Genomic DNA, 114541 nt, shown 5'->3' with positions numbered 1-114541 from the left:
GTACGTGACCGGGATCGACCGCGGAGACGGCCGGCAGGTCGTCGAGCTGGGAGTCATGGAGCTCCTGACCCGCCAGGTGGACCGGGTGGGGGTGTTCCGGCCGCTCGTGCACCACCGCCCCGACCGTCTCTTCGATCTGCTGCGGGCCCGTTACCGGCTCTCCCAGGACCCGACGACCGTCTACGGCATGGACTACCACGAGGCCTCCGCGCTCCAGGCCGAGCGGGGCACCGACGAGCTGGTCTCCCGGCTCGTCGACCGCTTCCATACGGTGGCCCGCGACTACGAGGTCGTGCTCGTCCTCGGTACGGACTTCGCGGCCACCCAGCTCCCCGACGAGCTGGCGCTCAACGCACGCCTCGCCAACGAGTTCGGCGCCTCGGTGATACCGGTCGTCGGCGGCAAGGACCAGCCCGCCGAGTCCGTACGAGCGGAGGCCCGCAACGCCTTCCGGGCGTACGACGGGCTCGGCTGCGACGTCCTCGCGATGGTCGTCAACCGCGTGGCCGGTGACGACCGCGCGGCGATCGCCGAACGGCTCTCGGCGCGGCTGCCCGTCCCCTGTTACGTCCTGCCCGACGAGCCCGCCCTGGCGGCCCCCACGGTCGCCCAGATCACCCACCACCTGGGTGCCTCGGTCGTGCTCGGCGACGACGCGGGCCTGGCGCGCGACGCCCTGGGCTTCGTCTTCGGCGGCGCCATGCTGCCGAACTTCCTCAACGCGCTGACCCCCGGCTGTCTGGTCGTCACCCCCGGGGACCGCGCCGACCTCGTCGTGGGCGCACTCGCGGCCCACTCGGCCGGGACGCCGCCCATCGCCGGAGTGCTGCTCACCCTCAACGAGCGGCCCAGCGACGAGATCCTGACCCTGGCCGCCCGCCTCGCGCCCGGCACGCCGGTCATCTCCGTCCCCGGCACCAGCTTCCCCACCGCCGCCGAACTCTTCTCCCTCGAAGGGAAGTTGAACGCGGCCACGCCCCGCAAGGCGGAGACCGCGCTCGGCCTCTTCGAGCGGCACGTGGACACCGCCGATCTGCTGAAGCGGATCTCGGTGGCCCGCACCGGCCGGGTCACGCCGATGATGTTCGAGCACGATCTCCTGGAGCAGGCCCGCGCCGACCGCCGCCGCGTGGTCCTGCCCGAGGGCACCGAGGAGCGGGTGCTGCGCGCCGCCGACGTGCTGCTGCGCCGCGACGTCTGCGACCTGACCCTGCTCGGCGACGTCGAGGTCATCCGCAAGAAGGCGGCCGACCTCGGCATCGACCTCTCCTCGCCGTCGACCCAGCTGATCGACCCGCAGACCTCCGAGCTGCGCGACTCCTTCGCCACGAAGTACGCCGAGCTGCGGGCCCACAAGGGCGTGACGGTGGAGCTGGCGTACGACGTCGTCTCGGACGTCAACTACTTCGGGACACTGATGGTCGAGGAGGGTCTGGCCGACGGCATGGTCTCCGGCTCGGTGCACTCCACGGCCGCGACGATCCGCCCCGCCTTCGAGATCATCAAGACCAAGCCGGACGCGTCGATCGTCTCCTCCGTCTTCTTCATGTGCCTGGCCGACAAGGTGCTCGTATACGGCGACTGCGCGGTCAACCCGGACCCGAACGCCGTGCAGCTCGCGGACATCGCCGTCCAGTCGGCGGCCACCGCGGCCCGCTTCGGCGTCGACCCCCGGATCGCGATGCTCTCGTACTCCACCGGCACCTCGGGCTCCGGCGCGGACGTCGACAAGGTCCGCGAGGCGACCAAGCTGGTACGGGAGTCCCACCCGGAGCTGCGGATCGAGGGGCCCATCCAGTACGACGCGGCGGTGGAGCCGTCCGTCGCCGCGACGAAGCTGCCGGGCTCGGAGGTGGCCGGGCAGGCGACCGTGCTGATCTTCCCGGACCTCAACACCGGCAACAACACCTACAAGGCCGTGCAGCGTTCGGCCGGCGCCGTGGCCGTCGGGCCGGTGCTGCAGGGTCTGCGCAAGCCCGTGAACGACCTCTCGCGCGGCGCGCTCGTCAGCGACATCGTCAACACGGTCGCCATCACGGCGATCCAGTCCCAGGTCCCGTCCCAGGGTCAGGAGCCCACCGCATGACCACCCCCACGCGCGTTCTCGTCCTCAACTCCGGCTCCTCGTCGGTGAAGTACCAGCTCCTGGACATGGCGGAGCACTCCCGGCTCGCGGTCGGCCTGGTGGAGCGGATCGGCGAGGAGACCTCCCGCCTTGTCCACACGCCACTTCAAGGAGGCGGAGGGGTCAAGCGCGAGAAGAACGGGCCGATCTCCGACCACGCGGCGGCGCTGAAGGCGGTCGCCGAGGAGCTGGCGGCCGACGGCCTCGGCCTGGACTCCCCCGAACTGGCGGCGATCGGGCACCGGGTGGTGCACGGCGGGCTGCGGTTCACCGCCCCGACCGTGATCGACGACGAGGTGCTCGCCGAGATCGAGCGACTCGTGCCCGTGGCACCGCTGCACAACCCGGCCAACCTCACCGGGATCCGTACGGCGATGGCGCTGCGCCCCGACCTGCCGCAGGTCGCGGTCTTCGACACCGCCTTCCACACCACGATGCCGGAGTCCGCGGCCCGGTACGCGATCGACGTGGAGACCGCGGACGCGCACCGCATCCGGCGCTACGGCTTCCACGGCACCTCGCACGCCTATGTGTCGCGCGAGACGGCGAAGTTGCTCGGCAAGGCGCCGGAGGAGGTGAACGTGATCGTGCTGCACCTGGGCAACGGGGCCTCCGCCTCCGCCGTCCGGGGCGGGCGGTGCGTGGACACCTCGATGGGGCTGACCCCGCTGGAGGGCCTGGTCATGGGGACCCGCTCGGGCGACATCGACCCGGCGGTCACCTTCCACCTCAAGCGGGTCGCCGGGATGTCGGCGGACGAGATCGACGTGCTGCTCAACAAGAAGTCGGGTCTCGTCGGACTCTGCGGCGACAACGACATGCGGGAGATCCGCCGCCGGATCGACGAGGGCGACGAGCGGGCCGCCCTCGCCTTCGACATCTACATCCACCGGCTGAAGAAGTACATCGGGGCGTACTACGCGGTACTCGGGAGGGTGGACGCGGTGGCGTTCACGGCTGGCGTCGGCGAGAACGCGGCTCCGGTGCGGGAAGCTGCGATCGCCGGTCTGGAGGAGCTGGGCCTGACGGTGGACGCCGACCTCAACGCCGTACGGTCCGACGAGGCACGGATCGTCTCGCCGGACTACGCGCGGGTCGCGGTCGCGGTGGTGCCGACGGACGAGGAGCTGGAGATCGCCCGCCAGACCTTCGCCCTCGTCGCATCGGCGCACGGAGAAGTGAACGCCTGAGCGCCCCCGCGCCCATTTGTACTTTCCACCAGACGGAATATTCCGCAGTGAAACAAACCGATAGGATCCGCCTCATGCGCCGTTCCAAAATCGTCTGCACGCTGGGCCCCGCCGTCGACTCGTATGAGCAGCTGAAGGCTCTCATCGAGGCCGGAATGAACGTGGCCCGATTCAACATGAGCCACGGGACCCAGGCAGAGCACCAGGAGCGGTACGACCGTCTCCGCAGGGCGGTGGCGGACACCGGCCGCGCCGTGGGCGTGCTCGCCGACCTCCAGGGCCCCAAGATCCGTCTGGAGACCTTCGCGGAGGGTCCCGTCGAGCTGGTGCGCGGTGACGAGTTCACCATCACCACCGAGGACGTCCCCGGTGACAAGTCCATCTGCGGCACCACGTACAAGGGTCTGCCGGGCGATGTCTCCAAGGGCGACCAGGTCCTGATCAACGACGGCAACGTCGAGCTGCGGGTCGTCGAGGTCGAGGGCTCGCGGGTCAAGACCGTGGTCATCGAGGGTGGTGTCATCTCCGACCACAAGGGCATCAACCTGCCGGGTGCGGCGGTCAACGTCCCGGCCCTGTCCGAGAAGGACGTCGAGGACCTCCGCTTCGCGCTCCGTATGGGCTGCGACATGGTCGCCCTCTCCTTCGTCCGCAACGCCGACGACGTCAAGGACGTCCACAAGGTGATGGACGAGGAGGGCCGCCGGGTCCCCGTCATCGCCAAGGTGGAGAAGCCGCAGGCGGTGGAGAACATGGCCGACGTGGTCGCCGCCTTCGACGCCGTCATGGTGGCCCGTGGCGACCTGGCGGTGGAGTACCCGCTGGAGAAGGTCCCGATGGTGCAGAAGCGCCTCGTGGAGATGTGCCGCCGCAACGCCAAGCCGGTCATCGTCGCCACCCAGATGATGGAGTCGATGATCACCAACTCCCGCCCCACGCGCGCCGAGGCCTCCGACGTGGCCAACGCGATCCTGGACGGCGCGGACGCGGTCATGCTGTCGGCGGAGTCCTCCGTCGGCGCCTACCCGATCGAGACCGTGAAGACGATGTCGAAGATCGTCGCCGCGGCCGAGGAGGAGCTGCTCTCCAAGGGCCTGCAGCCGCTCGTGCCCGGCAAGAAGCCGCGTACGCAGGGCGGTTCGGTGGCCCGCGCGGCCTGCGAGATCGCGGACTTCCTGGGCGGCAAGGCGCTGATCGCCTTCACCCAGTCCGGCGACACCGCCCGCCGCCTCTCGCGCTACCGCACGATCCAGCCGATCCTGGCCTTCACCACGGACGAGTCGACCCGCAACCAGCTCACGCTGAGCTGGGGTGTCGAGTCCTTCCTCGTCCCGTTCGTGGAGACCACGGACGCGATGGTCGACATCGTCGACGCGGAGCTGCTGAAGCTCCAGCGGTACAGCGAGGGCGACACCATGGTCATCACGGCCGGCTCGCCCCCCGGCGTCCCGGGCACCACGAACATGGTCCGGGTGCACCACCTGGGCGGCGGGCAGCCCGCCTGACGCTCCCCTGCCCCTGGCATGACGAGGGCCCCCGTCCGGATCGGACGGGGGCCCTCGTCATGTGCGGCTCCCGGATGGGTTCGTGACGCGATCGGTGACGCGGGTGACGCGATCAGTTGGGCTCGATCGTGTTGCGCAGGCCCGGGACCGTGAGCGTGCCGCCGAACTGGCCGGCCTGGATGACCTCGACGTCCGTGAAGATCGCGAACGGTACGTCGAGCGGCGGCGGGGTCTCCGGGCTGAAGGTGACCGGGATGAGGCCGAAGAGGTTGCCCTTCAGCCTCTCCGTGTACATGGTCACCGTGCCGTTGCTCATGGTCGACGTCGAGCCCTTGTCGGACCGTACGTGTCCGGTGAGGCCGTCCGAGTGGACCGTGCGCTGGTGCAGGTCCTTGATGTCCACGCCGTCCTTCGCGGTGAACTTCAGGACCTTCTTGATCTTCCCGCTGCCCGTCTTCACCTCGACGATGCCGTGGTACTTGAGTCCCTTCAGCGTGAGCTTCGTGCTGTTCAGGATCCACGGCTCGTCCGGGAGCAGCGGGATGCCGGGCTCCAGCTCCGCCGCCGCCAGCGCCTCCGGGTCGGGCTCGGGGCACGGGAAGCGCGGCTTGGCGCCCTCGGGTATGTCCTCGTCCTTCTTGGCGTCGAGGCCCTTGGCGTCCTCCGGCAGCTCCTCGACCTTGGCACCGACCTTGTCGGCGGCCTCCTCGATGGCGGCCTTGGTCGTGTCGACCTCGGAGTCGGCCGGCGTGTCGGCCTTGTCCGCCGTGGCCGCCGTGTCCGTCTTCGGGGCGGTCTCCGGGGCTGTCGTCGCCGGCTTCTCGCTCGCCGAGGCGGTGGGCGACGGCGTGCTCGACGGCGTGCTCGTCGGCTCGGGGTCGGGCCCGTCGAACAGGTCCTTGATCTTGTCGCCGAGGCCCAGCGGGTCGAGCGGGTTGACGCTCTTCGTCGCGGTGGGTGTCGGGGCCGGGGCCTCCTGCTGCGTGGTGGCGCGCTGCTCCGTACCGGCGGTCGCCGAAGGGCTGGCCGTCGGCTTGGGCGACTCCTGCTCCTCGGTGGCCTCCGGCTTCGGCGAGGTGGTGGCGCTCGCGCTCGCCGTGGGCTTCGGGCTCTCGGTCTCCGCGGGCTTCGTCGACTCCTCGGCCACCGGCTCGTCCGAGCGGGTCACGCACGGACCGGGCGCGAAGGGGATGTCCTTCTCGTCGGCGAGGGCGAGCTTGGGCGCCATGCCCATGCCCATCAGGACGGCGGTCGGCATGGCCGCCAGGGCCATCGCCTTGCCCGCCGGCCCCTGGATCTTGTTCAGCAGAGACTTGCGCGGAGCCGCGTGCCGCGGACCCCTACCTGCAAGAGTGGCGCCGTCCCCAGCCGTCGCCGACTGCGGCGACTGTGTTTCGTCACCCCGCACTGTTCCTCCCGCCGTTGGCGTCGATCGTCGTTTCGGTCGCCTGCGCGTCCTCCGCGGCACGCTGCTCGGGGAACGGGGCCTTCTCGAAGTCGACCGCGTGGGTCTCCTCCGCTGCCTCGGTTCCCTGCGGCTGACCGTCGTTCTCGTGCTCGCCCTGCAGGGCCTCCGCCTCGGCCGTCTCCTCCACCGGGACGCCCGGCGCCCAGGCGATCGACATCCCGCCACCGACAAGGGAGAGCAGGAATCCGATGACGAGGCCGCCGAAGTTCGACACCGGGATGGAGACGAGCCCCAGCACGATGGCCGCGACACCCGCGAACACCCGCACGATCGGCTGGAACCACATCGTCAGACCGAGCGTGATGAGCAGGACGCCGATGATCAGCGCGCCGGCTCCGGCGGTCGTGGCGATGGCGATCGTCATGTTGCCGAGTCGCATGTCGCCGTACGGGAGATACGCGATCGGTACGCCGCCGAGGATGGTGAGCAGGCCCGCCCAGAAGGGGCGCTCGCCCCGCCAGGTACGGAAACGGTTCTCGCTCGGGACTCCGCGGGAAGCAGTGGACTCGGCGCTCATGGAAAACAGCTCCCTGGAAGCGGTGTTGCGTAAGAAAGGTGGCGAACAGCGGTACGGGACCGGAGCGGGTGGGGACGTACTGCACGGCCCCACCCGCGGGGCACGTACTACTCGGTGAAGCACTCCTTGGGAGCACCCGTGTGCAGCTTCAGCTTCAGGTCGGGAAGCTTGAAGGTGGCGGCGGTCGTCGCCCACGCCTTCTGCCTCACGTCCGTCAGCTTCGCCTCCTCGGCGCGCTGCGAGAAGCCGTACGGGTTGGCCGTCGTGCCGGGCTGGATGCCGGGCTTGCCGTCGGCCTTCGGGAGCTTGCCCGCGGCCACGCCGATGTCGATCTTGCCGAACTCGGCGTCCGCCTCGAGCGACGAGACATCCAGGTAGATGTCCTTCGCGTACACCGGGTTCTTCGCGTCCGTACCGGCCCGCAGCTCCAGCGAGACGTTGCCGAGGAACGGCACGTTCGGCGTCACGACGGACTGGCACATGTTGGTGATCCAGGCCTCGGAGAAGCCCGAGACGCCGACCGGCTGCGCGAACGGCTTGCCCTCGAGGTCCTTGCCCGAGACGACATTGCCGTACTGGACGAAGTCCTTACCGACAAGGCTGTCGGCCTTCACCTTGAACTCCTGGCCGGAGATGCTGAAGGACGCGGCAAGCGCACCCTGAGCCAGGCCGACACCGATCGCGGCCGTCGCGGCCACACTCGGCACCATGACAACGGCGAACCGCTTCCATCTGGTCCCGCCACGAACCTGGGACTTCATGAGAATCCTCCTTCTCGGACGTACATCTCCGGATGGGCCCAGGGGCCCGTCCTGGGATGGGAGAAGTGCTACGTCCTCGGGAAGGAGCGCCGAACACCGGGCGCGACGCGCGTCCGATTCACCGGCGATCACCCCCGAGCGACAACCACTGGCCACGCCTTGCGCGCAACCTGCTTGGACAGGCCCTGCCCGAGAGCAGGAACCCCCCTGTCCACGGCCGGCGCCACTGTCGCCGACCCGCTCGGTGGGGACCCTCGCCGCCAACCCGGTTGGTTGCCGGGCTGATGCGGTGGAGGACCGAGCGTCGCCGATCGTGGTCCATTCCGGGCCGGGGCACAAGGGGGTTCGTTACTGACTAGTAACGGCTGGATAACCACGCCACGACAGGGCGATGTCGCCCGGCCACACAGGGTGCAGCTCACCGGGGCCGTACATCAGGAGGATGAGGATGAAAGCCGGACAGAATGCCGGGTTCGATTTACTACAAGTAACAGCGGCCGCGATTACCAAGTTTTGGTAAAGCGCGGCCGCGATTTGTCACTGTGTCGCCAAATCGGCGCGATTCGGCGGGCCCTGAGGTGGGCCGGGGACGGGCCTAGAACAGCACCCGCGCGAGGGCCTGACGGGCCGCCGTGACCCGCGGGTCCTCCGGACCGATGACCTCGAACAGCTCCAGGAGCCGCAGCCGCGCCGCGTCCCGGTCCTCGCCGGCCGTACGCCGTACGGCGTCCACGAGCCGACCGAAGGCGTCCTCGACGTGACCGCCCACGAGATCGAGATCGGCGGCGGCGATCTGCGCGGTGACGTCGGCCGGATTGTCCGCCGCGCTCTTGCGCACCGCCTGCGGGTCCATGTCCTGCACCCGGGCGAGCAGCTCGGCCTGGGCCAGACCCAGCTTGGCCTCCGGGTGACCGGGGTCGTCGGCGAGCACGTTCTTGTACGCCTGGACGGCGCCGGCCAGGTCACCGGCGTCCAGCGCCGACATGGCCGCCTCGAGCAGCGCGTCGTACGGGCCGGCCGGCACCGGGGCCTCGGCGACCGCACCGGAGGCGTCGGCGTCCGGGTCGACGGCGATGCCCGTGAGACCGAAGCGCTCCTCGCCGACCTGGATCAGCTGGTCCAGGGTCTGCCGGATCTGGGCCTCGGGCGCCGCGCCCTGGAAGAGCGGCAGCGCCTGGCCGGCGACCACCGCGAAAACGGCCGGAATTCCCTGGATGCCGAACTGCTGCATCAGCATCTGGTTGGCGTCGACATCGACCTTCGCGAGCAGGAAGCGGCCGTTGTACTCGACGGCCAGCCGCTCCAGGAGGGGGCCGAGCTGCTTGCACGGCTCGCACCACTCGGCCCAGAAGTCGATGACGACCGGAACCTCGGCCGAGCGCTGCAGGACATCGCGCTCGAAGCCGGCCTCGTCGACATCGATCACCAGGGCAGAGGGGGAGACCGCCGCCGCGCCACCCTGCCGGGCGGCCTCGGCACGCGCCTGCTCCGCCTTCGCCTTGGCCTCTCCGGCCGCCTTCACCGCGGCGAGGTCGACGACGCCGCTCATGGACATGTTTCTGGGCTGCATGAGTACATCCTCCCCCTTCCGCGCACGTAACCGGTACGTCATGGCTGAACCGTGCACCGGAGTGCACGGTTCGTGTTCTGTTGCACCGGGTCCCCACCTGGTGCGTGTGGTCGTCGCTCGAGGCCGATCAAGCCTTTCGCTACGGGTCGTAGCGTAACTGTCCGGGTCGCCCCACGGGAAGGACTCCTCGGTGAACTGGCTCACATCACCGACCTCTGGCGCAATACCTACCGGCGGGTATGGTCGGTCCCCATGTGTAGCCGCACCAGTTCCCGCAGCCGTACCGGACGCCCCCGCAGTGTCGAGGCCGATGCCGCGATCCTCGAGGCGACCCGTGCCGCCCTGGTCGAACTGGGCTGGTCCAAGCTGACGATGGGCGACGTGGCCGGCCGGGCCGGGGTCGCCAAGACCACCCTCTACCGGCGCTGGGCCGGTAAGAACGAACTGGTCGTGGACGCCGTCGCCGTCCTCTTCGACGAACTCGAACTCCCCGACCTGGGTTCCCTCCAGGCCGACATCGAGCACGTGGTGCTGCAGTTCGCCGCGCTGCTCCAGCGGCCGGAGACCAAGACGGCCCTGATGGCGGTGGTCGCGGAGTCCACCCGCGACGAGCCGCTGCGCGAGCGCATCCGCAGCTCCATCGTGGACCGGCAGAAGCGGCTGGTTCTGGAGGGTCGCCAGCGCGCCCAGGAGCGCGGCGAACTGCCCGCCGACCGGGACCCGGCGTCGATCGACGACACCGACGACCTGATCTTCGACGTGATCGCGGGCGCGGTGGTCCACCGGGCCCTGGTGAGCGCGGAGCCCGTCGACGAGGCATGGGTCAAGCGCTTCACCGCCCTGCTGATCGGCGGCCTCGGCGCGGCGGCGGCCACACCCTAGGGTGACGGTCGTGACGATCAATCTGAACAGCACCGTACGCGCGCTCCTGGACGACACCAACCCGGCGATCCTGGCCACCGTCCACCCCGACGGCTCTCCGCAGACCTCGGTCGTCTGGGTGGCCAGAGACGGTGACGAGCTGCTGATCTCCTCCCAGGACGGCCGCCGGAAGGTGCGCAACATCCAGGCCGATCCCCGGGTCAGCCTGACCGTGTACGACCGCGAGGACGCTCAGCTGTACGCCGAGGTACGGGGCACGGCCACGGTCACCGAGGACGTCGGCCGCGCGCTCGCGATCGCGTTGGACGAGCACTACGAGGGTCCGGGCGCCGGCCAGGACTACCTCGACCTGCCGCCGGAGGTCGTACGGGTGGTCATCCGCATCACGCCCACGAAGGTGGTCGGTTCGGCGGCCGCGCGGTAGTCGGCGAAGAAGAGGGGCGGTACCGGACGTCCGGTACCGCCCCTCTCTCGTCCGTACGGCTAGAAGCCCGGGGGCTCCGTGTAGATGCCCCACTCCTCGCGGAGGACGTCGCAGATCTCGCCGAGCGTGGCCTCCGCGCGTACCGCGTCGAGCATCGGGCCGATCATGTTCGAGCCGTCCCGGGCCGCCGCCAGCATCGAGTCGAGCGCCGCGCTGACCCGGGCGTCGTCGCGGCGGGCCTTGCGCTCGCCGAGGACACGGACCTGCTCCCACTCGACCTCGTGGCTGACCCGGAGGATCTCCAGGTCGCCGGTGACCGAGCCGTGGTGGACGTTGACGCCGACGACGCGCTTGTCGCCCTTCTCCAGGGACTGCTGGTACTGGAAGGCGGACTCGGCGATCTCGCCGGTGAACCAGCCGTCCTCGATGCCGCGCAGGATGCCGGAGGTGATCGGACCGATCGGGTGCTGCCCGTCCGGGTGGGCGCGGCGGCCGCGCTCCTTGATCTGGTCGAAGATCTTCTCGGCGTCGGCCTCGATGCGGTCGGTGAGCTGCTCCACGTACCAGGAGCCGCCGAGCGGGTCGGCCACGTTGGCCACGCCCGTCTCCTCCATCAGCACCTGCTGCGTGCGCAGCGCGATCTCGGCGGCCTGCTCGCTGGGGAGCGCGAGGGTCTCGTCGAGGGCGTTGGTGTGCAGCGAGTTGGTGCCGCCGAGGACCGCGGAGAGCGCCTCCACGGCGGTCCGTACGACGTTGTTGTACGGCTGCTGGGCGGTGAGCGAGACACCGGCGGTCTGGGTGTGGAAGCGGAGCCACTGGGCCTTGTCGGTCTTCGCCCCGTAGACCTCCTTCATCCAGCGCGCCCAGATCCGGCGGGCGGCGCGGAACTTGGCGATCTCCTCGAAGAAGTCGAGGTGCGCGTCGAAGAAGAAGGACAGGCCGGGCGCGAAGACGTCGACGTCCAGGCCGCGGGAGAGGCCGAGCTCCACGTAGCCGAAGCCGTCGGCGAGGGTGTACGCGAGCTCCTGCGCGGCCGTCGCCCCGGCCTCGCGGATGTGGTAGCCGGAGACGGAGAGCGGCTTGTACGCCGGGATGCCCTGCGCGCAGTGCTCCATCAGGTCGCCGATGAGGCGCAGATGGGGCTCGGGCTGGAAGAGCCACTCCTTCTGCGCGATGTACTCCTTGAAGATGTCGGTCTGGAGCGTGCCGTTGAGCACGCCCGGGTCGACACCCTGGCGCTCGGCGGCGACCAGGTACATGCAGAAGACGGGCACGGCGGGCCCGGAGATGGTCATCGAGGTGGTGACGTCGCCGAGCGGGATGCCCTTGAACAGGACCTCCATGTCTGCGGCGGAGTCGATGGCGACACCGCAGTGGCCGACCTCGCCGAGCGAGCGCGGGTCGTCGGAGTCGCGGCCCATGAGGGTGGGCATGTCGAAGGCGACCGAGAGCCCGCCGCCACCGGCGGCCAGGATCATCTTGTACCGCTCGTTGGTCTGCTCGGCGTTGCCGAAGCCGGCGAACTGGCGGATGGTCCAGGTCCGGCCGCGGTAGCCGGTCGGGTGCAGGCCCCGGGTGAAGGGGTACTCCCCGGGCCAGCCGATGCGCTCGAAGCCCTCGTAGCTGTCCCCGGGCCGGGGCCCGTAGACGGGGTCCACGGGGTCGCCGGAGAGCGTGGTGAAGTCCGCGTCGCGCTTGCGGGCCTTGTCGTACCGGGCCTGCCAGCGGCGGCGGCCTTCTTCGATGGCGTCAGCGTCCATGCTTCGAATTTACTAGGACGTCCTAGTAAATGTCGATGGCAAACCCCCGCACATCTGTGCGGGGGTGCGTGTCAGGCCTTGGCCGGGGCCGGCTGCGCGCCGCTGACCAGCGGAAGCGTCTCGCGGACGACCTTGCGCTCGACGAAGAAGGCGGCGAAGGGAATCGTCCCGGACAGCAGCACCCACAGGAGCTTGCCGAACGGCCACTTCGCCTTGGAGCCCAGGTCGAAGGCGAAGATCAGATAGATGATGTAGAGGACACCGTGGGCCTGGGAGACCGCGAAGGTCACGTCCTCGCCCCTGTCGAACCCGTACTTGAAGACCATGCAGGTGCACAGCACGAGCAGCATGACGGCGGTCACGTACGCCATGACGCGGTAACGGGTCAGCACGCTGGATTTCATGCCGTCGAGCGTAACGGCACGTTCCGGGCGATCTTCGCGCGGGCCCCTCCCCCGCTACTTCTCCTCGAAGTCCTCCGCCGCGACGCGCAGCGGACGCAGCATCGCGAAGATCTCCGCGCACTCCTCGGCGTCATAGACCCCCAGCCCGAAGTCCATCGCCATCAGGTCGCGGGTGGCCGCCTCGACCACCTCTCGGCCCTTCTCGGTGATGGAGGCGAGGGTTCCGCGGCCGTCGTTGGGGTTGGGCCGCTTGTCGACGAGACCGGACTTCACGAGCCGGTCCACCGTGTTCGTCACGGACGTGGGGTGGACCATCAGCCGCTCGCCGATCTTGGACATCGGCAGCTCACCGGCCTTGGAGAAGGTGAGCAGCACCAGCGCCTCGTAGCGCGCGAAGGTCAGCCCGTACGGCTTGACGACGGAGTCGACCTCGGCGAGGAGGATCTGGTGGGCCCGCATGATCGAGGTGATCGCGGCCATCGAGGGGACGGGTCCCCAGCGGTTCTGCCAGAGCTCGTCGGCGCGGGCGATGGGGTCGAACGGGAGACTGAGCGGCTTCGGCACGCGTCGACCTTACCCACTGGTCACATGGTGGTCAGCCCCGTCTCGTACTTCGGTCGCACGGACCTCGGCGACGAGCGCCAGGACGCAGACGGTGCCGAGCACGCCCGCGCCGACGACCACGAGGTGGACGGGGAGGAACTCGGCGGCGAGACCGGCCCCGGCCATGCCGACGCCCTGGATCGTCATCATGCCCGCGGTCATCAGGGTCATGGCCCGGCCCCGCTGCTCCTCGGGGACGGCGGCGACGAACCAGGCGTCGAGACCGAGCGTGTACGCGCCGGTGGCGCCGGCCAGGAGGAGGGCGACGGCGGCGAGGGCGACGCCGGGCTCGACGGCGTAGAGGAGGAAGGGCAGCAGCCCCACTGCCACGAGCGGGACGACGATCCGCTCGCGGACCCGGGCGCTGAGGGCGGAACCGGCGAAGAGCTCGCCCGCGATGGTGCCGACGGGCATCGCGCACATGAGTAGGCCGAGGGCGGCGGTGGAGGCGCCGATCTCGCGGGCGTAGGGGGCGGCGAGGGCCTCGGGGGTGACGACGAAGAGGGGCGGCACCCAGAACATCAGCATCAGCGCGCGGACGCGGCGGTCGCGCAGGACGCCCCAGGTCCCGCCGAGCCCCTGGCGCTCGCCGGCCGCGGTCGCGCGGGCGGGGCGGTGGGCCGTGCCGAAGCGCAGGAGCAGCGCGGAGGCGAGGAAGGTGGCGGCGGTGATCGCGATGGCGCCGCGCGGCGGCACGACGGTGAGCAGCACGCCGCCGACACCGAACCCGGCGAGCAGGGCGCTCTGCGAGACGATCCGGAGGAGGGAACGGCCGAGTACGAACAGGTCGCCCTCGCCGAGGATGTCGGCGAGGGTCGCCATCCGGGTCCCGTTGAAGACCGGCGCGACAGCGGCGACGGCACACCGCAGCACGAGCAGCCCGGCGACCGGGGTCACGGGCGCGACCATGAGGGCGACACAGCCGGCACAGACGAGATCACAGACGACCAGCACCCGCCGGGCCGGGTACCGGTCGGCGACGCCGGCGAGCAGGGTGCCGCCGAGCAGATACGGCAGGAAGCCGAGGGCGAAGGTGAGGGAGGAGAGGAGCGGCGAGCCGGTGAGGTCGTAGACGAGCACGGTGAGCGCGATCTCGCTGACGACGACCCCGAGCAACGAGAACAGATGCGCGACGAACACGACCCTGAACTCCCGCACGGCGAACACGGCGCGGTATCCGGCACTCGGCGGGGCAGCGATCTGCGGCTTCGTCTCGGGCGGGCTCGGGGCGGCGGGGGTGGGGCCTGGCGCCGCGTCGGGGGCTGCGGGGGTGCTGGGGGGCTGCTTCGGCATGGGGCGAGCCTCGCGTCGGGAGTCGGCCCCGCCCTAGACTTTCGGCTCCAGACGAATCACTCCGCGAGGCTTCATGCCGTACCACCTCCACTTCGGCGAGGCCGACCCGCTCCGGATCCGGTTCGCGCTCTCGCCGCTCTGGGAGACGCACTCCGCCGTGCGGGTGCTCGCGCGGCCCCGGCAGCAGGGGTACCACCTGCCCTGGCTGCGGCGGATCCGCGGCGCGGCCGAGGGGATCGATCTCGAGCCGCTGCAGCTGCTGATGCCCCTGCACGGGCACAGCCCGGACTTCCTCTACCCGCCACCCCTCGGGCCCGCCGCCTCCTTCGAGGAGGAGATCGCGGCCGTACGCGAGACCGATCCGGTCCTCGCCCGGGACGACTTCGCGCGGGCGCTCGATGACACGCCCGGCGCCGCGGCGACCGACGAAGGGCGGCGGATGCTCGCCGACCCGGCGGGCACCGTCCAGCGGCTCGCCGATCTGCTCCAGGTCGCCTGGGACGCCCTCATCGCCCCCGAGTGGCCCCGGCTGCGGGCCCTGCTCGAGGCCGACGTCGCCTATCACTCCCGCAGGCTGGCGGAAGGCGGCCTGGAGCGCCTCCTCGGTGAGCTGCACCCCGGCTTCGACTGGGCCGCCGACCGTGCCACGCTCACCGTCGCCTACCGCGGCGAGCACGTCCGCGCCCTGGACGGACAGGGCCTCGTCCTCATGCCGTCCGTCTTCACCTGGCCCGACGTGGTGAGCGGCTTCGACCCTCCCTGGCAGCCGACCGTCGTCTACCCGGCGCGCGGGATCGGCGGGTTGTGGACCGAGGCCCGCGACCGGACGCCCGACGCGCTCGCCCGGCTCCTCGGCCGGGCCCGCGCGGACGTGCTGTGCGCGCTGGACGAACCGGCCGGCACGAGCGCGCTCGCGCACCGGCTCGGCCTCGCCCCGTCCTCCGTGTCGGCGCACCTGTCCGTCCTGAGGGAGGCGGGGCTGCTGACGTCCCGCCGGTACGGCCACCAGGTGCTGTACGAGCGCACCCCGATCGGCATGGCCCTCACCGGCGCCCCGGACGGTTCTCAGGGAGCGGAGTTCCGGCGGCGCAGCGTGTAGCGCACCGCCTTCTGGGCGACGGGCCCCAGCTCCTCGAGCGCCGTCATCAGCGTGCCGAGCTGTTCGAGCGCGGCGAGGGCCGCCTCGGCCCCGGCGGGGTCCACTCCCTCGTACAGCTCCATGCCGACGAAGGACGCGGCGACCGCGCGGGCGAGCCCTGCGGGGTCGGTGAACTCGCCGATGGGGCTCCCGGCCAGGACCCGGGTGAGGACCCGCTCGATCTCGACGATCCACAGGTCGAGGCCGGCGGCGGTGGCGGGGGCGAGCGGCGGGTGGGTCTGGGCGCCGGCGAGCAGCTGGCCGAGGACGGCGACATGGCCGGCGGCCCGCTCCTCCGCATGCATCTCCCGCCCGAACGCGAGCAGCTCGCTGAGGCTCTCGATGCGACCGAGCCGGTCGCGGTAGCGCGCCACGCGCTGCTCGGAACCGTGCCGGCAGGCGGCGGCGAGGAGCTCGTCGACGGAGCCGAAGTGGTAGAAGACCAAGGCCTGGTTGACGCCCGCGGCCGCGGCGACGGACCGCGCGGACGTCTTGGCGATCCCCTGCTCGACGAGGGTCCGCAGGGCTCCTTCGAGCAGCTTCTCCTTGGTCTCCTGGCTCACGCCCGTACCTCCTCGCGCACGGGGCGCAGCCCGGCGCGCACCCCGTGGGAGCGTACGTCGGCGTACTCGGCCGTGAACGACCCCTCGTAGCCGAAGAGCGGCCCGAAGCGGCGGTTGACCACGCGGACGCGGATGCGGAAGCGGCCGGTCTCGTCGTCGTACGACTCCCGCACCTCGGCGTCGCCGCCGATGAGTTCGGGGACGCGGAAGTCCAGCGGGCCCTCGCGGAAGCGGTGTTCGCCGGAGCGGATGAGCAGCGAGCCGTCGGGCTCGGCGGACAGGTGCAGATCGCTGGCGAGGTGCTGGTGGGTGCCGAGGTAGTCGAGGACGCAGTCGCGCTCGGGGCTGTGGATCATCGTGGCGTCGAAGCGCCGGGGTCCGCCGGGCAGCGCGAAGGTCCGGACGAAGGTGACGGTCTCGCGGCCGTACGAGTCGACGTACGGCACGTTCTCGATGGTGAAGGGGATGTCGCGGCCGGTACGCGGCACGAGGATGTGCCGCGTACCGCCGAACTCCAGGAACGGCTTGACGAAGGCGCGGCCGTGCCAGATCCGGTCCATCACGCCCCGCCCGACGCAGGATTCCCCGCTGTCGAGCCCGACGGAGAACCGGCGCTGGAGCTGCGGATGCAGCCGCTCGAAGGCGGCGTCCCCCATGGCACGGCGGAAGATCGAGGTCATATCTGCTCCAGTTCGTCGAGCAGCGGGTGCGGCGAGGCGAACCGGAGCGCGGACACCCGCTCGCCGCCGGCCCGGTGGCGCTCCCCCGCGGAGACACCGGTGCCGGCGACGGTCTCCCCCGAGCCCCAGCCCAACCCCACTTTTGAGCGACTGCTCAACGGGAAGGTAGCCGATTTTGAGCACTCGCTCAACCGGTGGGCGCGAAAAAGCCCCCGGCCCATCGGGACCGGGGGCTTCTCCTTGTGCGGGGGCGGGTTCAGCCCGCCAGGTGGCGCTCCACCGTGGCGACCTTCGAGGCCAGGCCGTCGGTGACGCCGGGCCGGACGTCGGCCTTGAGGACGAGCGAGACGCGCGGAGCACGTGCTTCCACGGCGGCGACGGCGCGCTTGACGACGTCCATCACCTCGTCCCACTCCCCCTCGATCGAGGTGAACATCGCGTCGGTACGGTTCGGCAGACCCGACTCCCTGACGACCCGGACGGCGTCGGCGACGTACTCGCCGACCTCCTCGCCGACACCGAGCGGGGTGACCGAGAAGGCGACGATCACGCGTTCACCGTGCCTTCACGGCGGGCGCGGGAGGCGATGACCGCGTCCTCGGCCTCGCGCTTGAGCTTGCGCTCGGCGAAGAAGCCGCCGAGGGGCAGCACGGAGAGGACGAAGTAGAGCGCCGCCGTCTTGAAGTTCCACTTGGTGCGGTTCCAGGCGTCGAGCCAGAAGAGCACGTAGAGGATGAAGAGGACGCCGTGGACCGCTCCCATGACCGGGACCGCGTTGAAGTCGGTCGTCCGCTTCAGCACCGAGCAGACCAGCAGAAGCAGGAAGGACACGGCCTCCGGGGCGGAGACGAGTCGGAGTCGCTGGAGGGAGGAGGCGGTCTTGATGTCCACGGGGGTCACCTTCGGTGGGAGGGGGCCGGTGATCTTGTGAATGGATGCACAAGCGTCGCCCCATTGTGGCACCCGACTTTGCTGTCCCTTTGTCCGGGGGCCCCGTAACCTCGCTCCGTGGCAACGTTCCGACTCCAAGGCAGCAAAGTGCTCGCCGTCTCCATGACCGGCGACGCCGTCAAGGCCAAGAACGGCTCGATGGTCGCCTACGACGGCCAGATGGCCTTCAAGAAGATGTCCGGCGGCGGTGAGGGCCTGCGCGGCATGGTCACCCGTCGGCTGACCGGCGAGCAGATGGAGGTGATGGAGGTGAAGGGCCAGGGGACCTGCTGGTTCGCCGACCGCGCCTCCGAGATCAACCTCGTCTCCCTGCACGGCGACAAGCTCTACGTCGAGGCGAGCAATCTGCTCTGCACCGACGCGGGGCTGCGCACCGGCACGAGCTTCACCGGGCTGCGCGGCGGAGCGACCGGCAACGGCCTCTTCACCACGACGGTGGAGGGCACGGGCCAGGCGGCGATCATGTCCGACGGCCCGGCGGTCGTCCTGCGCGTGACCCCGCAGTACCCGCTCTCCGTCGACCCCGGCGCGTACATCGCCCACCAGGGCAACCTCCAGCAGAGCTTCCAGTCCGGTGTGACCTTCCGCACCTTCATGGGCGAGGGCGGCGGCGAGGCCTTCCAGATCCGCTTCGAGGGCGACGGGCTCGTGTACGTCCAGCCGAGCGAGCGGAACACGATCGGGGGCGACGTCTGATGCCGTTCCGCGAGATCAACTCCAAGATGGTCGAGGCCCAGGTGATCCCCGGGCAGCGCATGTTCAGCCAGCGGGGCGCGATGCTCGCCTACCGCGGCGACGTCACTTTCACGCCGAACATGGCCGGCGGCCAGGGCAGTGTGATGTCGATGATCGGCCGCCGCGTGGCGGGCGAGGCGACACCGCTGATGACCGTCGAGGGCAACGGCACGGTGATGTTCGGGCACGGCGGCCACCACATCCAGGTGATCCAGCTGACCGGCGACACCCTGTACGTCGAGGCCGACCGCCTCCTCGCCTTCGACGGCACCCTGGAGCAGGGCACGATGTTCATGGGCTCCCAGGGCGGCGTCATGGGCATGGTGCGCGGCCAGGTGACGGGCCAGGGGCTCTTCACGACGACGCTCAAGGGCCACGGCGCAGTCGCCGTCATGGCACACGGCGGGGTGATCGAGCTGCCGATCACCCCGGGGCGCGCGGTCCATGTGGACCCGCAGGCGTACGTCGCGCACCACGGCGACGTACGGAACAAGCTCTCCACCGCGCTGGGCTGGCGCGACATGGTGGGGCGCGGCTCGGGCGAGGCGTTCCAGCTGGAGCTGAGCGGCAGTGGTGCGGTGTACGTGCAGGCCTCGGAGGAGAAGCTGTGACCGGTCCCGTCGTTCTCGACCCGCACTCGCTCCCGTCCGACGACAACGTCAATCCGTACACCTTCTGCGTGGAGCTCAAGGGCTCCCAGTGGTTCCTGCAGAAGGGCAAGATGATCGCCTACTACGGGCGGATCGACTTCAACGGCATCGGTCACGGGCGCCTCGACCGCCTGGTCCGTACGTCGTTCCACTCACCGCTGCACGCGAGCGACTGGGTGGTGGCGGAAGGCAGCGGCAAGATGCTGCTCGCCGACCGGGCCTTCGACGTCAACTCCTTCGACTTGGACGAGGGCAACCTGACGATCCGTTCGGGCAACCTGCTCGCGTACCAGCCGACATTGGCGCTGAAGCAGTCGATCGTGCCGGGCTTCGTGACGCTGATCGGCACGGGCAAGTTCGTGGCGGCGTCGAACGGGCCGGTGGTCTTCATGGAGCCGCCCATGCGGGTGGACCCGCAGGCCCTGGTGGGCTGGGCGGACTGCCCGTCCCCGTGCCACCACTACGACCACGGGTACATGACCGGCGTGATGGGTGGCGTACGGGCTCTGACGGGGATCGGCGGCACCTCGGGCGAGGAGCACCAGTTCGAGTTCGTGGGGGCGGGTACGGTACTGCTTCAGTCGACGGAGCTGCTGATGCCGGAGCGGGCGATCGGCGGGACGCCGGCGCAGGCGGGGGTGCCGGGCGGTCACGGACCGGTCGGTTCCGGCCATGGCCAGGGCGGTTCCGTACCGCGCCTTCCCGGACAGCTCGGGGACCTCCAGCGTCGCTTCGGGCTGTAGCCGGTAGTCTGCGGAGTGTGACGCCCTCGAACGTCTGCACCCGTATATCGGGGCCCCCGGGTGCCTGGCGTCACACTTTCCTACTTCGTCCAGTATTCAACTTCTTAGGTAGAATCCATATATGGAGACCGAGACGGCCACCCCCTGGCTCACCGACGCCGAGCAGTGCGCATGGCGCACGTACCTGGACGTCAACAGGATGCTCACCTACCAGATGGAGAAGGACCTCCAGCCCTTCGGCCTGACCATGAACGACTACGAGATCCTGGTGAATCTGTCGGAGTCGCCGGATCGGCGTCTGCGGATGAGCGACCTCGCGACGGCGACGCTGCAGTCCAAGAGCCGCCTCTCGCACCAGATCACGCGCATGGAGAACGCGGGGCTCGTGCGCCGCGAGAACTGCGAGTCGGACCGCCGGGGCCTGTACGCGGTGCTGACCGACCACGGCATGGACACGATGCGCAAGGTGGCGCCGCACCACGTGGAATCGGTGCGCAAGCACTTCATCGACCAGCTCAGCTCCGAGGCGCTGGGCGACCTCCACGAGTCCCTGAAGCCGGTGGCGGAGCAGCTGAGGGGCCGGCGCGGCAAGCCGTGACGGCTTAGCCGGGGCCCCACCCCGCCCTACCCGTCCCAGGGCAGCCGCACTTCGAAGCGCGCGCCCTCGGACGGGGCACCGTCGGACCGCGCGGCCGCCACCGTCAGGTCACCGCCGTGGCGTCGTGCCCACAACGGGGGACGGAATCACGCGCCCGTCAGGCTCGCGATCAGTTCGTCGGAGGCCGCGTACGGGTCCAGTTCGCCCGCCACGATGCGCTCCGCAAGTGCGTCCAGGCGTCGGTCGCCGTGGAGGTCGCCGATCCGTTCGCGCAGTGCCGTGACCGCGATCGTCTCGACCTCACGGGCCGAGCGCGAGCGGCGGCGCTCCGCCAGGACGCCGTGCTCCTCCATCCACGCGCGGTGCTTCTCGAGCGCCTCGACGACCTCGTCGATGCCCTCGCCCCGCGCCGCGACCGTCTTGACGATCGGCGGCCGCCAGTCACCCGGACCGCGGGCCTCGCCCAGGCCCAGCATGTGGTTCAGCTCGCGGGCCGTCGCGTCCGCGCCGTCCCGGTCCGCCTTGTTGACCACGTACACGTCGCCGATCTCCAGGATGCCCGCCTTCGCGGCCTGGATCCCGTCGCCCATGCCCGGCGCGAGGAGCACCACCGACGTGTCGGCCTGGGAGGCGATCTCCACCTCCGACTGCCCGACGCCCACCGTCTCCACGAGGATCACGTCGCAGCCCGCCGCGTCCAGGACGCGGATCGCCTGCGGCGCCGCCCAGGCGAGCCCGCCCAGGTGGCCGCGGGTCGCCATCGAGCGGATGTAGACGCCCGGGTCGGAGGCGTGCTCCGACATCCGGACCCGGTCGCCGAGCAGCGCTCCCCCGCTGAAGGGGGACGAGGGGTCGACGGCCAGGACGCCGACCCGCTTGCCCGCCCGCCGGTACGCCGCGACCAGCGCGGACGTCGACGTGGACTTGCCCACGCCGGGCGAGCCCGTCAGGCCCACCACGTACGCGCCGCCGGTCAGCGGCGCCAGCGCCGCCATCACCTCGCGCAGCTGCGGGGACGCCCCCTCCACGAGCGAGATCAGCCGGGCCACGGCGCGCGGCCGGCCCTCCCGTGCCTGGGCGACCAGTTCGGGGACGTCCACCATCTTCAACCGCTCCTTGGTTCCGGTGCTACTTGCCGGGGCTGCGTCTACTTGGGAACGCGAACGATCAGAGCGTCACCCTGACCACCGCCACCGCACAGCGCCGCCGCGCCGACGCCGCCGCCGCGCCGCTTGAGCTCCAGGGCCAGGTGCAGCACCACACGGGCGCCGGACATGCCGATCGGGTGCCCCAGCGCGATCGCGCCACCGTTGACGTTCACCTTTTCCGGGGTCACGCCGAGGTCCTTCATTGACTGCACCGCGACGGCCGCGAACGCCTCGTTGATCTCGATCAGGTCGAGGTCCTCGACGCCCAGGCCCTCCTTCTTCAGGGCGTGCTGGATCGCGTTGGACGGCTGCGACTGCAGCGAGTTGTCCGGGCCCGCGACGTTGCCGTGGGCGCCGATCTCGGCGATCCACTCCAGGCCCAGCTCCTCGGCCTTCGCCTTGCTCATCACGACCACGGCGGCGGCGCCGTCCGAGATCTGCGAGGAGGTGCCGGCGGTGATGGTGCCGTCCTTGGCGAAGGCGGGACGCAGCTTGCCGAGCGACTCGGTGGTCGTCTCGCCGCGGATGCCCTCGTCCTTGGCGAAGATGACCGGGTCACCCTTGCGCTGCGGGATCTCGACCGGGGTGATCTCGGCCTCGAAGATGCCGTTCTTCTGAGCGGCGGCGGCGCGCTGGTGCGACAGCGCGGCGATCTCGTCCTGGTCGGGACGGGCGATGCCGAGGCGGGTGTTGTGCTTCTCGGTGGACTCGCCCATCGCGATGTTCTCGAAGGCGTCGGTCAGGCCGTCGTACGCCATGGCGTCGAGCATCTCGATCGCGCCGTACTTGTAGCCCTCGCGGGACTTCGGCAGCAGGTGCGGGGCGTTGGTCATCGACTCCTGGCCGCCGGCGACGACCACGTCGAACTCACCCGCGCGGATGAGCTGGTCGGCGAGCGCGATGGCGTCGAGGCCGGACAGACACACCTTGTTGATGGTGAGCGCCGGGACGCTCATCGGGATGCCGGCCTTGACGGCGGCCTGGCGGGCGGGGATCTGGCCGGCGCCCGCCTGGAGCACCTGGCCCATGATCACGTACTGCACCTGGTCGCCGCCGATGCCGGCCCGGTCGAGCGCGGCCTTGATGGCGAAGCCGCCCAGCTCCGCGCCGGAGAAGGACTTGAGGGAACCGAGCAGCCGTCCCATGGGCGTGCGGGCGCCCGAGACGATCACTGAGGTGGTACCGGTCGTTCCAGACATGAGGCACAGCCCCTTGAGATGAGGAGTGAACGAGGGTTTACCGCCAATGTACTGAGCGGTGCCGCGCCCGGTCACCGGGCAGCCGGTGTGACGGCGCGCACGTTGCGTAACCATCCCCCTGGCGCTGCACTGGAGGAATGCTGACGCGAATCGACCACATCGGGATCGCCTGTTTCGACCTCGACAAGACCGTCGAGTTCTACCGTGCGACCTACGGTTTCGAGGTGTTCCACTCCGAGGTGAACGAGGAGCAGGGCGTCCGCGAGGCCATGCTCAAGATCAACGACACCTCCGACGGCGGCGCCTCGTACCTCCAGCTCCTGGAGCCCACCCGCGAGGACTCCGCGGTGGGCAAGTGGCTGGCCAAGAACGGCGAGGGGGTGCACCACATCGCCTTCGGCACGGCCGACGTCGACGGGGACGCCGCGGACATCCGTTCCAAGGGCGTCCGGGTCCTCTACGACGAGCCGAGGATCGGCTCCATGGGCTCCCGCATCACCTTCCTCCACCCCAAGGACTGCCACGGCGTACTGACCGAACTGGTCACGTCGGCAGAGCCGTCGGGCGACCACTCCTCCGCGGAGCACTGACCCCCGGATTCCTGGCCCGGTAGAGTGGGCGGCTCCGGGCCGGGGCCGGTCGGTGCCGCATGCCATGCGGCGTCGAAGTCGGGGTATCCGATCTGCCACGATTCCCGGGGGGCCGTTCTCCGGGGAACGGTGCTCGTTGGAGTGTTGCGACCAGGGGACGGATGGGACCGCGCAGTGCGGGGCTACGAACGCCAGGAGAGCCACCGAGCTGAAGACGACCATCTTTCGCGGTTCGAAGCCGAGATGGACCGGCTGAAGACCGAGCGGGAGAAGGCCGTCCAGCACGCCGAGGACCTCGGTTACCAGGTCGAGGTCTTGCGCGCCAAGCTCCACGAGGCGCGCCGCACCATCGCATCCCGCCCCGCGTACGACAGCGCGGACATCGGCTACCAGGCCGAGCAGCTTCTGCGCAACGCGCAGATCCAGGCCGACCAGCTGCGCCAGGACGCCGAGCGCGAGCTGCGCGAGGCACGCGCACAGACCCAGCGCATCCTGCAGGAGCACGCCGAGCACCAGGCCCGGCTCCAGGCCGAGCTGCACGCCGAGGCCGTCCAGCGCCGGCAGCGCCTGGACCAGGAGCTGGCGGAGCGCCGCCAGACCGTCGAGGCGCACGTCAACGAGAACGTCGCCTGGGCCGAGCAGCTGCGCGCCCGTACGGAGTCCCAGGCCCGCCGCCTGATGGAGGAGTCCCGCGCCGAGGCCGAGCAGTCGCTCGCCGGCGCGCGCGCCGAGGCCACCCGGCTCGCCGAGGAGACCCGCCAGCGGGTCGGCTCGGAGGCGGAGGCCGCCCGTGCGGAGGCCGAAGCGATTCTGCTGCGTGCCCGCAAGGACGCCGAGCGGCTTCTGAACGCCGCGTCCACGCAGGCGCAGGAGGCCACCAGCCACGCCGAGCAGCTGCGTTCCTCCACCACCGCCGAGACCGAGCAGGCCCGTCAGCAGGCGACCGAGCTCTCCCGCGCCGCCGAGCAGCGGCTCCAGGAGGCCGAGGACCGGCTCCGCGAGGCCCGGGCGGAGGCCGAGAAGGCGCTGTCCGAGGCGAAGGAGGCGGCCGCCAAGCAGCTGTCCTCCGCGGAGTCCGTCAACGAGCAGCGCACCCGTACCGCGAAGGCGGAGATCGCCCGGCTCGTCGGTGAGGCCACCAAGGAGGCGGAGACCCTCAAGGCGGAGGCCGAGGAGAAGCTCCGCGAGGCGAACGCCGAGGCGGAGAAGCTGGTCTCGGAGGCGTCCGACAAGGCGCGTACGGTCGCGGCCGAGGACTCCGCCGCAGCCCTGGCCAAGGCGGCCCGTACCGCCGAGGAGGTCCTCACCAAGGCGTCCGAGGACGCCCAGGCGACCACCCGCAAGGCCTCCGAGGAGGCCGAGCGCATCCGCCGCGAGGCCGAGGCCGAGGCGGACCGGCTGCGCAACCAGGCCGAGGAGCAGGCCGACGAGCTGCTCGGTTCGGCGAAGGACGACACCAAGGAGTACCGCGCCAAGACGGTCCAGCTGCAGGAGGAGGCGCGCCGGCTGCGCGGCGAGGCCGAGCAGCTGCGGGCCGAGGCGGTCGCCGAGGGCGAGAAGATCCGCGGCGAGGCGCGGCGCGAGGCCGTCCAGCAGATCGAGGAGGCGGCCAGGACCGCCGAGGAGCTGCTGACCAAGGCCCGTACGGACGCCGACGAGCTGCGCGCGAGCGCGGGCGCGGAGGGCGAGCGGGTCCGCTCGGAGGCCATGGAGCGGGCGCAGACGCTGCGTACGCAGGCCGAGGAGACCCTGGAGCGCACCCGCGCCGAGGCCGAGCGGATGCGCACGGAGGCCGAGGAGCAGGCCGATTCGGTGAAGGAGGCCGCCGAGCGGGACGCGGCCGGCCTGCGTGAGGACGCCGAGCGGGCCGCCGAGGCCCGGCACGCGGAGGCGGCCGAGGAGCTGACCCGGCTGCACACCGAGGCCGAGTCGCGGGTCGAGAGCGCCGAGCAGCAGCTCACCGACGCCCGCGCCGAGAGCGAGCGCCTCCGGCGCGAGGCCGCCGAGGAGACCGAGCGACTGCGCACGGAGGCCGCCGAGCGGATCCGTACGCTCCAGGCGCAGGCCGAGCAGGAGGCCGAGCGGCTGCGCACGGAGGCCGCGTCGGACGCGTCCACCGCGCGCGCCGAGGGCGAGGCCGTCGCCGTGCGGCTGCGGACGGAGGCGTCGACGGAGGCCGAGCGGCTGAAGTCGGAGGCGCAGGAGACCGCGGACCGGGTACGGGCCGAGGCCGCGGCCGCCGCGGAGCGGATCGCGACCGAGGCCGCCGAGACGCTGTCCGCCGCGCAGGAGGAGGCCAACCGGCGCCGCCGGGAGGCCGAGGAGACGCTGGAGTCGGCCCGTTCCGAGGCCGGCCGCGAGCGCGAGCACGCCCGCGAGCAGTCCGAGGAGCTGCTCGCCTCCGCCCGCAAGCGGGTGGAGGAGGCGCAGACCGAGGCGCAGCGCCTGGTCGAGGAGGCGGACCGGCGGGCCACGGAGATGGTGTCCGCGGCCGAGCAGACGGCGCAGGAGGTACGGGACTCGGTCGCCGGTCTGCGCGAGCAGGCCGAGGAGGAGATCACCGGTCTGCGCAGCGCCGCCGAGCACGCGGCGGAGCGCACCAGGACCGAGGCGCAGGAGGAGGCGGACCGGGTCCGCGCCGACGCGTACGAGGAGCGGGAGCGGGCCACCGAGGACGCCAACCGCGTCCGGACGCGCGCCCAGGAGGAGTCCGAGGCCGCGAAGGCGCTGGCCGAGCGGACGGTCGCGGACGCGATCGCCGATTCGGACAAACTGCGGACGGACACGGCCGAGTACGCCCAGCGGGTACGGACCGAGGCGACCGAAGCGCTGGCCGGCGCCGAGCAGGACGCGGCCCGGACCCGTGCGGACGCCCGCGAGGACGCCAACCGCATCCGTTCCGAGGCGGCGGCGGAGTCCGAGCGGCTGACCGCCGAGGCGGATGAGCTGGTCACGGTCGCCCGCGCGGAGGGCGACCAGATCCTCGACGAGGCCCGCAAGGCCGCGGACAAGCGGCGCGCGGACGCGGCCGAGCAGGCGGACACGCTCATCGGCGAGGCCACGGCCGAGGCGGAGCGGCTGACCGCCGAGGCGGAGGCGCTGCGGACCGAGGCCGAGCAGCTGAAGACGGACGGCGAGGCGCACGCTCAGGCGCTGCGGGTCGCCGCCCTGGCCGACGGCGAGCAGGTCCTCGACGACGCCCGCAAGGCAGCGGACAAGCGGCGTACGGACGCGGCCGAGCAGGCCGACGCGCTCATCGCGGAGGCGACGAGCGAGGCCGAGCGGATCACCACCGAGGCGGCCGAACTCCTGGAGTCGACCGAGCAGGACGCGCTGCGGCTGCGGACCGAGGCCGAGCAGGTCAAGGCGGACGGCGAGGTCGAGGCGGAGGCGCTGCGCGCGGCCGCGCGGGCAGACGGCGAGCAGGTCCTCGACGAGGCCCGCAAGGCGGCGGACAAGCGGCGCGCGGACGCGGCCGAGCAGGCGGACACGCTCATCGGCGAGGCCAGGAGCGAGGCCGAGCGGATCGGCGCGGAGGCCGCCGACGAGGCGGAGCGGCTGCGTGCCGAGGCCGCGGACAACGTGGGGCAGGCGCAGCAGGCCGCCGAGCGGATCCGCGCCGAGGCCGACCGCGTCAAGGCGGATGCCGAGGCGGCGGCGGAGCAGATGCGCTCCGAGGCGCGTGCCGAGGCCGACCGTACGCTCGACGAGGCGCGCGAGGCGGGTGCCAAGCGTCGCGCGGACGCGGCCGAGCAGGCCGACCAGCTCATGGCGAAGGCTCAGGAGGAGGCGCTGCGCGCCACCACCGAGGCGGAGTCGCAGGCGGACACGATGGTCGGCGCGGCCCGTCAGGAGGCCGAGCGGATCGTGGCCGAGGCGACCGTCGAGGGCAACTCGCTGGTGGAGAAGGCGCGCACGGACGCGGACGAGCTGCTGGTCGGTGCGCGCAGCGACGCGACGGCCATAAGGGAGCGGGCCGAGGAGCTGCGGGCCCGGATCGAGGGCGAGATCGAGGAGCTGCACGAGCGGGCGCGGCGCGAGACGGCCGAGCAGATGAAGACGGCGGGGGAGCGCGTCGACAAGCTGGTGAAGGCCGCCACCGAGCAGCGGGCCGAGGCCGAGGAGAAGTCCAAGGAGATGCTCTCCGAGGCGAGTTCGGAGGCGAGCAAGGTCCGGATCGCCGCTGTGCGGAAGGCGGAGGGGCTGCTCAAGGAGGCCGAGCAGAAGAAGGCTTCGCTCGTCGGCGAGGCGGAGAAGATCAAGGCGGAGGCCGAGGCCGAGGCCGAGCAGATGATCTCCGAGGGCAAGCGGGAGCTGGATGTGCTGGTGCGCCGCCGCGAGGACATCAATGCGGAGATCTCCCGTGTCCAGGACGTCCTCGAAGCGTTGGAGTCTTTCGAGGCACCCACCGCGGGGACGAAGGACGGGGTCAAGGCGGGTGCGTCAGCGGGGGCAACACGTTCGAGTGGCAAGTCTTCCGAGGGCTAGCCACTCAAAAGGCTGGACATTCTCCAGATCAAACGGGCATCCGCTCGATGACACGCCGCTTCGGCCCCTAGGATTCCCCCTAACACCTCACCGGTCTCATTCGACAGGAACCCCATGAGCGACACTTCCTCCCCCTTCGGCTTCGAGCTCGTGCGGCGTGGTTACGACCGCGGTCAGGTGGACGACCGCATTACCAAGCTCGTCGCCGACCGTGACAGTGCTCTGGCCCGAATCACCTCTCTGGAAAAGCGCATCGAGGAACTCCACCTCGAGACGCAGAACGCCCAGGCCCAGGTCACCGACGCAGAGCCGTCGTACGCCGGCCTCGGTGCCCGCGTCGAGAAGATCCTCCGCCTCGCCGAGGAGGAGGCGAAGGACCTGCGCGAGGAGGCCCGTCGCGCCGCCGAGCAGCACCGCGAGCTGGCCGAGTCCGCCGCCCAGCAGGTGCGCAACGACGCCGAGTCGTTCGCGGCGGAGCGCAAGGCGAAGGCCGAGGACGAGGGCGTTCGGATCGTCGAGAAGGCGCAGGGTGAGGCCAACTCGCTGCGTGCCGAGGCACAGAAGGACGCGCAGTCCAAGCGCGAGGAGGCGGACGCCCTCTTCGAGGAGACCCGCGCCAAGGCCGCCCAGGCCGCCGCGGACTTCGAGACCAACCTGGCCAAGCGCCGCGAGCAGTCGGAGCGCGACCTGGCCTCGCGTCAGGCCAAGGCCGAGAAGCGCCTCGCCGAGATCGAGCACCGCGCCGAGCAGCTCCGTCTGGAGGCCGAGAAGCTGCGCACGGACGCGGAGCGCCGCGCCCGCCAGACGGTCGAGACGGCCCAGCGCCAGGCCGAGGACATCGTGGCCGACGCGAACGCCAAGGCCGACCGCATCCGCTCGGAATCGGAGCGCGAGCTGGCGGCGCTGACGAACCGCCGCGACTCGATCAACGCGCAGCTGACCAACGTCCGCGAGATGCTGGCGACGCTGACCGGTGCCGCGGTGGCGGCGGCCGGCTCCCCGGTCGACGACGAGCCGGTCACCCGCGGCGTCCCGGCCCAGCAGTCCCGGTAAGCACTCCCGGTAACCGGAACGCGAACACCCACAAAACCCTCCGTCATTCCAGTGGCGGAGGGTTTTGCGCGCCCGTAGCGTGGTCGCATGATCGAGCTCGAGGCCCTGACGAAACGGTTCGGATCGAAGACGGCCGTCGACCATCTCTCCTTCCAGGTCCGGCCCGGCGTGGTCACGGGCTTCCTCGGGCCCAACGGCGCGGGCAAGTCGACGACCATGCGCATGATGCTCGATCTCGACAACCCGACCAGCGGTACGGTCCGGATCGACGGCAAGCACTACCGCGAACTCCAGGAGCCGTTGAAGTACATCGGGGCGCTGCTCGACGCCAAGGCGATGCATGGCGGCCGGTCCGCGTACAACAACCTGCTGTGCCTCGCGCAGTCCAACCGCATTCCGTCGAGCCGGGTCGGCGAGGTCCTCGATCTGGTCGGTCTGACGCCGGTCGCGCGGAAGAAGTCGAAGGGCTTCTCGCTGGGCATGGGCCAGCGGCTGGGAATCGCCTCGGCGCTGCTCGGTGATCCCGAGATCCTGATGTTCGACGAACCCGTCAATGGTCTGGACCCCGAGGGAATTCACTGGATCCGCAATCTGATGAAGGCGCTCGCCGCCGAGGGCCGGACGATCTTCGTTTCCAGCCATCTGATGAGCGAAATGGCTCTGACGGCCGATCATCTGATCGTCATCGGACAGGGAAAACTGCTGGCCGACACCTCGATGGCGGATTTCATCCACCAGAATTCCCGGAGTTACGCACGCCTGCGCTCGCCGCAGCAGGAACGGCTGAAGGACATCCTGCACGCCAACGGCTTCACCCCCGTCGAGGTGGGCGGCGGCACGTTGGAGGTGGACGGGGCGACCACCGAGAAGCTGGGTGAGCTCGCCGCCGAGAACGGGATCGTGCTGCACGAGCTGAGCGCCCAGCGCGCCTCCCTGGAGGAGGCGTTCATGCAGATGACGGCCGGTGCGGTGGAGTACCACGCGCACGGCACGGACGTACACGGCGCGGACGCGCCCCCCGCCGCCGGCCCCCGCTGGGGCGAGACCACCAAGGGAGCCTGAACGATGGCAGCGGTATCCGCGGTCCTGCAGTCGGAGTGGACCAAGATCCGGACGGTCTCCTCGACGGTCTGGACCCTGGCGAGCGCGCTCCTGGTGACGGTGGCGATGAGCGCGGCGCTGTGCGCCCTGCTGAAGTCGACCTTCGACGATCTCTCGCAGGCCGAGCAGGCGACCTTCGACCCGACGTTCGTCAGCTTCTCCGGGATGGTGCTCGGCCAGCTGGCGATGGTCGTCTTCGGCGTCCTGGTGGTCGGCACCGAGTACAGCTCGGGCATGATCCGCACGTCCCTGGCGGCGGTCCCGCAGCGGGCGACGTTCCTCTTCAGCAAGATCGCGGTGGCCGGCGCGCTCGCGCTGGTGGTGGGCCTGGCGACCAGCTTCCTGTCGTTCTTCCTGGGCCAGGCGCTGCTGGGCGAGCACCGCACCTCTCTGGGCGCGGACAACGTGCTGCGGGCGGTCGTGGGCGGCGGGCTCTACATGGGTCTGATCGCGCTCTTCTCGATGGGCGTGGCGGCGATGCTGCGCTCGTCGATGCTCTCGCTCGGCATCCTGGTCCCGTTCTTCTTCCTGGTCTCGCAGATCCTCTCGGCCGTTCCGAAGGCCAAGGAGGTGGCGCTCTACTTCCCCGACCAGGCCGGCTCCAAGATCATGCAGGTCGTCCCGGACGCCATGAACACGGAGGAGGCTCCGTACGGCCCCTGGGGCGGGCTCGGCATCATGCTGATCTGGGTGGCGGTCGCGCTGCTCGGCGGCTACCTGGTGATGAAGAAGCGGGACGCATAACGCTCACGTGACGCTTTCGGCTTCGCTGGAACCGTCAATGGCTCGATAAGCTCCTAGCTCATACGGGGGGCTCCGGCTGTCGGCCTCGGCCCCGACGCGAACCCGACCTGTCGATGGGGCTGGAGAATGATCGAGGCAGTCGGCCTGACGAAGCGCTACGGCGCCAAGACGGCCGTGTACAACCTTTCCTTCCACGTGCGGCCGGGGACCGTCACCGGCTTCCTGGGACCCAACGGCTCCGGCAAGTCGACGACCATGCGCATGATCCTCGGGCTCGACCAGCCCACATCCGGCCATGTCACGATCGGCGGCCATCCGTTCCGGAAGCTGCCGAACGCGCCCCGCCAGGTCGGTGCGCTGCTCGACGCCAAGGCGGTGCACGGCGGGCGCAGCGCCCGCAGCCATCTGCTGTCGCTCGCCCAGCTCGCCGGGATCCCGGCGCAGCGGGTCGACGAGGTCCTCGGCGTCGTCGGTCTCCAGGACGTCGCCAAGCGCCGCTCCAAGGGCTTCTCGCTCGGCATGGGGCAGCGTCTGGGCATCGCGGCCGCGCTGCTCGGCGACCCGCAGGTGCTGCTCTTCGACGAGCCGGTCAACGGTCTCGACCCCGAGGGCATCCTCTGGGTCCGCAACCTGATGAAGAAGCTCGCCGCCGAGGGCCGGACGGTCTTCGTCTCCAGCCACCTCATGAGCGAGATGGCGCTGACCGCCGACCATCTGATCGTGATCGGCCGCGGACAGCTGCTCGCGGACATGAGCGTCAAGGACTTCATCTCCGCGAACTCGGCGGACTTCGCGCGGGTGCGGACCCCGCAGACCGAGCCGCAGCAGCGGGAGAAGCTCACGGCCGCGCTGACCGAGGCCGGCGGCAGGGTGCTGTCCGAGCCGGACGGGGCGCTGCGGGTGACCGGTCTCGCCCTGCCCCGGATCAGCGATCTGGCGCACGACGCGGACGTACGGCTCTGGGAGCTGTCCCCGCACCAGGCCTCGCTGGAGGAGGCGTACATGCGGATGACGCAGGGCGCCGTGGACTACCGCTCCACCGAGGACCAGCTGGCGCATCTCCAGCAGCCGCAGCCGCAGCCGTACGGGCAGGGGTACGCCGTGCCGCCGCAGCCGGTGGTCCCCGAGGTCCCGCAGCAGGGCTGGTACGCCCCGCCGCCGCCCGGACAGAACCCCTACGCCACGCAGCAGGGCGCGCCGGCCGACGCCCCCGTCCCGAACGCCGCGCCCGCCCAGAACGCCGAGGACGCCCGATGACCGCCCCCGCCCCCTACTCGTACGTCTCCCCCATCCCGGTGCGCAAGGCCCACCTCGGTGACGCGCTCGCCTCGGAGTGGACCAAGATCCGTTCGCTGCGCTCCACGATGTGGACGCTCGGCGTGATGGTGCTCCTGATGCTGGGCGTCGGTCTCGGTGTGGCCGCGATCGTGGCGGCCTCGGACGTGTCGGCCGAGAACGAGTCGCCGCTCGGCTTCGGCTTCTTCGGTGTGCTCCTCGGCTCGATCTGTGTGATCACGCTCGGCGTGCTGACCATCGCCTCCGAGTACGGCACGGGCATGATCCGCACCACGCTCACCGCCTGCCCGAGCCGCTCCCGCGTGCTGACGGCCAAGGCGATCGTCTTCTTCCTGCTCGTGTTCACCGTCACCACCGTCACCGCGGCCGTGGTCGCCCTGGCGCAGGTGGCCATCGTGGACACCGGCGCGGAGCCCACCTCCGGCGAGTGGCTGCGGGCCACGGTCGGCGTCGGGCTGTTCATGGCCGAGCTCGGACTGCTGTCGCTCGCCGTCGGCGCGATCATCCGGCACTCGGCGGGCGCGATCACCATCATGATCGGCGTGCTGCTGCTGCCGCTCGTGGCCGCCATGTTCATGTTCTCGGAGTCGCTGGCCAAGGTGCAGGAATGGCTCCTCGACTACGCGGTCCCGAGCCAGCTCATCGCGCTGTACGCCGGTAGGTCGGCGGTGAGCGAGTCCGGGCCCGCGGGCTGGGACCCGGTGTGGATCCTGCTGGTCATCACGGCCGCGGCGCTGGGTGGCGCGTACGCCCTGCTGAACAGCCGGGACGTCTGACAGCCCGGGGCCTGTCCGCCGGACAGGCCCTAGTACCTCGGCGCGTTACGGGACCGCTGCACCCTGGAGGTGCGGCGGTCCTTCGCGTTCCAGCAGGCCTTGTGCCAGTGCCGCCGGTCGTCCACTCCCCCGTACTCCGGCCAGGCCACCACGTGCGGCGCGCCCCCGGGGATCTCCTGGTCGCAGCCCGGGCACCGGTAGCGCTTGCCGGGCGCGCTCGCGCCCGCGACGTGCCGGACGTACCACTCCTCGCCCTGCCAGGTCTCGCTGCGCTGCGAACCGCCGTACCGGTCGCCCGACTCACCCTGAGGATCGGGCTTCTCGCCGCCACTGGGACGGTTGCGACGCGGGGACACGTAATCACCTCACGGGGCCGGGAACACGGACGGTTCGTTCAAGCCTACGGGCCGCGACACGGTGGCCCGGCCCACTCTCCAGGCCGAATCAGCGGAAAATCGCAAGAACTTCGGGAGAGGCCGTTGCCTTTGGCACGTGTCAGACGTTGTTGCCAGTACGAGGGGGAGAACCGCGTCGGCCGCAAGGAGGCAGAAGGCGATGCGCGTGGGTACGTTTGTTCTGGCCGCCCAGTTCCCGGGCCAGGGTCAGGGCGAGGCACTGCACCGGGCGGTGCGGACCGCCGAGGTCGCCGAGGAGTCGGGGCTCGACTCCGTCTGGCTCGCCGAGCACCATTTCGTTCCGTACGGAGTCTGTCCGTCGGCCGTGACCCTGGCCGCGCTGCTGCTGGGCCGCACGCGCCGCATCCGGGTCGGCACGGCGGTCAGCGTGCTGCCGACCGCCCACCCGGTGGCGCTGGGCGAGCAGGCCGCGCTGCTCCATCTCACGTCCGGGGGCCGTTTCACGCTCGGAGTGGGCAGGGGCGGGCCGTGGGTCGACCTGGAGGTGTTCGGCGCCGGTCTCCCCGCGTACGAGCGGGGCTTCCCCGAGTCGCTCGATCTGCTGCTGCGCTGGCTGTCCGAACCCCGTGTCTCGGCTGAGGGAGAACGATTCGCCTTCCGTGAGGTGGCGGTCGTGCCTCGCCCCGGCGAGCTCATCGGCGGCGACGCGGCGCCCGAGGTCGTGGTCGCCTGCACCTCCCCCGCGAGCGTGAAGCTGGCCGCCGAGCGCGGGCTTCCGATGCTGCTCGGGATGCACTGCGGGGACGAGGACAAGGCCGAGATGGTGGCCGCCTGGGCTCGTTGCGCACGGGAGGCCGGCCGCACACCCGACGAGGTCGCGCGGATCGGCGCCGGCCACGTCTCGGCGGGCGTCGCCCAGCTCGCGGACCGTACGCAGGACGCGGCCGAGGCCCTGGTGAAGGCCATGCCGGGCTGGCTGAAGCAGGGCCTCGACGCCCATGTGACGGTGGACGGCCGGCACCGCGCGATGCGGGACCCCGTCGCGTACACGGAGCTGTTGTGCGGACTGCACCCGGTGGGCACGCCCCGGCTCGCGGCGGACCGGCTCGCGGCGACCTCGGAGCGTACGGGCATCACGCGCTTCGCGCTGCTCGCCGAGGGCACGGGCGATCTCGCGGCCACCGAGGAGAACGTACGGCGGCTGGGGGCCGAGGTGCTCCCCCTGCTGGTCTGAGGGCATGGGCGGTGCGGAGTCCATGAGCAGTTCGAGTGGGATGCCGCCGCTCCGGCATCTCTCGCATCGTTCGCGTCTCCCGCGATGCGGAGCGGCAGCACCGTGCCTCAGCAGTCGCGCAGTTCCGGCGACTGGTTGAGCAGCTGACCCCGTACGGAGGTGAAGCGGGCGAGCCGCTCGTCCACCGCGGGGTCCAGCGGGAACACCGCCACGCGGTGGCAGTTCTGGAAGGCCAGACGCACCCCGAAGTGCCGCTGCAGCGCACCACGGATCGCATCACTCGCGAGTGCACGCAACAGCTGACCACGTGCCTGCTCGTTCGGCGGCGGCGTCTGGTTGTCGGCGAACTCGCCGCCGTCCACCTTCAGCTGAGCCACCAGAGAGCTGATCATCTCCCATGCGTAGGGCAGGGAGGTCCGGACGCAGTCGACGAAGTCGGCTTCGTCGACCTCGCCTCGCTCGGCCTGTTCCAACAGCGCCGGTGAGACGTCGAGCGACATGGGTTCTCCTCTCGCGACCCCGACGGGCGGGGTCTTACGGGCAGGGATGAAGGACCCCCCGTACGACACGCAGCGTGCACGGACGGCGACCTCCTGCTTCCACGGTAAGCGCGCTGTCCGGAGCGCACCAGGAGATTGGGAACACAACCGGCCAATAAGTGACGGTCGTCCAGCGGGCGTTAAGGGCCGAATCGCGCGGAAGAGCGTGTGTCTTGTAGCGTTGCCGACCATGCGTCTCGTCATCGCCCGTTGTTCCGTGGACTACGCGGGCCGGCTCACCGCCCACCTGCCCTCCGCTCCCCGTCTGATCCTGGTCAAGGCAGACGGCAGCGTCTCCATCCACGCGGACGACCGGGCGTACAAACCCCTCAACTGGATGTCGCCGCCGTGCACCCTCAAGGAGGGCGTCGACGGCGAGGCCGGCATCTGGACCGTGGTGAACAAAGCGGGCGAGAAATTGATCATCACGATGGAGGAGATCCTCCACGACTCCTCGCACGAGCTCGGGGTGGACCCGGGTCTCATCAAGGACGGCGTGGAAGCGCACCTCCAGGAGCTGCTCGCCGACCGCATCGAGACCCTCGGCGAGGGCCACACGCTGATCCGCCGCGAATACCCGACGGCGATCGGCCCGGTGGACATCCTGTGCCGGGACGCCGACGGGGCGACGGTCGCGGTGGAGATCAAGCGACGCGGTGAGATCGACGGGGTCGAGCAGCTGACCCGCTACCTCGAACTGCTGAACCGGGATCCGCACCTCGCACCGGTGAAGGGCGTCTTCGCGGCCCAGGAGATCAAGCCGCAGGCACGGGTGCTGGCCACGGACCGGGGCATCGACTGCGTGGTGCTCGACTACGACGCGATGCGGGGCATCGAGGACGACAAGCTGAGGCTGTTCTAGTACGGATACGTAGGGATCCGTACGGATACGGATGTACGACTACGGCCCCGGGTGCGGTGAACGCACTCGGGGCCGTAGTCGTGTGTCCGGTCAGGCGGGCGAGCCGGTCGGGCTGGTGGAGTCGCCCGAGGCGGAGTTGGACGGGCTGCCCTGGCTCTGCGTGGTCTCCGTCGGAGGTGTGGGCTCAGTCGTCGGCGGCGTCGTCGGCGGCGTCGTCGGCGGAGTGGTGGGCGGCGTCGTGGACGGCGTGGGCTTCGTCGGCGTCGTCGTCCTCGTCGGGCTCGTCGACGGGCGCGGAGGCGTCGTCGTCGGGGCCGGGGATCCGGTCGTGGACGCGCCCGTGCTCGGCGCGCCCGACGGGGAGGGCGAGGTACCCGGGTTGGCGGGTGTGCCCGAGGTCGTCGAAGAACCGGACGGGGTCGGCGAGCCGCTGTCCGAGGGGTGGGCCGACTCACCCTCGGCCGGCTCTTCCGCCTCCAGGCCTGCCTCGCCGTCGTCCTGGCTGGCCGTACGGTCGGAGGTGACGCGGTCCGAGCCCGGGTCCTCGGCGCTGCCGGAGGTCGCCCCGATGGTCACGACGGTGCCCAGTACGGCGGCCAGGAGCGCTCCCGTACCGACCGCGACGAGGTTGCGGCGGGCCCCGGCGATGATGCCGAAGGGGCCACCGCCCTTCGTACCGCCGCCCTTCGTCCCGGCGCCGTTCTGCGGGGCGTCGGAGCGGGTGATGAGGGTCGGGCCCTCGTCGGCGAAGTCCGGGAACGCGGGGATCGGCGCGGTCTTGGGTGCGACGGCCCGCGGGACGACGGCCTTCGGGACGACGGCCTTGGGGATGCCGCGGGGCGGGGAGGCGGACTCCTCGTACCGGGCGGCGGGCAGTTCCTCGCCCGCCGGGGTGCGGTCGCCACCGAGGGGGCCTCCGGAGCGGTCGGCGACCAGGGCGAGCGCCCGGCGGCCGGCGACCGTGCCGCGCTTGTCGGCGAGGACGCCGCGCATGCCGATCGACGCCTCCAGTTCGGCGCGAGCCCGCTCCAGGTTGCCGGCACAGAGCGCGAGGACACCCAACTCGTGGTGGAAGTACGCCTCTTCGGCGACCTCGCCGGCGACCCGGGCGGCCTCCTGGCCGCTGCGCAGGGCCCGCTCCCAGGCGCCCCAGTGGAGCCCGGCGGCGAAGGCCGGCGCGGCGCTGCGGGCGAGGAGGGCGGCGGTGGCGGAGTGCTCGGGGGCCGTTCCGGGCAGGAGCGCGGTCAGGGCCGCGAGCAGGGCGTCGGACTCGGCTGCCGCGCGGGCGGGGGTGACGGAGGGGTGTCCGGCCCACCAGGCGTAGTGCTGGGCGACGGTGTGGGCCCGGGCCGCGGTGTCCTCGGCGGACCCGCCGTACCCGTGGGCGAGGAGCTGGGTGAGGACGCCGGCGGCGAGGCGGTAGCGGGGGCCGACCGGGGTCAGCAGTCCGCAGGTCATGAGTTCGCCGAGGGCGGCGTCCGCGTGCGTGTCGCCGACGAGGGCGGGGAGGTGGGCCTGGTGCGGCACCTCGCCGCCGAGGGCGACGGCGAACCGCAGGGTCTCCTGGGCGGAGCGGCTGAGCCGGGAGGCGAGCAGCGCGGCCGGGGCCGCGCCCTCGCCGAGGCTCGGCAGGGGTATGTCGCGCAGCTCGACGTCGGCGGCGTCCGGCTGGGGCGCCGGGGCCGCGGTGGCCGGGCCGAAGGCGTCGTCGAGGGCGCCGAAGGCGTCGAACTCGGACGGGACGGCGTCCTCCTGGGCGCCGAAGGCGTCGAACTCGGCGGGGGTGACCCGGAGCCGGTCGCGCTGGCGGAGCAGGGCGCCGGCCTGGACGAAGCGGAGCGGCAGCCCCTCGGACTCGAACCAGAGGTCGCCCGCCCAGTTGGCCTCGTCGTCGGTGAGCGGCCGGTCGACGGCGCTCTCCAGGAGTTCGAGGGCGGTGGCGCGGCCGAGGCCGGCGAGGGCGAGCTCTTCGATGTGGGCGTCGGCCGAGGGGGCCGGGACGTCGGGGGTGGCCGCGAGCAGGAAGGCGCACTCGGGGGCGGCGGTGAGCAGCTCGTCGAGGGTGGTGCCGCCGAACTCCAGGTCGTCGACGACGACGATCGCGCCGATGTCGTGGACCAGTTCGAGGAGGGCGGGGCGGTCGGGCCGGTGGTCCGGGGCGTGCTGGACGGTGACGAAGAGTTCGTACAGCAGCTCGGTGGGGGTCCGGTGGTGGCCGGAGAGGCGGACGACGCCGTCGGGCGCGAGGTCGGCGCAGTCGACGGCGACGGCGTCGAGCAGGGCGGTGCGTCCGGAGCCGGCCGGGCCGGTGAGGCGGACGGAGCGGCCGCGGCCGAGGAGCTGGACGAGCCGCTCGTGCTCCTCCTGCCGCTCGAGGAGCGGCAGACGCGGGGCGGCGGGGCCCGGCGGTACGGGCGGGGCGGCCGCGCGGACGGCGTCGGTCCGCTCCTGGGCGGTGCGGCGGCGGGGCGGCGCGGGCTGCTCCCCGGGCGGGCAGGCCTCGATCTCGCTGCCGTCGACGGGGTTGACGGTGAGCAGCAGGTCGCCCGAGACGACCCGGGCGGTGCGCACGCGGGCGGGCGTGGCAGGTCCGCGCTCGGGCACGGGGAGGCCGCGTCCGTCGCGGGCGTCGTCGCCCTGCTGGTCGTAGCCGTACTCTTCCGGCTCCCGGTTCATCGGGTCCATGGTCCAAGCCCCCCAAAAGCGGTGCGTGCGGAAGCCCCTCCGGCCGATCTGCACGCTCGCTGTCGCTTCTGGTCCGGTGCCCGCCGGGTGGGTCCGTCATTGGGCAGGCGACCGAACCCTAGACGTTCTTCCAGTATCCGGGAACAGGCGGGGTGCCACCCCGCCTGAGACGTCACGGTCCGCTAAGGATTGGCCCGGGACGCCGGTTTCGCACAGCAGCTTCACAGGCGGTACGGCGCCGATTCACGCCGTGGTCCGCCCTGCTCCGCCGTGGTCCGCCCTGCTCCGCCGTCGGACGCGAGGATCGGACGCGGGCGTCAGACGCGGGGCAGCGACTCCGCGGCGAGGCCGCCCTCGATGGCAAGGATGCGGTGCAGCCGGGTGGCCACGAGCAGGCGCTGCATCTGCGGTGGGACCCCGCGCAGCACCAGCCGGCGGCCGCAGCGGCCGGCCCGGCGATGTGCGCCCATGATGACCCCGAGCCCGGTGGCGTCCCAGGAGTCGAGACCGGTCAGGTCGAGCACGAGGTCGCCGACTCCGTCGTCGACGGCCGAGTGCAGGACCGTACGGGCGTCCGCCGCGCTGCGGACGTCGAGGCGGCCCCCGACGACCAGCTCGACGTGGTCGCCCCTGATGTGCATATGCGCTCCCTGGGAGTGCTCCGTCTTTGCAACAACTGACTGCCGTCGGCGCAGAAGCGTTGCGCCTTGTAAGCGAACTGATACCGAATTCACCCTGTGGGGTGATGGCCCAAACGGCCTTCGGAACTCAGTGCTTGTAGAACCCCTGCCCGCTCTTGCGGCCGATGTCACCGGCGTCCACCATCCGGCGCATCAGCTCCGGCGGTGCGAACTTCTCGTCCTGGGTCTCGGTGTAGATGTTGCTGGTGGCGTTCACGAGGATGTCGACGCCCGTCAGATCGGCGGTGGCGAGCGGCCCCATGGCGTGTCCGAAGCCCAGCTTGCAGGCGATGTCGATGTCCTCGGCGGTCGCCACGCCCGACTCGTAGAGCTTGGCGGCCTCGACGACGAGCGCCGTGATGAGGCGGGTGGTGACGAAGCCGGCGACGTCGCGGTTGACGACGATGCAGGTCTTGCCGACGGACTCGGCGAACTCCCGCGCGGTGGCGAGGGTCTCGTCGCTGGTCTTGTAGCCCCGGACGAGCTCGCAGAGCTGCATCATCGGGACCGGCGAGAAGAAGTGGGTGCCGACGACGGCCTCCGGGCGCTCCGTCACCGCGGCGATCTTGGTGATCGGGATGGCGGAGGTGTTGGAGGCGAGCACGGCGCCGTCCTTGACGGTCTTGTCGAGGGCGCGGAAGATCTCGTGCTTCACCTCCAGCTTCTCGAAGACGGCCTCGACGACGATGTCGGCGTCGGCGACCGCGTCGAGTTCGGTGGTGGCGGTGATCCGGCCGAGGGCGGCCTCGGCGTCGGCGGCGTCGAGCTTGCCCTTGGCGACGAAGCGGTCGTACGACGCCTTGATGCCGTCGGTTCCGCGGGTCAGCGCGGCGTCGGTGACGTCACGCAGGACGACGTCCCACCCCGCCTGGGCCGAGACCTGCGCGATTCCGGACCCCATGAGTCCGGCTCCGATGACGGCGAGCTTCCTGGCCACGGTCTTCCACCCCTTAACACCTGTTCACTTCTGACTCTCCGGCGGAGATTAGCGGGCGTGAGGCCGCATGTGACCGCTAAGTAATGCGCGTCACGCCCGGTTTGACGGACGTCACACTCACGACAGGTCCCCCGGGGGCACCTAGGCGCGCACCGCGTACGTCAGCACCCGCTCGCTCAGCAGCTCCTCGATCTCGTCGAGGAGGACGAGGGTCTCGCGGGAGACGGTGGTGGCCTTGCGGCCGGCGGTCATCTCGCGGGTGATGTAGCCGACGGCGGTGTTCTCGATCCAGGCGATCTGGCCGCCGACGAGCAGCGGCAGCGGGTCGTCGGCGGCCGCTCCGGTCTCCTCGCGCAGGGTGGCGACGACGGCGTCGTGCACCTCCTGCTGGAGGTAGAAGAGCCGGGCCTTGAGGGTGGGGGCGTGCTCGATGACGTTCATGAAGGCGTCGAAGCCGTCCATGAGTCCGTACTCGGGCGAGACGGCGCCGATCTGCCGGCGCATCTCGCGCAGCACGGCGTGGGCGGCGGACTCCCCTCGGTCGCGGCCGCGGATCATCCGGGCCAGGCGGAGGGTGACGCCCTCCATCCGGTCGAGGAAGAGGTCCTCCTTGGCCGGGAAGTAGTTGTAGACCGTGTTGACGGAGACGTCCGCGGCGTCCGCGATCTCCGCGATGGTCACGGTCACGAAGCCGTGCTCCAGGAAGAGTCCGGTCGCGATGTCCGAGATCCGCTGCTTCGTCTGACGCTTCTTGCGCTCCCTGAGCCCCTCAGCCATGGCGTCATTCTAGGTGGCCCTGAATTTTTGGAGACGTTGCAAAATTTCAGGGACTCTGTTTTTGTGGTCACCATGCCCATCATCAGTACGTCCGGGCTGTCCCGGACCTTCCAGACCAGGAACGGCCCCGTGGAGGCGGTCCGCGGGATCGACCTCACCGTGCGGCCGGGCGAGATCCTCGGCCTCCTCGGCCCCAACGGCGCCGGCAAGACCACCACCCTGCGGATGCTCACCACGCTGCTGCCGCCCACCGGCGGCGCGGCCACCGTCGCGGGCCACGACCTGCTCGGCGCCCCCGCTGCCGTACGGCAGCGGATCGGGTACGTCGCCCAGTCCGGCGGGGTCGACCCGCAGGAGACCGTGCGCTCCGAACTCGTCACCCAGGGACGGCTCTACCGGCTGTCCAAGGCCGACGCGGCGGCCCGCGCCGAGGAGCTGGCGCGCGAGCTCGACCTCACCGAGCTCCTCGACCGCTCCACCGCGGCGCTCTCCGGCGGCCAGCGGCGCCGCCTCGACCTCGCGCTCGGCCTCACCCACCGGCCCGAGGTGCTCTTCCTCGACGAGCCCACGACCGGCCTCGACCCGGGCAGCCGGGCCGACCTGTGGGCGCTGGTGCGCCGGCTGCGCGACACCCACGGCACCACCGTGGTGCTCACGACCCACTATCTCGACGAGGCCGACGCCCTCGCGGACCGGCTGGTGATCGTGGACAAGGGCGTCGTCGTCGCCGAGGGCAGCCCGGCCGCCCTCAAGGCCGAGCACGCAGTCGCCACCCTCCAGGACGCCTTCCTCGCCATCACCGGGCGCGGCCCCGCCCCCGTCGACCTCACTCCCGTCGCCGTATAGGACTCGCCTTGCTTCTCCACGACACCGCGCTCGTCTTCGGGCGCTACGCCCGCCAGACCCTGCGCTCGAAGTTCCAGATCCTCTTCGGCGTGCTGATGCCGCTGCTGTACCTGCTCTTCTTCGGACCGCTGCTCACCGGTCTGCCGCTCGGCCGCGAGGGCGACTCCTGGCAGATCCTCGTTCCCGGGCTGCTGCTCCAACTCGGGCTCTTCGGCGCCTCGTTCGCCGGCTTCTCGCTCATCATGGAGAAGAACTGGGGAGTGGTGGACCGGATGCGCGTCACCCCGGTCAGCCGGCTCGCGCTGCTCCTCGGCCGGGTCCTGCGCGACGCCTCGCTCTTCGTGTTCCAGGCCGTGTTGCTGGTGCTCGCCGCGCTGGTGATGGGGCTGCGGGCGCCGCTCGCCGGGATCCTGATCGGCTTCGTGTTCGTCGCCCTGCTGACCCTCTCGCTGGCCTCGCTCTCGTACGTGCTGGCGATGAAGGTCCGTACCCCGCAGGAGTTCGGCCCGGCGATCAACGCGCTCGCGATGCCCTCGATGCTGCTGTCCGGGCTGATGCTGCCGATGGCGCTCGCCCCCGGCTGGCTGGACGTGCTCTCGCACTTCATGCCGTTCCGCTATCTGGTGGACGCGGTACGGGACGCGTACGTCGGGCGGTACGCGACGGCGACCATGCTGTACGGCGTCCTGGTGGCCGTCGCCCTCACGACGCTCGCCGTGACGGTCGGCACACGGACGTTCCGGAGGGCCGGAGCGTAACTACGCTGGGGTCATGGTCAATCTGACGCGCATCTACACCCGTACCGGCGACCAGGGCACCACCGCGCTGGGCGACATGAGCCGGACCGCCAAGACCGATCTGCGGATCTCGGCGTACGCCGACGCCAACGAGGCCAACGCCGTCCTCGGCACGGCCATCGCCCTCGGGCAGCTCGACGAGGAGATCGTGAAGGTCCTCGTCCGCGTCCAGAACGACCTGTTCGACGTGGGCGCCGACCTCTCCACCCCGGTGGTCGAGAACCCGAAGTACCCGCCGCTGCGGGTCGAGCAGAGTTACGTCGACAAGCTGGAGGCGGACTGCGACCGCTTCCTGGAGCAGCTCGACAAGCTGCGCTCCTTCATCCTGCCGGGCGGCACGCCCGGTGCGGCACTGCTGCACCAGGCGTGCACGGTGGTCCGGCGCGCGGAGCGCTCCACCTGGGCGGCGCTGGAGGTACACGGCGAGACGATGAACCCGCTCACCGCGACCTATCTCAACCGCCTCTCAGACCTGCTCTTCATCCTTGCGAGGGTGGCGAACAAGGAGGTCGGGGACGTGCTCTGGGTCCCGGGCGGGGACCGCTGACGCCTCACTCCTCGGGGCCTTCCTCGGCCAGATCACGTACGACAGCGCGATCAGGCCGTGGATGCCCGCCGCCCGCCAGGCGACCTGGATCCAGCCCTTCAGCGACTCGGTGTTCCCGTCCGGGCCGACGTACCAGGCCGCGAGCAGCAGCAGAGCCGACGCGACGACCGCCGCCGTCACCGAGCCGAGCCACACCTTGCCCTCGTGGCGGGCGCGCGCCATGCCGTACTGGGGCGGCTTCGCGGGCGGCGGGGCGCCGCCGAAGCGGTGTGCGGCGTGGCCGTCGAGCCACTTCACGGTGCGGTGGCCGTGACCGACGGTGTAGCCGATGTACACCGCGGCGAGGCCGTGCTTCCAGCTCGGGTCGGCTCCGTTCTTGAGGTCGATCGCGGTGACGACGAGCAGGACGACTTCCAGGAGCGGCTCGCACAGCAGCAGAGCGAGGCCCGTCCGGGGCATCTTCAGCAGATAGCGGGCGGCGAGTCCGGCGGCCAGCAGGACCCAGAAGCCGACCTCGCAGATCGCGATGAGTGCGACGATCACGGCGGTACTCCCCTCTCGGTTCCTTCTCAGCCTCCCGTCCCGATCGGCGCTTCTCCTCGTCTCCGGTGACGAAGTGCGTCTACATCCTTCGACGGAGGTACGGATCGGCCGGGACGGCGAGGCCCGGAGGCCGCCCGGCGTGTTGGATGGGACCGTGACACTCCCCCGACCGCACCGCGACGACCTGCTCATCGCCGCCGGCGGGCTCGCCGTCGGCCTGCTGATGTGGTCCTTCGGGCTGCACACCCAGACCGACCGGCTGATCACGGAGCGCTGGGCGACCCTGATCCCGCTCGTCGTGATGGTCTCGATGGAGGCCATGCGCCGCACGCTGCCGCAGACCGCTCTGACCGTCGGTACGGTCGCTCTCGTGGCGGACCAGTTCACCTACGGCAGCCTGGTGACCGCGCTGATGTTCACGGACGTGGTCTATTCGGCGGTGGTGTACGGCTCCCCCGCCTCCGCCCGGCGCATCCCGTACACGACCGGGCTGATCACGGTCGGCGTGACGATCGGCTTCCTCGTCTGGTGGCAGAACGCGATCGCCCTCGTGGTCGGCCTGATCACGGGCATGGTCTCGTTCCTGCCCGCCGTCACCGGCGCGGTGGTGCGCAACCACCGCCAGGCCGCCGACGCCGCGCGGCTGCGCGCGGAGCAGACCGCGCTGCTCGCCGAGATGGACCGGACCCAGGCGGTCGTGGCCGAGCGTGCGCGGATGGCCCGCGAGCTGCACGACATGGTCGCCAACCATCTCTCCGCCATCGCGATCCACTCCACCGCCGCGCTGTCGATCGACGAACCGGGCACGACCCGGCAGGCGCTCACCGTCATCCGGGAGAACAGCGTGGAGGGCCTGGCGGAGATGCGACGGCTCATCGGGCTGCTGCGGGACAGCAGCGGCGACGCCGAGCCGGCGGCCGCGCCCACCCTGGACGGCCTGGAGGCGCTGCTCGCCCAGGCCCGGACGAACGGCGGGCACAGCGGCCTGACGTTCACCCTTGACGACACGCGGCCCGGGGGCGCCGACGGGCTGCCGGCGCCGGTCGAGCTCGCCGCGTACCGGATCGTGCAGGAGTCGCTGACCAACGCGCTCAAGCACGCGGCACCCGGCGAGGTGCGGGTGGAGCTGGGCCGCCGCCGGGACAGGGCCCTCACGGTCGGCGTGACCAGCCCGTTCGGTGGACAGCCGGGTCCTCGCGCGCCCGGCTCCGGGGCGGGTCTGGTCGGGATGCGCGAGCGGGTGGCGCTCCTCGACGGGGAGTTCGAGGCAGGTCCCCTGCCGGCCGACGACGGGGGCAAGGTGTGGCGGGTACGGGCGGTCCTGCCCGTGGGTACGAGCGACAAGGAGCCGCAGGCATGGTTCGGGTGATCGTGGCGGAGGATCAGAGCGCGGTGCGGGCGGGGCTGGTCCTCATCCTGGGCAGCGCCCCCGACATCGAGGTGGTCGGGGAGGCCGCGGACGGCGAGCGTGCGGTGGAACTGGCCCGCGAACTGCGCCCGGACCTGGTCCTGATGGATGTGCAGATGCCGCGGATGGACGGGGTGACGGCGACCCGTCTCGTGGTCTCCGAGCGCCTGGCCGATGTGCTCGTCCTGACGACCTTCGATCTGGACGAGTACGTCTTCGGGGCGCTGCGGGCCGGGGCGGCGGGCTTCCTGCTGAAGAACACCGAGGCGAAGGACCTGATCGAGGCGGTACGGACGGTGGCGCGCGGCGAGGGGCTGATCGCCCCCGCCGTGACCCGGCGACTGATCGCCGAGTTCGCGGCGCCCCGTACTCCGGTGCGTGCGCCGGGCGCAGCGGACCCGTCCGTCCTGGACGCGCTGACCCCGCGGGAGCGGGAGGTGCTCTCCGCGCTGGGCAAGGGGCTGTCGAACGCCGAGATCGCGGTACGCCTGGAGATGGCGGAGGCGACGGTGAAGACGCATGTCAGCAAGGTGCTTGGCAAGCTGGAGCTGCGGAGCAGGGTTCAAGCCGCCGTGCTGGCACAGGAGTTGGGGGTCTGAGTCGAAGCGGACCCCGGTACACCGACGTTGGTCTGGACCTCTTGACGATTGGTCCAGACCTTCCTACGCTCGCGGAGCGCGCGCACGTTCACGGACCACCCCCACCTTGTCCGTCCCGCAACTTGAGGAGCACCGTTGAGCACTCAAGCACCGACGCGCAGAACAGGGTTCAGACACCGGGCCGCCGCCGGTCTGACCGCCCTGATCCTGCCCCTGGCCGCCATGGTCGGCCTCGCAGCACCCGCCGAGGCCGCGACCTCGGCCACCGCCAGCTACACCAAGGTCTCCGACTGGGGCACGGGCTTCGAGGGCAAGTGGACGGTGAAGAACACCGGCACCACCACCCTCTCCTCCTGGACCGTCGAATGGGACTACCCCGCCGGCACGGCCGTCACCTCCGCCTGGGACGCCACCGTCACCAGCTCCGGCACCCACTGGACCGCCAAGAACGTCGGCTGGAACGGCACCCTCGCCCCCGGCGCCACCGTCTCCTTCGGCTTCAACGGCACCGGCTCCGGCGCGCCGAGCGGCTGCAAGATCAACGGCGGCTCCTGCGACGGCACCACCCAGCCCGGTGACAACGCGCCCTCCGCCCCCGGCACCCCCGTCGCCTCCGACATCACCAACACCTCGGTCAAGCTGACCTGGACCGCCGCCACGGACGACAAGGGCATCAAGAACTACGACGTCAAGCGCGACGGCACCACCATCGCCACGGTCACCGGACTCACGTACACCAACACCGGGCTGACCGCCGGCACCGACTACAGCTACACGGTCGTCGCCCGCGACACCATCGACCAGACCGGCCCGGCGAGCGGCGCCGCGAGCGTCCGCACCACGGGCGGGACCATCCCGCCGGTCGGCAACGCCGTGAAGCTGGGCTATTTCACCAACTGGGGCGTCTACGGCCGCAACTACCACGTCAAGAACCTGGTGACGTCGGGCTCCGCGGCCAAGATCACGCACATCAACTACGCCTTCGGCAACGTCCAGGGCGGCAGGTGCACCATCGGTGACGCCTACGCCGACTACGACAAGGCCTACACCGCCGACCAGTCCGTGGACGGCAAGGCCGACACCTGGGACCAGCCGCTGCGCGGCAACTTCAACCAGCTGCGCAAGCTCAAGGCCCAGTACCCGCACATCAAGGTGCTGTGGTCGTTCGGCGGCTGGACCTGGTCCGGCGGCTTCGGCCAGGCCGTGCAGAACCCGGCCGCCTTCGCGCAGTCCTGCTACGACCTGGTGGAGGACCCGCGCTGGGCCGACGTCTTCGACGGCATCGACCTGGACTGGGAGTACCCGAACGCCTGTGGTCTGAGCTGCGACACCAGCGGCCCGGCCTCCTTCAAGAACATGATGCAGGCCATGCGCGCCAAGTTCGGCAGCGGCAACCTGGTCACGGCGGCCGTCACGGCCGACGCCTCCTCCGGCGGCAAGATCGACGCCGCCGACTACGCGGGCGCCGCGCAGTACATGAACTGGTTCAACGTGATGACGTACGACTTCTTCGGCGCCTGGGCGGCGCAGGGCCCGACGGCCCCGCACTCCCCGCTCACCTCCTACGCCGGCATCCCGCAGGCGGGCTTCAACTCCGCGGAGGCGATCGCCAAGTTCAAGGCGAAGGGCGTCCCGGCGAACAAGCTGCTGCTCGGCATCGGCTTCTACGGCCGCGGCTGGACCGGGGTCACCCAGTCCGCCCCGGGCGGCACGGCGACGGGCCCGGCGGCCGGCACGTACGAGCAGGGCATCGAGGACTACAAGGTCCTGAAGAACTCCTGCCCGGCCAACGGCACCGTGGCCGGAACGGCGTACGCGCACTGCGGCTCGAACTGGTGGAGCTACGACACCCCGGCCACAGTCACGTCCAAGATGAGCTGGGCGAAGAACCAGGGCCTGGGCGGCGCGTTCTTCTGGGAGTTCAGCGGTGACACCAGCAACGGCGAGCTGGTCGGCGCCATCAACAGCGGGCTGAACTAGCCCCACGGAAAACGCGGCGGGGACGGTGCAGCACACCGTCCCCGCCGTCGTTTGTCATCGATTACGCGACATTGACCCTCTGCCCCGGAGGCGCCGCCTCCAGCCAGGCGAGGAAGCCGGTCAGCGCGTCCTCGCTCATCGCCAGCTCCAGACGGGTCCCCCGGTGCATACAGCCCTGGATCACGGCGTCGGAGAGCAGCGCGAGCTCCTCCTCGCCCTCCGGCATCCGGCGCTCCAGGACCTCGATCGCCGAACGCTCCAGGACACGGCGCGGACGGGGCGCGTAGGAGAAGACACGGAACCAGGACACCTGGTCACCGCTGTAACGGGCGACGCCGTACACCCAGCCCTTGCCGGAGAGGTCCGGCTCCTCGGGGACGTTCCAGCGCAGGGAGCAGTCGAAGGTGCCGCCGGCACGCTGGATCAGGCGTCGGCGCAAGCCGAAGACAAAGAGCCCGATCACCACCAGTGCGACGACCAGGCCGCTCAGGAGCAGAGCGAGGAACATCTTCACCGACCTCCTCGCTGCGTCCCGTGACCGGCTTCGCCGGCGTAACCGAATACAACCTGCATCTGCATCGCCTCAGCCGCGACACGGTCTGGAGAATTCCAGCCGTGCCGCGGCTGAGGGCACAACTCTCGGCGCGGTCCGCTAGCGGACCGCTACCGCACGCAACCGGACATCGGCGCGACGCTCGGCGGCGGCGTCCGATTCCGACTTGGCGCGCTCCAGCGCGCGCTCGGCGCGCTGGGCGTCGATCTCGTCCGCCAGCTCGGCGATCTCCGCGAGCAGAGACAGCTTGTCGTCGGCGAACGAGATGAATCCACCGTGCACAGCGGCGACGACGGTCTCGCCCTCGCTCGTACGGATGGTCACCGGGCCCGACTCCAGCACACCGAGCAGCGGCTGGTGGCCGGGCATGACGCCGATGTCGCCGGAGGTGGTACGTGCGATGACCAGGGTGGCCTCGCCGGACCAGACACTCCGGTCCGCGGCGACCAGCTCGACGTGCAGCTCAGCAGCCAAGGGTGGCTCCTCGGGTCACCACCCGGCGGTACTGCCGGGTGTTGGGGTCAATTCTAATGGGCGTGAAGAGGGGGGCGGGACATGCCCGCCCCCCTCACGAGAGCACGGGGCTCAGGAGACGCCGAGCTCCTTGGCGTTCTTCTTGAGGTCCTCGATGCCACCGCACATGAAGAAGGCCTGCTCGGGGAAGTGGTCGTACTCACCGTCGCAGATCGCGTTGAACGCGGCGATCGACTCGTCGAGCGGAACGTCCGAACCGTCCACACCGGTGAACTGCTTCGCCGCGTGGGTGTTCTGGGACAGGAAGCGCTCGACACGGCGGGCGCGGTGGACAACGAGCTTGTCCTCCTCGCTCAGCTCGTCGATACCGAGAATCGCGATGATGTCCTGGAGGTCCTTGTACTTCTGCAGGATGCCCTTGACGCGCATGGCGGCGTCGTAGTGGTCCTGCGCGATGTAGCGCGGGTCCAGGATCCGGGACGTGGAGTCCAGCGGGTCCACGGCCGGGTAGATGCCCTTCTCGGAGATCGGACGGGAGAGAACCGTCGTCGCGTCGAGGTGGGCGAAGGTGGTGGCCGGGGCCGGGTCGGTCAGGTCGTCCGCGGGGACGTAGATCGCCTGCATCGAGGTGATCGAGTGACCACGGGTCGAGGTGATGCGCTCCTGGAGGAGACCCATCTCGTCGGCCAGGTTCGGCTGGTAACCCACCGCGGAGGGCATACGGCCGAGCAGGGTCGAGACCTCGGAGCCGGCCTGCGTGAAGCGGAAGATGTTGTCGATGAAGAACAGCACGTCCTGCTTCTGCACATCGCGGAAGTACTCCGCCATGGTCAGACCGGCCAGGGCCACGCGCAGACGGGTGCCCGGGGGCTCGTCCATCTGGCCGAAGACCAGCGCGGTCTTGTCCAGAACGCCGGACTCCTCCATCTCGGCGATGAGGTCGTTGCCCTCACGGGTGCGCTCACCCACGCCGGCGAAGACGGAAACGCCCTCGTGCAGCTTCGCCACACGCATGATCATTTCCTGGATCAGAACGGTCTTGCCGACACCGGCGCCACCGAACAGACCGATCTTTCCACCCTTGACGTACGGGGTGAGAAGGTCGACGACCTTCAGGCCGGTCTCGAACATCTCGGTCTTCGACTCGAGGTCCGCGAACGCCGGGGCCTTGCGGTGGATGGACCAGCGCTCGCCGACCTCGGACTCGGCCTCGGGCTCGTTCAGGATCTGGCCCAGCGTGTTGAACACGCGACCCTTGGTGACATCGCCGACCGGCACCGTGATGCCGTCGCCGGTGTCGACCACGGGGGCCTGGCGGACCAGACCGTCGGTGGGCTGCATCGAGATGGTACGGACGATGCCGTCACCGAGGTGCTGCGCGACCTCGAGGGTCAGCGTCTTGAGCTTGCCCTCCTCGGCCGGGTCGGCGACCTCGACGTGCAGGGCGTTGTAGATCTCCGGCATCGCGTCGACGGGGAACTCCACGTCGACGACCGGGCCGATGACCCGGGCGACGCGGCCCGTGGCGGCGGCCGTCTCAACAGTGGTCGTCATTACTTGTCACTCCCCGCGGTCGCGTCGGCCAGGGCTGCGGTGCCACCGACGATCTCGCTGATTTCCTGGGTGATTTCGGCCTGGCGGGCCGCGTTGGCAAGTCGGGAGAGGTTGTTGATCAAGTCTCCCGCGTTGTCGGTCGCCGACTTCATCGCACGGCGCGTGGCGGCGTGCTTGGAGGCAGCCGACTGGAGCAGCGCGTTGTAGATCCGGCTCTCGACGTAGCGCGGCAGCAGGGCGTCGAGGACGTCCTCCGCCGACGGCTCGAAGTCGTACAGCGGACGGAGCGTGTCCTGCTCGCCCGCCTCCTTCGCCACCTCGTCGAGGCTGAGGGGCAGCAGCCGGGCCTCAACCGCCGTCTGCGTCATCATCGAGACGAACTCGGTGTAGACGATGTGGAGCTCGTCCACGCCGCCCTCGGCCGTGTCCTTCTCGATCGCCTCGATCAGCGGTGCCGCGATCGTCTTGGCGTCCGCGTACTCCGGCTGATCCGTGAAACCGACCCACGAGTCGGCCAGCTTGCGCTCACGGAAGTTGTAGTGCGCGATGCCACGGCGACCGACGACGTAGATGTCGACCTCGCGGCCCTCGCCCTCCAGCTTCTTGGTGAGCTGTTCCGCCGCCTTGATGGCGTTGGAGTTGAAGGCGCCGGCCAGACCGCGGTCGCTCGAGAGGAGCAGGACCGCGGCACGGGTCGGGTTCTCCGCCTCGGTGGTCAGCGGGTGCTTGTCGTTCGCACCCGTGGCCACCGCCGTGACCGCGCGGGTGAGCTCGGTCGCGTACGGAGTCGACGCCTGCACCTTGCGCTGCGCCTTGACGACACGCGAGGCGGCGATCATCTCCATCGCCTTGGTGATCTTCTTCGTCGCGGTGACGGATTTGATGCGACGCTTGTAGACCCGGAGCTGCGCTCCCATGAGTCAGGTCCCTTCCGTCGTCACTTCGAGACGTTGACGGCAGCGGAAGCGTCGTCGCCCAGCAGCTTCCCGTCAGAGGTCTCGAACTGCTTCTTGAACTCCGCGATGGCGTCACCGACGGACTGCAGGGTGTCGTCCGACAGCTTGCCGCCCTCACGGATGGAGCTCATGAGACCCGCGTGGTTCTGGCGCAGGTACGCGAGGAGCTCGGCCTCGAAGCGACGGATGTCGACGACCGGGACATCGTCCATCTTGCCGGTGGTGCCGGCCCAGATGGAGACGACCTGGTTCTCGGTGGGCATCGGCTGGTACTGAGCCTGCTTGAGCAGCTCGACCATGCGCTGACCACGCTCCAGCTGCGCCTTCGAGGCCGCGTCCAGGTCGGAACCGAAGGCGGCGAACGCCTCCAGCTCACGGAACTGGGCGAGGTCGACACGGAGGCGACCGGAGATCTGCTTCATCGCCTTGTGCTGGGCGGAGCCACCGACACGGGAAACCGAGATACCGACGTTCAGGGCCGGACGCTGGCCGGCGTTGAACAGGTCGGACTCCAGGAAGCACTGGCCGTCGGTGATCGAGATGACGTTGGTCGGGATGAACGCCGAGACGTCGTTGGCCTTCGTCTCGACGATCGGCAGACCGGTCATCGAGCCCGCGCCCATCTCGTCCGAGAGCTTCGCGCAGCGCTCGAGCAGGCGGGAGTGCAGGTAGAAGACGTCACCCGGGTAGGCCTCACGGCCCGGCGGGCGGCGCAGCAGCAGGGACACGGCGCGGTAGGCGTCGGCCTGCTTCGACAGGTCGTCGAAGACGATCAGGACGTGCTTGCCCTGGTACATCCAGTGCTGACCGATGGCGGAACCGGTGTACGGCGCCAGGTACTTGAAGCCGGCCGGGTCGGACGCCGGGGCGGCGACGATCGTCGTGTACTCGAGCGCGCCGGCCTCCTCCAGGGCGCCGCGCACGGACGCGATGGTGGAGCCCTTCTGGCCCACGGCGACGTAGATGCAGCGAACCTGCTTGTTCACGTCGCCCGAGCGCCAGTTGTCACGCTGGTTGATGATCGTGTCGACACACAGCGCGGTCTTGCCGGTCTGACGGTCACCGATGATCAGCTGACGCTGGCCACGGCCGACCGGGGTCATCGCGTCGACGGCCTTGTAGCCGGTCTCCATCGGCTCGTGGACCGACTTACGGGCCATAACGCCCGGTGCCTGCAGCTCGAGGGCGCGGCGGCCCTCGGTCGCGATCTCGCCGAGGCCGTCGATCGGGTTGCCGAGCGGGTCGACAACGCGGCCGAGGTAGCCCTCGCCGACACCTACGGAGAGAACCTCACCGGTGCGCTGCACCGGCTGTCCCTCCTCGATACCGCTGAACTCGCCGAGGACGATCGCACCGATCTCGCGCTCCTCGAGGTTGAGGGCGAGACCGAGGGTGCCGTCCTCGAACTTCAGCAGCTCGTTTGCCATGGCCGAGGGAAGACCCTCCACCTTGGCGATGCCGTCGCCGGCCAGGCTGACCGTTCCGACCTCCTCGCGCGAGGCCGCGTCCGGCTGGTACGACTGGACAAAGGTCTCCAGCGCGTCCCGGATCTCCTCCGGCCGGATCGTGAGCTCCGCCATCTGGGTTCCCTGCTCTCCTTGTTGGGCCCGAAGTTTTCTTGGGGGTCTGGGGGCCGACCCCCAGGAATCTTCTGCAATCTCTGCACGGCCCAACCGGGCCGCCGGTGATGCTGTGTTCAGTTGGTGGCTGACGTCAGCCGGCCAGTCGCCGGGTCGCCTCGTCGAGGCGCTCCGCGATGGTCCCGTTGATGACCTCGTCGCCGACCTGCACCGAGATCCCGCCGAGGACCGCGGGGTCCACGTCCAGGTTCAGGTGCATCTGGCGGCCGTACAGCTTGGCCAGGACGGCACCGAGGCGCTGCTTCTGCTGGTCGGTCAGCGGCACCGCCGTGGTGACGACGGCGACCAGCCGGTCCCGGCGCGCCGCAGCGAGCTTGGAGAGGGACTCGAGTCCCGCCTCCAGGCTACGTCCCCGCGGCTGGGTCACGAGACGGACGACCAGACGCTCGGTGACCGCGTTGGCCTTGCCGCCGAGCAGGCTGCGCAGCAGCTCGCTCTTGGCGGAGACCGTGGCGGCCTTGTCCGTCAGCGCCGAGCGCAGCTCGGTGCTGGAGGAGACGATCCGGCCGAACCGGAACAGCTCGTCCTCGACGTCGTCCAGCGCGCCGGCCTGCTGGGCCGCGGTGAGGTCGGCGGTGTTCGCCAGCTCCTCGGCCGAGTCGACCAGGTCACGCGACTGCGACCAGCGGGAACGCACCATGCCGGAGACCAGGTCGACGGTCTCGCCGCCCACCTGACCGCCGAGCAGCCGCCCGGCGAGCTCGGCCTTGGCCTCGCCCGCCTGCGCCGGGTCGGTCAGGACCCGACGCAGCGAGACCTCGCGGTCGAGCAGCGCGGTGACGGAGGCCAGCTCGCCCGCGAGCTTCGCCGCGTCGACCGAGGTGTTGTCGGTCAGCGCGTCGAGGGACTCACGTGCGGCGGCCAGTGCTTCACGGCTCGCTCCGTTCATCGGACGGCCTCGGCCTTCTCCTCGAGCTCGTCGAGGAAGCGGTCGATCGTGCGGCTCTGGCGGGCGTGGTCCTCGAGGGACTCGCCGACCAGCTTGCCGGCCAGGTCGGTGGCGAGCTTGCCCACGTCCTGGCGCAGCGAGGTCGCCGCGGCCTTGCGGTCGGCCTCGATCTGCGTGTGGCCGGCCGCGATGATCTCCTCGCGCTGGCGCTGGCCTTCCGCCTTCATCTCCTGGATGATCGCGGTGCCCTGCTCCGTCGCCTCCTGGCGAAGACGCGCGGCCTCATGGCGGGCCTCGGCGAGCTGGGCCTTGTACTGCTCCAGCACACTCTGGGCCTCGATCTGGGCCGACTCGGCCTTCTCGATGCCACCCTCGATGGCCTGCCGACGCTCGTCCAGAACCTTGTTGATGTTCGGGAGGAGCTTCTTGGCGAGGAAGCCGAAGACGATGACGAAGGCGATCAGGCCGATGACGAGCTCGTCAAGATGCGGGATCAGAGGAGGCTGGGGCTCCTCCGCCTGCGCAAGAAGCAGAGCGTTCACATCAGTGCCTTCCGTAAAAAGGTTTGGGCTGTCGGTCCGATTTACTGGTAGACGAAGCCCATGACGATGCCGATGAGGGCGAGCGCCTCACAGAAGGCGAAGCCCATGATCTGGTTGGTGCGGATCAGACCGGCGGCCTCGGGCTGGCGGGCGAGGGCCTGCGTACCGTTACCGAAGATGATGCCGACGCCGACGCCGGGGCCGATCGCGGCGAGGCCGTAGCCGATCGAGGCGACGTTGCCGACGACGTTCTCCTTGGCGGAGGCCGCGAGGTTGACCATGTCGAGAGCAGCGGACATGCCGTTACTTCCTTCTCTTTCAATGACCCGGTGGGGGTTGGCCACCGGACGACTGTTGGATTGGGGGTGTAGCTGAATCCCGGGCGGGAGTCGCTCAGTGGTGCTCGGCGAGCGCGCCCTGGATGTAGCTGCAGGCCAGGAGGACGAAGACGTACGCCTGGACGGCCTGGATGAAGAGCTCGAAGGCCGTCATCACGAGGACCATCACGAACGAGGCGCCGGCGTAGACGAAGCCCAGGCCGTTCATGAGGTACCAGGTGGCCAGCGAGAACATCACGATCAGCAGGTGACCGGCGAACATGTTCGCGAACAGTCGGACCGCGTGCGTGAAGGGCCGGATGATCAGGTTCGAGAAGAACTCGAGGACGACGACCATCGGGAGGATCGCGCCGAGGGACTTGTCGTAACCGACGATGTTCTTCCAGCCGCCGACGAAGCCGTGCTTCTTGAAGGTCAGCGAGATCCACATGACGTACACGATCAGCGCGAGACCGGCCGGGAAGGCGATCAGCGAGGTGACCGGGAACTGGGCGAGCGGAATGATCGACCAGAGGTTCATGATCCAGACGAAGAAGAACAGCGACACCATGAAGGGGACGTACTTCTCGCCGTCCTTCTTGCCGATGATCTCGTAGACGATGCCGCGGCGGACGAAGTCGTAACCGGCCTCGCCGACCATCTGCATCTTGCCGGGGATCAGCTTGGGCTTGTTGAAGGCAGCCCAGAAGAACCCGACGACCACGATGGAGCCCAGCAGAGCGAGCAGCATCGGCTTGGTGATGTCGATGCCCCCCACCGTGGCGATGGGCTCGTACATGAACGTGTGCAGGCCCGGCGCCGGGAAGCCGCATCCACTGAAGATGTGGCAATCCGGGTCGAAGGCAAGCGTCTGGTCAGCACTCACCGCGGGCTCCTTCAGCGTGGCGCATAGGTACGGCAACCTCGTTGTGTCGGCGCGGCACGCAGCCGCGGGTCGGCACTGGACTGGTCTTACGGATAAGGGGGCGGCGGTTCGGCGTCGAGCCTCGCGCTGGGACAGGCGTCAGCTCGGATGCCCGCGCCCGCAGTGCCGCAGTTGGCACCGGACGATAGCAGGAAGCCGAAAGCGCCTTTATCCCGGCCCTACCCCTCACGACGACGACCCCGGGTTCTTGGGGTCGTCGATGTACATGATCTTGGCCTTCATGTACGCACGTGCTTGCGCGGCGATCCAGACGAGGGTCGACGCGAGCAGGGTGAAGGCGAAGGCTTTGAAGTCGAAGAACGTCGTGTTCTTCAGCAACAGCATCAAGACGAAGAGAAGCAGCAGCTGGGTCGTGTAGAGCAGGAGACCCATCGCCTGGAACAGGTGCGGGTACGACTTGGCCGTCCGCTGGAGCACCACGAGCCCGATCCCCATGAAGGCGATCACGACCGCGCAGCCGATGACGGCGCCGATCGCGCCCTTGCCGCCGGCAACCACGCCGCTGATGACCGTGGCGATGGCGCCGGTGGCAGCAGTGGGAATGGCAGCTGACAGAAGGATGCGTGCGTCGTTGGACGGCATGGCGGTGTCTCCGCTGTTGCTGGTGGGGGCGATGGTGTCGTCAGGGACGAGCGTAAGCCCGGTCCGAGGTGTGTCTCGGGGCCAAGAGACCGTCGCACTACGGTCTTTCGGCTCTGGCGCCGGGTCTCGTGAACGGTATCACAAACTATTTGAGTAGTTCTTTACCCGTGAGGTGTGCGGACTGTCACACATGAGAGTTACTGCGCGCGTGTGTGCGCGACACGGGGTGCACTTGTCTGGTATTGCCCCCCGATGCGACTTTCGTCAACTCGGCGTTCCGGCCTTCCGCCGGTCGGTGAAGCGCGAACGGTGACCGATGGCGGTGGACCCGTTGACCCCGGCCGGGACGGGGATGCGCTCCTCCAGCGGCTCCTCCACGGACGCGGAGACCGGAGCCACAGGTTCCGCAGCCACCTTCCTGCGGCGCCGGTAGCGCGGCGGAACGAAGGACTCCGCCCAGCGCGGGGCGCGCGGCTCGAAGCGCGGCAGCAGGAGCAGCACCAGACCGATCGCGCTGAGGAACACCACCGCGAGCACGATCCACATGGACGTCGAGTGCACCGAGTACGCCAGCGTCCCGAAGGCGATCAGCGCCGACCAGAAGTACATGATCAGGACCGCTCGGCTGTGCGAGTGCCCGATCTCCAGGAGCCGGTGGTGCAGATGACCGCGGTCGGCCGCGAACGGCGACTGGCCGTTCCAGGTGCGGCGGACGATCGCCAGGATCAGGTCCGCCATCGGGATCGCGATGATCGTCAGCGGCAGGACGAGCGGGATGAAGACCGGCAGGGCGGCGTGGGTGGCCTCACGGGTCGAGCCCTCGAAGAGCTTCAGCACGTCCGGGTCGACCTGGCCGGTGATCGAGATCGCCGAGGCGGCCAGGATCAGACCGATCAGCATCGAGCCGGAGTCGCCCATGAAGATCCGCGCCGGATGCATGTTGTGCGGGAGGAAGCCCAGGCACATGCCCATGAGGATCGCGGCGAAGAGCGTGGCGGGGGCGGCGGCCTCGATCGTGTAGCCGTACCAGAGGCGGTACGCGTACAGGAAGAAGGCCGCGGCGGCGATGCAGACCATGCCGGCGGCGAGCCCGTCCAGGCCGTCCACGAAGTTCACGGCGTTGATGGTGAGGACCACCAGGGCGACCGTGAGGAGCGTGCCCTGCCCCCGGGTGAGGGCGACCGTGCCGACACCGGGGATCGGCAGCCACAGGATCGTCAGACCCTGGATCACCATCACGCCGGCGGAGATCATCTGCGCGCCCAGCTTGATCAGGGCGTCCAGCTCGAACTTGTCGTCGAGGACGCCGATCAGCCAGATCAGCGCGGCGCCGGACAGCAGCGCGCGGGGCTCGTTGGAGAGCTCGAAGACGCTGTTGAGGTTCTGGAGGTGGTCGGCGACCAACAGACCGGCGCACAGCCCGAAGAACATGGCGATGCCACCGAGCCGCGGAGTCGGTTCTCGGTGTACGTCTCGGGCACGGATCTCCGGCATCGCCCCGGTCGCGATGGCGAACTTCCGCACCGGACCGGTCAGCAGATAGGTCACCGCGGCCGTGACACAGAGCGTCAGCAGGTAATCACGCACGGGCTGCCCCACAGGAATCGCTGGCCATCTCAGCCCCACACCCTAGCCGTGCTGTCCATGTGCTTGAGGACATACGGCCCGCGAGGATGGTTGCGCTCCGCCTTCCATCACCGGCCATACGGGGGAAATCGCCCGGCCAGTTCGCGTACTTCGGCGCGTACCCGCGCCGTCTCCGCGGCGTCGTCCCGTAGCGCGATCGTGAACAACGCGGCGATCCGGGCCATCTCCCGGGCGCCCATCCCCTGGGTGGTGACGGCGGCCGTGCCGAGACGGATGCCGCGCCCGTCCCCGTACGGCAGGGCACAGGTGTCGAGGACGAGGCCGGCGGCGGCGAGGCGCATCCGGGCGGTGCGGCCGTCGACGCCGAGGGGGGCGGGGTCGGCGGTGATGAGGTGGGTGTCGGTACCGCCGGTGGTGATGGCGAAGCCCTCGGCGGCGAGCGCGTCGGCGAGGACACGGGCGTGCGCGACCACCTGATGGGCGTACGTGGTGAAGGCGGGGGTCGCCGCCTCGCCGAAGGCGACGGCCTTGGCGGCGATGGTGTGCATCTGGGCGCCGCCCTGGGTGAAGGGGAAGACGGCCCGGTCGACGCGGCCGGCGAGTTCGGCGCCGCAGAGGATCATTCCGCCGCGGGGGCCCCGGAGCACCTTGTGGGTGGTGGCGCACACCACATCGGCGTACGGGACGGGGCTGGGGGCCGCTCCCCCGGCGACGAGGCCGATGGGGTGGGCGGCGTCGGCGATGAGATAGGCGCCGGCCTCGTCGGCGATCTCGCGGAAGAGCGCGTAGTCGAGGTGGCGGGGGTAGGAGATCGAGCCGCAGACGATCGCCTTGGGGCGGTGGTGGCGGGCGAGGGCGGCGACCTGTTCGTAGTCGACGAGCCCGGTCTCGGCGTCGACGCCGTAGGGCACGAAGTCGAACCAGCGCCCGGAGAAGTTGGCGGGCGAGCCGTGGGTGAGATGGCCGCCGTGTTCGAGGCCCATGGCAAGGACGGTGTCCCCGGGCCGCAGGAGGGCAGCGTAGGCGGCGAGGACGGCGGAGGAACCGGAGTGGGACTGCACGTTGGCGTGCTCGGCGCCGAAGAGGACCGTGGCCCGGTCCACGGCGATCCGCTCGGCGGCGTCGACGAACTCGCAGCCGCCGTGGTGGCGGGCGCCGGGATAGCCCTCGGCGTACTTGTTGGCGAGCGGGGAGCCGAGCGCGGCGAGGACGGCGGGCGAGGTGAAGTTCTCGGCGGCGATCAGCTGAAGGCTGTCGGACTGCCGGCGCACCTCCCCGAGCAGCACGTCGGCGATCTCCGGGTCCTGCCGGCGCAGGACGTCGAGATCCTCTTCGGGGGGAGCGGTGACCGGCATCTGTGGCTCCAGGCGTGGGCTGGGCTTCAGCTCCAATGTAGGCGCGCGGGAGCCTGTTTGCCCGATGTTCACCGGGTTCCTGGGCCGTCTGGCCCTACCGCCGTGCGGGAACCCCCGTCAGCGCCGTCACCACAGGATCCAGCGCCGTGTTGATCTCCTCGCCGATCGAGCGGAAGAAGGTGATCGGGGCGCCGTACGGGTCGTTGACCTCGTCCGCCTCCGCGCTCGGGGCCAGGAGCCACCCGCGTAGAGCCGCCGCCGCGCGGACCAGCGCGCGGGCGCGTTCGACCATGCCGTCGTCCAAGGGGTCCGGCAGGGTCGCCGGGTCTATGGCGCGGACGAGGCGGGTGAACTCCTTCAGGGTGAAGGTGCGCAGGCCCGCCGAGTGGCCCATCGAGATGACCTGCGCCCGGTGGTCCCGGGTCGCCGTCAGGACGAGGTCCGCGCGGATGACGTGCTCGTCGAGGAGCTCGCGGCCCACGAAGCCGCTGTAGTCCGCGCCGAAGTCGGCGAGGACCAGCTCCGCGTTGGCCTCCATCGGGGCGCCCTCGTGACCCCAAGTGCCCGCGCTCTCCACGATCAGGCCGCCGCCCCGGGGGTCGCCCAGGCGGTCGCACAGGGCATGGCGGGTCAGCCGCTCGGTGATCGGCGAGCGGCAGACGTTGCCGGTGCTGACGTGGAGAATGCGGAAGGAACTGCTCTCGTGCCCCGCTATGCCACGCCCCTCAGGGGCGGTCAATTGGCCACCTCGAGGTCGGGTACCACCTTGCGGAGCTCCTCGGGCGACAGCGCGCCCTCGCGCAGCAGGACCGGCACCTTGCCCGTGACGTCCACGATCGAGGACGGGACGATCCCCGGGGTCGGTCCGCCGTCGAGGTACACGGAGACGGAGTCGCCCAGCATGCCCTGCGCCGCGTCGCAGTCCTCCGGCGCCGGGTGACCCGTGAGGTTCGCCGAGGAGACGGCCATCGGGCCGACCTCGGTGAGCAGCTCGATCGCGACCGGGTGCAGCGGCATCCGGATCGCCACGGTGCCCCGGGTGTCCCCCAGGTCCCACTGCAGCGACGGCTGGTGCTTGGCGACCAGCGTCAGCGCGCCCGGCCAGAACGCGTCGACGAGTTCCCACGCCTGCTCGGAGAAGTCCGTGACGAGCCCGTGCAGCGTGTTCGGGGAGCCGATGAGGACGGGCGTGGGCATGTTGCGGCCCCGACCCTTGGCGTCCAGCAGGTCCGCGACCGCCTCCGAGCTGAAGGCGTCCGCGCCGATCCCGTACACGGTGTCGGTGGGCAGCACGACCAGCTCGCCACGACGAACGGCGGACGCGGCCTCGCGCAGGCCGGTCACTCGGTCCGTCGCCTCGTTGCAGTCGTATCGCCGAGCCATCAGCGGGCCTCCTCATACACAAGCGTGGTCATGGCAGCGCGGGTCACGGCATGGCCTTGCGGGCGGTCGCGAAGCGCGGGCGGTTGTTCAGGTCCGGGTGGTCGGCGGCATCCGCCCAGCCGGCCTCCTCGTTGAAGATCCACGGCACCTGGCCGCCCTGGGTGTCCGCGTGTTCGATCACGACGAGACCCCCCGGGCGCAGCAGCCGGTGCGCGGTGCGTTCGATCCCCCGGATCGTGTCGAGGCCGTCCTCGCCGGAGAAGAGCGCCATCTCCGGGTCGTGGTCCCGTGCCTCGGGCGCGACGTACTCCCACTCGGTCAGCGGGATGTACGGCGGGTTGGAGATGACCAGGTCGACCTGGCCGTCGAGCTCGGGCAGCGCGGCCAGCGCGTCGCCCTGGTGGACGGTGACCCGCGAGCCCTCGGCGTTCTTGCGGGTCCACACCAGCGCGTCGTCGGAGAGCTCGACCGCGTGCACGCGGGAGCGCGGCACCTCCTGCGCCATGGCGAGAGCGATCGCGCCCGAGCCGGTGCACAGGTCCACGATCAGCGGCTCGACCACGTCCATCGCCCGTACGGCGTCTATGGCCCAGCCCACGACCGACTCGGTCTCCGGGCGGGGCACGAAGACGCCCGGCCCGACCTGGAGCTCCAGGTAGCGGAAGAACGCCCGCCCGGTGATGTGCTGGAGCGGCTCGCGGGCCTCCCGGCGGGCCACCGCCTCCCAGTAGCGGGCGTCGAAGTCCGCGTCCTTGACGTTGTGCAGCTCCCCCCGCTTGACGCCGTGCACGAACGCGGCGAGCTCCTCCGCGTCGAAACGCGGCGAGGGAACGCCGGCGTCGGCCAGCCGCTGGGTGGCCTGGGCCACCTCGGCAAGCAGCAGGTTCACGCTGGTCCTCCGTGGTGCGGGGTGGGCTTACGGAACGTACGCCACTTACGCGGCGGCGAGCTTCGCGGCGGAGTCGGCGTCGACGCAGGCCTGGATCATCGCGTCCAGGTCGCCGTCGAGCACCTGGTCCAAGTTGTACGCCTTGAAGCCGACGCGGTGGTCCGAGATCCGGTTTTCCGGGAAGTTGTACGTCCGGATCTTCTCGGACCGGTCGACCGTACGCACCTGGCTGCGGCGGGCGTCGGCGGCCTTGGACTCGGCCTCCTCCTGGGCTGCGGCGAGCAGCCGGGACCGGAGGATACGCATGGCCTGCTCCTTGTTCTGGAGCTGGCTCTTCTCGTTCTGGCAGGAGGCGACGATGCCGGTCGGCAGGTGCGTGATGCGGACCGCGGAGTCGGTCGTGTTGACGGACTGGCCGCCGGGACCGGAGGAGCGGTACACGTCGATGCGCAGGTCGTTGGCGTGGATCTCGACGTCGATCTCCTCGGCCTCGGGGGTCACGAGGACACCGGCCGCGGAGGTGTGGATCCGGCCGGCCGACTCGGTGGCGGGCACGCGCTGCACGCGGTGCACCCCGCCCTCGTACTTCAGCCGTGCCCAGACGCCCTGGCCGGGCTCGGTCGCGCCGTTGCCGCCCTTGGTCTTCACCGCGACCTGGACGTCCTTGTAGCCGCCGAGCTCGGACTCGGTCGAGTCGATGATCTCGGTCTTCCAGCCGACGCGCTCGGCGTAGCGCAGGTACATCCGCAGCAGGTCGCCGGCGAACAGGGCGGACTCGTCGCCGCCCGCGCCGGCCTTGATCTCCAGGATGACGTCCTTGTCGTCGCTGGGGTCGCGCGGGACGAGCAGCAGCCGCAGCTTGTCGGTCAGCTCCTCGCGCTGCTTCTCCAGCTCCTTGACCTCGGCCGCGAAGTCGGGGTCGTCGTGCATCAGCTCGCGGGCGGTCTCGATGTCGTCACCGTTCTGCTTCCACGAACGGTAGACGGCGACGATCGGGGTCAGCTCGGCGTAACGCTTGTTCAGCTTGCGCGCGTTGGCCTGGTCCGCGTGGACCGAAGGGTCAGCGAGCTTCTTCTCGAGATCGGCGTGCTCGCCGATCAGTTCCTCGACCGCCTCGAACATCGGGGGCTCCTGGTTTTCGTACGAACGGACTGCGGGGACGGCAAAGCGCCGGTCCGGTAGCCCCCTGCGGGAGCGACCAAGGACCGGCGCAGTGACGTGCTACTTCTTGGCCGCAGCCTTGCCGAAGCGGGCCTCGAAGCGGGCGACGCGGCCGCCGGTGTCGAGGATCTTCTGCTTGCCCGTGTAGAACGGGTGGCACTCGGAGCAGACCTCGGCACGGATGGTGCCCTCGGTCAGCGTGCTACGAGTGGTGAACGACGCGCCACAGGTGCAGCTGACCTGGGTCTCGACGTACTCGGGGTGGATCTCGCGCTTCAAGGTGTCTCCTAGTTTCGGGAGGGCGCCGGGTCGCTGTGCGGGATGCACCTGCGTGAACCGGGGCCGACGTACCAGTCTGCCAGGACCGGCCGTATCTCCCAAAACCGGGTCCGTGGTGAAACTATTCCGGGGCCGACGAGGGGGCCGCTTCCGTGCTATTTCACGAGGCCGTCGGCCTTGCCGGTGGCCGTGTCCTTCGTCGCCGAGGCCGGGATGGGCTTGTCGTTCTTGAGCGCCTGCCAGACCTGCCGGGACTGGGCTTCCAGCGGTATCACGCGGTTCGGGTCGGCGGGGTCGTACTCCACCGGCATCGTGATCATGTGGACGTCCTCGGCGCCGAGCCCGGAGAGCCCCTTGGCGAAGGTCATGAGCTCGTTGACCGAGTCGAGCTCGGAGTCCGGCGTGATGGCCTTGGTGGCGGTGTCGGCGACGTCCAGGAGCTTCTTCGGGTTGGAGAAGACGCCGACGTTCTTGACCTGGTCGATGAAGGCCTTCATGAAGGCCTGCTGGAGCTGGATGCGGCCGAGGTCGCTGCCGTCGCCGACGCTCTTGCGGGTGCGCACCAGACCGAGGGACTGCTCACCGTCGAGGGTGTGGGTGCCCGGTGCGAGGTCGAGGTGGCTCTTGGAGTCCTTGATGGCCTTCGTCGTGGTGATATCCACGCCGCCGAGCTTGTCGATCAGCTTCTTGAATCCGGTGAAGTCGACCTCGATGTAGTGGTCCATGCGGATGCCGGACATCGACTCGACCGTCTTCACGGCGCAGGCCGGGCCGCCGACCTCGTAGGCGGTGTTGAACATGGCCCGCTTCTCGCCGGCCACGGCGGTGCCCTGCCCGTCGGTGCAGGCGGGGCGGTCGACGAGGGTGTCGCGCGGGACGGAGACGACGCCGGCCTTCTTGTGGCCCTCGTAGACGTGCACGATCATCGCGGTGTCGGAGCGGGCGCCGCCCTCGTCGGTGCCGTACGCGCCGTTGTCGCCGGAGCGGGAGTCGGAGCCGAGGACGAGGATGTCCATCGAGCCGTTGTCGACGTTCTCGGGGCGGTCGGTGCCGAGCTGGGCGTTGATGTCGACGCTCTTGAGGTTGCCGTTCAGCTTGACGTACACGTAGCCGAGTCCGGAGCCGCCGACGACGACGAGCACGGCCGCGCTCCAGGCGGCGACGGTCACGGCGCGGCGGCCCCTGGTGGGCTGCTTGCGGCGCCGGCCGTTGCCTCGTATTCGGCCGCCCTTGCTCTGCTCAGACATTCCTACCTCAGGTCCTAGGTTCACCTTCTGTGACGGCGAAGCACCCGAAAGGGTTGCATAGGAACCTGTGAGGTTTCACTGAGCGACGGACGACAACGCACCGCGCCCACCGTGCGAGGCACGGTGGGCGCGGTGGTTTGTCCAGGTCACGGCGGGGTTACAAGGTCGGTGCTCTGCCCTCGCCGTGTGACGGAGGTCTCGCCTCAGTCGTTGTTGCCGGACCCGGGAGTCGTCTTCTGGATCTGCAGAAGGAACTCGCCGTTCGACTTCGTCTGCTTCATCTTGTCGAGCAGCAGCTCGATCGCCTGCTGCTGGTCGAGCGCGTGCAGCACGCGACGCAGCTTCCAGGTGACCGCGAGCTCGTCACTGCCGAGCAGGATCTCTTCCTTACGCGTACCCGAGGCGTCGACGTCGACGGCCGGGAAGATGCGCTTGTCGGCGAGCTTCCGGTCGAGCTTGAGCTCCATGTTGCCGGTGCCCTTGAACTCCTCGAAGATCACCTCGTCCATGCGCGAGCCGGTGTCGACCAGCGCGGTGGCCAGGATGGTCAGCGAGCCGCCGTCCTCGATGTTGCGCGCCGCACCGAAGAAGCGCTTCGGCGGGTAGAGCGCGGTCGAGTCGACACCACCGGACAGGATGCGGCCGGAGGCGGGCGCAGCAAGGTTGTACGCGCGGCCCAGGCGGGTGATCGAGTCGAGCAGGACGACCACGTCGTGACCCAGCTCCACGAGACGCTTGGCGCGCTCGATGGCCAGCTCGGCGACCGTGGTGTGGTCCTCGGCCGGGCGGTCGAAGGTCGAGGAGATGACCTCGCCCTTGACCGACCGCTGCATGTCGGTGACCTCTTCCGGACGCTCGTCGACCAGGACGACCATCAGGTGGCACTCGGGGTTGTTGTGCGTGATCGCGTTGGCGATCGCCTGCATGATCATGGTCTTGCCGGTCTTCGGCGGGGCCACGATCAGGCCTCGCTGGCCCTTGCCGATCGGCGACACGAGGTCGATGATCCGCGTGGTCAGCACGCCCGGGTCGGTCTCCAGACGGAGCCGGTCCTGCGGGTAGAGCGGGGTCAGCTTGTTGAACTCCGGGCGGCCACGGCCGGAATCGGCGGCCATGCCGTTCGAGGAGTCCAGGCGGACCAGCGCGTTGAACTTCTCGCGGCGCTCGCCCTCCTTCGGCTGACGCACGGCGCCGGTGACGTGGTCGCCCTTGCGCAGACCGTTCTTGCGGACCTGGGCGAGCGAGACGTACACGTCGTTCGGGCCGGGCAGGTAGCCGGAGGTCCGGATGAACGCGTAGTTGTCGAGGATGTCCAGGATGCCCGCGACGGGGATCAGGACGTCGTCGTCGGAGACCTGCGGCTCACCGGTCGCGAACTCGTCACGGCCACGACGGCCACGACGGTCGCGGTAGCGGCCGCGACGGCCACGACGGCCGCCCTCGTCGTCGAAGTCGTCCTGCGGGCCGGTGTTCTGCTGCTGGCCGCCCTGACGCTGCTGACGCTGGCCGCCCTGGCCACCGCCCTGCTGGTCCTCGCCCTTGCCGCGGTCACGGCGGTCGCGCTGACGGTCGCCGCGGTCACGGCGGTCCCCGCGCTCACCGCGGTCACGGCGGCCGCGGCCCTCGGCGGTGTCGACGGCGGTGTCGGCCTTGGCGTCGGCGGACGTGTCCGTACGCGCCTCGGTGCGGGCCTCCGCACGGGCCTCGACCTTGGTCTCGGTCTTCACGGCCTGGGCGGTCTCGGCCTTGGCCTCGGCCTCCGGGCTGCCGGCGGGCGCGGTGGCCCGGCGACGACGGCGCTCGCCGGCCGGCTGGTCCTCGGAGGCAGGCTGACCGGGAATGTCGATCTGCTGCTGGGCCACGGCCTTCTCGGCCTTGTCGGCCTTGGGCGCGGCCTCGGCGGCCTCGTCGCCCGTACGGGCCTTGGAGGTGGCGCGGCGCTTCGGCTTGGCGTCAGCCGTGTCGGCGGCGGCCTTGGCGGGGGCGGAGCCGCCTCCGGCCTGCGCCTCCTTGATGACCTCGATCAGCTGGCTCTTGCGCATCCGCGCGGTGCCCCTGATGCCGAGGCCGGACGCGACCTGCTGCAGCTCGGCCAGGACCATGCCCTCGAGGCCGGTGCCGGAGCGGCGGCGCCGTGCGGTGGTGCCAGTGGCAGCACCTGCGGCGGGCGCGGCGTTGTCGACATTGTTGTCGGCAGTCACGCCCATCAGATCGGTGGTGTCGCTCACGAAGGGTCCTTCCCTGGAGCGGACGTCGGCCATCTGGCTCGGCGACCGGTTGTGCTGTCCGACGACGGTCCTGGCTTGTGGACCGTGTCGGGGCGGTGGTCCCGCCGGGTACGGCGGAAGAGAAAAACGTGCTGTGGGTCCGGCCCGAGGCCCCCTGCTCGGCCCTCACAAGGAAAGAGCGAGGGGTGTCGTGCCGGTTCCGGAGCGTGCTCGAAACTGCTCAGGCAGGCTGCTCAGGCAGTTGGGGAGGCTCCCGGAAGAATTGGTGGTCCCGGATGGGGACACTCAGCACCGCGCCACAAAGGCGCCGGGTGCTGACTTGAGGTTAACACTACCGGCTCCAACAAACATTCCCCCTCTCCATCACCGGCAATCACGTGTCCCTATGGCGCGAGCGGCAGAACACTCGCTCCGGACACGTCGAGGTCGAGCCGGTTCGCGGCCCACCCCTCTCCCGCCAGCCGGGCGACCTTGTCGGCCGTCCCGTGTTCGGCCAGCGCGAGCACCGTGGGGCCCGCGCCGGAGATGACCGCGGGGACTCCGTCCGCCCGCAGCCGGTTCACAAGGGCGATGCTCTCGGGCATCGCGGGAGCCCGGTACTCCTGGTGCAGCCGGTCCTCGGTGGCCGCGAGCAGCAGCTCGGGGCGGCGGGTCAGCGCCTCCACGAGGAGCGCGGCGCGTCCGGCGTTGGCCGCGGCGTCGACGTGCGGGACGGTGCGCGGCAGCAGACCGCGGGCGGTCTCGGTCAGCACGGGCTTACCGGGGACGAAAACCACCGGAACGATGGAATCCGAGGGATCCATCCTGATCGCCCGCGCGGCACCGGACTCGGTCCAGGCGAGCGTGAAGCCACCGAGCAGGCAGGCGGCGACGTTGTCGGGGTGCCCCTCGATCTCCGTGGCGAGCTCGAGGAGGGCCGCCTCGTCGAGGCGGGCGTCGCCGCCTATGGTCACGGCGCGGGCGGCGACGATGCCGGCGCAGATGGCGGCGGAGGAGGAGCCGAGGCCGCGGCCGTGCGGGATGCGGTTGGCGCAGACGACCTCGAGGCCGCGCGGCTGCCCGCCGAGCAGGTCGAAGGCCGTGCGCAGGGAGCGTACGAGCAGGTGGCTCTCGTCGCGCGGGAGCGTGTCGGCGCCCTCGCCGGCGATGTCGATGTGCAGCCCGGAATCGGCGACCCGGACGACGACGTCGTCGTAAAGACCCAGCGACAGGCCGAAGGCATCGAAGCCCGGGCCGAGGTTGGCGCTGGTGGCGGGAACGCGCACCCGTACGGCGGCGGCGCGGAACGCGGGACCGGCCATCGCTCGATGACTCTCCTTGACTTGCGACTACGGGATTTCAAGAGAAGTACACGGAAACCCGGGGGCCGCTTCTGCCTCGGGGGCGACAACGGCAACGACACCGCGCATATGCAACGGGGCGGGTTCGGTACAGCCTATCGAAGGAAGGTTCTGTGGCGACATAGGGCGCACAGGAGGCGCACGATGCGTGTCGCGAGCCATCCTGTGCGCCTATGTACGTTCCTGATCGGGTTTCACCGTGGGGCGAAACCCGATCAGGTGAGGTGAACGCGGGGTGAATCAGGCGGGGGATTCAGGCGGTACGGATCAGGCCAGACCGAGGCGCTCGGCGGCGGCCGCGGCGTCGACCGGGACGGTGACCGGCTGGGGCGCGCCGGCGACGGCCCAGTCGGGGTCCTTCAGGCCGTTGCCGGTGACGGTGCAGACGATCCGCTGGCCCGGGTCGACCTTGCCCTGCTCGGCGGCCTTCAGCAGACCGGCGACCGACGCGGCCGAGGCGGGCTCCACGAAGACACCCTCCTGGGCGGCCAACAGCCGGTAGGCGCGCAGGATCTCACGGTCCGTCACCTCGTCGATGAGGCCGCCGGACTCGTCCCGCGCGGCGATCGCGAAGTCCCAGGAGGCCGGGTTGCCGATCCGGATCGCGGTGGCGATGGTCGACGGGTCCTTGACGACCTCGCCGCGCACGAGCGGCGCGGAACCGGAGGCCTGGAAGCCCCACATGCGCGGGCGGTGCGTGGACATGCCGTCCGCGGCGTACTCCCGGTATCCCTTCCAGTACGCCGTGATGTTGCCGGCGTTGCCCACGGGCAGGACATGGATGTCGGGGGCGTCGCCCAGCATGTCCACGATCTCGAAGGCGGCGGTCTTCTGCCCCTCGATACGGACCGGGTTGACGGAATTGACCAGCGCGACGGGGTAGTTGTCCGACAGCGCGCGGGCCAGGTCCAGACAGTCGTCGAAGTTGCCGTCGACCTGGAGGATCTTCGCGCCGTGCACGAGGGCCTGGCCCATCTTGCCGAGCGCGATCTTGCCCTGCGGCACGAGGACGGCGGACACCATTCCGGCGCGTACCGCGTAAGCCGCCGCGGACGCCGAGGTGTTGCCGGTGGAGGCGCAGATGACGGCCTGCGCGCCCTCCTCCTTGGCCTTGGAGATGGCCATGGTCATGCCGCGGTCCTTGAAGGAACCGGTGGGGTTGGCGCCCTCGACCTTGAGGTGCACCTCGCAGCCCGTGCGCTCGGAGAGGACCTGAGCGGGGACGAGCGGCGTGCCGCCCTCACGGAGCGTGACGACGGGCGTCGTGTCCGTGACCGGAAGGCGGTCCCGGTACTCCTCGATGATGCCGCGCCACTGGTGGGTGCCCTTGCTGGTCATGGGTCCTTACTCCCCTTCAACACGCATGATGCTGGCGACACCGCGCACGGTGTCGAGCTTGCGCAGCGCCTCGACGGTCCCGGAGAGGGCGGAGTCGGGCGCGCGGTGGGTGACGACGACGAGGGAGGCCTCGCCGTCCTTGCCCTGCTGGCGGACGGTGTCGATCGACACCCCGTGCTCGGCGAAGACCGTCGCGACCTGGGCGAGCACGCCAGGCTTGTCGGCCACGTCGAGGCTGATGTGGTACCGCGTCACGACCTCGCCCATGGGGCTCACGGGCAGCTGGGTGTACGCGGACTCGCCGGGGCCGGTGGCCTCGTTGAGCTTGTTGCGGCACACGGCGACCAGGTCGCCGAGGACGGCCGAGGCGGTCGGAGAGCCGCCGGCGCCGGGGCCGTAGAACATGAGCCGCCCGGCGGCCTCGGCCTCGACGAAGACCGCGTTGTAGGCCTCGCGGACGGAGGCGAGCGGGTGGCTCAGCGGGATCATTGCGGGGTGCACGCGCGCGGTGACGGACCCGCCGTCGGCGGAGCGCTCACAGATGGCGAGCAGCTTGATGGTGCAGCCCATGCGCTTGGCGGAGGCGAAGTCGGCGGCGGTGACCTCGGTCATGCCCTCGCGGTAGACGTCGTCGAGACGTACGCGGGTGTGGAAGGCGATCCCGGCGAGGATGGCGGCCTTGGCGGCGGCGTCGAACCCTTCGACGTCGGCGGTGGGGTCGGCTTCCGCGTACCCGAGGGCGGTGGCCTCGTCGAGCGCCTCGGAGTACCCGGCGCCGGACGTGTCCATCTTGTCGAGGATGAAGTTCGTCGTGCCGTTGACGATGCCCATCACACGGTTGATCTTGTCGCCGGCAAGGGACTCGCGCAGCGGCCGGATGAGGGGAATGGCCCCCGCGACGGCCGCTTCGTAGTAGAGATCCTGCCCGTGCTGGTCGGCGGAGGCGTAGAGGTTCGCGCCGTCCTGGGCGAGGAGCGCCTTGTTGGCCGAGACGACGGAGACGCCGTGCTCGAAGGCGGTGGTGATGAGGGTGCGGGCGGGCTCGACCCCGCCGATGACCTCGACGACGACGTCGATGTCGCCCCGTTTGACCAGGGCGGTCGCGTCGGTGGTGATCAGCTCCGCGGGGATGCCCTCACGGACCTTGTCCGGGCGGCGGACCGCCACGCCGGCGAGCTCGACCGGGGCGCCGATGCGCGCGGCGAGGTCGTCGGCGTGCGTCGTCATGATGCGCGCCACCTCTGAGCCGACCACACCACAGCCCAGCAGCGCCACCTTCAGCGGACGCGTACGCATCATCCGACCTCGTTTCTCGTACTACTTCGTATCTCTACGGTTGGACCAGTCTCACTCACCGGACGAGCGTTTCTGTCCCTCGTCCGGATCCTGAGACGCCTATTTCATCACCCGACATCGAGACGCAGGAGATCTTCCTCCGTCTCGCGCCGGACGATCACCCGCGCCTCGCCGTCGCGGACGGCGACGACGGGCGGGCGGAGTGCGTGGTTGTAGTTGCTGGCCATGGAGCGGCAGTACGCCCCGGTGGCCGGTACGGCGATGAGATCGCCGGGCGCGACGTCGGCGGGCAGGAACGCGTCGCGTACGACGATGTCGCCGCTCTCGCAGTGCTTGCCGACGACGCGGACGAGCATGGGCTCGGCGTCACTCGTCCGCGAGACGAGGGCGACGCTGTACTCGGCGTCGTACAGCGCGGTGCGGATGTTGTCCGACATGCCGCCGTCGACGGAGACGTAGGTCCGCAGCCCTTCGAGGGGCTTGACGGTGCCGACCTCGTACAGGGTGAAGGCGGTGGGGCCGACGATGGCACGCCCGGGCTCGACGGAGATGCGCGGCGTGCGGAGCCCGGCGGCCTCGCACTCCCGCGTGACGATCTCATTCAGAGCCTTGGCGATGTGGTGGGGCTCGCGGGGGTCGTCCTCGGAGGTGTAGGCGATGCCGAGACCGCCGCCGAGGTCGATCTCGGGGAGCTCGACGCCGTGTTCGTCGCGTACCTCGGCGAGCAGCTGGACGACGCGGCGGGCGGACACCTCGAAGCCGGCCATGTCGAAGATCTGGGACCCGATGTGCGAGTGGATCCCGATGAGCTCGAGCCCGTCGAGCTTCAGCGCCCGCCGTACGGCCTCGGCGGCCTGTCCCCCGGCCAGGGCGATGCCGAACTTCTGGTCCTCGTGGGCGGTGGCGATGAACTCGTGGGTGTGCGCCTCGACGCCGACCGTGACGCGGATCTGGACGCGCTGCCGCTTGCCGAGGGACTGGGCGATGTGGGCGACGCGGACGATCTCCTGGAAGGAGTCGAGGACGATGCGCCCGACGCCGACGGAGACGGCCCTGTGGATCTCTTCTTCGCTCTTGTTGTTCCCGTGGAAGGCGATGCGCTCAGGGGGCATGCCGGCGGAGAGGGCGGTGGAGAGCTCACCACCGGAGCACACGTCCAGATTCAGCCCCTCCTCCTTGAGCCACCGCACGATGGCGCGGGAGAGGAACGCCTTCCCGGCGTAGAACACATCCGCGTCCTGGCCGAAGGCGTCGGCCCAGGCGCGGCAGCGGGCGCGGAAGTCGGCCTCGTCGAGGAAGTAGGCGGGGGTCCCGAACTCCTCGCGGAGCTCGTCGACACCGATGCCGCCGACGGTGACGACGCCACGGTCGTTCCGCTCGACGGTCCGGGCCCAGACCTTGGGGTCGAGCTGGTTCAGGTCGCTGGGCGGGGCCGTGTAGTGCCCTTCGGGGAGGACGTCGGCGTGGCGGGGCCCGGCGGGGTGGGCGGAACGGCTCATGTCTGCATCTTTCAAATCTGGTCGGGTGCGCTGATGCCGAGCAGGGAGAGGCCACCGGCGAGCACCACCCCGGCGGCTTCGGCGAGCGCGAGCCGGGAGCGGTGGGCGGCCGAGGGTTTCTCGTCGCCGCGGGGCAGGACGGTGTGCTGGAAGTCGAGCAGCGCGTCGGCGATGGCTTCGAGGTGCCGGGCGACCCGGTCGGGCGCGCGATGGCGGGCGGCGGAGGCGAGGACGACGGGGTGGTCGCCGAGGAGGTGCGTGAGAGCGGGTGCGTTCACGTGCGTGAGCGCGGGTGCGCCCACGTGCTCGCCCGCCTCGCTCGTCTCACCCTTCGTCTCACTCTTCGTCTCTCTCGTCTCGCTCGTCTCACTCCGGAACCCGAGCTGCTCGGCGTTCCGTACGAGGGCGCGGGTACGGGAGTAGGCGTACCGGACGCGGAAGAGGGGATTGCCCTCGTCCTGACGGAGAAGCTCGCTGCCGAGTCGCGCCTGGTCGTGGGCGGCGGCAGAGAGGAGCCCCCAGCGCGCGGCGTCGACGCCGAGGCGGTGGAGGAGGTCGCGGGAGGTGTGCGGTACGGGCAGAGGCGAGAACTCGGGGGCCGGCCCCCCGGTCCGTACGGCGATGCCCTGGGAGAGAAGGATCCGCCGCACGGCGTCGGCGGTGACGGCGGCGCGGATGTCGGCGCGGTGACCGATCCGTACGCTCTCCCCGGTGGGCTCGCGCCACCCGTACCGGGGACCGAGGCGGAGGATCTCGCGGACGAGGTCCTGCTGGGCCTCCCGACGCAGGGTGAAGTTGAGGAACCCGGGCCCGGTGATGTCGACGGCGGCGATCCCGGGACTCCGATCGAGCCGGTCCCGGAGGATCGCGGCGACATCGCGGGGCGCACGCTGCGCGCCCCGCGCGAGGACCAGGGCCACATTGCTCGCGTAGTCCCCGCGCCCCCCGGGCCGGGGCCGCTCGATCTTGAGACTCTCGGGAACATCGACCCGCAGCGCACCATCGTCGACCGCACGGCGCACGGCGTGCAGCACAGTGAGGGAGAGGTCCGCGGGGGTCACGGGACAAGCGTATGGGAATAGGGGGGTCGAAACGCGAACCGGTTTCGCGATGCGGTCACTCGGGGGTGGGATGCAGCGTGGGGGGTGGGAGCAGCTGGGGGTGGCACGCCGCGTGGGGGCGGGAGCCGCTGGAGGCCGCACGGCGCATAGGGGCGGGAGCCGCTGGAGGCGGCAAGGCCGCTAAAGGGTGGGACCCACGAGGGGCGCCACGCCCACTACGGCCGGGATCCGCTCGCGCCCTTGGGCGTGGGACCCGCGAGGTGGGCACGCCCTCCACGGGTGGAACCCGCTAAGAGAGGCCACGCCCGCTACTGATGGAACCGCTCGCGCCCTTACGGATGGGAGCCGCTCGCGCTTCCCGCACGCCCAGCCCCGTGTCTGTCGTCGACGCCGGACGGCCCCTCCTGTCCGTCACGGCGCTCGCCCCGTTCCCGCCGGTCCCGGTGCATGAGCTGCCGCACGACGCGAACGAGCTCGGCGGGCTCGAAGGGCTTGGCCAGGAACGCGTCGACGCCGGCCGCGACACCACTGTCCATCTCGTGCTGCGTACAGGCACTGACGATGGCGACGGGCACATGACTGGTCCGCGGATCGGACCGCAGCTTCTCGGCGGTACGCAACCCGTCCAACCGGGGCATGACGACGTCGAGGGTGACGACATCAGGACAGACCTGATGCACGACATCCAGACACTCGGCACCATCGGCCGCGGTCACGACCTCGAACCCCTCGAGCTCGAGATTGACCCTGATCAACTGCCGGATCACCCGGTTGTCATCGACAACGAGCACCCGCCCGGACACGCCTGACACACGACGAGAGTAGGTCGCGGGGAGGGGCTGCGTCCGGGTTTTGCCCACTTCCGACCCGTGAGAGGGAACGAGGGGTCGGTGACGCGACGGAAATACCTGTTCACAGGCATCGCCCGGATGCTGGTAGGGTTCTACCCGTCGCCGCCGAACGCGGCGAACGCCCCCGTAGCTCAGGGGATAGAGCAACGGCCTCCGGAGCCGTGTGCGCAGGTTCGAATCCTGCCGGGGGCACTTCGCAGGAAGTGCCTAAAGACCCCGCCACCAGCGTAAATGCTGAGGACGGGGTCTTCTTGCGTGTGCAGGCGTGTGCTGCTGGGAGCGGCCGTATGTCGGGGTCCGTGGACTATTCGTGGACAGGATCTTGGGGCATCGACGCAGGTCAGTCCCGGGGAACGACGAAGGCCCCTGGACAGGTCCAGGTGCCATGGGTGCGTTGGTTGTTCACCCTCGGATCTCGCGTACGAGGACGTTGTCCTCGTCATTGAGCTCCAGCTCGTACGGGAGCCCGAAGTAGTTCAGGAGACGAGCCAACTCGTCGAGCCGCGCTGGGTCGACGACACCGTTGAGCAAGATCTTCGGACCGTCGATCGGATCGATCTCCACCTGGCACCAGCTGGTCTCCAGCTCGTAGCCGTACCAGGACGACGAGCGAGAGCTCCAGCCGGCTCCGACGAAGCGGGCGGCCACAGCCGAGGCGTTGCGGCAACCATGCAGAACGCCGCACACGTTGTTGCCCACCTCGATCCATTCGCGATCAAGCTTTGGGCCTTCATCGGATATGTCCACGCCGGGAGTATCCACCAACTCGACAACCACGATCACTCGTACTCCCGCAACAGGTCCTCGATGCGGCGATTCGCCACCTCCTGGCGACCGTCGAGGCACTTGGCATACCGACTGAGCAGCACCTCGACGCTGTTGCCGGCTCGCTCGGCAACCTCAGTGGCGTCCACGCCGGCGTTGAGCCACGTGGAGAGCGCCGAGTGCCGAAGGTCGTACGGCCGTCGGGCGAGCGGCGAGGCGACCGCTGCGGGCGGGAGTGCCAGCGACCGGGCTTCCTGCCAGGCCCGGTAGTACGTCGACGAGGCGACCACTCCCCCGCTCTCGCTGAAGAACAGGCGACCGTCGTCGGCAGTCCCGAAGGTCTCGATGTGCTCGCGGAAGATCGCCACGAGCTGGGGAGAGATGGGGACCCGGCGGACGTCCTCGTTCGGGCGGTTCTTCAGCCCGCGGTCATCGTGACTCTCCCCCGAGTCGGTCCACTGCTTGCCGACGCTCGGACGGGTCCGGTGCAGGAGGGCGGAGCCCCACCCGGACGTCGGAAGCGTCAGATCCGGCTCGGCCAGGCCCACCACCTCTGCCGGACGGAAGCCACCGAAGTACATCCCAGCAAACAACCCGACCAGGCGCCGGCCGCGAGCTCGCCGGTAGCCGCCGACGTACGAGACAGCGTGGAGGAGGGACCGGGCTTGCTCCGGGTTGGCCACGACCCGCGGGTCCACCTCGCTGGAGACCTTGGGCTTCTGCCACCGGATCGAGGCAAGGGGGTTTTCCGGAAACTCCCCCAGGTCCACCGCGTAGTGCACGGCGTTGACGAGGGTGCGGCGCTTCCGGCGCACGGTCTCGGCAGCCGCCGCAGTGCCGTCCAACTTGAGCTTGAGCGAGTCGAGGACCGCCCGCCCGATCACGGGGTCGGCAAGATCAGAAAGCGGCCGAGAGGCCTTGGCGACCCAGTGCAGTACGTTGCCGATCTCTGTCGGCAGCTCACGCTCATCCGGGCCGGGGAGGACGAAGGCCCAATTCCGCAATGCCTTCCGCATCAGACCATCGGACGGCCGCCCCGGACGATCGTCGAGAAGTGCAGTCGTAACCGAGGTCAGTGATTCGTTGATGCCGTCGCGCGTGTTCGGTGCAGCATGCGGCCACTTCATCGCCAGGTACTTCAGAGCGAAGGCGTACCAGGTCAGGGCTGACTTCTTCGCCTCCATGGAGCCGGGGAGGCCAGACTCCGTGTCGAATTCCTCGCCGTCACGTGTTGCCCGCATCAGCTTGGAGCGATAGTTGTCGGCGAGCGCTTTCGTCCTGAAGGACTCGGAGAAGACCCGGCCTGCAACGGCCCAGCGCACGTCATAAGACGGCTTCTTGGTGTTCCGCTTGCGAACACCCCAGATCTTGACGTCGAGGGACTTCACGCGGCTGCACCCTCCAGATTGCGAAGCCATGCACTGAAGTCGGACCGCCACACGCGCAGCTCACCATTGGGCAGCTTGAAGGCCGCGGGGCCCTGTTCCAGCTCACGCCACCGGTAGAAGGTCCGCCGCGAGACACCGCCGAGCTCGGCGAGGATCTGCGGGACGGTCATCAGCTCGTCTTTCACGTCAGGGCTCCTTCCAGGGCGAGTTGGTCGCGTAGGGCCTCGCGGGCGGTCTCGCGGTTGAGCTGGATGTCCCGGGCGATGGACGCGGCCAGGGCTGCTTCGCCGGGGGTGTGGCCGTGGCCGGCGTACTGCCAGGAGGCGAGGACGAGGACGGTGTCCGGCTCGATGTCGTCCAGGCCGCGGGCGGTGCGCTCTTGGGCGGCGCGGTAGTCGGCGCGGGTCTGGCGGAGTTCGCTCAGGGTGGTCGAGTACTGCCGGGACTTGGTGGAGAAGTGGCCGCGGAAGCCGAGCATGTGGGCCCACGCCAGGAGTCGGCGGTCGGGATATACGGGATCGAGGTCAAAGCAGGCTTCGACGAGGCGGCGAGTGTGATCCGGCACGCCGAGGAGAAGCAGGGCCTCGCGGTTGCCGATGCGACGGTCGAGGCTGCCGGTGGTCTCCGCGGCTTTGGTGGCGTACTTGGCGATGTAAGAGGCAACGGCCTGTTCGGTGATGTCCGAGCCGTCCCCGAAGGCTTTGACAGGCCGGATGTCGAGCTGGGCGCCCCAGCGGAGGCGCCGTAACGGCTCGTCGCCGACGGCGGGCACGGTGATGGTCGTGTACGAGTGCGTGGCAGCGGCCTGAACGGCGGCGGTGAGAAGCTCGGTCGTGGCCCAGGAGGGCGGCGGGGTGTCCGGCCCGTCTGGTCCGTCGATGCGGATCACGGCGTGGAAATGAACGGCTCCGCGCTTCTGGAACTCAGCAACCTTGCCGTACGAGAGCCGGGCGACCTCCTTCAGCTCCCGCTGTGAGAGGCCGGCGTAGGCGGCGATCTCCCTGCGAAGGCGGGTCGTGAACCGCTGCCAGAGCTGTCCGGCGTGGTTGTTGAAGAGCACGGCGCCCGGGTAGTCGTACGCGTCCGGGTCGAGCGGGGTACCAAGGGCCGGATCGCCTTCGGAGTGGTGGGTGCCGCAGCGGCAGGGCCGGGTGCCCGGGCGGTTGTGGACCGCACCGAACGACGGCGCGGTGAGGGTGAGGAACACGCGCGGGTGGTCGCGGACGGCGTCGGGGATGTCGCGGCGGTCATCTCCGGATCAGCGGGGTCCAGGACAAGGCAAACGCCGTGTACGCACACGGCCAGAGCCATGGAAGCGACATTCAGGAACCGCTCCCCACAGGCCCCGAACTTATGGCCCTCGCCGACCCGCTCGGAGATGCCGCAGTACGCGTTCGAATCGCTGGCCCAAAGATCGTAGCTGAGGAGGCCTACAGCGTGCTCGACAAGTGCACTGACGCCATGGGCAACCTGGGCGACTACATCAACCTCACCGCCAGCAGCCCGTTCTCCGTCGACAACCCGGAGCTGGCCGTCACCATGGTAGACGGGCCGATCGTGCGGCATAACGAGGTCATGGCCTCCATAGTCGCGGCCTCGAACGCTCTCTCCGACTTCCTCGACGTCGCCCGCGATCACCTGGACGACTGGAATGGCCAGGCTGCCTGAGGCGGCCGCAGTGAGTGTCTAACTGAGTGACAACCAGAGCGCACACCTACGGACGTCCACGGACCTTGACGGACTCCCACCGCAGGTCAGCGGGACATTCTCACCGGGTCACAAATGTGCCCGAATTGCTTCGGGAGCGAGGCTCCGTATTTCGCAGACACCACCGTGCAGCGCGGATGACAATCAGCTCCATGGTCGCTCTGCGCTCCAGGCGTCTCGAACGCCTCTTCGCCGCCCGTCTCGACTCCGTCTCCTACGCACAAGTCGCTGCTCTAGTGGACAACCAGGTCACTGAGCACTACGACCTCGACTTCAAGCGGGGCCTGTACGGCAATAAGGACGCGGAGAAGCGGGACCTCGCCGGTGACGTCGCCGCGATGGCCAACACCGCCGGCGGCGTCATCGTCCTCGGCGTCGACGAGGACGACCAAGCCCGAGCCTGCGCGGCCCCCGGAGTCGCCCTGAGCGACGACGAGGTGGGCCGTATCCGTCAGATCGTGTCATCGCTGGTCTCGCCGCTGCCAACCTTCGACATCCTGCCGATCGCATCGCCCGAGGAGGACGACCACGGCTTCCTCCTGATCGCAGTCCCCCGGAGTCCCAACGCCCCGCACGCGGTCCTCGTCAACAACGCACTGCGCTTCCCGCGCCGCAACGGAACCACCACCACGTACCTCGCCGAGCCTGAGGTAGCCACTGCCTACCGGGATCGGTTCACAGGAATGCAGAGCAGGCTCGACGAGGCCGTCCGGTGTGAGGCCGACCTGGTGCAGCGGCTCGACACGTCCACCACAACTTTCGCCGTTGTGACGCTGGTCCCCGATGTCGCTGGTGGCTTCACGCTCGACACCAAGGCACTCAAGGAGTTCAGAGACGAGGTTGTCCACGCGGACCCGTTCGGCGTTCCATTGGGGCACACCGTCTGGTATCGCGCTTCAGTTGGCAGCGGGCGCCTTGTAGCCGACGACAGAATGAGCGGCAAGGGCCTGGCCACCCGTTTGGCTTGCGAGCTGTACGAGAGCGGGGCTGGGTCGTTCGCCGCAATCGTGGCCAACAGGGAAGCACTGGCCCCGAACACCGAGGCCTCGTCGGTGAGTGATGTGGACGACGAGTACGTGTTCAACGCCCTATGGGGTGGACTCCGTTTCCTGGCACGCCACGCGCGCGACCGCGCTGCGGCCGGCGGCAATGCCACGGTACGCGCGTCGATCTGGCCGGTAACGCCCGCGCTGCAGGCAAGGCTTGTTCAAAGCCGACTCTTCCGTGACCAACTCGGTGACCAACAGACAGATCACCCGCCGTACGCCAGCGCTGTACTCGACATCGACGACCTCGCCGAGGACGGTGGGCCGCTCATCGCTGCGACTACGGTCCTCGCGAATGGCATCGTCCAGCACTTCGGCCAGCCCGAGGCCCTCCAAGCCACGACGGACGGAGCCATCCGTATTAGGTACTGGCACCGTGACATGCAGCAGCGGATGCGCGCTGCAACTCAAAAATGGGGGATCGAAGTCACAGAGGAGACCGTCGACTGATCCGGCCCGGGATCCACAGGCCCACGGGCCGCCTTCGCAGGTCGGACCTTCGACAACATTCGCTCTCGTGTCCAGGGGCTCCCGAGCGGCTACTCGTCACCTGGTGTATGAGCCGGGAGCCCGAGGCCTCCCAGGGGTGTCCCAGCTGTCCGACTGTCCGGCTAGCACTTTGAACCGGGAAAACGATCCGGACAGCTCCGAGGCCAGCTGTCCGGGCTGTCCGGCCGCGCGTGATCGGACACAATACCCATCATGGATACGGGGGATGTAGCACTTGTAGGCGGTATCGCGGCTGTGGTCAGCGCCACCCTGGCTGCCGTCGGAGTTGTTAGCTCGGCAAGGTTGACTGGCAAGACTCAGCGACGGGCGCAACACGAGCAGTGGCGTCGGCAGGGGCGCCGTGAGGCTTACGCAACCTTCATCACTGCCACGACAGAGTACGTGGCTGCCGTTGAAGCCGCCCAAGCCCATTTCCGCGCGTACGAACCCCCCAACGCGTCGCTTTGTGCTGCGCTTGATCGTGCGGAGGAACTTCGGCTGCCCATGAAGAAGGCCGTCGCAGTGGTATCCGTCGAAGGGCCTGCTGAGGTTGTCTCAGAGGCTTCGGGCGCTGCTGCGTTCTACGCGAGGTGGGCAGCAAGCTTGAGGGGTGAGACTTCAGTTCTCAGCGAGCCGCTGCGACCCGTGGCACCTCCCCCACCTCCACTTCGGCCCGGCGGGCACTCCTACCGACAAGCTGCCAACGCGCACTTCGAGCGTTTCCGATCGTTGGCCAGCCAGGCGCTGGATGCCCCTGACAGCCTCCTCAGGGGCGACTGACTTGAGTGTCTAACTGAGTGACAACGCCCGCGCACAATCACGGACGTCCACGGACTTCCGTCGCAGGTCAGCGGCGCATCCTAACCGGATCGTACTCACGCCCGAATTACTTCGGGACGAAGAAGTCCAACCTGAATGGCCAGTGATGCCCCGGCATCTCAGGGGTGCCCAAAGGTGGCGAGGTTGGATGACACCACCGCCAGGTGGTGCGAGGTTGCCCAGGCCCGCCACTCCGTTCCGCCTCCAGCCTTGGGCCTCTGACGATTCGCGCACTCGTTCAGCCGGGCGTCACCCCACGACGTTCGCGCGCCTGTGTCTGGCCAGTGAGGAGAGTCGACCAAGTCAGCGCTCAGAACAAAGAAGTCGTCATTGCCGGGGCGCACTCGCGGATAGACGAAGACCTGCCAGGCATCCGGTGTCGTGTAGCGCATGTTGGGATCCGGCGTCCCCCTGGACTTCACGGGCATCCGGGGATGCGTCACGCCGAAGTCTCCGAAGTCTGGGGATTTCCCGCAGTATCCATTGAGGACGCGCCGCCAGAGCTGTGCGTCTCTCCGGGCCACCGGCGTTGCTCGGCCCCTCGGGAAGCCTGTCAGGTTGACCGGGAAGGCGCCGGCAGCAACGCACTCGTGGCGCCAGCCCCATGAGGCAAGGGCCTCCAAGGCGAGGACTGCGCGTTCAGCAAGTCGATCCCTTTCGATCTCCGAATCCACAGGACCGGCATCGATGAGGAGGTCAACTTCCTCTGGTTCAAGGTGTAACACCTTGAGGAGCCCGCGGATCTGGGCGTGATCGGGAAGGCACTGAGCCGAGTCAACAGCAACAGAAACCCGGAAACAGGCACCATGCTGATGCTCCGCCGTAGCCCGTGCCGCCTCAACCAGGACGCCTCTTTCGTCTGTGTGCCGAACGACCGGGCACATAGCTACGCCACGGAATCCGAGGGACTCACTGAGGCGGGCGATCGGACCACCGGCATCGCCCTCAAGGACGCGGGCTACCGGTAAGGCTCCGCTGTCGACAGTCAGGACCGTCCCCTGGGGCACTGCGTCCATCGCACGGTCACAGAAGGTCTCCAGAGCATCCCGGACGTCTGGGTCAGGGACCAGCTCCATGACAGGGCGGATGCATGAGCGGACAGCTGGCGTGACATGCCCAAGAGCCGAGAACTCCCCCGCTTTGCCCTTGAGTATCGGAACGTAAGCCAACGGCTTCCCCCCAGCGCACTCAGCACCAAGCCAATGGATGTCTCGCTCACTCCAACCAGAGTGTGACGAGAACCCGTCATCTCGGGTAGGGGCATAAACCAGCCGCAAGTCTCATTCTTGACCCACTGGCTAGCTCAGTCCGTGCACCGGGAGCACGGACTGAGGCGACAAAGCGTGTGAGTGACGTGTGAGCAGCGTGGCGTTCAAGGGACCTGTTGGCGTTTACGCAGGTAAACCGCACACCTGGACGCGCCTCGGCCATGCCCTCCGGAGCCGTGTGCGCAGGTTCGAATCCTGCCGGGGGCACTTCGATAGGAGTGCCGGAAGACCCCTGGACAGCAGAAATGCTAGTCAGGGGTCTTCTTATGTCTGCGGCAAAACGCACCCGTCCCACCTTGCCGTCACTTCGTCGACGCGAACCGCTCTGCCCTGGCCCCTTCATCGCGGCACACGCGCAAGGTCCCCGTTGTCCGATCCCACGGAACCGATGCGCGCGGGACACGTGAGACGCGAGGCCCAGCGGGACACTCTCCCCTGAGGCGCGTGTGCCGTGACCTGCAGTTTCGCCGGTCAGCTTCAGGGCTATGGCCCACAGAGCGGCAGACCGTTGCACCTTTTGGAGCTCAGCTGGCCACGGTTCGAGACGAAGGCGCCGCCTTGGACACTATCCCGCCTTCACCGGCAGACATCTCGACCTGGCACAAGGCAGGGCCTTTTGCTGACTATTTCTCAACTGTATTCGTCCAGCAGCGCGGCGATGCGCAGGTTCGCGACGGCCTGGCGCCCTATGAGGCACTTCGCATACCGGGTCATGAGCACTTCGACGCTGTTGCCTGCCCGTTCCGCAACCTCACTGAGATCGACGCCGGCGTTCAACCAGAAGACCGGGCCGAGTGCCGCAGGTCATTGGCGCGGGCGACGAGAGGGAAGCCTGCAGGTCCGACGGGAGGGCGGGTTCGCGGGCCTCATGCCAGACGCGGTCATAGGTTCTGGATCCCATGATGCCGCTCTTCTCGTTGAAGAACAGCCGACCTTCGTCCGCCGTGCTGAAGTCCGGCGCCCTCGTGCGCAACCCCACGACTTCGGGCGGGAGCGGCGCCGGACGAGTGTCTCCTGGAGGAGGGATCTTCAGGCCGCGCACTTCGTCAGATCGTCCGCTGTCGGGTCCACTTCTTGCCGGCCTGGGGGCGGGTGGCAAGAAAGATCACGTTGCCCCACCCGTCCGCCTGCAGTTTGCAGTCCGGTAGGGCGAGGGCAACAGCCTCGGCCGGCCGCAGCCCGGCGTAGTGCATCCCCGCGAAGGGTCGACCAGCTCCGCCCACGCGCCCCAGCTTGGCAGAATCGGTGATCCGCCAGCTGACCCTGGTCAGCGGATCGGCACGGAACTTGCCCTGCTCACTCGCATAAATGGCTGCCGACTCCGGCGTCGGCGTCTCTGGTGAGTCTGGGCAAGTCTGCTGCCCGTCGAGGCCCTCGCCACCCAGTGGGGTATCACGCCACGACCACCGTCGGGCAAGACCGTCTGGGCCGAAGCACTCGGCCCAGACGGTGTCGGCCGCGGGCACCTCAGCTAGGACTGGCCACCTTCCTCCGCTTCCTGGTCCGTTTCCAGCCGCCGCCACAACCGCTCGGCGATTTCCACCAGCGTCCCTTCACCAGGCATTCGCCACTGCTTCGGCCCTTGGACTGCACTCCACTGTTCCCGCCACTCGGCCCGCTGCCAGATGTGGTTCACCAGTCCGCCTGGCGAGTAGCGCTGGCCGTCCGCCTCCCAGAGGATCGGTGCCTTGCGGTCGTTGACCCAGGTAGCCCGACGGCGGCGCGGGTCCTGGTCGAGCCAGGCGCCGATGGCCCGCTCTTCGGTGTCACTGGGTGCGTAGGTCAGAGGGGTGCCGTCGGGGATGAGGTCGTGGTCGACGAGTAGGTGAATCGTCGGCGGACGCTTCGCACGCTTCTTGCCGACTGCCGTCACGAACTCCGAGAGGTCAGGGGTGCCGTTCCCAGCGTCGAGTGTCAGCAAGACTGCTTGAACCAGCTGTCTGGACTTCTCCTCATTGGCGAAGGTACTGGTGATGTAGCTCTTGCTGGTGAAGAGATTGTCGACCATGTTGATCAGGCATGCCAGGACACTTCGCACCTCGTCGGGCACGCCCTGCAGAATCGTGTCCCAGTCACTGTCGGGTTCTTCGATGACCTCGCTGCCGATGCGTTGGAACACCACGTGGGCGGCCAGCAGCGCTCCGCTGTCGGCGATGGATGCCGCCCTCCCCGACAGGGCCGACCGGAACTTCGTGAGCTCGTCGCGAATTTCCCGCAGGAGTTGCACGGACCGCCAGATCTGGTAGGCACTCGGCTGTTGCCCGAACAGGCGGGTGTACGCGCCGTCGGCGCCTTCCTTCCACAAGGCCTCGGTCGATCCCTTCACCCGGACCGCGAAGGTGGGATCCCGATAGGCACAGGCGAGCGCGGTGGCCGCCTCAGTGACCGAGCAGCCCGACTCGGGAGCCGGCTCCATCTCTCCACGCCGAAAGACGTACTCCTTGTCGAGCGAGAGCTTGAAGTCCTTCTGGATCTCGCTCTGAACAGGATCGATGGCGATGAAATCCCGCCGCTCCATGTGGTTCTGAGTGTTCGTGGCCTTGGTGATGCTCTGGGCGAACCCCTCAGGCGTTCCCTGCACCGAAACGATCCGGACGGAGACGTACGCTTCCGCCACCGCGTCCGGGTCCTTCTCGAAAGCCCGGTTCGCCGAGGTTACGGTCTGCGCCCCGTTCACAACGCTGGCGTTACGGAGGGTGAGAGAGATCGGGGCGCCGGTCGTGCGCTTCGCGAAGAACTCCCGCTCGATGGTGTCGCACTGCACCGTGATGCCATTGTGGCGGTAGAGGAAGCCGTCGGGATCTTCCAACATGCTGTCGACCAGGGTCTTGTTAACTCCGGTGAGTCCGAGCGACTTACGAACGTTCCGGTCGTAGAGGCGCTCACCGTTCTCTGCGTACCATTGGGCCAGCTCCGCGGCGCTCACCTCGCCAACGATGGCCTTGTAGGGAGTCTCGCGGTCATGCCAACCCTCGGTCATCTTCGCGGTGAGCGTGATCGGCTGCGGCTCCAGATCTTCCCGAATCGCTCGGTGGAAATCCGCCTGGTCCACGACTCTGTATTCAACGGTGCGACCGAAGCCGCCGAATTCGCGGGCCGCCTCATCGAGGATGTTGCGAATCTCGGACGAGAGCCGACCGTCTCCCATGAGGGCGACGACCAGGTGCACCTTGCAGGTAGGCAGTTTGAGAACCCCGTGCACCCTGTCGCCGAGGAGTCGCAGCCGCTCGTTGAACTGGTCGAAGTCCCGATTGTCGAGCTTCTTGAGACCGTGAATGAGCTTGAGCGCCGCCTCGGTGTCGAAGCCTGCCGTCCCTGAGTTCTTCCACTTCGCCTGGATCAGCCAGAGTTCCGCTCCGGAAGGAGAGAACGCCACCGAGTCGATACCGAAGTCGTCCCGGCCGTCGATCACCCCAGCGGCCGCCTCGTCCGATGTGCAGTCCGTCAGAATGCGTGCCGCCTTCGCCGACACGGCCCGGGACAAGAGAGCGGTCTCACGCTCCTTGGGGTCCTTCTTCTCGAAGTCGTCCATGGAGATTCGGTCAGCGAACTCCCTCAGCAGCGCCTCTCGAACTTGCCGCACCTCCAGCGGCATCCGCTGTGAGCTGTTCCCCATCCCCGCTCCTCCCCCTTGCCTGTCCTGACCGCCCAGCCTACCCAGGTGATTCAATCGAGCGGCCAGTCATCCGAGGAGAGGAAGCAGAGCCAGCAGGATGCACGGTCACCGCAGACTGCCCTGCCGGCTGTGTGGGCCGGACCCACGCCGCTGGGGAGATCTCGCTTGCAACAGCTGGATGGGGCTCCCTTGTTCTCATCCGGCGTCCGGCCACTTCTCCGGGGGTGTCCGGCGTTGTGCCTGGCGGGCGTTCTCGGCTCGTAGGGTCGTCAGCCAGGGCCAGAGGTCCGGTCGTGGTTGTGCCGAGCAGGCGAGGCGGTGCTCTATGCGGCATCGCTGGGACGGGTCCGGTGGGCATACGCCGTAGACCGTCACCCGCCCGTCGGAGAGCACGATCCATCGATGCTCCGCCGGGACCACATGTGCCAACGGTGTCATGTCCGGCTCCAGCAGCACCCAGTCGTGCTCCAGTGTCGGCACAAGATCCGCCAGCAGTCCGCAGTACGGGCAGCTCGACCGACCGGCCCCCAGTCGGCGTGGCCCCTCTTCGAAATCCCCCATACCGCGAGGGTCGACAGTCCAGGCCTCCGTGCGAAGAGCGCGAACCGGACGGGACGCGTGAGGTGATCGTCCGTCAGTGGGACGTGACGCGACTCGGCAGGTGGCGGCGACACCCAGCGGCACTCGCCACACGGCCGAGTCGTGGTCAGGAGCGCTTGAAGAACTCGACCTCCGCCAGGGCTATGTGGCGGCCCTTGGAGAGGCCCGCCGACTCGCGGATGATCAGTTGGACCGAGACCACGTCGCTGTAACCCGTCTGGATCGTCTGGGGGCCCGGCTTGTCGGCCAGGGTCACGGCCTTTCTGTGGACCTTGCCGTCCGATGCGGTCACCACCAGGTCCGCTTTCGTCGGGCGGGCCTGGTCGCGGAATTGTTCCGGCTTCTTCGAGACGCCCGTGTGGACGACAACGTCCACCAAGCGGAACGGGGAGCGGAACGTGAAGGAGATCGAGTCGCCCGCCGCCGGGGCTCCCCAGTACGTGTTGCTCAGGCCGTCCGTCGCCAGCGTTGCCCCGTGCTTCGGCACCGATGCCGTGGCCTCGACCGATGCCGGGGTGATGTGCGTCGCCTTGGACAGCTTGTCCCGTACGTCCTCGTACACCCAACGGCCGGTCGGGATCAGGAAGTAGCCGCCCACCAGGAGTCCCAGCACCACGACCGCGATCACCGATCGGCGCGCCCACTGGCCCGAGCCCGAGCGCACCCGGCGGCGGAACGGCCACACCGTCCGCCACCACGGCAGCGGCGCCACCTGGGCCGTCTGGCGCAGCGGGGTCGCGCAGCGGCGGCAGAAGCGGCGGTCCGGCGCGTTCGGTGTTCCGCACGACGGGCACGGGGGGCCCACCTGCTGCCCCTGTGCCGCCGACGGGCGTACCTTCGGGCGCTGCGCGATCGGTTTCGCCGGCTTCACCGCTCCCACCGCGGGCTCCTCCGGCTGCGGTGCCGGCGCGGGCGGGCTGATGGGGACAGGTGTCGGTGTGGGGGACGGACTGGGGGGCGGAGTGGGGGTGTTCGTCGGCCGGTGTGTGGGCCTGGGTGGGGTCGTGGGAACGAGCGCGGTCGTGGGAGCAGGGCGGTCTGTGCGGGTGTCTGTGTCCGCCTCGGGTTGCGTCGGAGAATCCGTCGGGAGATCCGACGGAAGGCCCGTGGGGAGATCCGATGGAAGGCCGGACGGGACATCCGACGGTAGGCCGGACTGGAGATCCGACGGTAGGCCCGCCGCGAGGTCCGGTTGGAAGCCCCTCAGCAGTCCCCTCAGGAATCCCGTCTGGGATTCCGTCGGGGGTTCCGTCGGGAGCTCAGTCGGAAGTCCCGAGGGGAGTTCCGACGCGAGTACCGGCGCAAGTGCCGACGGGAGTTCCGCTGCAGCCGCGGATGGCGGTGCGAGCGGGAGTTGCGGTGCCTCCTCCTCCCGCTCCTTCTTCTCACCCTCCTGCGACCAGCCCAAGTACGCGCCGCAGTTTCCGCAGAAGTCGTCCGTGTCGGCGTTCGCCGTGCCGCAGTCCGGGCAGGGGCGCATCGTCAGGTGCCTTCCTCGTCGGGGCGGCCGGTGAGGATCTCCACTCGGCAGGTGAGGTGGACCGGGCAGGTCGCCGTGACCACGTCCAGGACCTGGTGGGCGGTCACCGTTCGTGTTCCGGTCGGCCAGGCCCTTACCAGGAGTTCGCCCGTCGGGGGCGGTGGTAGGGCCGCGCTCGGTGTCCTTGACCATGTCGCTCCGCCGCCGTCGATGATCTGGGCCTCCACCCCCAGGCACAGGCGCAGCCGTTCCTCCAGGCCTCGGCGCGTGCCGCGCCAGCGGTGGAGCTCCATCGCTCGGGCCACGACCGTTCTGGCCAGTTCCTCCGGCCACTCCTCGTCCAGCTCCACGCCCAGCCAGCTCGAGAGCCAGCGCAGGAAGTCCGGGGGCGTGAGCGCGGGGTCGAAGTACGCCGGGAGGTTGTCCAGCGTCGAGAGCACCGGGGCCAGGACCGTGTCGAGGCCGGCCGTGAAGCGCTGCGCGAGGTCGTCGTCCGCGTACAGGGCCGGGAGCAGGGCGCCTATCGGGTGGCGGCTCGGCAGGCCGGGGATCGCGGCTCTGGTCATGCTCCGCCGCCCAAGTCCCCCGTGGTGACGACCACGTGGTGCTGGTAGGAGAAGACCAGGGCGTTGCGTGCCACGTCGATCCGCTCGGCAGGGGCGCCTCGGCGGCCGGTGACCGGGTCGGCGGGGAAGAGTCGGACCTCCTCCACCAGGGCGTTCTGCGCCGCGCGTTGGAGGACGGCGAAGACCTCTCCGTACTGGACGGGACGGCCGAACGCCCAGCCCGTGCCGTCGGCTCCGCCGTGCAGCGGGTTGAGGTGCCGGAACAGCGCGGCCAGCGCGGCCTCCCGTACCCGGTCCGCGTCCTGGACCTCGGCCACGAGCCGGGCGACCACCGTGACGCCCTGGTAGGAGGGAGGTTCGACCACCAGGCGAGTGCCGACCAGGCGGCGCTCGTCGAGGCGGGTGGTGATCGCGGACAGGACCTGGTCCGAGGGGATCAGTTGCTCGAAGCGGAGACGGTCGTCGCCCTCGTCCGCCACCGCGTCCGGCACGATCAGCACCCGTACGGCGCCGCCCTCCCCCGCCACGGCCGGCAGACAGCGCACCCGCTTCACCGAGGGGGCCGCCTCCCGGGCGATGAACTCGTAGTCCTCCGCCGTGACCGCCCGGTCCCGTACCCGCAGCACGTGCGGGGCCCTCACCTTGGCGTTGTCCACGGTCTCGCCGTCGACCCCGCCGCGCGCCGCCTCGCGGTTCTCGACCCGGGCGATGTACGGGACGGAGCTGCGCAGCACCGAGATCGCGCCGCGCGCCACATTGCCCGCCGCGCCGCCGCCGGTGCGGTAGCGCGGGACGCGCACCTGGGCGCCCTGGTCGGGCACCGCGCCGTAGGTACGCAGGGTGCCGTCCGGCTCGCGCACCGCGGGCGGGAAGGCGAACTCTCCGGTGGTGGCGTCCACGACCACGTGCCGGTCGGTGGGTGACGAGTCGCCGAAGTGGTCGACCGGCGTCCAGGTCTGCCAGCCGTCGGCCGAGGACACCTCGACCACCGGCGGTTCGCCGTCGAGCAGCAGCGGCGGCCTGGGCAGCCGGAACCGCTGGCCCGCCACCCCGTCGGAGGCGCCGAGGGGGGTGTCGTGCACGGTCTCCGCGTGCTCGACCGTCATCGTGCCGCCGACGGTGAACACCTCCGCCTCGCGGACGGTCGGGGACTCCGAGTAGAAGGGCTGGCCGGCCTCCGGGGCGGTGACGCGGCAGCGCAGCCATCCGGCGCGGGTGCCGGCGACCACCGACGCGGTGTGCCCGGCCGGTACGAACACGATGACCTCGCCGGGCCTGTTGAGCCCGCCCGTGGTGTCCGAACCCGTCTCGCAGACGACCCACCGCGCGCCGTCCCACGCCTCCCACACGAGGGGCGGCTGCCGGGGGTCGACACCGACGCCCTCGACCCTGCTGTCCAGCCGGACGGCGACGATGCAGCGCGGTACGGCGGTCGGCAGACCGAACAGCAGCGCGTCGCCGGGCGCCGGGGCGGCCTGGAAGCAGGGGATGTCCCGGCCTTCGCCGAGCGCGGTCGTACGGTCCGTCTGCTCGCCCCCGGCCGGGGCGGTCACCAGGCGGGTCAGCGAGCTGGGCACGATCGGCAGGTCGGCGGTGGTGCTGAACACCACCGCCTCCTCCGTCTCGCTGCGTACGGTGGCCACCTCGACGCCCGCCCGCAGCATCACGGTGTCGGGCTGGGGCGCGGACAGCCAGAAGTCGATGTCCGCCGTCGCCGCCGTGGGCGGGAAAAGACGGACGCCCAACAGGTCCAGGAAGGCCGCGTAGTTCTTCTCCGGCACCCGGTTCAGTCGGTAGAGCAGCTGGTCGACCATGTACGCGAACGTCTCGATGAGCGTGACCCCGGGGTCCGACACGTTGTGGTCGGTCCACTCCGGCGCCCGCTGCTGCACATAGCGCTTCGCCTCGTCGACGAGCTGCTGGAAGCGGCGGTCGTCCAGGTTGGGTGAGGGCAGGGCCATCAGCGTGCTCCTGCCTCGTCGGCGCCCTCGGTGGAGGGGATGGAGTAGAACGGGAAGACCAGGTTCCGCAGGTCGTTGGTGGACCGCACGGTGTACCGGACGTCGATGTAGAACGTGCCGTCGTCCACGGCGTCGAACGCGACCACCACGTCCTCGACCTCGATGCGCGGCTCCCAGCGTTCCAGCGCCGTACGCACCTCGTGGCCGATGCGGCCCGCGGTCGCGCCGTCGCCCGGTGCGAAGACGTAGTCGTGGATCCCGCAGCCGAACTCGGGGCGCATCGGGCGCTCCCCCGGTGCCGTGCCGAGCACGAGGCGGATCGCCTCCTCGATCTCCCGGTCGCGCTCCACCATGCCGATCCCGCCGGTGGGCCCCACCCGCAGCGGGAAGCCCCAGCCCCGTCCGATGAACCGCTCGCTCACATCGGCCCCCCGATGAGGACGTTCGGCGCACCGACGACGATCTGTGCCCCGCAGGCCGTCTGGTCCCGTACGCACGCGGCGGGCAGCCCGCCGATCAGCACGGCCCCGGTCACCGCGGCGCGCGGGTTCGGCATGATCACGTTGGCCGGGCCGAGGTAGGCGTGCGCCGGGCAGGTGTGCACACTCCCGGTCACCGCGGCCGGCTTGCCACCGATGAGCACGGTGGGGACCATGACGGCGCCGGGCGGCGGGGTGGCGATGAGACCGCCGTGGGCCGTGGCGTCTCCGACGCGGGCTGCGGGAGGCATCTTCGTCTTTCTCCTTGCTGAAGTGGTCTGTGGTGTAGGGGAGGCGGTGGGGGTGGGGGTGGGGGTGGGGGTGGGGGTGGGGGTGGGGGTGGGGTGGTCGCCCTGGGTGGGAACCCCCAGTTGAGGGGGAACCCCTAGTTGAGGCGGATCATCCGTGCCTTGATCGTCGCGAGCAGCCCGCCGTCGACCGTGACCCCCGTCTTGCCGTTGATCGACACCGATCGGCCGTTCAGCTCGATGTCCCCGGTACCCGCGTCGAGCGTGATGCCGCGCGGCGTCAGCGTCACCGAGCTCAACGCCCGTCTGCCGCCCGGGCCCAGGACGGTGAGTTCGATCTGGTTGCGGCGCTCGTCGAGCTTCACCTCCAGCCGCTTGTTGCCGCTGGCCAGGCGCACCCCGGACGTTCCGCGCGGGATGTCGAGCAGTTCGAGCCGGTGGCCCGAACGGGACACCAGGGAACGGCGTTGGACCTTGCCGCTCGTCTTGTCGACCAGCGGGACGTCGTGCGGGGACGGTTTGTCGACCCCGTTGTAGAGGCCGCCGAGCACGTACGGACTGTCGAGCAGTCCCTGCTCGAAGCCGACGAGCACCTCGTCGTTGACCTCGGGGCTGAACACCCCTCCCCCGCCCTGGCCGCCCCACTGGACGGTCCGTACCCAGTCCGTCACGTATGTGGCGTCGAGCCAGGGGAACTTCAGCTTCACCCAGCCGCGCTGGCCCCCGCCCGTCTCACGGATGTCGGTGACCACGCCGATCGCCAGGCCGGGCATGCGCGGCCCGCGCGCGGGCGCGTTCGCCCCCGTGGCGAGGCCCGTGAGGGAGCGGTCGGGCGAGGAGCTGACGATCACGGTCGTGCGGTAGCCGCCCTGCGGCTCCAGGACGTGGTGCGCGGCGGTCGCGGTGTACCGGCCGGAGAACTCCTTGCCCACGTTGCCCAGGGTGACCGGCTTGCCCGCCCGCAGCTTGGGGTTGCCCTCGGCGACCGCCTCGATCTCGCCGAACCCGGCGCTCACCGACGCGGCCACCGAACCGGCCACGGCCGTCGTCTCGGCCTGCGTGCGGTACGGGGTGTCGGCGACGGTGACCTTGGCCTTCGCACCGAACGCGGACGCCACCGAGGGGTTCATCCCGGGGGTGACGGTCGTGCTGCGGACGGACGGCTTGGTGGCCACCAGCGGCGTCTTCGTGGTCACGTTCCAGCCGCGTACCTCCACGTTGCCCGCCCCGTCGGCCCCCGTCAGGACGGCCCGCAGGGCCAGCAGGTTACGGCCGTACTCGAGGACCATCGGGCTGCGGGTCGCCGGGGTGGACGGGGCCGGCGCCGACGCGGCGGGCGTCGGCTTCACGAACTGGAGCAGCCCCTTCTCGTCGATCCGCACCTGGGCGCCGCTCTCGCCCGCCAGGTACTGGAGGAACTCCCAGTCGGAGACGTTCGCCTGCGACAGCTGCTGGTGCGTGACGGGCGAGGCCTGGATCCTGCCGCAGGCGAGACCGGCACCGGCGGCGACCTTCCGGACGATGTCCGCGGTGGTCATGTTGCGGTACGCGACGACCTTGCGGCCCCGCTGGAGGCGGTGCGCCTTGGAGTACGCGCGGATCACCGTGAACGACCCCGTGGTGTCGGTGTCCAGCTCGAGTGCTGTCACCTCGCCGGCGAACAGCCGCTCCTTGGCCTTCCCCTGGACCGTCACCACCGAGATCTTCAGCTGCGTACCGATGGTGATGCCGGTGGCGGTGAGCAGTTCGTGGTTCGGGTCGCGGTACGTCAGCAGGGCGGTGTCCGGCAGTCCGACGTTCTCGTCGACCACACAGCTCACCAACTGCGCGACCCAGGCGGGCGGCAGCTCGGCGGGGGCCTCGACGATCGGGTCCGCCGCGAACGATCGGCCGCCCCGCTCCTCACCGGCGTTCATCGGCCTTCCTCCTCCGCGGGCGTGTCCTCGGTGCCCGGTACGACCAGTTCCGTACCGGGGACGAGGACCATGGGGTCGTCGATTCCGTTGGCCTCGGCGATGGCGCGCCACGCGGTGGCGTCCCCGTACTCGCGCCAGGCCAGCAGCGGCAGGCTGTCGCCCGCGACGACGCGGTGCGTGCGTCGCGCCTCGCGCGAGCCCGAGGTCGGGTTCTGGCCCGCCGGGTCGACGCTCGCCTCCTCGATGGAGAGCGAGCAGGTGGCGCGCAGCGGCTTCCCGTCGACGTCGAACAGGGTGTAGTTGACGGACAGGTTGGACAGCACGCCGTCGAACGAGGTCGTCTTCGACGTGCCCCATTCGAAGCGCACCCACGGGCTGGCGGGCGTCTTGCGGGCCAGGCTGGCTTTGGTGGGCACGCAGGCGATCATCATCTGCTGGACGGCCAGCTCCACGGAGTTGTCGTGCTTGGCCGTCCCGTCGAGGAAGACGTCCAGGGACAGCGAACGCGGTCCGCTGCCGACGAATTCGGGCAGGGCCGACTGGCCCGCCATCCGGGAGGGCGTGCGGCGCCACTCGGTGGTCTTGCTGAGGGACAGCGTCGACGGGTTGAACTGGAGCTTGATGCGGGCGAGCGTGCCGCCCGGCTTGGCGCCGACCTTCGCGGGCGGCTCCATGATCGTCAGTTGGGCTCGGGCGCGGCTCGCTCGGCGGGCGGGTGCCATCTCGTACGTTCCTCCTTTCCGTGGGGCGGGTCGGTTCTCAGGAGGGCCGCAGGCCCTCGTGGGCGATCTCCAGCGTCTCGATGGCTGCCTGGGAGTCGGCCGGGTCGAACGACGGTCCCTGCCAGCGCACCGGGACGATGCCCAGCACCTGCCAGCTGACGATGCGGCTGAGGTCGGGCCTGAGCGCGACGATCTCGCCGTCCTTGGGCTCGACCCGCTGGAGGATCTCGTCGAGCCAGCGGGCGATCTTCGCGGTGTCGGACGTCACCGGCCGGGTCAGGGTGATGTTGGACCAGGTGATGCGGCCCGGGAGCTGCCAGGCGAACCCGTTGTTGCCGCCCTCCGCGTACTGCTCCATCTCCACCTCGGCCCCCAGACCGGAGCAGGTGTGGAAGGCGCCCAGGTCGTTGCCGCCGATCGCGAGGCGGAAGAACACGCTCGTCGCGACGATGTCGTTCGTCATCTTTCTCCTTGCCCCGGGGCACGTTCTGGTTCTGTCTGCTGGTGTACGGGTGTTGGTACGGGTGCGGGTAGGGGTACGGGTGCGGGGTCAGCGGCGGCCGTCGTAGGGGCGACCGGTGCGTTCCCGCCCTCGGCGCATCTCGGCCCTCAGCAGCCGGGCCACCGGGTCCAGCAGGTGCCGGGCCAGCTCGTCCAGCTCGGCTCCGCGCGGCGCGGGCTTGGCGGGGCCGGCGGCCGAGGTCGGGGTGGCGGCGGTGGCGTTGGCGTTGGTCCGGGTGGAGGAGTCGACGGCGCGGGCGACCGGGGTCACCGGGATGCCGCCGAGCCCGGCATCGGCCATCCGCTGTACGGCCTTGGCCTGGAGCCGGTCGGGCCGGTTCGCACCCTGCCCGCGCGACGGCTCGGGGCCGAGTCGCGGCGCCCCGACCGCCGGCGCGCCGGGCCCGGTGGCCGTGGTGAGCGGCATCGGCTGGGCCAGGCGCTGCACGGGGGCGGACGTGTCCCCGGAGCCCGGCCGCGTCGTGGCGCTCCCCTGCGGGTCGAGGCGTACGAGCGGCACGGCGGCGGGGGTGGGCGCGGGGGCGGGCCGGTTCGCCGCCGAGGGGGCGGGGCGCACCGGGGCGGGGGTGGAGGAGCGTTGGATCGGGGCCGCCGGTGTCGGTGGGTGGCTCGGCGGCGTCGGGGCCGGGGTGGCGGGGCGTGTCCGGGCGACATCCGCGTCCACGGGCGTGGTGGCGGTCCGGGGTGCCTGTCGGGTCGGCAGGTCGTGTGCGTTCGGTGCGGACGGGGAGTCGGGCGCAGCGGGACGCAGCCGGGCCATGAGTCCCCGGCGGGGTGACGGCGTCGGGTAGGTGGGGGTGGTGGTCTGGCGTGGTGCCTTGCTGCTGCTTCGCTGGACCTGGGGTGTGTCCTGCCGCTGGTCGGCACGCTGTACGGGCGCGGGCCCGGGGGCGGTCCGTCCGCCGGCGGACGGTGCCTGGGCGGGAGTGGCCGTGGATCGGGACGTGGGCTGCACGGGGTCGCGGCGCCAGGTGGCGGCCACTACGGGGCGGGAGGACCCGGCCCCCGGAGTGGGTGCTGGTGCGGAGAACCCTTCGGCGGCTCCCGTACTGACGACGAGCGGCCGGTCGGCGAGCAGCCGGCGCGAGCGCTGGACCGCGGGAACGGGGATCGAGCCGCCCGCTGTGGGCCGCTCTACCTTCGGGGCCCCGGTTGCAGGGGTGTTCGCGCCGGAATCCGCCTGGTCGGGCGAGGCGGTCCCCACCGCGCGGGACACAGGGACGAGCGGCTCCGGTCGCGGGTCCGCCGGGCTCGTGGCCGGAACCACCGGGGTGTCGAAGTGGGGCCGTACAGGGGTCTGTTGACCCACGCCACCGTCCATCGGGGCGGACGGCGTGTTGGAGGGCGTGTTGCCGGGGCGTGCCGGCGACGCGCTCTCCGTGGGCGCGGTGGAGCGCTGCGCCACCGGGGCGCCGCCGAGCAGGGGTGCGGCCGGGGTGGGCGTCGAGTTCGGGGTCCGGGTGGCCGTCGGGGGCAGTTCCCGCAGGGGTGCGCCGAGCCCGGCCCGGGTGGTGGGCTTCGGTCCGGCCGTTCCCGGCCGGGACGGTGCCGATCCCGTCGGGCCCGACTCGCCTCCCACCGAGGTCGCGGTCGAGGTCGAGGTGGCGGCCGTCGGCCGGCTCTCCTCGGCGTCGGTCACCCGGCGCATGACGGTCAGCGGTGGCGCCTCGGCTTCCCGCGCGGGCGCCGGGGCCGTCGCGTCGATCGACGCCGTGGAACCCATCTGCCGTGCCGTGGCGGGCAGTTCACCGAGCGGCTCGCCAAGCCCCGGCCGTACAGGGGTACGTGCCCGGGCGGAGCCGTCGGCTCGCTCCGCCCGGGCGATCACGGGGGTGGTACCGGTGGCGGCCGGTGCCGGGTTCTCCCGTACGGGATTCCCGTCGGGGGATGGGTTGGTCGCCCGGTCGGCGGCCGTGGCCGGTGCTCGCGGCGGAACCGCGGCAACCACACGCGGTGGCATCGCCGGGCGCCTGGCCACGACCAACGGGGCGCCGACCGGGCGCGGCCGGACGGGGGCCGGCCGCGTCCGCCGGGGGGAGGCGGACGATTCGGGGCTCTGGGGCGCCCGGTCTGTGGTGGTGGGTCCGTTCGCGCCGGCCGACGCGGCATGCCTGGGAGCGGCGGAGTCATCGGAGGCATGGGGCGCCGCGCCCACAACGGGAAGCGCGGTGGCCCCGACCCCGCCCGCGTCGGACCGCGGGACAGCCCCAGGGGCCGTACGCCGAAGGATGGTGGGCGTATCGGAGTTCCTGGGCGCGCGGGCTGTCGTGGGTCCGCTCGCGTCTGCCGGCCGTACGGTCGGCCCGGAAGATCGGGGGGCGGCGGGCGACGCGGGCGACTCGGAACCCGCCCCCGCGCCACGGCCGTCGGTCACCGCACGCCGGGACACGACCAGGGACGCGGAGCCCGTGGGCGTCTCGGAACCCGACCCCGCGCCGGGGCCGTCGCTCTCGGTCCGCCGGGGGGACACGACCAACGGCTCGGAGCCGCTGGGCGGCTCGGACGCCGACCCCGCGCCGGGGCCGTCGCCCACCGTACGCCTGGACACGACAAGCGACTCGGAGCCGCCGGGCCCCGAACCCAGCAGGGGCGCGGCGGAGGGACCGCTCCCCTCGGCGCGGTCGGGGGCCGGCGTCGTCCGCCCGGGGGCGGCGGACGACGCCGGGGTCTTGGATTCCGAACCCGTGCCGGTACCGCTCACGGTCCGCCGGTACACGACCAACGGGTCGGAGGCTTCGGGCCCCGGGACCGGCACGGGTCCGGGTACGGCGGTGGGACCGTTCGCGTCCGAGCGCTCCGGGTTCGATGTCGTCCGGCCCGCCCGCGTCGGACCGCTCTCCTCGGAACGCCCTGCCGTCGGAGCCGCCGTACTCCGGGCGCGCTGGATCGGGCGCTCGGCCCCCAAAGACCCCAGCTCCGGCTCCGGTTCCCCCTCCGGCCGCACCACGCGCAGCAGGAGCGGGCCGCCGCCCTCGATCGGTGTCGTACGCGGGGCGGCGGGGCGGGCGACTCCGTGGATCAGGCCGGCGGGGGCGGACGGCAGGAGGCCGTGACCGAGTCCCGCCGTGAGCGTCGGGTTCTGCCACGCGGCGAGACCCGAACGGAAGCGCAGCCCGTCGCTCACGCCCAGGGTCGAGCGCGCGATGGTGACCGGTGGCCGGCCGGCCTCGCGCCAGCCTCCGTCCCAGTCCGGGAGCCCGGCCGGAGCCTCCGGTGCGGCGGCACCCGCCGAGGCCGGACCCGGATCCCGTACGCCGGACTCGGACGCCCCGGACTCGGGCGCGCCGGACTCCGGTGCCGCGTCCCGCCGGAACCTGTCCCAGAAGCCCATGCCGTCACCCGCCTTCGTTCACCCGTGTGTTGATCCGCGCTATCTCCCGCACCCACTGCTGACGCTCGGCGTGGGTGAGGTCGAGGATGTCCTCGCGCTGCCAGTGGAAGTGGTAGGCGACGTACGCGATCTCCTCCCGCAACCGGGGAAGGGCGTACGTCACGATTCCCCCAGGCGCCCGCCGGAGAGGTCCACCTCGAAGGAGTCGTGGCAGTGCGGGCAGGTCACCGCGGCGTGCGTGTGCCCCTCGCTGTTGATCCGCCGGTAGAAGTCCTGGAGGAAGGCGACGTCGGTCGCGTACATGCGCTCGACGACCCCGGCGTGGACGTCGGTGATCGTGCCCAGCTGGGTGATCACCTGGCTGAGCAGCACCACGCTCAGGTACGCCGGGTTCTCCTTCACCCGCAGGTCGATCTGCGGTCGCAGCTCGTCCCGGGCCGTCGCCAGGCGCATGGACCCCGTGCGGTGGACCGTGCCCTCGTCGTCGACGTACCCGCGCGGCAGCTCGAAGGTGAACTCGGTGCGGAGTTCCTCGCGTTGCCCCGCCGGACCCGAAGCCGGGGCCGGGGCCGGGGCGGCCGCCGGAGCGGCGGCCGCGCGGTCGGCGGACGAGGCGGCGGCTGCCTCGAGGAGCTCCTCCAGGCCGCCCGAAGTGACCGTCCTGCGCCTCATTCGATCACGATCTCCTCGAAGGTGATGGTCACCGTCTCGGTGGCGGCGCTGGACTCGCCGGCCTTGAGCGAGGGACCTTCCCACTTGCTCGCCCAGCCCTGCATGAGCTGGACGCGGCGGACGGTCTCGCCGGCGGCGTCCTTGATCTCGATCGTGAGGTTCTGCCGGGCGGAGTCGACCGCGCCGTTCTCGAGCGTCTCCTTGATCCACTTGGTGAACTCGGTGCTCTTGTCCATGCCGCGGGTGATCGTCACCTCACCGGCCTGGCGCGCGCCCGGCTGCTTGCGGATGAGCAGCTTGCCGTCAGGGGTCACCTGCCGGACCTCGACGACATCCTCCTCCATGGTCATGCCGCTGATCTCCTGGATCGACTCGACCATGTAGCCGCCCAGCTGGACCCCGAAGATATGAGTGGAAAGAGCGTCGCCCTCTGCCATGACTGCTTGTCACCTTTTCCTGTTACTCGTTGACGAGGCTGGTGCTGTCGGAGAACTGGGACAGCCGGAAGATCACGAACTCGGCCGGCTTGACCGGCGCCACCCCGATCTCGCAGATCACCTGGCCGAGGTCGACCGACTCCGGCGGGTTGTTGTCGCGATCGCACTTGACGTAGAACGCCTCCGAGGCGGTGCTCCCGAAGAGCGCGCCCCGGCGCCATTCCTCGCTGAGGAAGGCGGTGACGTTCCGCCGGATGCTGGACCACAGCCGGTCGTCGTTCGGCTCGAAGACCACCCACTGGGTGCCAAGGAGGATGGACTCCTCCAGGTAGTTGAAGAGCCGGCGGACGTTGAGGTACCGCCAGGCCGGGTCCGACGACAGGGTGCGGGCGCCCCAGATGCGGATGCCGCGGCCGGGGAAGGCGCGCACGCAGTTCACGCCGATGGGGTTGAGCAGGTCCTGCTCGCCCTTGCTGAGACGGATCTCCAGGTCGACGGCGCCGCGGATGACCTCGTTGGCCGGGGCCTTGTGCACACCGCGCTCGCCGTCGCTGCGCGCCCAGACGCCCGCGACGTGGCCGCTGGGCGGGACGGTGGTGTTGCGTCCGGTGGCCGGGTCGAAGACCGAGATCCAGGGGTAGTACAGGGTGGCGTAGCGGGAGTCGTAGCCGGCCTCGTCCTGGCGCCAGGTACGGATCTTCTGCGCGTTCATGGCGGGCGGGGAGTCCAGGACCGCGACGCGGTCGCCCATCTGCTCGCAGTGGGAGATGACGGCGAGCTGGACGGTCCTGAGGCCCTCGGCGTCGATCTCGCCGCGCTGGTACGCGCTCATCAGGTCCGGTACGGCGACCATGGTGATCTCGTCGATGGCCTCGAGACCGGCGAAGCCGGTGCGGGCGGAGGAGTCACCGACGTACTCGTTCGGGTCGAGCCGCGCGACGCCGCCCGGGCCCTTGGCGGCCGGTGCGGCGGCGGGCGCCGCGGCCAGCGTGAAGGTCTGCGTCTCGGGCCGGGTCTGCGTCGCGCCCGGCTGTTCGGCGATCTGGACGAGCTTCGACTCGCGGACCTGGTTGAGCAGGTAGCCCTTGACGTTCTTGCGGATGGAGGCCTCGTACGTCTCCACCACCTTGCCGCCCTGGCGGACCAGCAGCTTGAAGCGGTCCTCCGGCGGGTTCTCGCCGTCGGCGTCGGCGATCTCCACCGAGACCTCCGCTCCGGCGCCGGGCCTGGCCGACACCAGGAAGCCGCCGATCGCGGTGGGCGCGGGCGCCTGGAGTGCGGCGGGCTGCCCGCCGTCGGCCTGGTCGGCCGCGGGGCCGCCGACGCGGACGACGTACGCCGTGCCGCCGCCGTTGGCGAAGTAGCCGTAGACGGAGTGGGCGAGGTACGTGCCCTCCGTGAAACCGCCGAACGTCTGGACGTACTGGTCCCAGTTGGTCACCAGGGTCGGACGGTGGAACGGCCCCTGCTCCGCGAACCCGACGAAGGCGGCAACCGCCGTGCCCACACCTTCGATCGGCCGCGCACCGGACTGCACCTCCTCCACGTACACGCCCGGGGTCAGGTACGACGGCATACTCGCTCCTTCAAGTGGCCACTGGGTCACCACCGAGTCTCACTGCCGTGATGTGCCTGGTCATAGGCCCGGGAGTCCCCGCCGAAGGGCAACGGTGCTGCCTGAACGGGCAGGTGGGGCGGGGCAACCCGGCACCGCGGACCGACGTCCGACGTCAGAGGCCCGGCGTCCGAGGTCCGGCGGTCCGTGCCACCCCGGCACCTCGCGACGACCTGCCTCAACCCGCCGTCGGGGTCCGGTCGCTGTTCAGCCAGGGGCCGAACTCGCTCTCGAGCACCAGGCGGCCGAGCTTGCGGTACTCCTGCAGCACCGCGGAGACGACCTGCGCCATGCCGAGCGGCTTCCCCGCCTCCGCCGCGAGGTAGGCCGCGGTCACGGCGCAGGCGCGGATCGAGCCCCCCGCGAGCTCGAAGCGGTCCGCGCAGAACGCCAGGTCGAGGCCGTCGTCCCGGGGCATCTCGGGGCCCAGGCAGCGGTCCCACAGCGCCAGCCGCTGCCGCGCGTCGGGCATGGGGAAGTCGGCGATCACATCGATGCGGCGCGTGAACGCCTCGTCCAGATTGGCCCGGAGGTTGGTGGTGAGGACGGCGATCCCGTCGAAGGACTCCATCCGTTGGAGCAGGTAGGCCGATTCGATGTTGGCGTGGCGGTCGTGGGCGTCCTTCACCTCGGAGCGCTTCCCGAAGATCGCGTCCGCCTCGTCGAAGAGGAGGACCCCGTTCACCTCGGACGCCTCGACGAAGATCCGCTCCAGGTTCTTCTCCGTCTCGCCGACGTACTTGTCGACGACCGTGGAGAGGTCCACCACGTAGAGCTCCATGCCCAGTTCGGCGGCCACCACCTCCGCCGACATCGTCTTGCCCGTGCCGGACTCGCCCGCGAACAGGGCGATCACTCCGCGCCCGCGTCCGCCACCCGGACGCATCCGCCACCGGCCGAGCACCTGGTCGCGGTGGCGGGCGCGCAGGGCGAGTTCGCCGAGCTGGCGGCGGGTGGGCGGGGGCAGGACGAGGTCGTCCCAACCGACGCCGGGTTCGATGCGCCGGGCGAGGCGTTCGAGGCCGGCGCCGTTCTGCGCGCGTACGGCGGCCCGTAGATCCTGGGGTCCGACGGGGCGCCGCTCGACCGCCGCCGCGCGGACGGCGACCGTGGCGGCCTTGCGCACCTGCTCGGCGTCGAGGCGGTACGAGAGGACGGCCGCGCCGAGTTCGTCGTCGGCGGGAAGGCCGACGGGCGGCGTGATCGAACCCGTCGCCTCCGCCAGCGCCTGGCGCCACTGGGCGACCTTGCGTCCGGTGGCGGGCGGGCCGACCGTGAACGGGACCGGGCTGTGCCGGGACCACAGGGGGTCCCAGCTCTTCGTCCCGTACGTGATCAGCGGGACGCCCGCCGCGGCGCCGCACAGGTCGCGCAACCACCGGGCCCGCTCCGGGCGTTCGGGTTCGAGTGCTTCGAGCGGGCCGACGACGATGCCGCCGCCGCACAGCCTGGCCTCGGTCGCGAGGAGGTGCGGCAACCGGGCGACCTCGGGGCCCGTGGTGAGCGCGGCGACGTCGAGGACCAGGGGGCGTCGGCCCGCGGCCGTGAGCGCCTCGACGGCGACCCGGCCGGCGTCGCCGCCCCGGTCCCGGAGATGGACGGGGCCGCTGCCGGTGGTGGCGGCCGCGGCCACGCGAAGGACCGTCTCCTCGTACGGCCCCGGGTCGCCCGAGCCCGTACCGACGAGGCCGACCAGGCCGGTCAGTCGGCCGTCCGGTTCGTCGTCGCCGAGCAGATGGGCGGCGACCCTGTCGGGGACCCGCAGCGTCCGGGAGAGGAACGGACGGTCGGGTTCCGTGATCTCCAGGAGTCCGCCGGCGACGAGGGGCGCGGTGGTGGAGAAGCGGAACCGCCCCGGGCCCGCGACGGGCAGCCCGCACAGGTCGAGGGCGAGTCCGATCGTCGGGCGCCGCCGGGTGAGGTCGTCGTTGAGGTAGCCGTAGAGCGCCTCGAACCGGGCGTCGACGTCGGGGGCGAGGGCGACGAGCAGCAACTCCTCGTCCACCGGGAGGAGTTCGAAGTCCTCTGCGAGCCGCCGCAGCCGCGACCCGGGGGGTACGGCGCGCCCGTCCCCCAGCCAGTCCCCCGGCCCGGCACCCGAGCCCGTATCGGGGTGGAACGCGGTCGGGGCCCGCAGGATCCGCTCCGCGCCCTCCGGGGTGAGGTACTGGCCCCGGTACGGGTCGTCCGGGGCCGGATCGTCCGCGCGGCGCGCCGCCACCGCCTCGCGCACCCGCAGCTCGACACGGGCGAGCCGCTCCCAGAGGTGCGTGAGCCCGGCCGGGTCCCCGTCCAGAAGGGTACGTACGTCGTCGTTCCGGCTCGCCACGTCGTCCTGTTCCACCACGTCGTCCTGGATCACCGCACCGGCCCCCGGCGGCGGCGACCCGCATCGGGCCTGTCGCCCCGCTCGGTCGTGTCGCCCCGCTCGGGCCTTTCGCCCGGATCGGGCCTGTCGCGCCGGGCCGCGAAGCCGTGCGGACCGGGGTCGGTCACACCGTCGTACCGCAGCTGCCGACCGGGCTCCGCCTGCGAGCCGTCCGCCCTCGCGGCGGTCCGTACGACCAGTCCGTCGGTGACCGGCGGCGCGGCGGCGACGCGCTCGCCGGCCAGCGGCGCCAGGACCTTCAGGTCGATCCCGGCCTTGAGCTCGCCGCCGAGGGCGGACCACACGTCGCCGGCCGAGCGGCCCTCCGTGGCGCCACCGGCCACTTCGATGGGCACGGCGAGGCCCAGTTCGACCAGGCTCCCGGTGTGCAGCCGGGAGGGCAGCACATCCGTGCGGGCCAGGCACCGGAGCACCTCGGAGAGCAGTCGGTGCTCGTCCTGCGGCCGGTTGGTCCAGGCCGTGACCAGGTAGGTGAGGTCGAACCAGCGGGGCGGCGTGCGCCGCGCCACGGTCATGCCGTTCTCGTCGTACTCCTCCACCGTGCCGGTCCGCCGCCGGCCGACGTCCTCCCTGATGTCGTAGAGGAAGACGCTGATCGTCGGGGCGTTGCGGCGCGCCGCCCATTCCCGGGTGGGCGGGTCGAAGACCAGGTCGACCCCGCTCTCCGTGAGGCCGGACTCGGTGAGCAGCAGGCGGACGCCCTCGTCGATCTCGTGGATCACCGGCGTGCCACCTCGTCGGGCGGGGCGACGTTGCCGGTGACCACCAGGAAGGGTGTGGTGACCGGGGAGAAGCCGGCGCCCTTGGCGGTGATGGTGCGCGGCCCCGTCTGGTCCTTGGCGAGGATCAGCAGCTGGGCGATGAACGTCCCGTCGGCGCGGGGAAGGGTGGGCACGGCCGCCGCGGTGATGCCGGGCTTCCAGCTGAGCGTCACCGGCGTGCCGGGCGGGAAGTCCTTGCCGCGGACGGAGGTCACGAAGCCGGGCTTGCCGATGGCCGGTACGGCGATGATCTCGGGCTGGAGGATCCGTATCGGCCGGCGGGCGGTGTTGTCCTGCGGGTCGGCGTCGGTGCCGGACGTGGTGATCCTGCCCGTGACCTGGGTCGTCAGGGCCTTGTTCGGGGACAGGACGATCGTGACGACGGTGGAGGCTCCGGGCGCGAGGTCGCCGAGCGCGCAGACGCCGGCGGTGCAGCCGGCGGGCGCCTTGCCCGCCGGGATGCCGCGCGGGAGACCGAGCCGCAGGGTGAGCCCGGTGGCCAGCGCTTCACGGCCGTTGCGCACGGTGTACGTGACGACCACCTTGCCGCCGACGTAGCCCGGTTCGGGCTGGGCGTCGATGGTCAGCCCGGGGCCGGCTTCCGGCGCGGGCGTCGGCGGAGGGGGCGGCGTGGGCCTCGGGGTGGGGGTCGTCGGCGGGGGCGTCGGGGTCGTCGGGGTCGGGGTCGGGGTCGGCGTCGGGGGCTCCGGCGCGTCCTCGACGGGGACGAGGGTCCGGGTCGCGTTGTCGGCGGGGCTGCGGTCGATCACGGCCCCCGCGACCGACCAGTCGACGACCTGGTCGCCCGGGGTCACTCCGGTCAGCCGCGCGGTGACGGTCACGCTCTCCCCGGGGGCGAGGACGCCGAGGTCGCACTGCGGGGACCCGGGCTCGCACCGTCCCGCCGACGGGGTCAGCCCGTCGAGGCGTACGCCCGGGGGCACCGCGGCCGTGAAGGTGGTGCCGGGGGCGGCGGACGGGCCCTGGTTGGTGACCGTCACGGTCACCTCACCGGTCTCGCCCTCCGTGATGGGGTCGGCGGTGGGCGGGGCGGTCACCGTCAGGTTCACGGACTGCTGGTACGCCGGCTCCTTCTGACGGCCCGGCAGGGCCGTGGTCAGGGGCGTGACGGTCCCCGTCGCGAGCTCGACGGTGGACAGCGACTCCGGGGAGTTGGCCGGCCGGTCGCGGCGGGAGCTGAACACGAGTCGGCTCGCGTCCGGCGACCAGGCGACGTCGCGCGGCTGGAAGGGGCCGGTGGCGGAGGCGTCGGGGACGTCCCGCCGGCACCCGTCCGGGTCGCCGCTCCGGCCGGTGGGCAGGACGATCCGGCATCCGCCGTCGGACAGGTCGGTCAGCATGACGCCGTTGCGCTCGTTGACCCGGCCGCCGCCGTCCTTGCGGTTGAACGCGAGCCGCTTTCCGTCGGGCGAGAACGCGGGGCTGTCGTCGATGACCTGGCAGCTGCCCGGGCACATCTCGACGCTCAGGTCCCGCTGCTGGTCGAGCGCCTTCACGGGCACGGTCCAGATGTGCTTGTTGCCGCCCACGCCGTCGATGACGTGGTTACGGGTGAAGGCGAGGGTCGTGCCGTCCGAGGACCACGTCGGCTGGGCGTCGCCGCCCGTCCGACCGGCCGGCGGGCGCACCTCGTCGACGAGGGCGCCGGTCGTGGCGTCCGCGATGAGGATGCGGCCGGGGCCGGACGCGCTGCCGACGCCGCCCGGCGAGGTGCGGGTGAACGCGAGGAGCTTGCCGTCGGGCGAGAAGGTGGGGTCGGTGTCCCAGTCGCGGGGGCCGCGTCCGGCGAGCGGCATCAGGGCTTCGTTCGATCCGTCGGCGTCGGCCAGCCAGATCTGCTCGATCCGCCCGGCCTCGGGGTCGCCCTGGAAACGGGTGACGACGATCCGCCGACCGTCGGGCGTGTAGTTCTGCCGCTCGGTCCACGGGTCGTAGCCCTTGGCCGGGTTGAAGAGCGGGTCGGCCGCCGGGTCGGTGTTGGTGAGGGCGGCGGGGTCCTCCCACAGGACCTTGATCCCGAGGTCGCGCGGGTCGGAGCCGTCGGGCCGCACGTCCTGGAGGGTCGCGTGGTTCCGGGCCTGGGGGGTGATGCGGGTGACGACGACGGAGCCGCCGTTCTGCGGTCCGAGCCAGGTCGGGGAGTCGACGGCGCGGTCCTCGTAGAGGACGACCTCGGCCGTGTTCGTGGAGTGGGCGACGGCCCGGTAGACGCTGTCGTACGGGTTGGTGCAGCCGCAGGGGCCGTTGGGGCTGAGGAAGAGGATGGTGTCGCCGTCGGGCTGCCAGGCGGCGGACCGGGTGCTCCAGCCCGCCTGTTCGCCCGAGAGGAGCGGGCCGTCGGCGCCCAGGCCGGCGGTCACGCGGAGCCTCGGGCCGCTGGGCTCGCCGCCGGGCGCGGCGGTGTGGGTGTAGGCGACGAGGTCGCGGTTGACCGTGTCGTCGACGGGGTTCCAGGCGGGTTCGTCCGCGTTCCCGGCCGGACCGTCGCTGATCCGGACGGCTGCGCCGCCGTCCAGCTGCCGGGCGTAGATCTGCCGGCCGCGCAGGGGGTCGATGTCGCTGGCGTACGCGATCCTGGCGCCGTCCGGCGACACGGTGGGCGCGGTCTCGTTCACGGGGGTCTCGGTGAGGGGGCGGGCCCCGGTGCCGTCGGTGCCCACGATCCACAGGTCGCGCTGGGTGGAGCCGAGGCCGGGTTCGGCTGAGTCGAAGACCACGAACCTGCCGTCAGGGGTGAGTTCGGGGTTCGCCGCGTCCCGGTCGCTGGTCAGCTTGCGTATGCCGCCGGCGGCGTCCCGCAGGTACACCTGGGGACGCACGCCGTCGCGCAGACTGGTGAAGACGACCTGGTCCCCGCGGGCGGAGGCCTCGGTGTCGAAGTGGGCCGGGCCCGGGCCGAGCAGCGGCTCGCTCGTGGCCGGTGTGCCGGTGACGCGTCCCATGGAGCGGTGCTCGGTGCCCGCGTAGGCGATGCGGCCGATGTCGTCCGCATCCGCCGCCGCGCGGACGGGCGCGGCGACGGGCGTGGCCGCTCGCGGTGAGCTCACCGCGAGCAGCGGCACCATCACCGCCACGGCGACGGCCAGTCTTCCCAGCCGGGTACGGCCCGCCGGGCCGGGGGTGCCGGTCACGTCCACCTCGCAGTCTCGGAGTTCACCGACGAGCGTCACAGTCCAGGCCGTGCGGCGACAGGCCGTGAGTACCCGCGCCGGGGGAAGCGTCCGCTGCTCTTTCGGGCATTCATATGAGTCCGTGCCGCATGGCGTAGCCCACCGCGTGGGCGCGGTTGCGCAGTTGGAGCCGGGTGGTGACCTCGTGCAGCACGTTCTTGACGGTGCGCTCGGAGTACGAGGTCTTCTGCGCGATCTCCACGGTGTCGAAGCCCTCGGAGACCAGCCGGAGCATGTCGGCCTCCCGGGTCGTCAGGGTGGACAGGGTCAGTCCGCGCGGGTCGAGCACCGTCCGCTGGAGGCTGCTGACATGGGCGAGCAGCTTGCCCAGGAGGTCGCCGGGCAGCACGCCTTCGCCCTTGGCCAGCGCGGTGACCAGATGCACGAGGCGGTCCTGGTCGGCCTCGGCGCGGCGTAAGACGGCGGCGACCGAGCATTCGATCATCGTCTGGAGCGCCCCGGACTCGAACCGCCCGACGACGAGCCCCGTGCTCGTGGCGGTGTTGCGCTGGAGGCGGCGCAGCAGTTGCACGGTCGAGTCGTCGACCGTGTCCACCACCACCAGCGTCGCCCTTGCCTTGTCGGCGTCGGCCTCGGCCAGGAGCTCCACCTCCGGCCGCCGGCGCAGTTGCTCGACGATCCCCGCCCGAAGGATCAGGTCCTCGGCGTAGACCGAGACCGACACCCTGGCATCGCACTGATCGCTGTTTGTCATGTGTTCCACCCGTTTCCTCGTCGTCCGCCGGCCGTCAGGTATGCGGCCGGCAACTGGTTCATGTCCGGCGCCGGTCAGTGCGCCGATGGTCCGCGGGGGCACCCGCGCTGCCCGGTCGTTTGGCCCCCACGCCCTGGGGGAGGGGTGCGCTCGCGACCTAGGTTCCCGGCGTGACCACTTCTGCCGAACTCGAAATGCCGACCGTGACGGTGTCGCCCGGCGGCGAGGCGACGACCACCCTGAACGTGCGTAACGACAGCGACATCGTCGAGGCGTACACCCTCACGGTGGTCGGTGACTGCGCCGCGTGGAGCACCGTGGAACCGGCCCGCGTCTCGCTGTATCCCGGCACCTCGGAGACGGTGACGGTACGGCTCGCCCCGCCCCGCTCCCCCGAGGTCCGCGCCGGGGAGAAGCCGCTCGGTGTGCGCGTCCTGCCCGTGGAGCACCCCGAGAACGTGGTGGTGCCGGAGACCACGGTGCACGTCGAGGCGTTCCACGAGGTACGTCGGGAGTTGACGCCCCGTCGGCGGCGCGGCTGGCTCGGCGCGCGCTACCGGATCGCCCTGCGCAACCAGGGGAACACCCCGGTCTCGCTCGCGCTCGCCAGCCGGCAGGCCGGGGAGGAGCTGACTCTGCGCACCACTCCGCAGCGACAGCGTCTCGAACCCGGCGAGTCCGCCGAGATCGCGCTGAAGGCACGGGTCCGCTCGCTGATCTGGTTCGGCGAGCCGGCCAGCCGGCCCTTCGAGATCGAGGTCGCCGACGCCGCCGAGACCGACGGGGCCGACGGGTCCGACGGGGACTCGTTGAAGAGCGACCGGGAGCCTCCCGCCGCGCAGCCGGCGCATCCTGTCGGATCGGGCGTCGTCGAGGGCGAGTTCGTCCAGCTGCCGATCCTGCCGAAGTGGCTGCTGATCCTGCTCGCGGTGCTCATGGCGCTGCTGATCGCCTGGTTCGCGCTGGTCCGGCCGGCGGTGCGCAGCGCCGCGAAGGAGGCCGCCACCGCCGCGCAGAAGGAGGAGGCCGCGAAGCAGGAGAAGGCCAAGGAGGACTCGAAGGGCCAGGCCAAGCCGAGCACCAAGCCCGGTGGGCAGGAAGAGGGTTCCGGCGGGCAGGGCGACGGAGGGACCGATACCGGACCGGCCGGCACCGGGCGGGGTCAGCAGAGTTCGGCCACGATCGACGTCCAGACGGGCGCCGGTGGCAAGAAGCTGGGGACGTACCAGGTGCCCCAGGGCAAGGTGTTCGGGATCACCGACATCGTCGTGGCGAACTTCCAGGGCGACGAGGGCGTCATCACGATCTCTTTCGGAGAGCGGAAGATCACCACGATCGCGCTGGAGACTTTCCGTAATCAGGACTACCACTGGGTCACCCCCATCGACATCCCCGAGAACTCGACCGTCACCGCGGAAGTGAGCTGCGCGAAGCCGGGTACTCCGGCCACCGGAAAGCAGGCCTCCGGGTGCCATGAAGTGCTGAACGTCAGCGGCGTACTCCGTGACCTCCGACCGTGAAACGGAACGCAGGGGCATCTTTGTTCTCGCTTTCGGTGCCGGGAAGACCAGGACGATGGATTCGCCCTGAAACCAACGCCCAAATCGGTCCTCCGGTATTCGCATCGGAGATCGACGTGGCTCGATCCTTTCGGTGGCCACGGCATGCCTCCTGCCTCCCCGATCGGTTCGGGGAAGCAGCGTAGGCAGGGGCCAGTGCCGAAAAAGTGACGTCCGCTCACCGCGCGTCCGGCAGGCTCGGTCGCGCGAGCCGTTCCCGTACCTGCCGGGCGTCGGGATGTCCCAAGTGCTCGAAGAGCTCGGCGGCTTCGTGCCAGGCGACGACCGCCGCCGACGGGTCGCCCGCGGCCTCGTGGCTGTCGCCCAGGTGCGTGAGGGTGTCGGCCTGCAGGCTGATGTCCCCGATATCGCGGTAGAGGGCCAGCGCCTTCTCGTACGCGGCGAGGGCCTCGCGGTATTCACCGCGGTGGTGCCTGGCGTATCCGACACTGTCCCAGGCCGCGGCCTCGCCGTTTCGGTTCCCGGTCTCCTGATGCAGGGCGACGGCTTTTCCGCAGTCGTTCAGCGCCTGTTCATAGGAGCCGGTGAGGATATGGGTCCAGCCGATCTCGTTGAGTACGGCCGCCGCCCCCGTGCGGTGCCCCGACACGTCATAGAGAGCGGACGCCAGCCGATAGTGCTCCAGCGCCTGCGGATGGTTTCCCCTCGCATTGCTGAGAAATGCCAGATTGCGGTGGGCCGTTGCCTGTCCGTCCGGGTCACCCGAGGCGGTGAAGCGGTCCAGTGCCCGCGACAGCGTGTCGTGGGACTCCTCGTAGCGGCCCAGCCGGCAGTACGCGAATCCCAGCGTGCGCAGTGCGTACGCCTGGCCCGTGGCGTCGCCGTCCCGGCGGGCGGCGCGCAGGGCCAGTTCCTGGATGCCGCGCTGCTCCTCCCAGCGTCCTGCCCGGTCGAGGAAGAGTTCCAGGGTCGCGGCGAGTCGCCAGCAGAGGCCGTCGCCGCCGTCGCCGCCACCACCTTCGCCTTCCACGGCGGCCCGCTCGACGGCGGCGAGCAGCACCTGTCGCTGGCGGTGCAGCCACTGCGCCGCCTGCTTCTCCCCGGCCAGGTCCTCCGGCACGACACCGTCGCCCGGAGGCGCCAGGGGCACACGGTCCCGGTACGGGGCGAGGAGCGCGTCGGCCGCCTGTGCGCTGTGCAGATAGTGCTCGACCAGCCGGCGCCCGGCCCGGGTCCGTACGACGTCGTCGTCCCGGTCCTCGCTCAGCTCCTTGGCGTAGGCCCGCAGCAGTTCGTGGCAGGAGAAGCGGCCGGGCCCGTCCTCCATCAGCAGGTGACTGTCGACGAGTTCGCCGATGTGGCGGCGCGCGTCCCGTACCGGGACGCCCGCGAGGCTCGCGGCCGCGGGCACGGAGAGTTCGGGCCCCGAGTGGGCGCCGCCGAGCAGCCGGAAGAGCTGCGCGGCGGCCGGGCTGAGGGCGCGGTACGACCAGGAGAAGACGCTCCGGGCGTCGGCGCTCGCGTCGCTGCTGGTGAAGGCGTCAAGACTGCCCCGGGTGGCGCGCAGCTCCGCGGCCACGTCCGCCAGGGCGAACCGCGGGTTGAGCAGGGCGCGCGCGCCGACGATCGCGAGGGCGAGCGGCAGGTGCCCGCACAGCTCGACGATGTCCTCGGCCGCCCTGGGTTCGGCCGCGATCCGTTCCTCGCCCAGTCGTCGCGTCAGGAACTCGATCCCCTCCGCGCGGGAGAGCACTTCGAGACCGAGGAAGCGCACGGTGTGGGTGACGACGAGCCCGTCGAGGCGGTGCCGGCTGGTGATGAGCGTCAGGCAGCCGGGGGTGCCGGGGAGCAGGGGCCGCACCTGCTCGGAGTCCCGCGCGTTGTCCAGCAGGATCAGCAGGCGTCGGGGCGCGAGGAGGCTGCGGTAGAAGGCCGGGAGGGCCTCGGGGCTCTCGGGGACCCGCTGCGGCGGGACCCCGAGAGCGGATATCACCTCGCGCATGACGTCGGGTGCGCCGAGCGGAGCCATCGTGGGATGGAAGCCCCGGAGGTTCACGAAGAGCTGGCCGTCCGGGAAGCGGTGTGCCACCTCGTGGGCCCAGTGCACGGCGAGCGTGGTCTTTCCCACGCCGGCCATGCCGCTGATGGCCGCGATCGGCGCCGCGCCGGGCGCTCCGGCTGCGGGGGCGGCATCCTGGCCGCTCTCGCCCCCGTCTCCGTCCCCGTACCCGTACCCGTTGCCGTCTCCGTCCCCCTCCCCGTCCCCGTCCAGCAGCTCCCGCGAGAAGGCCAGTTCCGGTCTTCGCCCGGCGAAGGTGGCGATGTCGGAGGGCAGTTGGGCGGGGAGAAGTAAGGGAGCGGGCTGGGCCGCGGGTTCCCGGCCGGCAGCGCCTTCGGTTTCGGGGCTTTGGGGCAGCGCGGGGACCACGACGGGCACGGCCTGCCGCAGGACGCGTTCGTGGGCCGCGCGCAGCTCCGGCCCCGGGTCGACGCCGAGCTCCCCCACGAGCCGGGAGCGGACGGACTCGTGGACGGCCAGGGCCTCGGCCTGCCGGCCGAGCGCGGCGAGCACGGTGACGAGCCGGGCGTGCAGCGCCTCGTCGAAGGGGTAGTGGTGGGTGGCCTGTTGGAGCAGGGCCAGCACCCGCTCGCCGTGGGCGTGCTCCGTGGCCAGGGCGGCGTCGGCGGCCTCCTTGACCGTGGCCAGGTACTCGTGGTTGAGCGCGGTGAAGAGCGGGTGCGCGGCGACCCTCGGAGCCAGGCCGGTACCGGCCGGCCCGCCCCACATCCCGAGGGCGTCGACGAGGAGGCCCACGCCCTTCGTCACGGCGCCGCCCTGCGTCGCCCTGCGGGCGTCCTGGCGCAGGGTCCGGAAGTGCAGCAGGTCCAGCTCGCCCGGGTCGACCCGCAGCCGGTAGCCGCCGGCTCCCCGCAGCAGGCGCCGGGCGGCCGCCCGGCTCGGCAGTTCGGGTTCCAGGAGCCGTCGGAGCGCACCGACGTGGCGGTGGACCACGTTGACCGCGCTGCCGGGCGGTTCCTCCCACAGGGCGTCGATCACCTCCTGGGGGGTCAGGAGTTCCCCCGCCCTCGCCAGCAGCATGGCCAGCAGGGCCTGCTGCTTCGGGGGGCCCAGAGTGAGCTCGGTGTCCCCCCGCCAGACCCGCACCGGCCCCAGGACCCGGTAGTGCATGGTGTCGCCTCACCTCTCAGCCGGTGCCGGGCGGGCCGTGGCGGCCCGGCGGACACCGGGAACGCCGTCCGACGGCTCCGGTCGTGGATGCGCTTCGCACCCCTGTTCGCCCACGCTATGTTCCGGAGGGGGCGGGTCCACAGCGACTCATCGACGGCGTTTCAGTCACGTAACCTGTGTCGCGTCGGCCACATGGAGCCAGGTCAGGGCGGTGGACGGGCTCGGCGGGCGGCCGGACCCGCCTGATTGGATGCGGGCATGAGAACGCTTCTTTACGTCACGGACCTCGGCTATCAGGCGCGCGGCCGGCGCTACTGCGACGAGGACATCTGGCTCTCCGGGCGACTGCGCGAGGAGTTCGACGTCGCGCTCTGCCACCCCTTGGACGCCGCCGCACTGATGGACCGCTTCGACGGCGTCGTGGTGCGCAACAGCGGGCCCGTCATCCATTACCAGGAGGCGTACGACGCCTTCACCCGCGCCGCGCGCGAGGCCGGGGTGCGTGTGTTCAACTCCCTGACCGGCAAGGGGGACATGGCCGGCAAGGACTATCTCCTCCAGCTGTCGAGGGAGGGGTTTCCGGTCATTCCCACGGCCGGGCGGCGCGAGGAGTTCGAGGGGCTGCCGGAGGCGGCCGAGTACGTGGTGAAGCCGCTGCTCGGAGCGGACTCGGTCGGTCTCAGGTTCGTGGAGCGGGCGCGGCTCGGGGACGTGGATCCGGACGGGATGCTCGTCCAGCCGCGGATCCCGTTCGCGTACGAGGTGTCGTTCTACTTCGTCGGGCGGGACTTCCAGTACGCGCTGTACGCCCCGGACCCGGAGGCCCGGTGGATGCTCGAACCGTACGAACCGACCGCCGCGGACCTGGAGTTCGCGCAGCGGTTCGTCGACTGGAACGCCCTGGAGTACGGCATCCAGCGCGTCGACGCCTGCCGGGCCCCGGGCGGGGAGCTGCTGCTCGTGGAGCTGGAGGACCTCAATCCGTATCTCTCGCTCGACCTGGTGGGAGAGGCGGAACGGGAGGCGTTCGTGACCGCGATGAAGGGGTCGCTGCGGGAGCTCCTGCGCGGGTAGGGGTGCGGTCCGGGCCAGGGACCCCGGCTCAGCCCCGGACCCGGACTCGATCCCGGACCCGGCCCCGGCCCGGCTCAGCCCGGACCCGGAACCCGGACTGGTACCCGGACTCGGACGGACCCGTCACGCCGTCCGCTTGCGCGGGGTCGCCTTCTTGGCCGTCGTCTTCTTCGCCGCCGTCTTCTTCGCCGTGGACTTCGCCGTGGACTTCGCCGTCGTCTTCGCCGTGGACTTGGTGGCCTTCGCCGTGCTCTTCTTCGCGGCCGTGGCCCTCGACGTCGACTTGCGGGCCGGTGCCGCCGTCTTCTTCGCGGCCGTCTTCGCCGTGGACTTCCGCGCGCCCGTCTCCTTCGGCGTCCGCGTCGCCGTCTTGCGCGGTGCGAGCTCCGTCACCTCGGCCACGGCGCCCTCCCCGCGGGCCTCCTTCGCCGCGCGGACGCTGCTCTCGAGCGCCGCCATCAGGTCGATGACCTTGCCGCCGCCCTCCGCCTCGGGCTCCGGGGGCGCCACGCCCTCGCCGCCCTCCGCCTTCGCGGCGATCATCTGCTCGACGGCCTCCCGGTAGTCGTCGTGCAGCGTGTTGATGTCCACCTCGCCGAGCGTGGCCATCAGGGCGTCCGCCAGGTCCAGTTCGGCATCGCGGATCGCGACGGGCGTCTCCGGGGCCACCCCCTCGGGGGCACGGATCTCGTCCGGCCAGAGCAGCCCGTGCATGGCGATCACGTCGTCCACGACCCTGAGCATCCCGAGCCGCTCCCGCCCCCGCAGCGCGTACTTGGCGACCGCGACCTTGTCGCTGCGCTTGAGCGCCTCCCGCAGCAGGGTGTACGGCTTGGCGGCCGGCACGCCGCTCGCGGAGAGGTAGTAGGCGGCGTCCATCTGGAGCGGGTCGATCTCCCCGGCCGGCACGAAGGCCACGATCTCGATCGTCTTCGCCGTCGGCAGCGGCATGGCCGCCAGGTCCTCGTCGGTGATCGGGATCATGGTGCCGTCGGCGTCCTCGTACGCCTTGCCGATCTCCGCCTGGGAGACCTCCTGGCCGTCCAGCTCGCACACCTTGCGGTAGCGGATGCGGCCACCGTCCTCGGCGTGGATCTGGCGGAAGGACACGGACCGGCTCTCGGTGGCGTTCACCAGCTTGATCGGGATGCTGACCAGGCCGAAGGAAATGGCGCCGTTCCATATGGATCGCACGTTTCATCCCTTTCGCATGCAATGACCGGGTTCGTAAGAGATTCTCATCGTATGACGCCGATCACAGAGGTGGAGGGGCGGCGCCTGGCGCTCAGCAACCTGGAGAAGATCCTCCACCCCGCCACCGGCACCACCAAGGGCGAGCTGCTGCACTACTACGCCACCGTCGGGGCCGCGCTCCTCCCCCATCTGCGCGACCGCCCGGTGTCCTTCCTGCGCTACCCGGACGGTCCCGAGGGGCAGCTCTTCTTCACCAAGAACCCGCCGCCCGGCACGCCCGCCTGGGTGAAGACCACCCCGGTGCCGCGCTCCGAGGACCCGCGCGCCCGGCAGGTGATGATCCAGGACCTGCCCTCGCTGATGTGGGCGGCGAACCTGGTGGTGGAGTTCCACACCCCGCAGTGGCGGGCCGACTCCCCCGCCGTCGCCGACCGGCTCGTGTTCGACCTCGACCCCGGGCCGCCCGCGACCGTCGTGGAGTGCTGCCGGGTGGCGCTCTGGCTGCGCGAGCGGCTCGCGGCGGACGGCCTGGAGGCGTTCGCGAAGACCTCCGGCGCCAAGGGCCTGCATCTGCTCGTACCGGTGGAGCCGACGCCGTCCGAGGAGGTGTCGGCGTACGCGAAGCAGCTCGCGGTCCGGGCCGAGGCGGACCACCCCTCCCTGGTCGTGCACCGGATGGCACGGGCCCTGCGGCCGGGGAAGGTCTTCGTCGACTTCAGCCAGAACGCCGCCGCCAAGACCACCGCCACGCCCTACACCCTGCGGGCCCGGCCGCGGCCGACCGTCTCCGCGCCGGTGACCTGGGAGGAGGTCGAGGCATGCGGGGACCCCGGGCAGCTCGTCCTGCTGATGGACGACATCGCGCCACGTCTGGAGCGGTACGGGGATCTGCTCGCGCCGCTCTTCGACCCCGACCGGGCCGGACCCGTGCCCTGACGGCCCGCGTAACTCCAGATCACCGTCGTTCCAGATCACCGTCGTTCCAGGTCACCGTCGTTCCAGGTCACCGTCGTTCCAGGTCACCGTCGTTCCACGTGCCGCCGCCCCCACCCGGTCGCCCCAGGCCCCGCCTGATCATTCGAAATCGGCGGAGGACTCCTCGGGCGTCAGGTCCGCACGCAGCCGCAGCCACGACGCCTGGCGCAACA

General features: G+C 70.6%; 105 protein-coding genes, 1 tRNA gene and 1 pseudogene (2 of these 107 running past the window's edge). 31 read left to right on the top strand and 76 right to left on the bottom strand.

All coding sequences use genetic code 11. The features are described 5' to 3' along the window. The 3 genes from pta to pyk all read left to right on the top strand — a co-directional run. Window positions 1–2086 carry the 3' portion of a phosphate acetyltransferase gene (pta, locus tag ACFV9D_RS03255; protein WP_385140072.1) on the top strand. The gene continues 14 nt to the left of window position 1, outside the view, so 2086 of the gene's 2100 nt are visible here — the last part of the coding sequence; its start codon lies off the left edge, out of view; the stop codon is at window positions 2084–2086. Then, complete coding sequence (locus ACFV9D_RS03250) at window positions 2083–3315, top strand: acetate kinase (protein WP_385140069.1); 1233 nt, start codon at window positions 2083–2085, stop codon at window positions 3313–3315. The genes pta and ACFV9D_RS03250 overlap by 4 nt, the downstream gene beginning before the upstream one ends. A gap of 74 nt (window positions 3316–3389) precedes the next feature. Further along, window positions 3390–4820 carry a pyruvate kinase gene (pyk, locus tag ACFV9D_RS03245; RefSeq protein ID WP_385140066.1) on the top strand — a complete coding sequence of 477 codons (1431 nt, stop codon included), beginning with the start codon at window positions 3390–3392 and terminating at the stop codon, window positions 4818–4820. A 112-nt stretch (window positions 4821–4932) separates the two neighbouring features. On the opposite strand, the gene ACFV9D_RS03240 is transcribed toward pyk, so the two are convergent. From ACFV9D_RS03240 to ACFV9D_RS03225, 4 genes are all read right to left on the bottom strand, one after another. Then, window positions 4933–6228 (bottom strand): hypothetical protein, encoded by a 1296-nt coding sequence (locus ACFV9D_RS03240; protein ID WP_385140063.1) that lies wholly within the window; start codon window positions 6226–6228, stop codon window positions 4933–4935. Continuing rightward, window positions 6218–6805 carry a DUF6114 domain-containing protein gene (locus ACFV9D_RS03235; RefSeq protein WP_385140060.1) on the bottom strand — a complete coding sequence of 196 codons (588 nt, stop codon included), beginning with the start codon at window positions 6803–6805 and terminating at the stop codon, window positions 6218–6220. Before ACFV9D_RS03235 ends, ACFV9D_RS03240 begins: the two co-directional genes overlap by 11 nt. A gap of 107 nt (window positions 6806–6912) precedes the next feature. Beyond that, the gene (locus ACFV9D_RS03230; protein WP_385140057.1) at window positions 6913–7566 is read right to left on the bottom strand and encodes a DUF6230 family protein; all 654 of its coding nucleotides are present in this window, start codon (window positions 7564–7566) and stop codon (window positions 6913–6915) included. Window positions 7567–8161: 595 nt separating this feature from the next. Further along, window positions 8162–9136 (bottom strand): tetratricopeptide repeat protein, encoded by a 975-nt coding sequence (locus ACFV9D_RS03225; protein ID WP_385140054.1) that lies wholly within the window; start codon window positions 9134–9136, stop codon window positions 8162–8164. A gap of 252 nt (window positions 9137–9388) precedes the next feature. On the opposite strand from ACFV9D_RS03225, the gene ACFV9D_RS03220 reads away from it, so the two are divergent. Both ACFV9D_RS03220 and ACFV9D_RS03215 read left to right on the top strand, forming a co-directional pair. Further along, window positions 9389–10018 (top strand): TetR/AcrR family transcriptional regulator, encoded by a 630-nt coding sequence (locus tag ACFV9D_RS03220; protein ID WP_385140051.1) that lies wholly within the window; start codon window positions 9389–9391, stop codon window positions 10016–10018. Between the two features lie 10 nt (window positions 10019–10028). Then, window positions 10029–10442, top strand: coding sequence for a PPOX class F420-dependent oxidoreductase (locus tag ACFV9D_RS03215; RefSeq protein ID WP_385140048.1), 414 nt, complete (start codon window positions 10029–10031; stop codon window positions 10440–10442). Window positions 10443–10501: 59 nt separating this feature from the next. Here ACFV9D_RS03215 and ACFV9D_RS03210 read toward each other — a convergent pair whose 3' ends face one another. From ACFV9D_RS03210 to ACFV9D_RS03195, 4 genes are all read right to left on the bottom strand, one after another. Then, the gene (locus tag ACFV9D_RS03210) at window positions 10502–12202 is read right to left on the bottom strand and encodes a methylmalonyl-CoA mutase (protein ID WP_385140045.1); all 1701 of its coding nucleotides are present in this window, start codon (window positions 12200–12202) and stop codon (window positions 10502–10504) included. 71 nt (window positions 12203–12273) lie between these two features. After that, complete coding sequence (locus ACFV9D_RS03205; protein WP_385140042.1) at window positions 12274–12606, bottom strand: DUF3817 domain-containing protein; 333 nt, start codon at window positions 12604–12606, stop codon at window positions 12274–12276. 54 nt (window positions 12607–12660) lie between these two features. Further along, the gene (locus ACFV9D_RS03200; RefSeq protein ID WP_385140040.1) at window positions 12661–13170 is read right to left on the bottom strand and encodes a MarR family winged helix-turn-helix transcriptional regulator; all 510 of its coding nucleotides are present in this window, start codon (window positions 13168–13170) and stop codon (window positions 12661–12663) included. Window positions 13171–13179: 9 nt separating this feature from the next. Continuing rightward, entirely contained in the window at window positions 13180–14502 is a 1323-nt protein-coding gene (locus ACFV9D_RS03195) for an MFS transporter (protein WP_385140037.1), read from the bottom strand. A gap of 73 nt (window positions 14503–14575) precedes the next feature. Here ACFV9D_RS03195 and ACFV9D_RS03190 point away from each other — a divergent pair, with 73 nt between their 5' ends. Continuing rightward, entirely contained in the window at window positions 14576–15601 is a 1026-nt protein-coding gene (locus ACFV9D_RS03190) for a DUF5937 family protein (protein WP_385140034.1), read from the top strand. On the opposite strand, the gene ACFV9D_RS03185 is transcribed toward ACFV9D_RS03190, so the two are convergent. The 5 genes from ACFV9D_RS03185 to ACFV9D_RS03165 form a co-directional block, all read right to left on the bottom strand. Then, the gene (locus ACFV9D_RS03185; protein ID WP_385140031.1) at window positions 15568–16203 is read right to left on the bottom strand and encodes a TetR/AcrR family transcriptional regulator; all 636 of its coding nucleotides are present in this window, start codon (window positions 16201–16203) and stop codon (window positions 15568–15570) included. The genes ACFV9D_RS03190 and ACFV9D_RS03185 overlap by 34 nt on opposite strands. Next, window positions 16200–16883 carry a DUF4166 domain-containing protein gene (locus tag ACFV9D_RS03180; protein ID WP_385140028.1) on the bottom strand — a complete coding sequence of 228 codons (684 nt, stop codon included), beginning with the start codon at window positions 16881–16883 and terminating at the stop codon, window positions 16200–16202. Before ACFV9D_RS03180 ends, ACFV9D_RS03185 begins: the two co-directional genes overlap by 4 nt. Then, a complete protein-coding gene (locus ACFV9D_RS03175) occupies window positions 16880–17041 on the bottom strand; it encodes a hypothetical protein (protein ID WP_385140475.1) in 162 nt (53 codons plus the stop codon). Before ACFV9D_RS03175 ends, ACFV9D_RS03180 begins: the two co-directional genes overlap by 4 nt. 98 nt (window positions 17042–17139) lie before the next feature. Then, on the bottom strand, window positions 17140–17433 hold the full coding sequence (locus ACFV9D_RS03170; protein WP_385140025.1) for an MTH1187 family thiamine-binding protein: 294 nt from the start codon (window positions 17431–17433) through the stop codon (window positions 17140–17142). Then, complete coding sequence (locus tag ACFV9D_RS03165; RefSeq protein WP_385140022.1) at window positions 17430–17774, bottom strand: DUF3817 domain-containing protein; 345 nt, start codon at window positions 17772–17774, stop codon at window positions 17430–17432. Before ACFV9D_RS03165 ends, ACFV9D_RS03170 begins: the two co-directional genes overlap by 4 nt. Window positions 17775–17891: 117 nt before the next feature. Between ACFV9D_RS03165 and ACFV9D_RS03160 the strand changes: the two genes are divergently transcribed. The 4 genes from ACFV9D_RS03160 (at window position 17892) to ACFV9D_RS03145 (ending at window position 20560) form a co-directional block, all read left to right on the top strand. Next, window positions 17892–18530 (top strand): AIM24 family protein, encoded by a 639-nt coding sequence (locus ACFV9D_RS03160; RefSeq protein WP_137993292.1) that lies wholly within the window; start codon window positions 17892–17894, stop codon window positions 18528–18530. Next, on the top strand, window positions 18530–19180 hold the full coding sequence (locus ACFV9D_RS03155) for an AIM24 family protein (RefSeq protein ID WP_385140019.1): 651 nt from the start codon (window positions 18530–18532) through the stop codon (window positions 19178–19180). Before ACFV9D_RS03160 ends, ACFV9D_RS03155 begins: the two co-directional genes overlap by 1 nt. Beyond that, window positions 19177–19962: an AIM24 family protein gene (locus ACFV9D_RS03150; protein WP_385140016.1), complete on the top strand. Its 786-nt coding sequence runs from the start codon at window positions 19177–19179 to the stop codon at window positions 19960–19962. The genes ACFV9D_RS03155 and ACFV9D_RS03150 overlap by 4 nt, the downstream gene beginning before the upstream one ends. A gap of 121 nt (window positions 19963–20083) precedes the next feature. Then, complete coding sequence (locus ACFV9D_RS03145) at window positions 20084–20560, top strand: MarR family winged helix-turn-helix transcriptional regulator (protein WP_385140013.1); 477 nt, start codon at window positions 20084–20086, stop codon at window positions 20558–20560. Between the two features lie 146 nt (window positions 20561–20706). On the opposite strand, the gene meaB is transcribed toward ACFV9D_RS03145, so the two are convergent. Both meaB and ACFV9D_RS03135 read right to left on the bottom strand, forming a co-directional pair. Beyond that, window positions 20707–21663: a methylmalonyl Co-A mutase-associated GTPase MeaB gene (gene meaB / locus ACFV9D_RS03140; protein WP_385140010.1), complete on the bottom strand. Its 957-nt coding sequence runs from the start codon at window positions 21661–21663 to the stop codon at window positions 20707–20709. A 44-nt stretch (window positions 21664–21707) separates the two neighbouring features. Continuing rightward, window positions 21708–22907 carry an acetyl-CoA C-acetyltransferase gene (locus ACFV9D_RS03135; RefSeq protein ID WP_385140007.1) on the bottom strand — a complete coding sequence of 400 codons (1200 nt, stop codon included), beginning with the start codon at window positions 22905–22907 and terminating at the stop codon, window positions 21708–21710. 137 nt (window positions 22908–23044) lie between these two features. Here ACFV9D_RS03135 and mce point away from each other — a divergent pair, with 137 nt between their 5' ends. From mce to ACFV9D_RS03100, 7 genes are all read left to right on the top strand, one after another. Beyond that, a complete protein-coding gene (mce, locus tag ACFV9D_RS03130; RefSeq protein ID WP_385140004.1) occupies window positions 23045–23497 on the top strand; it encodes a methylmalonyl-CoA epimerase in 453 nt (150 codons plus the stop codon). A 174-nt stretch (window positions 23498–23671) separates the two neighbouring features. Next, entirely contained in the window at window positions 23672–27985 is a 4314-nt protein-coding gene (gene scy, locus ACFV9D_RS03125; RefSeq protein WP_385140001.1) for a polarized growth protein Scy, read from the top strand. A 114-nt stretch (window positions 27986–28099) separates the two neighbouring features. Continuing rightward, the gene (locus ACFV9D_RS03120; protein WP_385139999.1) at window positions 28100–29038 is read left to right on the top strand and encodes a cellulose-binding protein; all 939 of its coding nucleotides are present in this window, start codon (window positions 28100–28102) and stop codon (window positions 29036–29038) included. Between the two features lie 87 nt (window positions 29039–29125). Further along, window positions 29126–30100, top strand: a complete 975-nt coding sequence (locus ACFV9D_RS03115) for an ABC transporter ATP-binding protein (protein ID WP_385139996.1) — start codon at window positions 29126–29128, stop codon at window positions 30098–30100. Window positions 30101–30103: 3 nt separating this feature from the next. Next, entirely contained in the window at window positions 30104–30883 is a 780-nt protein-coding gene (locus ACFV9D_RS03110) for an ABC transporter permease (protein WP_385139993.1), read from the top strand. A gap of 126 nt (window positions 30884–31009) precedes the next feature. After that, window positions 31010–32140 carry an ABC transporter ATP-binding protein gene (locus ACFV9D_RS03105; protein ID WP_385139990.1) on the top strand — a complete coding sequence of 377 codons (1131 nt, stop codon included), beginning with the start codon at window positions 31010–31012 and terminating at the stop codon, window positions 32138–32140. Then, window positions 32137–32955, top strand: a complete 819-nt coding sequence (locus ACFV9D_RS03100) for an ABC transporter permease subunit (protein WP_385139987.1) — start codon at window positions 32137–32139, stop codon at window positions 32953–32955. The genes ACFV9D_RS03105 and ACFV9D_RS03100 overlap by 4 nt, the downstream gene beginning before the upstream one ends. A gap of 29 nt (window positions 32956–32984) precedes the next feature. Here ACFV9D_RS03100 and ACFV9D_RS03095 read toward each other — a convergent pair whose 3' ends face one another. Continuing rightward, the gene (locus ACFV9D_RS03095) at window positions 32985–33311 is read right to left on the bottom strand and encodes an ATP/GTP-binding protein (RefSeq protein ID WP_383553175.1); all 327 of its coding nucleotides are present in this window, start codon (window positions 33309–33311) and stop codon (window positions 32985–32987) included. A 199-nt stretch (window positions 33312–33510) separates the two neighbouring features. Between ACFV9D_RS03095 and ACFV9D_RS03090 the strand changes: the two genes are divergently transcribed. Beyond that, window positions 33511–34545 carry an LLM class flavin-dependent oxidoreductase gene (locus ACFV9D_RS03090; RefSeq protein WP_385139984.1) on the top strand — a complete coding sequence of 345 codons (1035 nt, stop codon included), beginning with the start codon at window positions 33511–33513 and terminating at the stop codon, window positions 34543–34545. A 107-nt stretch (window positions 34546–34652) separates the two neighbouring features. Here ACFV9D_RS03090 and ACFV9D_RS03085 read toward each other — a convergent pair whose 3' ends face one another. Further along, the gene (locus ACFV9D_RS03085; protein WP_017236120.1) at window positions 34653–35045 is read right to left on the bottom strand and encodes an SCO5389 family protein; all 393 of its coding nucleotides are present in this window, start codon (window positions 35043–35045) and stop codon (window positions 34653–34655) included. A 229-nt stretch (window positions 35046–35274) separates the two neighbouring features. Between ACFV9D_RS03085 and nucS the strand changes: the two genes are divergently transcribed. Continuing rightward, complete coding sequence (nucS, locus tag ACFV9D_RS03080) at window positions 35275–35946, top strand: endonuclease NucS (RefSeq protein ID WP_329115828.1); 672 nt, start codon at window positions 35275–35277, stop codon at window positions 35944–35946. Between the two features lie 90 nt (window positions 35947–36036). Here nucS and ACFV9D_RS03075 read toward each other — a convergent pair whose 3' ends face one another. The 4 genes from ACFV9D_RS03075 to ACFV9D_RS03060 form a co-directional block, all read right to left on the bottom strand. Beyond that, window positions 36037–38631, bottom strand: a complete 2595-nt coding sequence (locus ACFV9D_RS03075) for an ATP-binding protein (protein ID WP_385139981.1) — start codon at window positions 38629–38631, stop codon at window positions 36037–36039. A gap of 317 nt (window positions 38632–38948) precedes the next feature. After that, window positions 38949–39272 (bottom strand): STAS domain-containing protein, encoded by a 324-nt coding sequence (locus tag ACFV9D_RS03070; RefSeq protein ID WP_024761898.1) that lies wholly within the window; start codon window positions 39270–39272, stop codon window positions 38949–38951. Window positions 39273–39399: 127 nt separating this feature from the next. Then, window positions 39400–40248, bottom strand: a complete 849-nt coding sequence (locus ACFV9D_RS03065) for a 3-hydroxyacyl-CoA dehydrogenase family protein (RefSeq protein WP_385139977.1) — start codon at window positions 40246–40248, stop codon at window positions 39400–39402. Between the two features lie 141 nt (window positions 40249–40389). Beyond that, entirely contained in the window at window positions 40390–41025 is a 636-nt protein-coding gene (locus ACFV9D_RS03060) for a TetR/AcrR family transcriptional regulator (RefSeq protein ID WP_385139974.1), read from the bottom strand. 72 nt (window positions 41026–41097) lie between these two features. On the opposite strand from ACFV9D_RS03060, the gene ACFV9D_RS03055 reads away from it, so the two are divergent. Genes ACFV9D_RS03055 through ACFV9D_RS03045 form a run of 3 tightly spaced genes read left to right on the top strand, consistent with a single transcriptional unit; the run spans window position 41098 to window position 43215 of the window. Next, on the top strand, window positions 41098–41871 hold the full coding sequence (locus ACFV9D_RS03055) for an ABC transporter ATP-binding protein (RefSeq protein WP_385139971.1): 774 nt from the start codon (window positions 41098–41100) through the stop codon (window positions 41869–41871). Between the two features lie 8 nt (window positions 41872–41879). Continuing rightward, a complete protein-coding gene (locus ACFV9D_RS03050) occupies window positions 41880–42629 on the top strand; it encodes an ABC transporter permease (protein ID WP_385139968.1) in 750 nt (249 codons plus the stop codon). A gap of 13 nt (window positions 42630–42642) precedes the next feature. Further along, window positions 42643–43215: a cob(I)yrinic acid a,c-diamide adenosyltransferase gene (locus ACFV9D_RS03045; RefSeq protein WP_385139965.1), complete on the top strand. Its 573-nt coding sequence runs from the start codon at window positions 42643–42645 to the stop codon at window positions 43213–43215. Here ACFV9D_RS03045 and ACFV9D_RS03040 read toward each other — a convergent pair. Further along, window positions 43135–43758: a hypothetical protein gene (locus ACFV9D_RS03040; RefSeq protein WP_385139962.1), complete on the bottom strand. Its 624-nt coding sequence runs from the start codon at window positions 43756–43758 to the stop codon at window positions 43135–43137. The two genes, ACFV9D_RS03045 and ACFV9D_RS03040, sit on opposite strands and share 81 nt — an antisense overlap. A 154-nt stretch (window positions 43759–43912) precedes the next feature. Between ACFV9D_RS03040 and ACFV9D_RS03035 the strand changes: the two genes are divergently transcribed. The 3 genes from ACFV9D_RS03035 (at window position 43913) to ACFV9D_RS03025 (ending at window position 47745) form a co-directional block, all read left to right on the top strand. Beyond that, window positions 43913–45127, top strand: a complete 1215-nt coding sequence (locus ACFV9D_RS03035; RefSeq protein ID WP_385139959.1) for a sensor histidine kinase — start codon at window positions 43913–43915, stop codon at window positions 45125–45127. After that, window positions 45115–45765 carry a response regulator gene (locus ACFV9D_RS03030; protein WP_385139956.1) on the top strand — a complete coding sequence of 217 codons (651 nt, stop codon included), beginning with the start codon at window positions 45115–45117 and terminating at the stop codon, window positions 45763–45765. The genes ACFV9D_RS03035 and ACFV9D_RS03030 overlap by 13 nt, the downstream gene beginning before the upstream one ends. A gap of 135 nt (window positions 45766–45900) precedes the next feature. Next, window positions 45901–47745, top strand: a complete 1845-nt coding sequence (locus tag ACFV9D_RS03025) for a glycosyl hydrolase family 18 protein (RefSeq protein WP_385139953.1) — start codon at window positions 45901–45903, stop codon at window positions 47743–47745. Window positions 47746–47806: 61 nt separating this feature from the next. Here ACFV9D_RS03025 and ACFV9D_RS03020 read toward each other — a convergent pair whose 3' ends face one another. From ACFV9D_RS03020 to ACFV9D_RS02900, 25 genes are all read right to left on the bottom strand, one after another. Further along, window positions 47807–48253, bottom strand: coding sequence for a DUF2550 domain-containing protein (locus ACFV9D_RS03020; protein WP_362358380.1), 447 nt, complete (start codon window positions 48251–48253; stop codon window positions 47807–47809). Window positions 48254–48397: 144 nt separating this feature from the next. Beyond that, the gene (locus tag ACFV9D_RS03015) at window positions 48398–48772 is read right to left on the bottom strand and encodes a F0F1 ATP synthase subunit epsilon (RefSeq protein ID WP_355107918.1); all 375 of its coding nucleotides are present in this window, start codon (window positions 48770–48772) and stop codon (window positions 48398–48400) included. Window positions 48773–48883: 111 nt separating this feature from the next. Next, a complete protein-coding gene (atpD, locus tag ACFV9D_RS03010) occupies window positions 48884–50326 on the bottom strand; it encodes a F0F1 ATP synthase subunit beta (protein ID WP_385139949.1) in 1443 nt (480 codons plus the stop codon). Continuing rightward, window positions 50326–51243, bottom strand: a complete 918-nt coding sequence (locus ACFV9D_RS03005; RefSeq protein WP_385139946.1) for a F0F1 ATP synthase subunit gamma — start codon at window positions 51241–51243, stop codon at window positions 50326–50328. Before ACFV9D_RS03005 ends, atpD begins: the two co-directional genes overlap by 1 nt. 20 nt (window positions 51244–51263) lie before the next feature. Next, complete coding sequence (gene atpA, locus ACFV9D_RS03000) at window positions 51264–52862, bottom strand: F0F1 ATP synthase subunit alpha (RefSeq protein ID WP_385139942.1); 1599 nt, start codon at window positions 52860–52862, stop codon at window positions 51264–51266. Between the two features lie 133 nt (window positions 52863–52995). Next, a complete protein-coding gene (locus ACFV9D_RS02995; protein ID WP_385139939.1) occupies window positions 52996–53811 on the bottom strand; it encodes a F0F1 ATP synthase subunit delta in 816 nt (271 codons plus the stop codon). After that, window positions 53808–54353, bottom strand: a complete 546-nt coding sequence (locus tag ACFV9D_RS02990; protein WP_385139936.1) for a F0F1 ATP synthase subunit B — start codon at window positions 54351–54353, stop codon at window positions 53808–53810. Before ACFV9D_RS02990 ends, ACFV9D_RS02995 begins: the two co-directional genes overlap by 4 nt. Window positions 54354–54394: 41 nt before the next feature. After that, complete coding sequence (gene atpE / locus ACFV9D_RS02985) at window positions 54395–54652, bottom strand: ATP synthase F0 subunit C (protein ID WP_158990502.1); 258 nt, start codon at window positions 54650–54652, stop codon at window positions 54395–54397. Between the two features lie 94 nt (window positions 54653–54746). After that, window positions 54747–55556, bottom strand: coding sequence for a F0F1 ATP synthase subunit A (gene atpB, locus ACFV9D_RS02980; RefSeq protein ID WP_385139933.1), 810 nt, complete (start codon window positions 55554–55556; stop codon window positions 54747–54749). Window positions 55557–55781: 225 nt separating this feature from the next. Then, window positions 55782–56198, bottom strand: a complete 417-nt coding sequence (locus ACFV9D_RS02975; protein WP_385139930.1) for a hypothetical protein — start codon at window positions 56196–56198, stop codon at window positions 55782–55784. A gap of 264 nt (window positions 56199–56462) precedes the next feature. Continuing rightward, entirely contained in the window at window positions 56463–57785 is a 1323-nt protein-coding gene (locus tag ACFV9D_RS02970; protein ID WP_385139927.1) for an MraY family glycosyltransferase, read from the bottom strand. Between the two features lie 107 nt (window positions 57786–57892). Continuing rightward, window positions 57893–59140 (bottom strand): serine hydroxymethyltransferase, encoded by a 1248-nt coding sequence (gene glyA / locus ACFV9D_RS02965; protein ID WP_385139924.1) that lies wholly within the window; start codon window positions 59138–59140, stop codon window positions 57893–57895. Between the two features lie 94 nt (window positions 59141–59234). Then, window positions 59235–59879, bottom strand: a complete 645-nt coding sequence (locus ACFV9D_RS02960; RefSeq protein ID WP_385139921.1) for a protein-tyrosine-phosphatase — start codon at window positions 59877–59879, stop codon at window positions 59235–59237. Beyond that, entirely contained in the window at window positions 59876–60523 is a 648-nt protein-coding gene (locus tag ACFV9D_RS02955) for an L-threonylcarbamoyladenylate synthase (protein ID WP_385139918.1), read from the bottom strand. Before ACFV9D_RS02955 ends, ACFV9D_RS02960 begins: the two co-directional genes overlap by 4 nt. Before the next feature lie 43 nt (window positions 60524–60566). Further along, entirely contained in the window at window positions 60567–61412 is an 846-nt protein-coding gene (gene prmC / locus ACFV9D_RS02950; RefSeq protein ID WP_385139915.1) for a peptide chain release factor N(5)-glutamine methyltransferase, read from the bottom strand. A gap of 45 nt (window positions 61413–61457) precedes the next feature. Then, window positions 61458–62534, bottom strand: a complete 1077-nt coding sequence (gene prfA / locus ACFV9D_RS02945; protein WP_361434704.1) for a peptide chain release factor 1 — start codon at window positions 62532–62534, stop codon at window positions 61458–61460. Between the two features lie 99 nt (window positions 62535–62633). Further along, complete coding sequence (gene rpmE, locus ACFV9D_RS02940; protein ID WP_046909139.1) at window positions 62634–62852, bottom strand: 50S ribosomal protein L31; 219 nt, start codon at window positions 62850–62852, stop codon at window positions 62634–62636. Between the two features lie 155 nt (window positions 62853–63007). Then, window positions 63008–64099, bottom strand: coding sequence for an LCP family protein (locus tag ACFV9D_RS02935; protein WP_385139910.1), 1092 nt, complete (start codon window positions 64097–64099; stop codon window positions 63008–63010). 203 nt (window positions 64100–64302) lie between these two features. After that, window positions 64303–66327 (bottom strand): transcription termination factor Rho, encoded by a 2025-nt coding sequence (rho, locus tag ACFV9D_RS02930; RefSeq protein ID WP_385139907.1) that lies wholly within the window; start codon window positions 66325–66327, stop codon window positions 64303–64305. Between the two features lie 383 nt (window positions 66328–66710). After that, window positions 66711–67628, bottom strand: a complete 918-nt coding sequence (gene thrB, locus ACFV9D_RS02925; protein WP_158990478.1) for a homoserine kinase — start codon at window positions 67626–67628, stop codon at window positions 66711–66713. Between the two features lie 306 nt (window positions 67629–67934). Further along, window positions 67935–69005 carry a threonine synthase gene (gene thrC, locus ACFV9D_RS02920; protein WP_385139904.1) on the bottom strand — a complete coding sequence of 357 codons (1071 nt, stop codon included), beginning with the start codon at window positions 69003–69005 and terminating at the stop codon, window positions 67935–67937. 6 nt (window positions 69006–69011) lie between these two features. Further along, entirely contained in the window at window positions 69012–70304 is a 1293-nt protein-coding gene (locus ACFV9D_RS02915) for a homoserine dehydrogenase (protein WP_385139901.1), read from the bottom strand. Window positions 70305–70408: 104 nt separating this feature from the next. Next, window positions 70409–71800, bottom strand: coding sequence for a diaminopimelate decarboxylase (gene lysA, locus ACFV9D_RS02910; RefSeq protein WP_385139898.1), 1392 nt, complete (start codon window positions 71798–71800; stop codon window positions 70409–70411). An 11-nt stretch (window positions 71801–71811) separates the two neighbouring features. Next, entirely contained in the window at window positions 71812–72861 is a 1050-nt protein-coding gene (gene nrtL, locus ACFV9D_RS02905; RefSeq protein WP_385139896.1) for an ArgS-related anticodon-binding protein NrtL, read from the bottom strand. 332 nt (window positions 72862–73193) lie between these two features. After that, window positions 73194–73673 carry a response regulator gene (locus ACFV9D_RS02900; RefSeq protein ID WP_385139893.1) on the bottom strand — a complete coding sequence of 160 codons (480 nt, stop codon included), beginning with the start codon at window positions 73671–73673 and terminating at the stop codon, window positions 73194–73196. A gap of 159 nt (window positions 73674–73832) precedes the next feature. On the opposite strand from ACFV9D_RS02900, the gene ACFV9D_RS02895 reads away from it, so the two are divergent. Further along, window positions 73833–73904 (top strand) — tRNA-Arg (locus ACFV9D_RS02895). Between the two features lie 210 nt (window positions 73905–74114). On the opposite strand, the gene ACFV9D_RS02890 is transcribed toward ACFV9D_RS02895, so the two are convergent. From ACFV9D_RS02890 to ACFV9D_RS02875, 4 genes and pseudogenes are all read right to left on the bottom strand, one after another. Beyond that, window positions 74115–74495, bottom strand: a complete 381-nt coding sequence (locus ACFV9D_RS02890; RefSeq protein ID WP_385139891.1) for a hypothetical protein — start codon at window positions 74493–74495, stop codon at window positions 74115–74117. Then, on the bottom strand, window positions 74492–75865 hold the full coding sequence (locus ACFV9D_RS02885) for a tyrosine-type recombinase/integrase (protein ID WP_385139888.1): 1374 nt from the start codon (window positions 75863–75865) through the stop codon (window positions 74492–74494). The genes ACFV9D_RS02890 and ACFV9D_RS02885 overlap by 4 nt, the downstream gene beginning before the upstream one ends. After that, the gene (locus ACFV9D_RS02880; RefSeq protein ID WP_385140449.1) at window positions 75862–76035 is read right to left on the bottom strand and encodes a helix-turn-helix transcriptional regulator; all 174 of its coding nucleotides are present in this window, start codon (window positions 76033–76035) and stop codon (window positions 75862–75864) included. Before ACFV9D_RS02880 ends, ACFV9D_RS02885 begins: the two co-directional genes overlap by 4 nt. An 11-nt stretch (window positions 76036–76046) precedes the next feature. After that, window positions 76047–77123, bottom strand: a pseudogene (locus tag ACFV9D_RS02875) (replication initiator); the annotation flags it as partial. A gap of 179 nt (window positions 77124–77302) precedes the next feature. Here ACFV9D_RS02875 and ACFV9D_RS02870 point away from each other — a divergent pair. Both ACFV9D_RS02870 and ACFV9D_RS02865 read left to right on the top strand, forming a co-directional pair. Beyond that, entirely contained in the window at window positions 77303–77533 is a 231-nt protein-coding gene (locus tag ACFV9D_RS02870; protein WP_385139885.1) for a hypothetical protein, read from the top strand. Window positions 77534–77724: 191 nt separating this feature from the next. Then, entirely contained in the window at window positions 77725–79068 is a 1344-nt protein-coding gene (locus ACFV9D_RS02865) for a helix-turn-helix domain-containing protein (protein WP_385139883.1), read from the top strand. Between the two features lie 977 nt (window positions 79069–80045). On the opposite strand, the gene ACFV9D_RS02860 is transcribed toward ACFV9D_RS02865, so the two are convergent. From ACFV9D_RS02860 to ACFV9D_RS02755, 22 genes are all read right to left on the bottom strand, one after another. Then, window positions 80046–81095, bottom strand: coding sequence for a beta family protein (locus ACFV9D_RS02860; RefSeq protein ID WP_385139880.1), 1050 nt, complete (start codon window positions 81093–81095; stop codon window positions 80046–80048). A gap of 729 nt (window positions 81096–81824) precedes the next feature. Further along, window positions 81825–81971: a hypothetical protein gene (locus ACFV9D_RS02855; protein WP_385139877.1), complete on the bottom strand. Its 147-nt coding sequence runs from the start codon at window positions 81969–81971 to the stop codon at window positions 81825–81827. Window positions 81972–82240: 269 nt separating this feature from the next. Next, window positions 82241–82417 carry a hypothetical protein gene (locus ACFV9D_RS02850; protein ID WP_385139875.1) on the bottom strand — a complete coding sequence of 59 codons (177 nt, stop codon included), beginning with the start codon at window positions 82415–82417 and terminating at the stop codon, window positions 82241–82243. Window positions 82418–82665: 248 nt separating this feature from the next. Then, the gene (locus ACFV9D_RS02845; RefSeq protein WP_385139872.1) at window positions 82666–84810 is read right to left on the bottom strand and encodes an AIPR family protein; all 2145 of its coding nucleotides are present in this window, start codon (window positions 84808–84810) and stop codon (window positions 82666–82668) included. A gap of 195 nt (window positions 84811–85005) precedes the next feature. After that, window positions 85006–85371 carry a DUF6083 domain-containing protein gene (locus ACFV9D_RS02840; RefSeq protein WP_385139869.1) on the bottom strand — a complete coding sequence of 122 codons (366 nt, stop codon included), beginning with the start codon at window positions 85369–85371 and terminating at the stop codon, window positions 85006–85008. Window positions 85372–85516: 145 nt separating this feature from the next. Next, entirely contained in the window at window positions 85517–86290 is a 774-nt protein-coding gene (locus tag ACFV9D_RS02835) for a zinc ribbon domain-containing protein (RefSeq protein ID WP_385139866.1), read from the bottom strand. Between the two features lie 602 nt (window positions 86291–86892). Then, on the bottom strand, window positions 86893–87456 hold the full coding sequence (locus ACFV9D_RS02830) for a phage tail protein I (RefSeq protein WP_385139863.1): 564 nt from the start codon (window positions 87454–87456) through the stop codon (window positions 86893–86895). Beyond that, on the bottom strand, window positions 87453–89417 hold the full coding sequence (locus ACFV9D_RS02825) for a putative baseplate assembly protein (RefSeq protein ID WP_385139860.1): 1965 nt from the start codon (window positions 89415–89417) through the stop codon (window positions 87453–87455). Before ACFV9D_RS02825 ends, ACFV9D_RS02830 begins: the two co-directional genes overlap by 4 nt. Next, complete coding sequence (locus tag ACFV9D_RS02820) at window positions 89417–89839, bottom strand: GPW/gp25 family protein (RefSeq protein ID WP_385139857.1); 423 nt, start codon at window positions 89837–89839, stop codon at window positions 89417–89419. The genes ACFV9D_RS02825 and ACFV9D_RS02820 overlap by 1 nt, the downstream gene beginning before the upstream one ends. After that, complete coding sequence (locus ACFV9D_RS02815; protein ID WP_385139854.1) at window positions 89836–90147, bottom strand: PAAR domain-containing protein; 312 nt, start codon at window positions 90145–90147, stop codon at window positions 89836–89838. The genes ACFV9D_RS02820 and ACFV9D_RS02815 overlap by 4 nt, the downstream gene beginning before the upstream one ends. A 134-nt stretch (window positions 90148–90281) precedes the next feature. After that, window positions 90282–92060 (bottom strand): VgrG-related protein, encoded by a 1779-nt coding sequence (locus ACFV9D_RS02810; RefSeq protein ID WP_385139851.1) that lies wholly within the window; start codon window positions 92058–92060, stop codon window positions 90282–90284. Next, window positions 92057–92782 carry a LysM peptidoglycan-binding domain-containing protein gene (locus ACFV9D_RS02805; protein ID WP_385139848.1) on the bottom strand — a complete coding sequence of 242 codons (726 nt, stop codon included), beginning with the start codon at window positions 92780–92782 and terminating at the stop codon, window positions 92057–92059. The genes ACFV9D_RS02810 and ACFV9D_RS02805 overlap by 4 nt, the downstream gene beginning before the upstream one ends. 37 nt (window positions 92783–92819) lie before the next feature. Further along, window positions 92820–93245 (bottom strand): phage tail protein, encoded by a 426-nt coding sequence (locus ACFV9D_RS02800; protein WP_385139845.1) that lies wholly within the window; start codon window positions 93243–93245, stop codon window positions 92820–92822. Between the two features lie 87 nt (window positions 93246–93332). Continuing rightward, window positions 93333–96635, bottom strand: a complete 3303-nt coding sequence (locus ACFV9D_RS02795; RefSeq protein WP_385139843.1) for a hypothetical protein — start codon at window positions 96633–96635, stop codon at window positions 93333–93335. A gap of 4 nt (window positions 96636–96639) precedes the next feature. After that, on the bottom strand, window positions 96640–96798 hold the full coding sequence (locus ACFV9D_RS02790) for a DUF6760 family protein (protein ID WP_018492281.1): 159 nt from the start codon (window positions 96796–96798) through the stop codon (window positions 96640–96642). Then, window positions 96795–97307 (bottom strand): hypothetical protein, encoded by a 513-nt coding sequence (locus ACFV9D_RS02785; protein ID WP_385139840.1) that lies wholly within the window; start codon window positions 97305–97307, stop codon window positions 96795–96797. Before ACFV9D_RS02785 ends, ACFV9D_RS02790 begins: the two co-directional genes overlap by 4 nt. Further along, window positions 97304–97744, bottom strand: a complete 441-nt coding sequence (locus tag ACFV9D_RS02780; protein WP_385139837.1) for a phage tail protein — start codon at window positions 97742–97744, stop codon at window positions 97304–97306. Before ACFV9D_RS02780 ends, ACFV9D_RS02785 begins: the two co-directional genes overlap by 4 nt. 22 nt (window positions 97745–97766) lie before the next feature. Further along, window positions 97767–99320: a phage tail sheath family protein gene (locus ACFV9D_RS02775; RefSeq protein ID WP_385139833.1), complete on the bottom strand. Its 1554-nt coding sequence runs from the start codon at window positions 99318–99320 to the stop codon at window positions 97767–97769. A gap of 217 nt (window positions 99321–99537) precedes the next feature. Beyond that, window positions 99538–101655, bottom strand: coding sequence for an ATP-binding protein (locus tag ACFV9D_RS02770; RefSeq protein WP_385140446.1), 2118 nt, complete (start codon window positions 101653–101655; stop codon window positions 99538–99540). Window positions 101656–101717: 62 nt separating this feature from the next. Then, window positions 101718–102470 (bottom strand): DUF4255 domain-containing protein, encoded by a 753-nt coding sequence (locus ACFV9D_RS02765; protein ID WP_385139830.1) that lies wholly within the window; start codon window positions 102468–102470, stop codon window positions 101718–101720. Continuing rightward, window positions 102467–105661, bottom strand: coding sequence for a hypothetical protein (locus ACFV9D_RS02760; protein ID WP_385139828.1), 3195 nt, complete (start codon window positions 105659–105661; stop codon window positions 102467–102469). The genes ACFV9D_RS02765 and ACFV9D_RS02760 overlap by 4 nt, the downstream gene beginning before the upstream one ends. A gap of 109 nt (window positions 105662–105770) precedes the next feature. Next, window positions 105771–106415 (bottom strand): response regulator transcription factor, encoded by a 645-nt coding sequence (locus tag ACFV9D_RS02755; protein ID WP_385139825.1) that lies wholly within the window; start codon window positions 106413–106415, stop codon window positions 105771–105773. A gap of 194 nt (window positions 106416–106609) precedes the next feature. On the opposite strand from ACFV9D_RS02755, the gene ACFV9D_RS02750 reads away from it, so the two are divergent. Continuing rightward, window positions 106610–107935: a hydrolytic protein gene (locus ACFV9D_RS02750; protein WP_385140443.1), complete on the top strand. Its 1326-nt coding sequence runs from the start codon at window positions 106610–106612 to the stop codon at window positions 107933–107935. A 217-nt stretch (window positions 107936–108152) separates the two neighbouring features. On the opposite strand, the gene ACFV9D_RS02745 is transcribed toward ACFV9D_RS02750, so the two are convergent. Beyond that, window positions 108153–111125 carry a BTAD domain-containing putative transcriptional regulator gene (locus ACFV9D_RS02745; protein ID WP_385139822.1) on the bottom strand — a complete coding sequence of 991 codons (2973 nt, stop codon included), beginning with the start codon at window positions 111123–111125 and terminating at the stop codon, window positions 108153–108155. 258 nt (window positions 111126–111383) lie between these two features. On the opposite strand from ACFV9D_RS02745, the gene ACFV9D_RS02740 reads away from it, so the two are divergent. After that, window positions 111384–112199, top strand: coding sequence for a hypothetical protein (locus ACFV9D_RS02740; RefSeq protein ID WP_385139819.1), 816 nt, complete (start codon window positions 111384–111386; stop codon window positions 112197–112199). Between the two features lie 123 nt (window positions 112200–112322). On the opposite strand, the gene ACFV9D_RS02735 is transcribed toward ACFV9D_RS02740, so the two are convergent. After that, window positions 112323–113393, bottom strand: coding sequence for a Ku protein (locus ACFV9D_RS02735; protein ID WP_385139817.1), 1071 nt, complete (start codon window positions 113391–113393; stop codon window positions 112323–112325). A gap of 51 nt (window positions 113394–113444) precedes the next feature. Here ACFV9D_RS02735 and ligD point away from each other — a divergent pair, with 51 nt between their 5' ends. Continuing rightward, a complete protein-coding gene (gene ligD / locus ACFV9D_RS02730) occupies window positions 113445–114329 on the top strand; it encodes a non-homologous end-joining DNA ligase (RefSeq protein WP_385139814.1) in 885 nt (294 codons plus the stop codon). Between the two features lie 138 nt (window positions 114330–114467). Here the strand turns inward: ligD and ACFV9D_RS02725 are convergent, their stop codons facing one another. Continuing rightward, window positions 114468–114541: the end of an ATP-dependent DNA ligase gene (locus tag ACFV9D_RS02725; RefSeq protein ID WP_385139811.1), read on the bottom strand. The gene runs 898 nt beyond the window's last position; 74 of the gene's 972 nt are visible here — the last part of the coding sequence; its start codon lies beyond the right edge, outside the window; its stop codon occupies window positions 114468–114470.

Origin of the sequence: Streptomyces sp. NPDC059875 (assembly GCF_042731085.1) — a bacterium.
Classification (GTDB): Bacteria; Actinomycetota; Actinomycetes; order Streptomycetales; family Streptomycetaceae; genus Streptomyces.
The sequence above is the reverse complement of the archived record's forward strand: the minus strand, read 5'-3'. Positions and strand labels throughout refer to the sequence as shown.

Coding starts and splice junctions, on each gene's coding strand:
- ACFV9D_RS03250 (WP_385140069.1), top strand. CDS start 2,083: ATGACCACCCCCACGCGCGTTCTCGTCCTCAACTCCGGCTCCTCGTCG.
- pyk (WP_385140066.1), top strand. CDS start 3,390: ATGCGCCGTTCCAAAATCGTCTGCACGCTGGGCCCCGCCGTCGACTCG.
- ACFV9D_RS03235 (WP_385140060.1), bottom strand. CDS start 6,805: ATGAGCGCCGAGTCCACTGCTTCCCGCGGAGTCCCGAGCGAGAACCGT.
- ACFV9D_RS03230 (WP_385140057.1), bottom strand. CDS start 7,566: ATGAAGTCCCAGGTTCGTGGCGGGACCAGATGGAAGCGGTTCGCCGTT.
- ACFV9D_RS03225 (WP_385140054.1), bottom strand. CDS start 9,136: ATGCAGCCCAGAAACATGTCCATGAGCGGCGTCGTCGACCTCGCCGCG.
- ACFV9D_RS03220 (WP_385140051.1), top strand. CDS start 9,389: ATGTGTAGCCGCACCAGTTCCCGCAGCCGTACCGGACGCCCCCGCAGT.
- ACFV9D_RS03210 (WP_385140045.1), bottom strand. CDS start 12,202: ATGGACGCTGACGCCATCGAAGAAGGCCGCCGCCGCTGGCAGGCCCGG.
- ACFV9D_RS03205 (WP_385140042.1), bottom strand. CDS start 12,606: ATGAAATCCAGCGTGCTGACCCGTTACCGCGTCATGGCGTACGTGACC.
- ACFV9D_RS03195 (WP_385140037.1), bottom strand. CDS start 14,502: ATGCCGAAGCAGCCCCCCAGCACCCCCGCAGCCCCCGACGCGGCGCCA.
- ACFV9D_RS03190 (WP_385140034.1), top strand. CDS start 14,576: ATGCCGTACCACCTCCACTTCGGCGAGGCCGACCCGCTCCGGATCCGG.
- ACFV9D_RS03180 (WP_385140028.1), bottom strand. CDS start 16,883: ATGACCTCGATCTTCCGCCGTGCCATGGGGGACGCCGCCTTCGAGCGG.
- ACFV9D_RS03155 (WP_385140019.1), top strand. CDS start 18,530: ATGCCGTTCCGCGAGATCAACTCCAAGATGGTCGAGGCCCAGGTGATC.
- ACFV9D_RS03145 (WP_385140013.1), top strand. CDS start 20,084: ATGGAGACCGAGACGGCCACCCCCTGGCTCACCGACGCCGAGCAGTGC.
- meaB (WP_385140010.1), bottom strand. CDS start 21,663: ATGGTGGACGTCCCCGAACTGGTCGCCCAGGCACGGGAGGGCCGGCCG.
- ACFV9D_RS03135 (WP_385140007.1), bottom strand. CDS start 22,907: ATGTCTGGAACGACCGGTACCACCTCAGTGATCGTCTCGGGCGCCCGC.
- mce (WP_385140004.1), top strand. CDS start 23,045: ATGCTGACGCGAATCGACCACATCGGGATCGCCTGTTTCGACCTCGAC.
- ACFV9D_RS03120 (WP_385139999.1), top strand. CDS start 28,100: ATGAGCGACACTTCCTCCCCCTTCGGCTTCGAGCTCGTGCGGCGTGGT.
- ACFV9D_RS03115 (WP_385139996.1), top strand. CDS start 29,126: ATGATCGAGCTCGAGGCCCTGACGAAACGGTTCGGATCGAAGACGGCC.
- ACFV9D_RS03110 (WP_385139993.1), top strand. CDS start 30,104: ATGGCAGCGGTATCCGCGGTCCTGCAGTCGGAGTGGACCAAGATCCGG.
- ACFV9D_RS03105 (WP_385139990.1), top strand. CDS start 31,010: ATGATCGAGGCAGTCGGCCTGACGAAGCGCTACGGCGCCAAGACGGCC.
- ACFV9D_RS03100 (WP_385139987.1), top strand. CDS start 32,137: ATGACCGCCCCCGCCCCCTACTCGTACGTCTCCCCCATCCCGGTGCGC.
- ACFV9D_RS03090 (WP_385139984.1), top strand. CDS start 33,511: ATGCGCGTGGGTACGTTTGTTCTGGCCGCCCAGTTCCCGGGCCAGGGT.
- ACFV9D_RS03085 (WP_017236120.1), bottom strand. CDS start 35,045: ATGTCGCTCGACGTCTCACCGGCGCTGTTGGAACAGGCCGAGCGAGGC.
- nucS (WP_329115828.1), top strand. CDS start 35,275: ATGCGTCTCGTCATCGCCCGTTGTTCCGTGGACTACGCGGGCCGGCTC.
- ACFV9D_RS03075 (WP_385139981.1), bottom strand. CDS start 38,631: ATGGACCCGATGAACCGGGAGCCGGAAGAGTACGGCTACGACCAGCAG.
- ACFV9D_RS03070 (WP_024761898.1), bottom strand. CDS start 39,272: ATGCACATCAGGGGCGACCACGTCGAGCTGGTCGTCGGGGGCCGCCTC.
- ACFV9D_RS03060 (WP_385139974.1), bottom strand. CDS start 41,025: ATGGCTGAGGGGCTCAGGGAGCGCAAGAAGCGTCAGACGAAGCAGCGG.
- ACFV9D_RS03055 (WP_385139971.1), top strand. CDS start 41,098: ATGCCCATCATCAGTACGTCCGGGCTGTCCCGGACCTTCCAGACCAGG.
- ACFV9D_RS03045 (WP_385139965.1), top strand. CDS start 42,643: ATGGTCAATCTGACGCGCATCTACACCCGTACCGGCGACCAGGGCACC.
- ACFV9D_RS03030 (WP_385139956.1), top strand. CDS start 45,115: ATGGTTCGGGTGATCGTGGCGGAGGATCAGAGCGCGGTGCGGGCGGGG.
- ACFV9D_RS03020 (WP_362358380.1), bottom strand. CDS start 48,253: ATGTTCCTCGCTCTGCTCCTGAGCGGCCTGGTCGTCGCACTGGTGGTG.
- atpD (WP_385139949.1), bottom strand. CDS start 50,326: ATGACGACCACTGTTGAGACGGCCGCCGCCACGGGCCGCGTCGCCCGG.
- ACFV9D_RS03005 (WP_385139946.1), bottom strand. CDS start 51,243: ATGGGAGCGCAGCTCCGGGTCTACAAGCGTCGCATCAAATCCGTCACC.
- atpA (WP_385139942.1), bottom strand. CDS start 52,862: ATGGCGGAGCTCACGATCCGGCCGGAGGAGATCCGGGACGCGCTGGAG.
- ACFV9D_RS02995 (WP_385139939.1), bottom strand. CDS start 53,811: ATGAACGGAGCGAGCCGTGAAGCACTGGCCGCCGCACGTGAGTCCCTC.
- atpE (WP_158990502.1), bottom strand. CDS start 54,652: ATGTCCGCTGCTCTCGACATGGTCAACCTCGCGGCCTCCGCCAAGGAG.
- ACFV9D_RS02975 (WP_385139930.1), bottom strand. CDS start 56,198: ATGCCGTCCAACGACGCACGCATCCTTCTGTCAGCTGCCATTCCCACT.
- glyA (WP_385139924.1), bottom strand. CDS start 59,140: ATGCCGGTCACCGCTCCCCCCGAAGAGGATCTCGACGTCCTGCGCCGG.
- ACFV9D_RS02955 (WP_385139918.1), bottom strand. CDS start 60,523: ATGGCTCGGCGATACGACTGCAACGAGGCGACGGACCGAGTGACCGGC.
- prfA (WP_361434704.1), bottom strand. CDS start 62,534: ATGTTCGAGGCGGTCGAGGAACTGATCGGCGAGCACGCCGATCTCGAG.
- ACFV9D_RS02935 (WP_385139910.1), bottom strand. CDS start 64,099: ATGTCTGAGCAGAGCAAGGGCGGCCGAATACGAGGCAACGGCCGGCGC.
- thrB (WP_158990478.1), bottom strand. CDS start 67,628: ATGGCCGGTCCCGCGTTCCGCGCCGCCGCCGTACGGGTGCGCGTTCCC.
- thrC (WP_385139904.1), bottom strand. CDS start 69,005: ATGACCAGCAAGGGCACCCACCAGTGGCGCGGCATCATCGAGGAGTAC.
- ACFV9D_RS02915 (WP_385139901.1), bottom strand. CDS start 70,304: ATGATGCGTACGCGTCCGCTGAAGGTGGCGCTGCTGGGCTGTGGTGTG.
- lysA (WP_385139898.1), bottom strand. CDS start 71,800: ATGAGCCGTTCCGCCCACCCCGCCGGGCCCCGCCACGCCGACGTCCTC.
- ACFV9D_RS02880 (WP_385140449.1), bottom strand. CDS start 76,035: ATGACCGTCCCGCAGATCCTCGCCGAGCTCGGCGGTGTCTCGCGGCGG.
- ACFV9D_RS02865 (WP_385139883.1), top strand. CDS start 77,725: ATGGTCGCTCTGCGCTCCAGGCGTCTCGAACGCCTCTTCGCCGCCCGT.
- ACFV9D_RS02845 (WP_385139872.1), bottom strand. CDS start 84,810: ATGGGGAACAGCTCACAGCGGATGCCGCTGGAGGTGCGGCAAGTTCGA.
- ACFV9D_RS02840 (WP_385139869.1), bottom strand. CDS start 85,371: ATGGGGGATTTCGAAGAGGGGCCACGCCGACTGGGGGCCGGTCGGTCG.
- ACFV9D_RS02830 (WP_385139863.1), bottom strand. CDS start 87,456: ATGACCAGAGCCGCGATCCCCGGCCTGCCGAGCCGCCACCCGATAGGC.
- ACFV9D_RS02825 (WP_385139860.1), bottom strand. CDS start 89,417: ATGGCCCTGCCCTCACCCAACCTGGACGACCGCCGCTTCCAGCAGCTC.
- ACFV9D_RS02815 (WP_385139854.1), bottom strand. CDS start 90,147: ATGCCTCCCGCAGCCCGCGTCGGAGACGCCACGGCCCACGGCGGTCTC.
- ACFV9D_RS02810 (WP_385139851.1), bottom strand. CDS start 92,060: ATGAACGCCGGTGAGGAGCGGGGCGGCCGATCGTTCGCGGCGGACCCG.
- ACFV9D_RS02805 (WP_385139848.1), bottom strand. CDS start 92,782: ATGGCACCCGCCCGCCGAGCGAGCCGCGCCCGAGCCCAACTGACGATC.
- ACFV9D_RS02800 (WP_385139845.1), bottom strand. CDS start 93,245: ATGACGAACGACATCGTCGCGACGAGCGTGTTCTTCCGCCTCGCGATC.
- ACFV9D_RS02795 (WP_385139843.1), bottom strand. CDS start 96,635: ATGGGCTTCTGGGACAGGTTCCGGCGGGACGCGGCACCGGAGTCCGGC.
- ACFV9D_RS02785 (WP_385139840.1), bottom strand. CDS start 97,307: ATGAGGCGCAGGACGGTCACTTCGGGCGGCCTGGAGGAGCTCCTCGAG.
- ACFV9D_RS02780 (WP_385139837.1), bottom strand. CDS start 97,744: ATGGCAGAGGGCGACGCTCTTTCCACTCATATCTTCGGGGTCCAGCTG.
- ACFV9D_RS02775 (WP_385139833.1), bottom strand. CDS start 99,320: ATGCCGTCGTACCTGACCCCGGGCGTGTACGTGGAGGAGGTGCAGTCC.
- ACFV9D_RS02755 (WP_385139825.1), bottom strand. CDS start 106,415: ATGACAAACAGCGATCAGTGCGATGCCAGGGTGTCGGTCTCGGTCTAC.
- ACFV9D_RS02750 (WP_385140443.1), top strand. CDS start 106,610: ATGCCGACCGTGACGGTGTCGCCCGGCGGCGAGGCGACGACCACCCTG.
- ACFV9D_RS02745 (WP_385139822.1), bottom strand. CDS start 111,125: ATGCACTACCGGGTCCTGGGGCCGGTGCGGGTCTGGCGGGGGGACACC.
- ACFV9D_RS02740 (WP_385139819.1), top strand. CDS start 111,384: ATGAGAACGCTTCTTTACGTCACGGACCTCGGCTATCAGGCGCGCGGC.
- ligD (WP_385139814.1), top strand. CDS start 113,445: ATGACGCCGATCACAGAGGTGGAGGGGCGGCGCCTGGCGCTCAGCAAC.